The 115,343-nt window shown below is 42.7% G+C and carries 124 protein-coding genes, 2 tRNA genes, 2 rRNA genes and 2 other annotated features (2 of these 130 only partly in view); of the genes, 112 read left to right on the plus strand and 16 right to left on the minus strand.

Annotated elements, in window-relative coordinates; translation table 11 throughout:
• The 3 genes from DESMER_RS00740 to DESMER_RS00750 form a co-directional block, all read left to right on the plus strand.
• Positions 1 to 2,522 (plus strand): 23S ribosomal RNA (locus DESMER_RS00740); it begins 390 nt to the left of the window's first position.
• A 102-nt stretch (positions 2,523 to 2,624) separates the two neighbouring features.
• Positions 2,625 to 2,740, plus strand: a 5S ribosomal RNA gene (gene rrf, locus DESMER_RS00745).
• Positions 2,741 to 3,198: 458 nt separating this feature from the next.
• Positions 3,199 to 4,896: a long-chain-fatty-acid--CoA ligase gene (locus tag DESMER_RS00750; protein ID WP_014901151.1), complete on the plus strand. Its 1,698-nt coding sequence runs from the start codon at positions 3,199 to 3,201 to the stop codon at positions 4,894 to 4,896.
• Between the two features lie 208 nt (positions 4,897 to 5,104).
• Here DESMER_RS00750 and DESMER_RS00755 read toward each other — a convergent pair whose 3' ends face one another.
• The 4 genes from DESMER_RS00755 to DESMER_RS23880 all read right to left on the minus strand — a co-directional run bounded on the left by DESMER_RS00755 (position 5,105) and on the right by DESMER_RS23880 (position 8,927).
• Entirely contained in the window at positions 5,105 to 6,949 is a 1,845-nt protein-coding gene (locus tag DESMER_RS00755; protein WP_014901152.1) for a carbohydrate-binding domain-containing protein, read from the minus strand.
• Between the two features lie 11 nt (positions 6,950 to 6,960).
• Positions 6,961 to 7,650, minus strand: a complete 690-nt coding sequence (locus DESMER_RS00760; protein WP_014901153.1) for a DUF4956 domain-containing protein — start codon at positions 7,648 to 7,650, stop codon at positions 6,961 to 6,963.
• A gap of 23 nt (positions 7,651 to 7,673) precedes the next feature.
• Positions 7,674 to 8,414 (minus strand): polyphosphate polymerase domain-containing protein, encoded by a 741-nt coding sequence (locus DESMER_RS00765; protein ID WP_014901154.1) that lies wholly within the window; start codon positions 8,412 to 8,414, stop codon positions 7,674 to 7,676.
• Between the two features lie 375 nt (positions 8,415 to 8,789).
• Entirely contained in the window at positions 8,790 to 8,927 is a 138-nt protein-coding gene (locus DESMER_RS23880; RefSeq protein WP_169315531.1) for a hypothetical protein, read from the minus strand.
• 214 nt (positions 8,928 to 9,141) lie between these two features.
• On the opposite strand from DESMER_RS23880, the gene nrdR reads away from it, so the two are divergent.
• From nrdR to DESMER_RS00810, 9 genes are all read left to right on the plus strand, one after another.
• Entirely contained in the window at positions 9,142 to 9,627 is a 486-nt protein-coding gene (nrdR, locus tag DESMER_RS00770) for a transcriptional regulator NrdR (RefSeq protein WP_014901155.1), read from the plus strand.
• A 26-nt stretch (positions 9,628 to 9,653) separates the two neighbouring features.
• Positions 9,654 to 12,059, plus strand: a complete 2,406-nt coding sequence (locus DESMER_RS00775) for a vitamin B12-dependent ribonucleotide reductase (RefSeq protein ID WP_042334154.1) — start codon at positions 9,654 to 9,656, stop codon at positions 12,057 to 12,059.
• Between the two features lie 362 nt (positions 12,060 to 12,421).
• Positions 12,422 to 12,868, plus strand: coding sequence for a DUF4829 domain-containing protein (locus DESMER_RS00780; protein WP_042333231.1), 447 nt, complete (start codon positions 12,422 to 12,424; stop codon positions 12,866 to 12,868).
• A 453-nt stretch (positions 12,869 to 13,321) separates the two neighbouring features.
• Positions 13,322 to 14,044: an Abi-alpha family protein gene (locus DESMER_RS00785; protein WP_014901157.1), complete on the plus strand. Its 723-nt coding sequence runs from the start codon at positions 13,322 to 13,324 to the stop codon at positions 14,042 to 14,044.
• 188 nt (positions 14,045 to 14,232) lie between these two features.
• Positions 14,233 to 14,733 (plus strand): hypothetical protein, encoded by a 501-nt coding sequence (locus tag DESMER_RS00790; protein WP_014901158.1) that lies wholly within the window; start codon positions 14,233 to 14,235, stop codon positions 14,731 to 14,733.
• A 344-nt stretch (positions 14,734 to 15,077) separates the two neighbouring features.
• Complete coding sequence (locus tag DESMER_RS00795) at positions 15,078 to 16,685, plus strand: hypothetical protein (RefSeq protein WP_014901159.1); 1,608 nt, start codon at positions 15,078 to 15,080, stop codon at positions 16,683 to 16,685.
• 266 nt (positions 16,686 to 16,951) lie between these two features.
• Positions 16,952 to 17,923 carry a DUF3658 domain-containing protein gene (locus DESMER_RS00800; RefSeq protein ID WP_014901160.1) on the plus strand — a complete coding sequence of 324 codons (972 nt, stop codon included), beginning with the start codon at positions 16,952 to 16,954 and terminating at the stop codon, positions 17,921 to 17,923.
• 681 nt (positions 17,924 to 18,604) lie between these two features.
• The gene (locus DESMER_RS00805) at positions 18,605 to 19,273 is read left to right on the plus strand and encodes a DUF3786 domain-containing protein (protein WP_014901161.1); all 669 of its coding nucleotides are present in this window, start codon (positions 18,605 to 18,607) and stop codon (positions 19,271 to 19,273) included.
• Between the two features lie 196 nt (positions 19,274 to 19,469).
• Positions 19,470 to 19,847, plus strand: coding sequence for a PH domain-containing protein (locus DESMER_RS00810; protein ID WP_014901162.1), 378 nt, complete (start codon positions 19,470 to 19,472; stop codon positions 19,845 to 19,847).
• A 47-nt stretch (positions 19,848 to 19,894) separates the two neighbouring features.
• Here DESMER_RS00810 and DESMER_RS24605 read toward each other — a convergent pair whose 3' ends face one another.
• The gene (locus DESMER_RS24605; RefSeq protein WP_014901163.1) at positions 19,895 to 20,020 is read right to left on the minus strand and encodes a hypothetical protein; all 126 of its coding nucleotides are present in this window, start codon (positions 20,018 to 20,020) and stop codon (positions 19,895 to 19,897) included.
• 511 nt (positions 20,021 to 20,531) lie between these two features.
• On the opposite strand from DESMER_RS24605, the gene DESMER_RS23885 reads away from it, so the two are divergent.
• Together DESMER_RS23885 and DESMER_RS00815 are read left to right on the plus strand one after the other, a co-directional pair.
• Positions 20,532 to 20,699: a hypothetical protein gene (locus DESMER_RS23885; protein WP_014901164.1), complete on the plus strand. Its 168-nt coding sequence runs from the start codon at positions 20,532 to 20,534 to the stop codon at positions 20,697 to 20,699.
• Between the two features lie 433 nt (positions 20,700 to 21,132).
• Entirely contained in the window at positions 21,133 to 21,564 is a 432-nt protein-coding gene (locus DESMER_RS00815) for a hypothetical protein (protein WP_014901165.1), read from the plus strand.
• Between the two features lie 61 nt (positions 21,565 to 21,625).
• On the opposite strand, the gene DESMER_RS00820 is transcribed toward DESMER_RS00815, so the two are convergent.
• On the minus strand, positions 21,626 to 22,387 hold the full coding sequence (locus DESMER_RS00820) for a DUF4367 domain-containing protein (protein ID WP_014901166.1): 762 nt from the start codon (positions 22,385 to 22,387) through the stop codon (positions 21,626 to 21,628).
• Entirely contained in the window at positions 22,354 to 22,914 is a 561-nt protein-coding gene (locus DESMER_RS00825; RefSeq protein ID WP_014901167.1) for an RNA polymerase sigma factor, read from the minus strand. Before DESMER_RS00825 ends, DESMER_RS00820 begins: the two co-directional genes overlap by 34 nt.
• A gap of 212 nt (positions 22,915 to 23,126) precedes the next feature.
• Between DESMER_RS00825 and DESMER_RS00830 the strand changes: the two genes are divergently transcribed.
• The 4 genes from DESMER_RS00830 (at position 23,127) to DESMER_RS00845 (ending at position 26,086) form a co-directional block, all read left to right on the plus strand.
• Positions 23,127 to 23,912 carry a hypothetical protein gene (locus DESMER_RS00830; RefSeq protein WP_014901168.1) on the plus strand — a complete coding sequence of 262 codons (786 nt, stop codon included), beginning with the start codon at positions 23,127 to 23,129 and terminating at the stop codon, positions 23,910 to 23,912.
• Between the two features lie 358 nt (positions 23,913 to 24,270).
• Positions 24,271 to 24,723: a hypothetical protein gene (locus DESMER_RS00835; RefSeq protein WP_014901169.1), complete on the plus strand. Its 453-nt coding sequence runs from the start codon at positions 24,271 to 24,273 to the stop codon at positions 24,721 to 24,723.
• Positions 24,724 to 24,946: 223 nt separating this feature from the next.
• Entirely contained in the window at positions 24,947 to 25,228 is a 282-nt protein-coding gene (locus DESMER_RS00840; protein WP_014901170.1) for a DUF5316 family protein, read from the plus strand.
• A gap of 450 nt (positions 25,229 to 25,678) precedes the next feature.
• Positions 25,679 to 26,086, plus strand: coding sequence for a GNAT family N-acetyltransferase (locus DESMER_RS00845; protein ID WP_014901171.1), 408 nt, complete (start codon positions 25,679 to 25,681; stop codon positions 26,084 to 26,086).
• A 98-nt stretch (positions 26,087 to 26,184) separates the two neighbouring features.
• Here the strand turns inward: DESMER_RS00845 and DESMER_RS00850 are convergent, their stop codons facing one another.
• Positions 26,185 to 28,422, minus strand: coding sequence for an ATP-binding cassette domain-containing protein (locus DESMER_RS00850; protein ID WP_014901172.1), 2,238 nt, complete (start codon positions 28,420 to 28,422; stop codon positions 26,185 to 26,187).
• Between the two features lie 224 nt (positions 28,423 to 28,646).
• On the opposite strand from DESMER_RS00850, the gene DESMER_RS00855 reads away from it, so the two are divergent.
• Both DESMER_RS00855 and DESMER_RS22495 read left to right on the plus strand, forming a co-directional pair.
• Positions 28,647 to 29,141 (plus strand): hypothetical protein, encoded by a 495-nt coding sequence (locus DESMER_RS00855; protein ID WP_014901173.1) that lies wholly within the window; start codon positions 28,647 to 28,649, stop codon positions 29,139 to 29,141.
• Positions 29,138 to 29,650, plus strand: a complete 513-nt coding sequence (locus tag DESMER_RS22495; RefSeq protein ID WP_052314822.1) for a DUF3102 domain-containing protein — start codon at positions 29,138 to 29,140, stop codon at positions 29,648 to 29,650. Before DESMER_RS00855 ends, DESMER_RS22495 begins: the two co-directional genes overlap by 4 nt.
• Positions 29,651 to 29,883: 233 nt before the next feature.
• Here DESMER_RS22495 and DESMER_RS00865 read toward each other — a convergent pair whose 3' ends face one another.
• The 5 genes from DESMER_RS00865 to DESMER_RS00885 form a co-directional block, all read right to left on the minus strand.
• Complete coding sequence (locus DESMER_RS00865; RefSeq protein WP_014901174.1) at positions 29,884 to 30,999, minus strand: Ger(x)C family spore germination protein; 1,116 nt, start codon at positions 30,997 to 30,999, stop codon at positions 29,884 to 29,886.
• Complete coding sequence (locus DESMER_RS00870) at positions 30,996 to 32,102, minus strand: GerAB/ArcD/ProY family transporter (protein WP_014901175.1); 1,107 nt, start codon at positions 32,100 to 32,102, stop codon at positions 30,996 to 30,998. The genes DESMER_RS00865 and DESMER_RS00870 overlap by 4 nt, the downstream gene beginning before the upstream one ends.
• 4 nt (positions 32,103 to 32,106) lie before the next feature.
• Positions 32,107 to 33,321 (minus strand): spore germination protein, encoded by a 1,215-nt coding sequence (locus tag DESMER_RS00875; protein ID WP_014901176.1) that lies wholly within the window; start codon positions 33,319 to 33,321, stop codon positions 32,107 to 32,109.
• 188 nt (positions 33,322 to 33,509) lie between these two features.
• Positions 33,510 to 34,175, minus strand: a complete 666-nt coding sequence (locus DESMER_RS00880; protein ID WP_014901177.1) for a uracil-DNA glycosylase — start codon at positions 34,173 to 34,175, stop codon at positions 33,510 to 33,512.
• A 325-nt stretch (positions 34,176 to 34,500) separates the two neighbouring features.
• Positions 34,501 to 34,920 carry a VOC family protein gene (locus DESMER_RS00885; RefSeq protein WP_014901178.1) on the minus strand — a complete coding sequence of 140 codons (420 nt, stop codon included), beginning with the start codon at positions 34,918 to 34,920 and terminating at the stop codon, positions 34,501 to 34,503.
• 133 nt (positions 34,921 to 35,053) lie between these two features.
• On the opposite strand from DESMER_RS00885, the gene DESMER_RS00890 reads away from it, so the two are divergent.
• From DESMER_RS00890 to DESMER_RS00955, 15 genes are all read left to right on the plus strand, one after another.
• Complete coding sequence (locus DESMER_RS00890; RefSeq protein ID WP_014901179.1) at positions 35,054 to 36,349, plus strand: metallophosphoesterase family protein; 1,296 nt, start codon at positions 35,054 to 35,056, stop codon at positions 36,347 to 36,349.
• A complete protein-coding gene (locus DESMER_RS00895; protein WP_014901180.1) occupies positions 36,346 to 39,960 on the plus strand; it encodes an AAA family ATPase in 3,615 nt (1,204 codons plus the stop codon). The genes DESMER_RS00890 and DESMER_RS00895 overlap by 4 nt, the downstream gene beginning before the upstream one ends.
• 270 nt (positions 39,961 to 40,230) lie before the next feature.
• Positions 40,231 to 41,007 carry an IclR family transcriptional regulator gene (locus tag DESMER_RS00900; RefSeq protein WP_014901181.1) on the plus strand — a complete coding sequence of 259 codons (777 nt, stop codon included), beginning with the start codon at positions 40,231 to 40,233 and terminating at the stop codon, positions 41,005 to 41,007.
• Positions 41,008 to 41,321: 314 nt separating this feature from the next.
• Entirely contained in the window at positions 41,322 to 42,572 is a 1,251-nt protein-coding gene (locus DESMER_RS00905) for a (Fe-S)-binding protein (protein WP_014901182.1), read from the plus strand.
• Positions 42,573 to 42,709: 137 nt separating this feature from the next.
• On the plus strand, positions 42,710 to 44,014 hold the full coding sequence (locus DESMER_RS00910; RefSeq protein WP_014901183.1) for an FAD-binding oxidoreductase: 1,305 nt from the start codon (positions 42,710 to 42,712) through the stop codon (positions 44,012 to 44,014).
• Positions 44,015 to 44,031: 17 nt separating this feature from the next.
• Entirely contained in the window at positions 44,032 to 45,408 is a 1,377-nt protein-coding gene (locus DESMER_RS00915; RefSeq protein WP_014901184.1) for an FAD-binding oxidoreductase, read from the plus strand.
• A 338-nt stretch (positions 45,409 to 45,746) separates the two neighbouring features.
• Positions 45,747 to 46,094, plus strand: a complete 348-nt coding sequence (locus DESMER_RS00920) for a cupin domain-containing protein (RefSeq protein WP_042334156.1) — start codon at positions 45,747 to 45,749, stop codon at positions 46,092 to 46,094.
• A 332-nt stretch (positions 46,095 to 46,426) separates the two neighbouring features.
• On the plus strand, positions 46,427 to 47,704 hold the full coding sequence (locus DESMER_RS00925) for an ATP-grasp domain-containing protein (RefSeq protein WP_014901186.1): 1,278 nt from the start codon (positions 46,427 to 46,429) through the stop codon (positions 47,702 to 47,704).
• A 9-nt stretch (positions 47,705 to 47,713) separates the two neighbouring features.
• Entirely contained in the window at positions 47,714 to 48,001 is a 288-nt protein-coding gene (locus DESMER_RS00930) for a hypothetical protein (protein WP_014901187.1), read from the plus strand.
• Positions 48,002 to 48,070: 69 nt separating this feature from the next.
• Positions 48,071 to 48,964: a succinate--CoA ligase subunit alpha gene (locus tag DESMER_RS00935; protein WP_014901188.1), complete on the plus strand. Its 894-nt coding sequence runs from the start codon at positions 48,071 to 48,073 to the stop codon at positions 48,962 to 48,964.
• 78 nt (positions 48,965 to 49,042) lie between these two features.
• The gene (locus DESMER_RS00940) at positions 49,043 to 49,927 is read left to right on the plus strand and encodes an HpcH/HpaI aldolase/citrate lyase family protein (protein ID WP_014901189.1); all 885 of its coding nucleotides are present in this window, start codon (positions 49,043 to 49,045) and stop codon (positions 49,925 to 49,927) included.
• Positions 49,928 to 50,036: 109 nt separating this feature from the next.
• The gene (locus tag DESMER_RS00945) at positions 50,037 to 51,293 is read left to right on the plus strand and encodes an NAD(P)-dependent malic enzyme (RefSeq protein WP_014901190.1); all 1,257 of its coding nucleotides are present in this window, start codon (positions 50,037 to 50,039) and stop codon (positions 51,291 to 51,293) included.
• Between the two features lie 226 nt (positions 51,294 to 51,519).
• On the plus strand, positions 51,520 to 52,407 hold the full coding sequence (locus tag DESMER_RS00950; RefSeq protein ID WP_014901191.1) for an RluA family pseudouridine synthase: 888 nt from the start codon (positions 51,520 to 51,522) through the stop codon (positions 52,405 to 52,407).
• A gap of 374 nt (positions 52,408 to 52,781) precedes the next feature.
• Complete coding sequence (locus DESMER_RS22765) at positions 52,782 to 53,090, plus strand: nitrous oxide-stimulated promoter family protein (protein ID WP_083856450.1); 309 nt, start codon at positions 52,782 to 52,784, stop codon at positions 53,088 to 53,090.
• Between the two features lie 40 nt (positions 53,091 to 53,130).
• Positions 53,131 to 53,394: a MoaD-like domain-containing protein gene (locus DESMER_RS00955; RefSeq protein WP_014901193.1), complete on the plus strand. Its 264-nt coding sequence runs from the start codon at positions 53,131 to 53,133 to the stop codon at positions 53,392 to 53,394.
• Between the two features lie 25 nt (positions 53,395 to 53,419).
• Here DESMER_RS00955 and DESMER_RS00960 read toward each other — a convergent pair whose 3' ends face one another.
• The gene (locus tag DESMER_RS00960; protein WP_014901194.1) at positions 53,420 to 54,004 is read right to left on the minus strand and encodes an NUDIX domain-containing protein; all 585 of its coding nucleotides are present in this window, start codon (positions 54,002 to 54,004) and stop codon (positions 53,420 to 53,422) included.
• Between the two features lie 113 nt (positions 54,005 to 54,117).
• On the minus strand, positions 54,118 to 55,329 hold the full coding sequence (locus DESMER_RS00965; protein WP_014901195.1) for an MDR family MFS transporter: 1,212 nt from the start codon (positions 55,327 to 55,329) through the stop codon (positions 54,118 to 54,120).
• Between the two features lie 198 nt (positions 55,330 to 55,527).
• On the opposite strand from DESMER_RS00965, the gene rbr reads away from it, so the two are divergent.
• The 12 genes from rbr (at position 55,528) to DESMER_RS01025 (ending at position 68,758) form a co-directional block, all read left to right on the plus strand.
• Positions 55,528 to 56,115, plus strand: coding sequence for a rubrerythrin (gene rbr / locus DESMER_RS00970; RefSeq protein ID WP_014901196.1), 588 nt, complete (start codon positions 55,528 to 55,530; stop codon positions 56,113 to 56,115).
• Between the two features lie 231 nt (positions 56,116 to 56,346).
• Entirely contained in the window at positions 56,347 to 57,534 is a 1,188-nt protein-coding gene (locus DESMER_RS00975) for a M24 family metallopeptidase (protein ID WP_014901197.1), read from the plus strand.
• 191 nt (positions 57,535 to 57,725) lie between these two features.
• Positions 57,726 to 58,046, plus strand: a complete 321-nt coding sequence (locus DESMER_RS00980; protein WP_042333234.1) for a hypothetical protein — start codon at positions 57,726 to 57,728, stop codon at positions 58,044 to 58,046.
• Between the two features lie 171 nt (positions 58,047 to 58,217).
• On the plus strand, positions 58,218 to 58,688 hold the full coding sequence (locus DESMER_RS00985) for a CtsR family transcriptional regulator (RefSeq protein ID WP_014901199.1): 471 nt from the start codon (positions 58,218 to 58,220) through the stop codon (positions 58,686 to 58,688).
• A gap of 14 nt (positions 58,689 to 58,702) precedes the next feature.
• Entirely contained in the window at positions 58,703 to 59,218 is a 516-nt protein-coding gene (locus DESMER_RS00990; protein ID WP_014901200.1) for a UvrB/UvrC motif-containing protein, read from the plus strand.
• Positions 59,208 to 60,248: a protein arginine kinase gene (locus DESMER_RS00995; protein WP_014901201.1), complete on the plus strand. Its 1,041-nt coding sequence runs from the start codon at positions 59,208 to 59,210 to the stop codon at positions 60,246 to 60,248. Before DESMER_RS00990 ends, DESMER_RS00995 begins: the two co-directional genes overlap by 11 nt.
• Positions 60,249 to 60,316: 68 nt before the next feature.
• A complete protein-coding gene (locus DESMER_RS01000) occupies positions 60,317 to 62,758 on the plus strand; it encodes an ATP-dependent Clp protease ATP-binding subunit (RefSeq protein ID WP_014901202.1) in 2,442 nt (813 codons plus the stop codon).
• Between the two features lie 147 nt (positions 62,759 to 62,905).
• Positions 62,906 to 64,342, plus strand: a complete 1,437-nt coding sequence (gene radA / locus DESMER_RS01005) for a DNA repair protein RadA (protein ID WP_014901203.1) — start codon at positions 62,906 to 62,908, stop codon at positions 64,340 to 64,342.
• Positions 64,343 to 64,697: 355 nt separating this feature from the next.
• Positions 64,698 to 65,174, plus strand: a complete 477-nt coding sequence (locus DESMER_RS01010) for a hypothetical protein (protein WP_014901204.1) — start codon at positions 64,698 to 64,700, stop codon at positions 65,172 to 65,174.
• A gap of 191 nt (positions 65,175 to 65,365) precedes the next feature.
• Positions 65,366 to 68,047: a formate dehydrogenase subunit alpha gene (gene fdhF / locus DESMER_RS01015; protein WP_014901205.1), complete on the plus strand. Its 2,682-nt coding sequence runs from the start codon at positions 65,366 to 65,368 to the stop codon at positions 68,045 to 68,047.
• 21 nt (positions 68,048 to 68,068) lie between these two features.
• Positions 68,069 to 68,407 (plus strand): HesB/IscA family protein, encoded by a 339-nt coding sequence (locus DESMER_RS01020; protein WP_014901206.1) that lies wholly within the window; start codon positions 68,069 to 68,071, stop codon positions 68,405 to 68,407.
• A 192-nt stretch (positions 68,408 to 68,599) separates the two neighbouring features.
• A complete protein-coding gene (locus DESMER_RS01025) occupies positions 68,600 to 68,758 on the plus strand; it encodes a rubredoxin (RefSeq protein ID WP_427854276.1) in 159 nt (52 codons plus the stop codon).
• Positions 68,759 to 68,844: 86 nt separating this feature from the next.
• Here DESMER_RS01025 and DESMER_RS01030 read toward each other — a convergent pair whose 3' ends face one another.
• Positions 68,845 to 69,237 (minus strand): nucleoside triphosphate pyrophosphohydrolase family protein, encoded by a 393-nt coding sequence (locus DESMER_RS01030; protein WP_014901208.1) that lies wholly within the window; start codon positions 69,235 to 69,237, stop codon positions 68,845 to 68,847.
• A 181-nt stretch (positions 69,238 to 69,418) separates the two neighbouring features.
• Between DESMER_RS01030 and DESMER_RS01035 the strand changes: the two genes are divergently transcribed.
• The 65 genes from DESMER_RS01035 to rocF all read left to right on the plus strand — a co-directional run.
• Entirely contained in the window at positions 69,419 to 69,895 is a 477-nt protein-coding gene (locus DESMER_RS01035) for a CarD family transcriptional regulator (protein ID WP_014901209.1), read from the plus strand.
• A 396-nt stretch (positions 69,896 to 70,291) separates the two neighbouring features.
• Positions 70,292 to 71,482 carry a PIN/TRAM domain-containing protein gene (locus DESMER_RS01040; RefSeq protein WP_014901210.1) on the plus strand — a complete coding sequence of 397 codons (1,191 nt, stop codon included), beginning with the start codon at positions 70,292 to 70,294 and terminating at the stop codon, positions 71,480 to 71,482.
• Entirely contained in the window at positions 71,475 to 72,173 is a 699-nt protein-coding gene (ispD, locus tag DESMER_RS01045) for a 2-C-methyl-D-erythritol 4-phosphate cytidylyltransferase (protein WP_014901211.1), read from the plus strand. The genes DESMER_RS01040 and ispD overlap by 8 nt, the downstream gene beginning before the upstream one ends.
• A gap of 48 nt (positions 72,174 to 72,221) precedes the next feature.
• Positions 72,222 to 72,713, plus strand: coding sequence for a 2-C-methyl-D-erythritol 2,4-cyclodiphosphate synthase (gene ispF, locus DESMER_RS01050; protein WP_014901212.1), 492 nt, complete (start codon positions 72,222 to 72,224; stop codon positions 72,711 to 72,713).
• Positions 72,713 to 74,176 (plus strand): glutamate--tRNA ligase, encoded by a 1,464-nt coding sequence (gene gltX, locus DESMER_RS01055; RefSeq protein ID WP_014901213.1) that lies wholly within the window; start codon positions 72,713 to 72,715, stop codon positions 74,174 to 74,176. The genes ispF and gltX overlap by 1 nt, the downstream gene beginning before the upstream one ends.
• A 111-nt stretch (positions 74,177 to 74,287) precedes the next feature.
• Positions 74,288 to 74,499, plus strand: a binding site (T-box leader).
• 124 nt (positions 74,500 to 74,623) lie between these two features.
• Entirely contained in the window at positions 74,624 to 75,370 is a 747-nt protein-coding gene (gene cysE, locus DESMER_RS01060) for a serine O-acetyltransferase (protein ID WP_014901214.1), read from the plus strand.
• Complete coding sequence (cysS, locus tag DESMER_RS01065; RefSeq protein ID WP_042333237.1) at positions 75,267 to 76,700, plus strand: cysteine--tRNA ligase; 1,434 nt, start codon at positions 75,267 to 75,269, stop codon at positions 76,698 to 76,700. Before cysE ends, cysS begins: the two co-directional genes overlap by 104 nt.
• Before the next feature lie 15 nt (positions 76,701 to 76,715).
• On the plus strand, positions 76,716 to 77,108 hold the full coding sequence (locus DESMER_RS01070) for a Mini-ribonuclease 3 (RefSeq protein WP_014901216.1): 393 nt from the start codon (positions 76,716 to 76,718) through the stop codon (positions 77,106 to 77,108).
• 43 nt (positions 77,109 to 77,151) lie between these two features.
• Positions 77,152 to 77,829: an FAD-dependent thymidylate synthase gene (gene thyX / locus DESMER_RS01075; protein WP_014901217.1), complete on the plus strand. Its 678-nt coding sequence runs from the start codon at positions 77,152 to 77,154 to the stop codon at positions 77,827 to 77,829.
• A complete protein-coding gene (gene rlmB / locus DESMER_RS01080; protein WP_014901218.1) occupies positions 77,826 to 78,593 on the plus strand; it encodes a 23S rRNA (guanosine(2251)-2'-O)-methyltransferase RlmB in 768 nt (255 codons plus the stop codon). The genes thyX and rlmB overlap by 4 nt, the downstream gene beginning before the upstream one ends.
• 302 nt (positions 78,594 to 78,895) lie before the next feature.
• Positions 78,896 to 79,546 (plus strand): RNA polymerase sporulation sigma factor SigH, encoded by a 651-nt coding sequence (sigH, locus tag DESMER_RS01090; RefSeq protein ID WP_034598253.1) that lies wholly within the window; start codon positions 78,896 to 78,898, stop codon positions 79,544 to 79,546.
• A 103-nt stretch (positions 79,547 to 79,649) separates the two neighbouring features.
• Positions 79,650 to 79,725: transfer RNA gene (locus tag DESMER_RS01095), tRNA-Thr, on the plus strand.
• A gap of 121 nt (positions 79,726 to 79,846) precedes the next feature.
• A tRNA-Met gene (locus DESMER_RS01100) sits at positions 79,847 to 79,921 on the plus strand.
• A gap of 243 nt (positions 79,922 to 80,164) precedes the next feature.
• Positions 80,165 to 80,314: a 50S ribosomal protein L33 gene (gene rpmG / locus DESMER_RS01105; RefSeq protein WP_014901220.1), complete on the plus strand. Its 150-nt coding sequence runs from the start codon at positions 80,165 to 80,167 to the stop codon at positions 80,312 to 80,314.
• A gap of 83 nt (positions 80,315 to 80,397) precedes the next feature.
• A complete protein-coding gene (gene secE / locus DESMER_RS01110) occupies positions 80,398 to 80,619 on the plus strand; it encodes a preprotein translocase subunit SecE (RefSeq protein WP_014901221.1) in 222 nt (73 codons plus the stop codon).
• A 44-nt stretch (positions 80,620 to 80,663) separates the two neighbouring features.
• The gene (gene nusG, locus DESMER_RS01115) at positions 80,664 to 81,191 is read left to right on the plus strand and encodes a transcription termination/antitermination protein NusG (RefSeq protein WP_014901222.1); all 528 of its coding nucleotides are present in this window, start codon (positions 80,664 to 80,666) and stop codon (positions 81,189 to 81,191) included.
• A gap of 31 nt (positions 81,192 to 81,222) precedes the next feature.
• Complete coding sequence (gene rplK, locus DESMER_RS01120) at positions 81,223 to 81,651, plus strand: 50S ribosomal protein L11 (RefSeq protein ID WP_014901223.1); 429 nt, start codon at positions 81,223 to 81,225, stop codon at positions 81,649 to 81,651.
• 62 nt (positions 81,652 to 81,713) lie between these two features.
• The gene (gene rplA / locus DESMER_RS01125) at positions 81,714 to 82,406 is read left to right on the plus strand and encodes a 50S ribosomal protein L1 (RefSeq protein WP_014901224.1); all 693 of its coding nucleotides are present in this window, start codon (positions 81,714 to 81,716) and stop codon (positions 82,404 to 82,406) included.
• A 44-nt stretch (positions 82,407 to 82,450) separates the two neighbouring features.
• Positions 82,451 to 82,583: a sequence feature (ribosomal protein L10 leader region), on the plus strand.
• A gap of 31 nt (positions 82,584 to 82,614) precedes the next feature.
• Entirely contained in the window at positions 82,615 to 83,142 is a 528-nt protein-coding gene (gene rplJ, locus DESMER_RS01130) for a 50S ribosomal protein L10 (protein ID WP_014901225.1), read from the plus strand.
• A 98-nt stretch (positions 83,143 to 83,240) separates the two neighbouring features.
• Positions 83,241 to 83,618, plus strand: a complete 378-nt coding sequence (gene rplL, locus DESMER_RS01135) for a 50S ribosomal protein L7/L12 (protein WP_014901226.1) — start codon at positions 83,241 to 83,243, stop codon at positions 83,616 to 83,618.
• Positions 83,619 to 84,009: 391 nt separating this feature from the next.
• Entirely contained in the window at positions 84,010 to 87,378 is a 3,369-nt protein-coding gene (gene rpoB / locus DESMER_RS01140) for a DNA-directed RNA polymerase subunit beta (protein WP_014901227.1), read from the plus strand.
• A gap of 26 nt (positions 87,379 to 87,404) precedes the next feature.
• The gene (rpoC, locus tag DESMER_RS01145) at positions 87,405 to 90,857 is read left to right on the plus strand and encodes a DNA-directed RNA polymerase subunit beta' (RefSeq protein ID WP_014901228.1); all 3,453 of its coding nucleotides are present in this window, start codon (positions 87,405 to 87,407) and stop codon (positions 90,855 to 90,857) included.
• Positions 90,858 to 90,906: 49 nt separating this feature from the next.
• Positions 90,907 to 91,158: a L7Ae/L30e/S12e/Gadd45 family ribosomal protein gene (locus tag DESMER_RS01150; protein WP_042334162.1), complete on the plus strand. Its 252-nt coding sequence runs from the start codon at positions 90,907 to 90,909 to the stop codon at positions 91,156 to 91,158.
• A gap of 94 nt (positions 91,159 to 91,252) precedes the next feature.
• Positions 91,253 to 91,672, plus strand: coding sequence for a 30S ribosomal protein S12 (gene rpsL / locus DESMER_RS01155; protein ID WP_014901230.1), 420 nt, complete (start codon positions 91,253 to 91,255; stop codon positions 91,670 to 91,672).
• A 48-nt stretch (positions 91,673 to 91,720) separates the two neighbouring features.
• Complete coding sequence (rpsG, locus tag DESMER_RS01160) at positions 91,721 to 92,191, plus strand: 30S ribosomal protein S7 (protein ID WP_014901231.1); 471 nt, start codon at positions 91,721 to 91,723, stop codon at positions 92,189 to 92,191.
• A 39-nt stretch (positions 92,192 to 92,230) separates the two neighbouring features.
• A complete protein-coding gene (fusA, locus tag DESMER_RS01165) occupies positions 92,231 to 94,309 on the plus strand; it encodes an elongation factor G (protein ID WP_014901232.1) in 2,079 nt (692 codons plus the stop codon).
• A gap of 97 nt (positions 94,310 to 94,406) precedes the next feature.
• A complete protein-coding gene (gene tuf / locus DESMER_RS01170; protein WP_014901233.1) occupies positions 94,407 to 95,612 on the plus strand; it encodes an elongation factor Tu in 1,206 nt (401 codons plus the stop codon).
• Between the two features lie 234 nt (positions 95,613 to 95,846).
• A complete protein-coding gene (gene rpsJ, locus DESMER_RS01175) occupies positions 95,847 to 96,152 on the plus strand; it encodes a 30S ribosomal protein S10 (RefSeq protein ID WP_007778414.1) in 306 nt (101 codons plus the stop codon).
• Positions 96,153 to 96,330: 178 nt separating this feature from the next.
• A complete protein-coding gene (gene rplC, locus DESMER_RS01180) occupies positions 96,331 to 96,960 on the plus strand; it encodes a 50S ribosomal protein L3 (protein WP_014901234.1) in 630 nt (209 codons plus the stop codon).
• 23 nt (positions 96,961 to 96,983) lie between these two features.
• Entirely contained in the window at positions 96,984 to 97,607 is a 624-nt protein-coding gene (gene rplD / locus DESMER_RS01185; protein WP_014901235.1) for a 50S ribosomal protein L4, read from the plus strand.
• Positions 97,607 to 97,894 (plus strand): 50S ribosomal protein L23, encoded by a 288-nt coding sequence (rplW, locus tag DESMER_RS01190; RefSeq protein ID WP_014901236.1) that lies wholly within the window; start codon positions 97,607 to 97,609, stop codon positions 97,892 to 97,894. The genes rplD and rplW overlap by 1 nt, the downstream gene beginning before the upstream one ends.
• Positions 97,895 to 97,927: 33 nt before the next feature.
• Complete coding sequence (gene rplB, locus DESMER_RS01195) at positions 97,928 to 98,755, plus strand: 50S ribosomal protein L2 (RefSeq protein WP_014901237.1); 828 nt, start codon at positions 97,928 to 97,930, stop codon at positions 98,753 to 98,755.
• A gap of 18 nt (positions 98,756 to 98,773) precedes the next feature.
• Positions 98,774 to 99,055: a 30S ribosomal protein S19 gene (gene rpsS / locus DESMER_RS01200; RefSeq protein WP_014901238.1), complete on the plus strand. Its 282-nt coding sequence runs from the start codon at positions 98,774 to 98,776 to the stop codon at positions 99,053 to 99,055.
• A gap of 21 nt (positions 99,056 to 99,076) precedes the next feature.
• Positions 99,077 to 99,418 carry a 50S ribosomal protein L22 gene (gene rplV, locus DESMER_RS01205; protein ID WP_014901239.1) on the plus strand — a complete coding sequence of 114 codons (342 nt, stop codon included), beginning with the start codon at positions 99,077 to 99,079 and terminating at the stop codon, positions 99,416 to 99,418.
• Positions 99,419 to 99,421: 3 nt separating this feature from the next.
• Complete coding sequence (rpsC, locus tag DESMER_RS01210; protein ID WP_014901240.1) at positions 99,422 to 100,084, plus strand: 30S ribosomal protein S3; 663 nt, start codon at positions 99,422 to 99,424, stop codon at positions 100,082 to 100,084.
• Entirely contained in the window at positions 100,085 to 100,522 is a 438-nt protein-coding gene (rplP, locus tag DESMER_RS01215) for a 50S ribosomal protein L16 (protein ID WP_014901241.1), read from the plus strand. It abuts the gene before it with no gap.
• The gene (gene rpmC, locus DESMER_RS01220; RefSeq protein WP_014901242.1) at positions 100,512 to 100,715 is read left to right on the plus strand and encodes a 50S ribosomal protein L29; all 204 of its coding nucleotides are present in this window, start codon (positions 100,512 to 100,514) and stop codon (positions 100,713 to 100,715) included. The genes rplP and rpmC overlap by 11 nt, the downstream gene beginning before the upstream one ends.
• Before the next feature lie 23 nt (positions 100,716 to 100,738).
• The gene (gene rpsQ, locus DESMER_RS01225; protein ID WP_014901243.1) at positions 100,739 to 100,999 is read left to right on the plus strand and encodes a 30S ribosomal protein S17; all 261 of its coding nucleotides are present in this window, start codon (positions 100,739 to 100,741) and stop codon (positions 100,997 to 100,999) included.
• A 32-nt stretch (positions 101,000 to 101,031) separates the two neighbouring features.
• A complete protein-coding gene (gene rplN / locus DESMER_RS01230) occupies positions 101,032 to 101,397 on the plus strand; it encodes a 50S ribosomal protein L14 (protein ID WP_014901244.1) in 366 nt (121 codons plus the stop codon).
• A 27-nt stretch (positions 101,398 to 101,424) separates the two neighbouring features.
• Complete coding sequence (gene rplX / locus DESMER_RS01235) at positions 101,425 to 101,778, plus strand: 50S ribosomal protein L24 (RefSeq protein WP_014901245.1); 354 nt, start codon at positions 101,425 to 101,427, stop codon at positions 101,776 to 101,778.
• Between the two features lie 20 nt (positions 101,779 to 101,798).
• On the plus strand, positions 101,799 to 102,338 hold the full coding sequence (gene rplE / locus DESMER_RS01240; RefSeq protein WP_014901246.1) for a 50S ribosomal protein L5: 540 nt from the start codon (positions 101,799 to 101,801) through the stop codon (positions 102,336 to 102,338).
• A 20-nt stretch (positions 102,339 to 102,358) separates the two neighbouring features.
• Positions 102,359 to 102,544 carry a type Z 30S ribosomal protein S14 gene (locus DESMER_RS22770; RefSeq protein ID WP_014182804.1) on the plus strand — a complete coding sequence of 62 codons (186 nt, stop codon included), beginning with the start codon at positions 102,359 to 102,361 and terminating at the stop codon, positions 102,542 to 102,544.
• A 28-nt stretch (positions 102,545 to 102,572) separates the two neighbouring features.
• The gene (gene rpsH / locus DESMER_RS01245) at positions 102,573 to 102,971 is read left to right on the plus strand and encodes a 30S ribosomal protein S8 (RefSeq protein WP_014901247.1); all 399 of its coding nucleotides are present in this window, start codon (positions 102,573 to 102,575) and stop codon (positions 102,969 to 102,971) included.
• Between the two features lie 21 nt (positions 102,972 to 102,992).
• The gene (gene rplF / locus DESMER_RS01250) at positions 102,993 to 103,547 is read left to right on the plus strand and encodes a 50S ribosomal protein L6 (protein ID WP_014901248.1); all 555 of its coding nucleotides are present in this window, start codon (positions 102,993 to 102,995) and stop codon (positions 103,545 to 103,547) included.
• Between the two features lie 54 nt (positions 103,548 to 103,601).
• Positions 103,602 to 103,970, plus strand: coding sequence for a 50S ribosomal protein L18 (rplR, locus tag DESMER_RS01255; RefSeq protein WP_014901249.1), 369 nt, complete (start codon positions 103,602 to 103,604; stop codon positions 103,968 to 103,970).
• Positions 103,971 to 104,026: 56 nt separating this feature from the next.
• Positions 104,027 to 104,497 carry a 30S ribosomal protein S5 gene (gene rpsE / locus DESMER_RS01260; RefSeq protein WP_427846376.1) on the plus strand — a complete coding sequence of 157 codons (471 nt, stop codon included), beginning with the start codon at positions 104,027 to 104,029 and terminating at the stop codon, positions 104,495 to 104,497.
• A gap of 12 nt (positions 104,498 to 104,509) precedes the next feature.
• Entirely contained in the window at positions 104,510 to 104,692 is a 183-nt protein-coding gene (gene rpmD, locus DESMER_RS01265) for a 50S ribosomal protein L30 (protein WP_014901251.1), read from the plus strand.
• Positions 104,693 to 104,710: 18 nt separating this feature from the next.
• A complete protein-coding gene (gene rplO / locus DESMER_RS01270) occupies positions 104,711 to 105,151 on the plus strand; it encodes a 50S ribosomal protein L15 (protein ID WP_014901252.1) in 441 nt (146 codons plus the stop codon).
• A gap of 1 nt (position 105,152) precedes the next feature.
• Positions 105,153 to 106,439: a preprotein translocase subunit SecY gene (secY, locus tag DESMER_RS01275; protein ID WP_014901253.1), complete on the plus strand. Its 1,287-nt coding sequence runs from the start codon at positions 105,153 to 105,155 to the stop codon at positions 106,437 to 106,439.
• A gap of 15 nt (positions 106,440 to 106,454) precedes the next feature.
• A complete protein-coding gene (locus DESMER_RS01280; RefSeq protein WP_014901254.1) occupies positions 106,455 to 107,096 on the plus strand; it encodes an adenylate kinase in 642 nt (213 codons plus the stop codon).
• A gap of 5 nt (positions 107,097 to 107,101) precedes the next feature.
• Complete coding sequence (gene map / locus DESMER_RS01285) at positions 107,102 to 107,848, plus strand: type I methionyl aminopeptidase (RefSeq protein WP_014901255.1); 747 nt, start codon at positions 107,102 to 107,104, stop codon at positions 107,846 to 107,848.
• A gap of 38 nt (positions 107,849 to 107,886) precedes the next feature.
• Positions 107,887 to 108,105 carry a translation initiation factor IF-1 gene (gene infA / locus DESMER_RS01290; protein WP_007778476.1) on the plus strand — a complete coding sequence of 73 codons (219 nt, stop codon included), beginning with the start codon at positions 107,887 to 107,889 and terminating at the stop codon, positions 108,103 to 108,105.
• A 21-nt stretch (positions 108,106 to 108,126) separates the two neighbouring features.
• A complete protein-coding gene (rpmJ, locus tag DESMER_RS01295) occupies positions 108,127 to 108,240 on the plus strand; it encodes a 50S ribosomal protein L36 (RefSeq protein WP_007778480.1) in 114 nt (37 codons plus the stop codon).
• 92 nt (positions 108,241 to 108,332) lie between these two features.
• Positions 108,333 to 108,704, plus strand: a complete 372-nt coding sequence (gene rpsM, locus DESMER_RS01300; RefSeq protein ID WP_014901256.1) for a 30S ribosomal protein S13 — start codon at positions 108,333 to 108,335, stop codon at positions 108,702 to 108,704.
• Between the two features lie 18 nt (positions 108,705 to 108,722).
• Positions 108,723 to 109,112, plus strand: a complete 390-nt coding sequence (rpsK, locus tag DESMER_RS01305) for a 30S ribosomal protein S11 (RefSeq protein WP_007778485.1) — start codon at positions 108,723 to 108,725, stop codon at positions 109,110 to 109,112.
• An 11-nt stretch (positions 109,113 to 109,123) separates the two neighbouring features.
• Positions 109,124 to 109,753 carry a 30S ribosomal protein S4 gene (gene rpsD / locus DESMER_RS01310; RefSeq protein ID WP_014901257.1) on the plus strand — a complete coding sequence of 210 codons (630 nt, stop codon included), beginning with the start codon at positions 109,124 to 109,126 and terminating at the stop codon, positions 109,751 to 109,753.
• Positions 109,754 to 109,824: 71 nt separating this feature from the next.
• Positions 109,825 to 110,772, plus strand: coding sequence for a DNA-directed RNA polymerase subunit alpha (locus DESMER_RS01315; RefSeq protein WP_014901258.1), 948 nt, complete (start codon positions 109,825 to 109,827; stop codon positions 110,770 to 110,772).
• A gap of 26 nt (positions 110,773 to 110,798) precedes the next feature.
• Complete coding sequence (gene rplQ, locus DESMER_RS01320; RefSeq protein WP_014901259.1) at positions 110,799 to 111,137, plus strand: 50S ribosomal protein L17; 339 nt, start codon at positions 110,799 to 110,801, stop codon at positions 111,135 to 111,137.
• 129 nt (positions 111,138 to 111,266) lie between these two features.
• Complete coding sequence (gene truA, locus DESMER_RS01325) at positions 111,267 to 112,049, plus strand: tRNA pseudouridine(38-40) synthase TruA (protein WP_014901260.1); 783 nt, start codon at positions 111,267 to 111,269, stop codon at positions 112,047 to 112,049.
• A 167-nt stretch (positions 112,050 to 112,216) separates the two neighbouring features.
• Positions 112,217 to 112,648 carry a 50S ribosomal protein L13 gene (gene rplM, locus DESMER_RS01330; RefSeq protein WP_014901261.1) on the plus strand — a complete coding sequence of 144 codons (432 nt, stop codon included), beginning with the start codon at positions 112,217 to 112,219 and terminating at the stop codon, positions 112,646 to 112,648.
• Between the two features lie 17 nt (positions 112,649 to 112,665).
• Positions 112,666 to 113,061, plus strand: a complete 396-nt coding sequence (gene rpsI, locus DESMER_RS01335; RefSeq protein ID WP_014901262.1) for a 30S ribosomal protein S9 — start codon at positions 112,666 to 112,668, stop codon at positions 113,059 to 113,061.
• A 220-nt stretch (positions 113,062 to 113,281) separates the two neighbouring features.
• A complete protein-coding gene (locus DESMER_RS01340) occupies positions 113,282 to 114,010 on the plus strand; it encodes an N-acetylmuramoyl-L-alanine amidase (RefSeq protein ID WP_014901263.1) in 729 nt (242 codons plus the stop codon).
• Positions 114,011 to 114,130: 120 nt separating this feature from the next.
• Positions 114,131 to 114,655 carry a hypothetical protein gene (locus tag DESMER_RS01345; protein WP_014901264.1) on the plus strand — a complete coding sequence of 175 codons (525 nt, stop codon included), beginning with the start codon at positions 114,131 to 114,133 and terminating at the stop codon, positions 114,653 to 114,655.
• Positions 114,652 to 115,146: a periplasmic solute-binding protein gene (locus tag DESMER_RS01350; protein WP_014901265.1), complete on the plus strand. Its 495-nt coding sequence runs from the start codon at positions 114,652 to 114,654 to the stop codon at positions 115,144 to 115,146. The genes DESMER_RS01345 and DESMER_RS01350 overlap by 4 nt, the downstream gene beginning before the upstream one ends.
• Before the next feature lie 180 nt (positions 115,147 to 115,326).
• Positions 115,327 to 115,343, plus strand: partial view of an arginase gene (rocF, locus tag DESMER_RS01355; protein ID WP_014901266.1) — the 5' portion only. The gene runs 886 nt beyond the window's last position; the window shows 17 of its 903 coding nt (coding positions 1-17); the start codon lies at positions 115,327 to 115,329; its stop codon lies off the right edge, out of view.

Genomic DNA, 115,343 nt, shown 5'->3' on the forward strand with positions numbered 1-115,343 from the left:
TCTGTGAGGGAATCCTGAGTACCGCGGGACACGTGAAACCCCGTGGGAAGCAGGGAGGACCACCTCCCAAGGCTAAATACTACTTAGCGACCGATAGCGAACCAGTACCGTGAGGGAAAGGTGAAAAGCACCTCGGAAGAGGAGTGAAAAAGAACCTGAAACCGTACGCTTACAAGCAGTTACAGCACAGTTATGTGTAGTAGCGTGCCTTTTGTAGAATGAACCGGCGAGTTACGGTATGTAGCAAGGTTAAGGTGAGAAGCCGGAGCCGAAGCGAAAGCGAGTCTGAAGAGGGCGCAAGTTACATGCTGTAGACCCGAAACCGTGTGATCTACCCATGGCCAGGGTGAAGGTGGGGTAAAACCCACTGGAGGCCCGAACTCACTGTCGTTGAAAAGGCAGGGGATGAGCTGTGGGTAGGGGTGAAATGCCAATCGAACACGGAGATAGCTGGTTCTCCCCGAAATAGCTTTAGGGCTAGCCTCAATTGATGATCGATGGCGGTAGAGCACTGAATAGGCTAGGGGCCTTACCAGGTTACCGAACCTTATCAAACTCCGAATGCCATCAGATTTAGATTGGGAGTCAGACTGTGGGGGATAAGCTTCATAGTCGAAAGGGAAACAGCCCAGACCATCAGCTAAGGTCCCCAAGTATACACTAAGTGGGAAAGGATGTGGAATTGCACAGACAACCAGGATGTTGGCTCAGAAGCAGCCACCATTTAAAGAGTGCGTAATAGCTCACTGGTCGAGTGGTTCTGCGCCGAAAATGTAACGGGGCTCAAGTGTATCACCGAAGCTATGGCTTGCAAGAATACTTGCAGGGGTAGGGGAGCGTTCTATCAGCCGAGAAGTCAGACTGTAAGGTCTGGTGGAGTGGATAGAAGTGAGAATGCCGGTATGAGTATGCGAAAAGGAAGGTGAGAATCCTTCCCGCCGAAAATCTAAGGATTCCTGGGGAAGGCTCGTCCGCCCAGGGTAAGTCGGGACCTAAGCCGAGGCCGAAAGGCGTAGGTGATGGACAACTGGTTGAGATTCCAGTACCACCTAGAAATGTTTGAGCAATGGGGTGACACAGAAGGATAGGTTAAGCCAACCGTTGGTTGAGTTGGCCCAAGCGAGTAGGAGGTAGGGTAGGCAAATCCGCCCTGCGAGACTCTGAGACGTGATGGGGAGCGAAAATTAGTAGCGAAGTAACCGACTCCAAGCTGTCAAGAAAAACCTCTAGTGAGTGACTAGGTGCCCGTACCGTAAACCGACACAGGTAGATGGGGTGAGAATCCTAAGGCGCGCGAGAAAACCCTCGTTAAGGAACTCGGCAAAATAGCCCCGTAACTTCGGGAGAAGGGGCGCTCTTGGCAATAAGAGCCGCAGAGAAATGGTCCAGGCGACTGTTTAACAAAAACACAGGTCCCTGCTAATCCGAAAGGAGATGTATAGGGGCTGACACCTGCCCGGTGCTGGAAGGTTAAGAGGAGAGGTTAGGGGCAACCCGAAGCTTTGAATTGAAGCCCCAGTAAACGGCGGCCGTAACTATAACGGTCCTAAGGTAGCGAAATTCCTTGTCAGGTAAGTTCTGACCCGCACGAAAGGTGTAACGATCTGGACACTGTCTCAACGAGGGACTCGGCGAAATTGTAATACCCGTGAAGATGCGGGTTACCTGCGACAGGACAGAAAGACCCCATGGAGCTTTACTGTAGCTTGACATTGGATTTTGGTATAAAATGTACAGGATAGGTGGGAGACTAAGAAGCTAGGGCGCCAGCCTTGGTGGAGTCAACGGTGGGATACCACTCTTTTTGTACTGAAATTCTAACTAGGTCCCCTGAATCGGGGATTAGGACAGTATCAGGTGGGCAGTTTGACTGGGGCGGTCGCCTCCTAAAGAGTAACGGAGGCGCCCAAAGGTTCCCTCAGCGCGGTTGGAAATCGCGCGAAGAGTGTAAAGGCAAAAGGGAGCTTGACTGCGAGACCTACAAGTCGAGCAGGGACGAAAGTCGGGCTTAGTGATCCGGTGGTACCGAGTGGAAGGGCCATCGCTCAACGGATAAAAGCTACCCTGGGGATAACAGGCTTATCTCCCCCAAGAGTCCATATCGACGGGGAGGTTTGGCACCTCGATGTCGGCTCATCGCATCCTGGGGCTGTAGTAGGTCCCAAGGGTTGGGCTGTTCGCCCATTAAAGCGGTACGTGAGCTGGGTTCAGAACGTCGTGAGACAGTTCGGTCCCTATCCGTCGCAGGCGCAGGAAATTTGAGAGGATCTGTCCCTAGTACGAGAGGACCGGGATGGACGAATCCCTGGTGTACCAGTTGTCTCGCCAGAGGCATAGCTGGGTAGCTATATTCGGAGCGGATAAGCGCTGAAAGCATCTAAGCGCGAAACCGACCTCAAGATGAGATTTCCCACAGCGAAAGCTGGTAAGACCCCTGAAAGATGATCAGGTTGATAGGCCAGGTGTGGAAGCACGGTGACGTGTGGAGCTGACTGGTACTAATCGGTCGAGGGCTTGACCTAAATCGAGACGCTAGGTGAGTGGCTCAAATTCTTAGACAATACTAGATAGACTCTGTGCAGTTTTGAGAGAACAGCAATCGAAAGAAAGCGATATCTCAGACATCTGGTGATTATGCCGGAGGGGTTCCACCCGTTCCCATACCGAACACGGAAGTTAAGACCTCCAGGGCCGATGATACTTGGGGCATAGCCCCTGGGAAAGTAGGTCATCGCCAGGTAACACACAAAGAAAGACCATCTCTGAATGAGGTGGTCTTTCTTTATATGTCATCCTTCCACCTCATCTGGAGTGTCTTAAATTCGCCCACGTGGGCGAATTTGGGGAGCCGAGATTCCACCGGTTCGAGATCCACACTGCAGGAGAATGCGTCTCGGGACGCAGTGTGGCGAAAAGCTCGTCCGCTTTTGTATCGCCAGGTAAGCCAGGGGAAGACCATTTCTAACGAGATGGTCTTCCCCTGGCTTTTATATCTTTAGGTTTAAGACTAAAAGTTGATGTAAACCAACTCAAATTCCTACTGCATTTTATTTAATGAAGGGAAATATAGATCACGGCAATTAATATTTTGAATAATATAAAAATACAGAATATTAAAATAATATATATAAATGAATGGAGCGATGTGCTAGAATATGTAAAACAAATGAATCCGCATTCAAGAAGGGGGAGACAGACATGGAAGAGTCTATCGTAGAGAGATCTTGGTTTCGTTTTTATGAGCCTAATGTTCGAAAACGGTTAGAAATTCCTGAACTTACTTTGATGGGGATGTTTAAGCAAACAAAGTTGAAATTCCCGGATAATCCGGCATTAATATTTGGAGGAAAGACCACTACCTACGCAGATATGGATATATTCATTGAACGCATGGCTAAAATGCTAAAGCAGAGAGGGGTAAAAAAGGGAGATAGAATTTCTATATATATGCCTAATAGCGCCAATTGGGTTATCTCGTTCTTTGCAATCCAAAGACTAGGGGCAATAGTTGTTCAGACTAACCCCCTTTATGTCGAAAGTGAATTAAAAGCTTTATTGCAGGACTCCGGCGCTATGGGTATAATCTCCATTCCCCAACTCTTGCCGCGTATTATGAAGATACAAGAGGAAGTGGGATTAGAACTAATAGCCTTAGACTTCCTAAAAGCTTTCCATGGCTTAGGGGGCTTAGGATTAGCAGATAATCCATTATATGAAGACATAGAGAAACAACTTTCAGATCCCTGCTGGGATGAATTAGAGTCTCTACCCTGGGTGGGTGAAACTGAGGATCTGGCAGTTTTACAGTATACAGGTGGAACAACAGGAACAGCAAAGGGAGTTATGTTAACACATCATAACCTAGTAGCTAATGCTTTACAAGCCTGGGAATGGATTGATGGACAAGAGGGAAAGGAAAGAGTCTTAACGGTTCTTCCACTATTTCATATATACGCCTTAACAGCATGTATGAATTTTTCAGTATTATCCGGAGGGGTAATGATTATCGTACCGAAGTTTGATATTGATATTGTCCTTCAACACATTAATGACTATGGACCTACGTTTTTTCCGGGAGCTCCCACTATGTATGTAGCCGTAATAAATCATCCGCGAATCAAGGAATATAAGGTTTCGTCTATTCGCTGCTGTCTAAGTGGGTCAGCACCGCTGCCTAAAGAAGTAGCAATTCGATTTGGGGAATTAACGGGTGGCAGGTTAGTTGAAGCCTATGGATTATCCGAGGCAGCACCTGCAACACACTTGAATCCGATTTTTAATTCAAGGGTTGGCTCAATCGGGGTTCCGGCACCTAATACTGATTCCAAAATTATGGACTTAGAGACAGGCGAGCAAGAGCTTCCCCCGAGAGAAATTGGAGAATTGGTGGTTAAGGGTAATCAAGTTATGTTAGGGTATTGGCAAAGACCGGATGAAACAACGGATGTATTAAGAGATGGGTGGCTATATACAGGAGATATTGCCTATAAAGATGAAGACGGCTTTTTCTATATTGTTGATCGGAAAAAGGATATGATTATTACGGGAGGTTATAATGTCTATCCTCGCGATGTAGAAGAAGTACTCTATACTCACCCGGCTGTAAGAGAAGCTGTGTGCGCCGGAATTACTAATCCCTATTGGGGAGAAATGGTTAAAGCCTATATTGTTATTAAAGAAGGATTAAGTGTAACAGAGGAGGAAATTTTAAACTATTGTAAGAGTAAGCTTGCAGTCTTTAAAATTCCGAAAGCCATTGAATTTCGTGAAAGTCTACCGAAGACAGCTGTTGGTAAAGTTTTGCGCCGCTTTTTAGTGGAAGAAGAAAGAGAAAAAATGCGAGAAAAGGAAATGGCAGAGGTGACAGCTCAGGGAGAAATTGCCGTAAGCATATAAATAGCTTCTCTTAATTGCTTTACTATCAGGATTATTTGATAGATTCGTATATACGAGCTAAGAGGCAAAGGACTTTAGGTATTCATTTACAATGGTGAATCTTATTGAACCTTGGTAAAGCCGAAATTAGCCTTAAAGTTACGATAACTGAGAACGGTCATGACCATAAAGATAGTCATGACCGTTCTCTTACTGGTACTTGAGGATATCACTGAGGAAGTTTGTCACTGGGAGGCATTCCACTATCATTAGGAGGCATTCCGTCCTCACGAGGGGGCATGTTGCCTGCGCCGCCGAATCCTTTGCCACCACCGGGGCCGGCGTTTTGGGGTTTAGTAGTTACACCTGATTCTGTTAGATAAGTTAGAGAATCTGAAAGTGTAACCTCAACAATTTGATGGTCACCACTATAGAGGGTATAGGTTGAGCCTACCGTTAATTTGGGAGAGGATATTGCCACAGAGCTATATTGCTTTAAAGGAATATAGGCTACAACAGTACTTCCATCTTTATCTTTGAGGGTTATTGGGGTTCCGGCAGCTTGCGCGGAGGTGTAATACATCAGGATTGAAGGTTGAGTATTGGTGTTTGGAGCTTGTGCCATTCCAGAACTGCCGGATGCCACGAGAGTTCCGCCACTTATGGCAAAATTACCGTCATAATCAAGAGAACCATTGCCATTACCTGTTGGACCATCTACGTAGACAGTACCCCCGGTCATGTTTACACTGCCATTAGAATCTAATCCGTCTCCGTTGGCGTTTAAGGTGACTTCGCCACCGGTGATAGTCAAAACCCCAGTCTTGCTATTGACGTTGATTCCGTCATCTGTAGAGGTCGCGTTAATCTTTCCACCATTTACTGTGATATTTGAGCTCTCCAAACTCTCATAGGAGTTCTTGATAGTGATTTCACCAGCAGTTATTTGTAGATTGTTATCAGCATGCAGACCATCATCACCACTTTGTAAGGTCAGAATCCCACCGTTGATAATTAAGTCGTTATTGCTGTGTAATGAATCCTCATAGGATGAGACACTGATATTGCCGCCATTTAGGAGAATGCCTTGACCGGCTTTTAAACCTTTTTTGCTTTCCTCGTCCTGGACACTATCTGTAGTGGAGGTGTTGGCCTTTTGATCGGGAGGAGCACCAAAGTCATTGCTGCTGTTTATACTTTTACCCGGATAACCACCGCCGGAGGTTAGCTGGAATGTGCCAGCATCAATCTGCACAAGTCTTGCTGCTTGCATCCCATCATTTGCCGCAGCAATAGTAAACTGTCCGTTTTCGACGACTACATTTCCTTTATCTTCATCAGTTTCATTGGTAGAGCGAATTCCGTCTTTGCCAGCGGTTATAGCAAAGGTCCCATTTTTAACACCTACACTGTCCCTGCCGACAATTCCGTCAGCCTTGGAGGTTACAGTCAAAGATCCATCAGTTATTTTCAAGTCATCCTTACTGGTAATTCCATCATTATAGTCAGCGGTAACTGCTAATTTGCCGCTTCCGGTGATTGTAAGATCGGACTTACTAAAGATTGCCGCGGAGGGTTCGCCATCCTCATTCACTACGTACTCGCTTCCGCCGGCAACAGAATTATCTGTGTCATTTTCCAAGAGAATAACCGCTTTCTTAGCGTTCTTAACGTAGATTGGAGCGCTTGTTTGACTTTGGATTGCTGCCCCATTTAATACAAGAAATACAGTTCCATCATCGGTATCTCTGTTTACATCCACAACAATACTCCCATTGGTCAAAGAGCCGGTGATTTCATAGACGCCGGATTTGGAGATAGTAACAATTGAACCTTGGACGTCCAGACCCTCTCCGTTAACTGTTGCCGAGCTGCCGTTTAAATCGATAGTTTTATAGCTGCTATTTTTCCAGTCGAAATAAAAATCGTCATCAGCATAAGTTACAGAAACCGGATTGATTGCCGAGGTAGGGCTGACCGTTTCAACGGCAGAGCTTTCTTTCGTGGAAGCACATCCCGCAAGGCCGGTTACTAAAAGGGCCAGGGCTAGAACAATACTAAGTGGTTTTTTCATAATGAACTCCTTTAAGCGTAGATTTTATCGTCTAATTGATGACAGGTTAAGGCGATGTTCAGATTACCATTACGGCATCTCAATTCATCAAGGAATGACTTTTGATTAATGGCCTGTTTTAAGTTGATGTTATAGACAACTTCAAAAAGAGTTCCAAAGTCTTTAGTTTTAACTCGATTCATAACCCAAGAATCCGTATATTGATTGAGAATGTCATCGAATAATCCTTGAAAGTTTAGATTTTCTGGCACAACAATTTTTAATTGCATGGCATTGGCTTTGGGATTTGCAAAATCTGTGTAATAAAGGATTACCATGACCAAACAGAGAATGAAGGCAAACATGGCTGCGTAGACAATATAACCCATCCCACAGGCCAAACCTATGGCTAGAGTAAATAGCACATAAGCAATATCTTTAGGTTCACCGGGGGCACTTCTAAAACGAATAAGGCTAAAGGCTCCCGCTAAACTGAAGGCTCTGGCCACGTTATTCCCAATCAATAAAATAATGATGGAAATAATAGCAGGCAACATAATCATGGTTACTGTAAATCCGGCAGAATAGCCTTGCTTTTTGTGGGTGTGGATATAAACTAAGCTGGTGAATAGACCCAGGAGGAGTGCTGAACACAAAACAGCTAGTGAGTTTGTTAGGGTAAGAGAATCTCCCGCTGAGGAGGATAGTAAGGTTTCGAACATAGCATTGAAGCTCCTTCCAACTATTAATAATTAGCACAAAGGCTTGGGTTAACAAGGGTGCAATAATTCTCGTACTCTTTGCCGTATTTTGAGAAGTTAGTCTTATATAGTCTGAGACCGGATAAAGTACGGGATAGCCAAATAGGTACGGCGCCGGAGAGTTTGACTTCCATTAAATACTGCCCTTTTTCTAATAAGGGGGTTCCATAACTGGGTAGTTCGAGAAATAAGTCATCTCGTCTGGAGCAGACGTTGTAGTCAAAAGTCACTCGAAAGTCTTTATCATCTTTTCCAAAGTAAGCTAGCCGCTTATAACTAATGTAAGCTGCCGGACTTACCTGATTGCGACTTAAAAAATATTCAATTTCGCTAGCGACCTGCTTATTAAGCTTTGGAGAGGAAACTGGGCATTTACCTAGCCGAACAAAATCATAGGCATCTTTTAAAGTTAAGACAACACGTCTCTTGTTGACGATACCACCGATTTTCTTTTTGAGCTCTAAAAATACCTGGTCGTTAAATGAGGTTGGAATAGTATAGCTTCTTAAGCGAAGCTTTTCCTTATAATAGGGTTTGGACAGAGAATGCCGAATGAGATTACTGTCATGTGTATCGTAATAAATATTATAAATGTTGTACTCTTTCCCCTCTTGGCAATGGGCATCAGGAACCATGTATTCCAGCAAAAGTGGGATAAGAGTATCCAACTGTGCCTGATCCAGCATGAATTTCATTTCATATCGCTTAAACGTCGTTATAGCCATTTGCATCCCTCCTAATTACTTAGGCCCTTTCAGCAAATACCGCTGTGCCTGATTTGTAGTATATAGTTACTTTCTGAATTAGACCTGATGGCTGGCTGAATATATGCTTAAAATAATCGACAGGCTGACAACTCCTGAGGTTTGCTAATCTCCCCTTAGCTTCTAGGGAACGTTAAGGTTTAACTGCACACACAAATATGAATAGAAAAAATGACGTGCAAGATTGTAACACTTGCACGTCATTTTTGAAAATTTATGGTATAGTATTTGGCTTAAGAATGATTGTTCCAGTTAAAGAACGGGTTTAAATATAGATGTTAAATATGAGAAGATGAGTTTTAAAAATAACTCAAAGGTGCTTGAAGAAGTGTGAAGTTACTTCTTGGATCGTAACGCTTCCTCTTTTGAAAGCCCATGCCCATCTCTGGAATCCATACTTGGCTGATCCTCAGGGCGGGAGGGAATTGGCTTAGTACTTGGATTGGCTTCTCTTTCCGGAAATTTTTTAATCACGGTAATAATCACTCCTTCTAATACTATTAGAACTATTTATCTACAAACTTATTTTGCCCTTTTTGCTAAAGAAATACTGGTTTTTTGACTAAATCTACGGAAAATACCTGGTTTCAGAGAAAAAGTTCTAAGACGAGCCGTCTAATCGGACAGGTTGACACACAACATATAGTGTGATTAAATTATATAAGTACTATATATTGGGGGTGGTGCTATGCACTGTCCATTCTGCGGATACGAGGACACGAAGGTTCAGGATTCACGTCAAGTTGAAGAAGGGACGGCGGTTCGGAGACGCAGGGAATGTGAACGATGTATGCGTCGGTTCACCACATTTGAAAAGTTCGAGGACTCTCCACTTGTCGTTGTGAAAAAAGAAGGTCGACGTGAAGGATTTTCCCGCTCAAAAATGATGGCCGGTATGCTCAGAGCTTGTGAAAAAAGACCGATTTCTATCGAGGAAATTGAAGAAGCTGCCTACGCCATTGAGAAGAAGTTACGCAATTGCCATGAGCGGGAAGTATCAAGTTCCGAAGTAGGGGAAGCGGTTTTGGAACAGTTATTTAACATGGATGAAGTCGCCTACATACGTTTTGCGTCTGTTTATCGACAGTTTCAAGACATCCAACGATTTATGGAAGAGTTACATGAACTCATTGAAAAAAGGGGATCTATCAATAAGAGAGATCAGCCTAAGTAGTGATAAGGAAAGTTGGGGATTTTAAGTTGAGTTTCGAAGGACAAGCACCAAAAAAATGGCCGAAGGCTAATTTAACGCCGAATGCACGAGTTGTATTGGCAAAGCGATATTTAAAACAAGAAAATGGACAAGTAGTAGAATCTGCCGAAGATATGATTTTTCGGGTGGCTAGTGTAGTCGCTCGTATTGAAGAAGAAATGTATGGCAAAGGCAAAGAAGAGGTTCAGTCCTTAGCCAAAGAATTTTATACAATGATGGCCAACCTAGAGTTTATGCCCAACTCACCGACCCTGATGAATGCCGGGCGAGACCTGGGTCAGCTAAGTGCCTGCTTTGTCTTACCCGTTGAAGACAGCATGGAAGAAATATTTGATGCTATTAAAAATGCTGCCATAATTCATAAATCCGGTGGTGGAACCGGTTTCAGCTTTTCTCGTTTACGTCCTAAAAACAGCATGGTTCGTTCAACCGGTGGAGTAGCCTCCGGCCCGATTTCTTTTATGAAAGTGTTTAATTCAGCAACAGAAGCAGTTAAGCAGGGTGGCACGCGACGGGGAGCCAATATGGGAATTCTGCGCGTCGACCATCCTGATATTGTAGATTTCATCCAGTGTAAAGAAGACAACAAGGAAATTACCAACTTTAATATTTCTGTTGGGGTAACAGAAGAGTTTATGTCCGCCGTCCGGGAAGGGCGTCCTTATGATTTGATGGATCCTCATACAGGAAATCCAGTTGGACAACTGTCTGCTCCGGAAATCTTTAATAAAATTGTAGAACATGCTTGGAAAAATGGAGAACCCGGTGTTGTTTTCTTAGATCGCTTGAACCAAGGAAATCCTACACCCTTACTCGGAAAAATCGAAGCAACCAATCCTTGCGGTGAGCAACCCCTGCTGCCCAATGAGGCCTGCAACTTAGGCTCGATTAACCTGAAGCTGATGGTCACTGAAAAAGAGGGAAAAATGGTGATCAATTGGGAGCGTTTAAGTCAGGTAACTCGACTGTCGGTTCGCTTCCTGGATAACGTGATCGACGCCAATCAGTATCCTTTGGAGATAATTGATAAAGTGGTAAAAGGGAATCGTAAAATCGGCCTGGGCGTCATGGGATTTGCAGACATGCTTATCCTGCTTCAAACTTCATATGCAACTGAAGAAGCGGTGGAATATGCTGAAAAGGTTATGAATTTCATTCAAACTGAAGCTCGTATTGAGTCCCAGCGCTTGGCTGAAGAACGGGGAACCTTCCCGAACTATGAAGGTTCAATTTATGATGGGTTCATGAAGTTGAGGAATGCTACCCTGACAACGATTGCTCCTACAGGAACAATTTCCATGATTTGTGCTGCTTCAAGTGGGGTAGAGCCTTTGTTTGCCGTGGCTTATACCAAAACCGTAATGGATGGAACTGCACTGGTGGAAGTGAATCCTCTCTTTGAGGGATTCGCTAAAGAATATGGTTTCTATTCGGAAGAACTAATGCGAAAGATTGCAGACAGGGGAACAGTCCTGGGTCTGCCTGAGGTTCCTAACTGGGTACAGGAGGTCTTTACCACAGCCCAAGAGATTGCCCCTGAATGGCACATTCGAATTCAGGCGGCCTTCCAGAAATATACGGACAATGCAGTCTCCAAAACCATTAACTTTGCTAATTCAGCCACCCAGGAAGAAATAGCTGAAGCCTATCGACTGGCCGATGAACTTAACTGTAAAGGGTTAACAGTTTACCGCGATGGCAGTCGTGAAGAGCAAGTGCTTTCTACGGGTACCAGCTCAGCACAATCCTCGGAGGACAAGACCACTGCGGTTAAAGATCTGCAGGCTTCAGAACAGCTTTCTGCACCGAAGAAACCCTTTGTCCCTGAGGTGAATACAGTGGTTCCCCGCCCCAGACCGACAACAACCATAGGGGTAACAGAAAAGATAAAAATCGGTTGCGGAAACCTCTATGTAAGTGTTAATGCCGATGAAAAAGGGATTTGTGAAGTGTTTACGAATACCGGTCGGGCAGGTGGTTGCTCGTCCCAATCCGAGGCTACTGCTCGTTTGATCTCGATAACCTTACGGTCAGGTCTGTCTGTCGATGCAATTACCGAGCAGATTAAAGGGATTCGCTGCCCGGCCTGCATGAGACGGGAAGGGGTTAATGTTACATCCTGCCCTGATGCCATTGCCCGAGTTATTAGAAAGTATAGTGATGTGGGGATTAACTTTAGTACGGTCAAGCTTGGAACGCATGAACAAGTACCTGCGCCTGAAAAGACGAATGTTGCAGCAGGACAGGGAAATCCTGCCCCAGAGAAAGCTGCTGTTAAAAAAGCTCGTGCTAGCGTGGCTCCGGGAAATGCTTGCCCAGAGTGTGGAATGTCGATTAATCATGAGAGCGGTTGTGTAGTGTGTACCCATTGTGGATATTCGAAGTGTGGGTAAGAGTGGTGATTGCTGATAATAAAGTTTGTCACTATTGGACAGCTGATATTGACCTCTTTGAAAAATTAATAATTATCTAGACTAACCAAAACGCATCTTAGCCAATAACTGAAATATTACGGTTATTGGCTTTTTTTTATTATCTCTGTAGCAATTTTGTCTATTAGGCGAAGTTAGAATTAATGAAACATATTATGTATTTTAGTTCATTTTTAACAACGTAATTTTTCTATTAGTGATCATTCATCTAAATTAATATTTACGATAGAGATGTCGTAAACACATCTGTAATCACGAGTACTTACGACACCTTGTCGAGAAAAAGACGTTATGTGAAACTGTTCTATCGGGGAGGTATTAAAGTGAAAGAAATACTGGGGTTAGTTTTAGCGGTTATAGTGTTAATTTCGGGTTGCGGATCCAATACTAATTCGGTAAAGAAAACAGATTTATCGAACTTGACCCCCACCCCCACCCAAATAGTCGAAACTTATTACAATAGTATTGCTACTGGTGATTATTCGACGGCTAAAAATTGCTTGTCTGATGAAATTGTTCAGCAGTATGTAAACTACCCCGATTCAGACTTCACAAATATCAAGAAGTTAACCGACATAAAAGTCAGTGTTGCAGCTCCAATCAAACTTCACGGGAAGAATTTTGATGAGGTCCAGGTTACAGCCAAATATGTTGCAGAGTATAAAAAGGTAATGACGTCTGACAACGGAAAACAGGTTAGGTTTATTTATGTAGCTAAAAAGGAAAAAGATTCTCCATGGAAGATCATTAGTATTGGAACAGGGCCATAACCCAATTTAGATAATGTAAAAGCTTATAAAGGGAAAATACTTGTGCCTGTCTTATAAGGGAACAGCTTCACATAACATAAAAGATTTGCGATGTTCAAAGCTAAGAATTAATGACTGATGACAAAAACTCCTGCTAAGGCTAATTAGCAGAAGTACCGATAAGGACGCGAATGTCTATAATGTGAAGTTGAGAGATCAATTAAAAAGGACATTAGAGAGTCTAAACCTCCGGCCCGCTACCCTAAAGCAGTCGTTTGCAAAGTGATTTACATTTAGTTCCTCAATGTTAACAACCAGTTTTCGGCTAGGATTATTACCGACATGTATCGTACACCCTATGGAATTGGAGGGATCTGCGACAGGTGTCGGTAATACATCATTAAGTGAAATTAGTCGCAGGATGCCACGCGTCCATGCGTGGCTTATGTTTATTCATTAAGGAGGATATTTTGGATGAATGATTTAACGGGACTAGGAAAGGTAGCAGAATCTGTTGATTCTGTTACAAAAGAGTTAAGACAGTTAATCTATGAGTTTCTTTCACCGGGAACAAAAGGAGCGGGAGAGTATATAGCAGATAAGGTTCGCTATTTAAGATTTATGAAGTCAGTAAGAGCCATGCAGAAAGCCAAAGTGATTTTGGAATCTATGGGAGTTGATAATGTACATATAGAACTACGAAATTTAGTTCCATTGATTGAGAAGTGTTCTCTTGAAGAAGATGATACACTTATTGACAAATGGGCCAATTTAATTGCAAGTGCAGTTGTTGATAAAAGTTTTAGTCCTTCGTATATCAGTATATTATCCTCATTAAGCCCAATTGAAAGTTTAGTGTTAGATTCTATAAGTAGGAATAGTCGTCCAATAATGAAAATGGGAATTTACCAGTATTATGGTGTCGAATTACATATTCTAGTTGATAAATCTAATTGTGTAAGAGCAGATTTGGTGGGGGTTTTAAGTAATTTGGAGAGGTTAGGTCTAATCTTAAGAGTTTTTGAAAATGAACCAGCACTAATGTTTGGAAACCCTCCAATTGGAACAATGCAAAGTGAGTTAATAGGACTAACTCCTTTAGGTGGTCGCTTTATATTGGCATGCGACCGTAAACTAGAAGTTGGAAATGGTATTCCTCATATAGATTTGTCTATTCTATCTACTGAAGTGATATAAGGAATATTCATGGACTGCCGTCCATGGCAGCTCTGAATTTTGGGGCGACTAACTTCACTTAACTTCAATGTTCTCAGCACTAGAGGATGATGCAAGCGGTTAGGACGCGCCGAGAACAACCGTCCGTTATATGACAGAGCGCGATGCATGTATTCCTTTTAGGTAAATTAAGAAAGGGGAGATTCTTTGTGAGAGATTTGATTAATCAGACACGCTTAGGCATTAGGTCTAATCTTTACTACTTGTCACTTTATGGTGCACTAGCTTTACCAGATATATGTGGTGCACTCAGCTCAGCAAATGGACAAGCATCAGGAGAAAAGTATAAAAAGTGGTTTGATAAGTATGTTGGAGAGAAGTATGAGGGATTTTTAGATGGGGAAGACTGCTATTTCTTTAGATGTTCATTATTACACCAAGGAAGTTCGCAACATCCAAAAAATACTTATGGAAGGTACATCTTTATTGAGCCTTCTGCATCAGGGGGGAATATCTTTCATTGCAATGTGTTAAATGATGCATTAAATATTGATGTTAGAGTTTTCTGTGAAGACATTCTAGCAGGTGCAGAAACATGGCTAGCAGAAGCAGAAAAAGATGAACAATTTGTTAAAAATTTTACCAAATTTATGAGAAGATACGAAAACGGTCTTGCCCCATACATTGTTGGCCTTCCAGTAATATCATAGCAGTTACAATTCTAGTCATTCTATGGGGACGCGCTCCATCATGCGAAGCCGCCCCCGTCCTGACGCGGCTCGCACAAGTAGTTCAAGAATCTTCAGATTCGAAGTTCAATTGATTTTATAATAGTAATTAGGCTAATAATTGGAAGTTCCAATAAAACTGTCTTAAGAATTAATAGGATAATCCTCGAAACTGGGGGGTATCCAATTTGGGTCAGGCCTTATGTAGGTTTGACCCTTATAGTTTGCCGAACATAATGCGTCTAGAAAAAGAAGGATTCCAGAAATAGGGTCAGGAATAAGTCGTTAGGCAAATTTAAATTCTAAAAAAATAGAGCGGGGGCATTATGAATATTGATGTAATAATAAATAAAGAGAATTATTCCGTTGAGAAAACGATAGAAAAGATTATTGGACTATTGTGTGAATATGAATATAGTGAAGTAATGAAATTATTTGCATACACAAATATTAAACTTAATTCAGAAGCTGCTAAATCATCTGGTTACATGGTATCACCAAAATTGACGAGAAATGTACCATTTATTTATGTTACAAAGGCATCTAGTGGACATAAAAAAATAGATAATATTGATCAGCTATTTGAACAATATTCAAATTTATTGGATGAGTTGTCAAAATGCTATACAAATATTGTAGATTTCAGTAGACAAGACAGTTTTCATAAATCTTATATAAGTTATCATTTTGATTTTCCTACTATTTCTATTCGTCAATATTTTAACTTTTTCTTTACGAATCGAGAAATTTTAGGAAAAATATATAACCTTAAGAATGATGAGTATGTTGTTAGGTTGATTCATACCCTATTTTTGTTAATTAATTTTGAAAGAGCATGGAATAAAAATTTTAAATCAAGCCCATATGCCAATTATTTAAAATGGAAAAATATCAATAATACACTTAATTTCGAAGGTTCATCATCCATATATTATCAAATTCCTATTAATATGATTAAAAAAATATTTAAAAAATATAAAATATATGATTTAGATATTATTGATAAGATTTTCTTGAATATTTCAAATACTATAAAAACAAATAAAGTTATTTATCCAACAGAAGTTAACAAGCTCTATCCACAATATTTTGGTTTAAGAAATAATAATTCTATAGTTTTTATGAGAAACTTTAATGTTTTGAATAGTATTTATGAATTTATTTTAAGTAGTAAAGAGTTTAATGATCATAATAAAGGAATTTATCTTGAAAAAAGAACACAATTATTATTAGAATATGTATTTGGAAAAAATAATGTATTCTATAAGGTTTACGATGAGTATGGTGCTGAAAACGATTTTATTATATTACACCAGGAATATATTATTTCAGTGGAATGCAAGGCTACGAGGTTTGCTGAGCCTTTCTTCGATGAAAGAAAAGCACATACGCGACTTGTTCAAAATTTCAAAAAGACGATTCAAAAGGCATATGATCAATCTGAGAGAATTGTTAAAAATTTCGATAATGGCAAAATGAAGTTTTATGATAGTGATAAAAAAGAGAAACGAAATGTAGTTTTAGATTTATCTAATTTTAATTTTGATAAATTTCAGAGTATCGTAGTAACTCTTGAAAAATATCATACATTAGGGACGGAATTGCAAATTTCAATTACACAAACAAAATATATTAATTTACCGCTCGTTATTGATATAAATTCATTTGAAATATTACTGAATAAATGTACCTTATCTTATAATACAGCTAAATTTATCGAGTATTTGGATAGGCGTTCAGAGTTTTATGGATTTGTTTATCCAACTAATGCTGACGAATTAGATTGTTTTGGTTACTTTCTAAACTATGGAAACATCATAAAAGATTCTGTTACTGGTTTATCTATAATAATTGGATCAGGTTATTCATCATTTGTAACTGACTTTCTGGAAATTGACAATTATATGATCTTCAACGAGTTGTATGGAATTTGAACATCACCTTAAAGATTGTTCATGACATCGGGTAAGTAATTATTTTGAGCAAGCCCGTCGTTGTTAGCCATCAAAATTTTATAAGAAAACAACGCTCGACTTCTGATGATAACAATGGTTGCAATATTTTTACTGTGTTTAGTAATTCTTCTTATAAACTGACCTTCGCATTATCCATATACTGGTAGGCTAAAAATGCGAAGTTACCCAGAATTATTCAAGGACAATCGATATATAAGCAAATATGGATATGAGAGGAGGAGAATATGATTGAAATAGTATTTAGCGATAGTGCCTGTGGAAGTCTTAAAGTAGCACAGCACTATGGCGAGGGGAAATATCAAGGTGGATGTATTGGCGTTGGTATTAGTCATGCGGATGGAAGCAAGCCAACCAAAGAGGAAGTTGAAGCTGTCCGACGAGAAGCAGAGGAAAAGGCACGCTTAGCATGGGAGAGTGCTGTCCCCTTAGGTGGAAAGACAGCAGACATCTATGGATTAAACTTAATGCTAAGCGTCGGAGATATTTCCGAGAATCAGCCCGGTATCAGGCGGAAGCAGACTTTGGAACACTTATACAGCGTTTATCCGAATGACGAGGGTCATCAGGCGGCTCAGAAAATATTTAAAAGGGTAAAAGCAGATCTGAAAAGGGTTCAGGAACGCGCAGCAGAGGGAGAATCCCTTCGAATCTGGTACAGCAATCAGCCCGATGAAATGTGTGGACTCTATTGGTTCATAGGGCAGTTGAATCAGTGGAAAGTGCCTTGCAAACAGATTGCTATTGTCAAGCTTCCGGAATGGGAAGCCGACGAAAAGGGAAATATCGTGCGGAAAAGCGGCTGGGGTGAAGTTGCTCCCGAAGAATGGCATCGGTATCTTGCTTTGCAAAAGCCTGTGTTACCGGTATTTGAACAAAGCTGTGCATCTCATTGGCAAGAGCTTCAAAGGGAGAACGCACCTTTGCGGGCCACGCTGAATGGACAGTTGATCAGTGCGCCGGAAACCCTTTATGATGACTTTATCTTTCGTGAAATCGCTGCAGAAGGTGAGGAATTTCAGGAGGCAAAGGTTATCGGGCGGGTGCTTGGTAAATATCAACTTGGAATTAGTGATTCCTGGGTCGCACTCCGTATAGAAAAAATGATTCGTGAAGGAAAACTTGAGGCTGTGTCTGCGGTTGCCGAAGATACGCCAATCTATCATCGAGTGTTGAAAAAGTGTACTTACAGATTATGAGCACACTGGACATTGAAAGAAACAAGCGTCTTGCCTGCTTAGACGTCAAAGTAATCAGAACGGGAAGTTCGACCGAAACTCGTCAGTGGGATGAGTAATTTAAGTGTGAAAATATATAAGCAGTAATTTATCCTGGAGGCTACAGCAGGTTAAAAAAATGGGGAAATCGAGCATGTCCCAGAACGCGACAACGTGTCGCGTTCTGGGACATGCTCGTGCCGGCTGTCGCCTTCAGCGGGGGAATCATATGCTATGGGTAGAACCTGTCCGTTAAGTAGATTCAGTTCAATTTTAAAGACTGCAAAATGAAGTTAAGAAGGAATATGCAGCTTCTTAACTGAGGCTCCCGAAGCTTCGGCCGTCCCGTTAGCTTATGTGTGAATGTCATTTCTCTGGAGATACAGACGTGCCGGTTCACACGAGAGTTCTATCATTGCAAAAATGTTACCGCCTAATAACCAGTCTTTCAGTAGGATTCAGCAGGAGACCGGTGTCCACGAACCGTACCCCTTGTAATACATCACTGAGACAGAATGACTGCCCCTTGTCGTTTTCCTCGCTCAAAGCAAAAAGATTCCTCTAATATAGAAGGATTATGTAGTCAAGAGCAAGAATATTGGATGTTGTTATTAAATTATAAATATTAAATTAATTCAGAATGGATGGAGGTCGGATTATTCTATGACTAATAACTTTGATGAAGGTGGGTATACACCCGCATTTATTAAAAGTAGAGAGAATCTACGTAAGTTAACGCCACAAACTATTGCAGAAGGATCGCTTTGCAAATACTTAAATGGTCGCTTTATAATCGAGAGCTTTGGCGAAATAATCGAAATTTCCTATCCCGAGGGAGAAATAATCGGTCAGGATTCGAATAGCCCCTACTCCGATAATAGATTACTTCTTCTTAATTATTTGTCTTACTCTAAGAACATTCCCTTCTCCGATCAATGGGTATCTTATCGCGATTTACCTCACGGGAATGTGTTCTACCCTAGCATTAAAAGAAATGTCATCGATACTTTAGGTGATTTTTTTTCTAGCTGTAACAAAGAGGTATTGAGCCATAGTTTAGCCGAAGCGGGGTTCACCTTACTACCCGCCAAAGCCGATATTGCTGTTAAAGGCTTCTTTGCTCCAAGAATCCCTATACTTCTCTATTTCTGGGAAGGCGAAGAGGGTATACCATCTGCATGTCAGATTCTTTTCAATAGTACGATCTCAGAGCAAATGCATATGGAAGATATCTCCGCATTGTGCGGCATTATTAAAACCCAGGTTATTAGTCAATACACAAGAACAATATCAAAACTACCAAAATTTATGCAAAGTGTGATACTGAGTTGAAACGCAAAGCTATTGAAAATGCCTATCCAGATTTGATAGATAGCAATCTTCCTGATTGGAACAAAGATGTAGCATTACTTGACTGGCTTTCGAATCTCAAGTAGCTTAAAGGCGCTTAAATAATAAGTGGGGAGCATGCAGGAATCGTTAAATTATTCGCGAAATGGTTGTGTATATTTCAAAAGGGGGAGTAGAGTTGGGTTTATTAAGTGGATTATTAGGCAACGCATCAGAGGTTGACGCTCAAGCAATAGAAAAAGAACTTGAGATGATCCTTATGGAGGCAGAACAAATCCAGAAGGCATTCAAACTTATTAGGGACCTTCTAGTTTTCACCGATAAGCGTTTGATATTAGTGGATAAACAGGGGGTCACTGGTAAGAAGGTTGAGTATCACTCTATACCATACAAAAGTATTACTCATTTCAGTATTGAATCAGCGGGTCATTTTGATTTGGATGCTGAGCTGAAAGTTTGGATTTCTGGGACACATGAGCCAATCTCGAAGGAATTTAAAAAGGATAAGAATATTTATGACGTGCAAAGAACACTAGCTAAATACGTTAGCAAGTAATTTTAGTACACTTATTATCAAGTAAAGGTTGGAGGATTATCCAACCTTTACTTGTACATATGGAGAAAAACTTGATTACGAGTATCACCAGAAAATTCAGGTCGAACTTCCCGTTCTGAATTACTTTGACGTCTAAGCAGGCAAGACGCTTTTTCCCCCGACCCCTCTCCCATACCTTGCAATCCCCCTCAAAAAAGCTATAATTAGAAATAGGTGGAAATTAAAAAGTCGCCGTGACCTGAAAGTGTTAGCGCACTTCCAGGCACGCGCAGGTGAAACGGCACCTACACGTAACAGACTGTCCACGACGACATTTTTATTATACAATGCTGCCCGTTTATGCACAAGCAAGGTGCCTGTGCTGTAGGTGAAGCGAGTATAATAAGCGTCGCCAGGGAGCAGACTGTGCGGCTTCACGCAGCAGGAGATCAGCCTATTCCTGACCCAGACAGCGGAAAGGAACTGTTCGTGTACCGGTTATGCGAACCGCTTTTCTGTTCACAGCCGGTTTGCTTCCGGTTGATGGGCTCAGGTATTTAGGATTCAGCAAAAAACGAAGCATAGCGCATGTGTAGGGTAAAAAAAACCTCGCATGCGCTTTTTAATTTCCCCTATAAAAGCAGACGGCAGGACCGGGTCATGACCCGGGGCCTTGCCGCTGCTTGAAATAGGGGGTAGATTAGGATGTTGGATTATAGAAAAATGTATTTTCAGCTTGCGGCAAAAGTTGCAGATGCCATGGATATTCTTTTAAAAGCACAGCAGGAGGGAGAATCCGAATTCATGAATGAAGAGCCCGTACCGGGGCTCAAAGTCCTGGCCATTAAAGATGAAGACCATGATCCTGAATAGGGAAAGAGGATCACGCCTTGCTTACACACAATAAGTGTCAGTGGGATGATATAAGATCAACTTAATGATTTACCTGGGATTCCCCCTAAGAATACATTAAGTCCCTTCCCTCATTTTGCCGGGAAGGGACATCTTTTTACGTCTGTTCAAGGAAAATATGAACTACGAACAAACTGGGCATTGGTTATGATTAAAAGTATCGCTGCTAAAATCGAACAGCTTTTCCGCACAAAATCCGAAGAACCATCTATAAATCAACCACCTCTACAGCTTCTTACACACGTATTACATTGCCAATTTGCAGTAAAAATATTACATCTGGGCTCTATCGATAATTAAAAAAATTATATTTGCCTACCTCAATTTTTTAAATAGTTGTAACCTTTTACCCTCTTTTTTTACTCTATATTATAATAGAAAGGGGAAATGTCTAATGAAAAAACTGATACCCATACTTTTAACCGTGATCATGTTATTAGGTACCCAAGTAGCATTAGGTGCTACAGCGTCCAAACCCAGCTCAAGCGGAGTTATACGTCCCGCCGCCTTCCAAACTATCTCAGACGGCCAATGCAGTATTGTAGACAACGGGGATGGTACAATAAAGATTACTGGGTCAACCTCAACCTACTATGCAGTCGATGAAATTGGACTAAAATTGAGTCTACAGTGTTATTCTGAAGGAAAATGGACCACGTTAAGTAATTATAGTTACAATAAATACAGCACAGATTATGTTTATGGGGGAAAGGCAATTGGAGTATCGAGAGGATACAATTATAGAGTAGTTGCCCAACACTCATCATTGGATGGTGGTATGAACGAGGGCGGTCAGTCTTACTCGGATTCTATATATATTCAATAACTAAAAGAATAAGCCTTGCATTTCCTCTATATCAATAACGCCAAGGCTTATTCTTTTCATTTTATCTAATAGAGTTAGCAATCTTACAAATTTCTTCTTCATTTATCTTTCCCTTAATCTGAAGCAGCAGGCCCCTTGTTTGCCAATTGAGAGTATTAATACCGTTCTTACTCATAAATAAGGTAGCAGGGCTACCGTTGACTGACAGATCCTTAGTAACAGTATCATCCGTATCATACAGTGTTCCATGTGAAATTCCATTAGCACTGATTTGTTGGCTAAATACAATTACGTTTTCTTTTAGATTGTATTCAATAGTAATTTGACAAACATCTTTCCCTTGGGAAGCAAGGATAACTCTCCTTATATTAGCTTCATGGGGGAGGTAACTCGGAGTGGCTAACTTAAAAGGAACAGACGCTTGGGCTTCTTCTAAAGTAGCTTCCTTTTCGGTAATATCCCCTATATCCTGTACTTTCGGAGTACCAGGCTGATTGTCTTGTTTATAGGTTCTGATTTTATTATGTGTGGTTTTACCGACTATATAGTTAAAAAACTCACCTATCTTCCCCCCTAAGGCATTTGCATTATGTGGGTATAGGAAGTTTATTGAACCGATTGAAATGAGGATTATTGCCGCAACAATGACTCTTTTTCGGTTTGAGAAAAGTTTTTCTCTTGTTGGGATACTTTTTGTTTCTAATATCTGCTGCTTTATCTTCTGCCACTGATCATCTATATTTGGAACCTCAGTGGCGGCATCTAATTCTTTGGACATTTGACTTTTTATTATTCGCTCAAGTTCTTTTTCTGATAAGGCCATTGAAGCTCCACCTCCTCATTTAGGTCAATATCTTGATTTATTAGTTTTCTAAAAGCTTCCTTTGCCCTATGTAATCTAACTTTAGTATTTGATAGGTTTATACCTAATAAATCAGATATTTGCTGTAAGGTTAAGTCGGCATAATACTTTAGAACTAAGATTTGATTATCTTTATGCTTTAACTTAGTTAAGGTATTATTTATATCTTCTTTAAGTACAATATCGTCTTCTTCACTATATAAAAGAGTTTCTTTGTGAAAATCTGTCATTGGTGTAATCTTTTTGTGGTAGTTATTCTTTAACATATGTTTCGCCTCATTCAGGGCAATCGAAGTAACCCATGACGCGAAGTTATCCTTAGAATTTAATTGATTTAGTTTACTATAGGCTATTACAAACGCCTGCTGTACGGCGTCTTCCGATATGTATTTATCTTTGGTGTAGAAGTATATAGTTTTATATACTTTTTCATAATTTTGCTTAACCAGAATTTCAAATATATCTATTTTTTCACCATATAAGTCCATTATTTACTCCACCTTCCTATATAGATAATTCAAGGCATCATTACATAAACCTCCTAAATAAAAAAAAATCACATATGATGTAACCTTTTACCATGTTCTAGATCTCTATATAGAGAATGGGGGAATCTGATAGAGAGGAGGATCTGAGAGTAACTATATTTTAAGTCGTAGTCGCTAATGTCCAGGGAGAAAATTATTAAGGAGGAAAAAGTATGAAAAAGGTATTAGCCAAAATATGTTCTTTAGCGGTGATTGCACTTCTATTTACCACAAGTACAGTTAATGCGCAAGCTAAACAAACAAATGACGAACTAACTAATACGGTTATCTCGAAGAAAGTATTTAAAGAGGAAAAAGATTTACACAAATTGTTTGATAAAGCAGCAAAAGGAATATCTGATGTTCCCATGAAAGATGCCAATAAGTCAATTATTAAAAACCTTAATACATCTGAACAGGTACCATTAAATACTTTAAAAACAGTGCAGTTAATTGAATCAGAAAATTATAAGGATGGAAAAGTTAAAAATTCATATGCATTGACTTATTTTGCGGATGTTAACGAAAAAAATCTGACAGGGGAAAGTGATGAGAGTTTTAGTACTATGGGGAGTGGGAATTATGAAGAAACTCCTGATTGGGATAAAACTGGAGGAGTCAGAGCTTATGGAACTATCTATTATTTTACAGAAAACTATTCAGGAGAAATTAACAGGTGGAAAATTACTAGAGCTAAAGGCGGATGGAATTCATATGATAGTACAATAGCTATGTCTAATCGTTCTCTTGAAGCCTTAGAGTACGGATACCAAAGTAATATGGTTATACCTTTACAGTATAATGATACGACCAACCTTTCCACCAACACTTACGATATATACTACGGCTTTAACTATATTTATGAAAACGGAGACAAGATGCTTGCTACAAAAAGTAAAGTTACCTTATCAAAAGCCGGTTCATCCTGGACCTTCGAATTCGACTGTGAGCTCCCCTAAAATCCGGCAAGAAATTTTTCGCAAATATACGTAATACCAAAAATTATCTAAAATATTCCAAGCTGTTGGTTTTAACCGACAGCTCGGAATATAGTTATTGTATAATATTTGAGTGTCAAAATGTTGTTAGAAACTGTAATCTGAGTAAGGGTTGGAGTAGGACAACGCCGACCGCGACACTACGGACTATCTCTACATATGCGATGTCGGACATAATTATGGCCTTGGACTATTTCGAGGCCGTCGTCTTTGTCTTTAAATAAAAACTTAGCGCTTTTGATGATCAGTAGGCCATGACGAACGTTATGATGTTTTAAAACTGGTATTACCCCATTTTATTAAGGGAGGAAAATATTAAATGAGAAAACTAATTTACGTGCTTGCAGTTATTTTGATGGTATTATTAATTATAGGTTGTAATAAAACTTCACCTCCAGTAGATTTAAAGATAAGTCAACATTTTACTGTGATATCAGAAGATTCAAGTAAATATATTGGGCAGATAACTATACAAAATAACGCAATATATGAATTGATTCCAATGAGTGTAACTGTACAGATGAGAGTTAAGCATAAAGAGGGAATTGACCGAGTAGATTCAACTCCACTTCAGTTAGTTGCTAAAGAAATCAAAAGTGAAAAAAATAAAGAGTATGTGTATGAAGTAGAAATACCTAAGAAAGTATTCGCTGTTTACGAAAACACAGATAACAACAATATTGAAATTTGCACTAGAGGTTTATTTATGGATAAAGACGTAGTTATTCTAGATTCATTCCAAAGTAATACGGAAAGCTTAGTTAAAAACTAAATATGTCATCTCTATCCTTGTTTTCCCCCTTGGAGCTTGTGTGCTTGTTACCTACGCAATAGTGCGCAGTAGACCGTATTTAAAACGTAAAGCCAAGAATGATAATGAACTCTTACAGAAGATGGATAAACTAATCAAGTTGTAGAAAAAATCTGAACAGTGACCAACTGTACAGTATTCCTCTGATATTGCTTATTAATATTAAGAAGGAGAAAAAAGGTATATGCGTTATTTTTTGACCGGCTTAATTTTTGGTGTTCTTGGTATAATCATTTCTTTTCTTTTGCCAAACTCTGATATGGTTATGTATGCTCTGTTTATAATTGGATTCGTTCCAATCATAATATCTGGTTTAATGTCCGGGGCTTATGTGAGTGGTGATAGAGTCAGAGGGAATTATTCGGATTCTAAAGATTTTAATGAACGTTCAGGTATGTCAACCAAATTATTCTTATTCGGGATACCTTGCGTGTTGGCCGCAATAGCTGCAATTTATCTAAAATAATATATGGATTCACGAGTTGTATAAAAACAGTACCGGCGGCACATTCCGATCTACTGGTGCTGCTTTATGTAACCTTATTTATAGGACTCAAATAGTGGAAAGAATCTATCTTTACTGGATCCTACACACCTTTTGAATCGAATTTTAATAACTGCATATCATGGAGCAAACAAACATTTCGGGCCGGCCATTCGCCGCTAGTGGCGAATTGGAGTTTTGTTATTTATCCATGTAATAAGTTTTGAATTGTAAGATGATAATTTCGTCCTAAATATAGTACACTCTAAACTGGCTGAAGGGTGGATTTTACCCTTTTCGGTCTGGCAGTGGAATTTCCTTGTCAACATTGCCTTTGCTCGATTGTGGTTCGCGGTCAACAATTGTGTTTTATGTTGTTTCACCGACAAAGGAAAGAGCAATAACAAACAAATTAGATGAAAGGTTAAGAAAATGATTGAATATAAACGTGTAAAAGAATTTACAGAAGAACAACTTGAAGATTTGTTCTTATCAGTTGATTGGTTTTCAGGAAAATTCCCTGCGAAATTGAGAACAGCATTTCAAAATTCCAGCAAAGTTGTTTCGGCATGGGATGACATTAAGCTTGTAGGGCTTATTCGAGGTTTAGATGATGGTGTATGGCAGGCAACGATTGATTGTTTATTGGTAAATCCACAATATCAAGGTTATGGAATTGCTTCAACATTAGTGAATTCTTTATTGCAGGACTACAAAGATTTTCTTTACGTTGAAGTAGTTCCTGATGAAAAGAAAAATGTAAGTTTCTATCAGAAGCAGGGTTTTGAAATAATGGCGGAAGGAACACCTTTGCAATTTAAAGGCTGTGGTTGGAAATGAGATAAATTCCAGTTTATAGATAAGATTAGGAGCGAAGCCCTAGAATGTTTGGAAAGAGTGTTTAATCAATAAGTTAATTATAAGCGGGTAGATATAATCTATAAGTATTTTGCAGTGATCGATTCCTTACAGTTTCTTAAGTCCCCAGGGGTTCCTTCAAAAAGAATTTGTCCGCCTTTGCTGCCGCCCTCAACCCCTACGTCAATAATCCAATCGGCATTACGAATGACATCCAGGTTATGCTCTATGACAATAACTGTGTTGCCCTTCTCAACAAGACGGTCAATAAGATTCAAAATGCCGGTGATATCGGACATATGCAAACCGGTTGTAGGCTCATCCATTATATAAATATTGCCCTTTTTGCTTAATTCCTTGGCAAGCTTTAAGCGTTGACATTCTCCACCGGAAAGGGTGTCTAAGGGCTGGCCCAGGGTCATGTAATGAAGACCCACATCAACTATATACTTCAGCTTGTTTTTGATTTCTTTTTGGCTAAAAAAGTTCACGGCTTCGGCGATGGTCATTTCAAGCACTTCAACAATCGACCGGCCATTATACTTATACGCCAAAACCTCATGCTTATACCGTTTACCGCAGCATTCCTCACAGAGGGTTTCAACTGAATCCATAAAGGAAAGATCTGTTTCTATATAACCCCGCCCTTTGCAAGCCTCACAGGCACCCTCTGAATTATAACTGAACAATCCGGCGCTTACCTTGTTTTCATCGGCAAATAATTTACGAATTTGATCCATGATTCCAGTAAAGGTGGCCGGATTGGAACGTAGATTTGCACTGACTGCGGACTGGTCGATAATGATAGCATCTTTATATTCCTTGGCAAAGACACCATTAACAAGGGTAGACTTGCCGGAACCGGCAACTCCAGTAACCACAGTGAAGATCCCTTTAGGTATTCTTAGACTGACATTTTTCAAATTGTGTAAATTACTCTTTTTCGTTTCTAAGAAATCATTGCTTGTCCTTGGCTTACTCTTAATCGGCAGGCTCCTGCCGATGTATTCTCCAGTAAGTGTCTTGGCTGTCAGAAGGTCGCTATAGCTGCCCTCAAACATGATCCGACCACCGTTGGCACCGGCTTGGGGCCCAACATCAACAATAAAATCGGCAACCCTTATCACATCAGGGTCATGCTCAACCACTATCACCGTATTGCCTTTATCTCGCAATTTTACCAGCAGTTCGTTAAGTCTGTGCACATCTCTGGGGTGTAACCCGATACTTGGCTCATCGAAAATATACATGACATCCGTCAAGCTGCTGGTCAGGTGCTTGACCATTTTAACACGTTGGGATTCGCCGCCGGATAATGTGGAAGTTTCCCTATCCAAGCTTACATAATCCAGCCCTATTTGAATTAAATCCTTCAAGCGCTCAGTCAGATTTTTGATAATAGGTTTTACGTTATTATCAGTAATTTTTTGGATTAATTCCAGGAGCTCATCCACCTGCAGAGCCGTAAAATCCGCTATGGAATAGCCCATGATTCTCGACGCTAAAATACTTTCGTCATAGCGTTTGCCCCCGCAATTATGGCACTGCTGTTCAGTGATGAATGGCTCAATTTTCTTCCTTGACGCCTCGGATTTTTCAAACTCGGTTTTGATGTTCTGACTTATGAATCTCTCAACAAGACCTGCATAAGTGGAGTTCATTCCTTCAACGATGGCCGAATTGATTTTTACCGGTTTAGAATAGGCAAGCTTGTCGTATTCCTCTTTCGAATAATCCTTGATTTTTTTGTCACAATCAAAAAAGCCTGTTGAGGCATACATTTTCCACTGCCAATTACCAGGTTTATAGCCCGGCAACAATATCGCCCCTTCGTTTAGCGACTTTTCTTTATCCAAAGCTTTGTCAAGATCAAGGGTTACGATCCTGCCGATACCCTCACAAGTCTTGCACATTCCATTTGGGTCATTAAAGGAAAAATAATGGGAAGGGCCAATCTGCGGCTGTCCAATTCGTGAAAACAGCAGCCGGATTAATGGGTTAATATCTGTTATTGTTCCGAGAGTTGACCGGGAGTTTCCGCCTATCCTTTTTTGATCAACAATAATCGCTAAGGACAGGTTTTCAATGGCATCAACGTCCGGATGACCATACTTAGGCAAAAAACCTTGAATAAATTTGCTGAAGGTTTCATTCAATTGCCGACCGGCTTCCTGGGCAATCGTTTCAAAGACAATCGATGATTTGCCCGACCCTGACACTCCGGTAAAAATTGTTATCTTCTTTTTGGGGATTTTTAAACTGATATTCTTTAAGTTATTGGCACGTGCACCTACTATTTCGATACATTTATGTTCCATATTATATCTCCGTTTAAAATTTCTTACTAAATAATGTGTCTATTATCCTATTTAACTATGCGAAGAAGTCTCAACCCGTCTATAGTATGAAGCATACACTAAAAATCCGTTACCAGAAATGGACAGTTGGGGCAAATTTTTAATTAGTACAATCAAAGATAAAAAGACGTATTTGTGTTTATCCTTGACTTTTGGGAGATACTAATTCTCGGAGGTGGGAAAGTTTGAAGAGTCGTTTAGCAAAGGATACTTTACTTATTGGAGCAGTGTCTGGGATAGCAGCGAAATTAATTCAGGATCTGTTAGGAGCAATCATCATTATGTTTTTTTTACCTTCGTACCTTAACTGTGTTCGAATCGCAGGAGGACTCTTGCTAACGCCCGAACAAGTACTCTCAGGTATGTTTTGGCCAACATTGCTAGGTTTACAAATTGACATGGTTGTAGGAGTTGTAGTTGCAATAGTGGCTGTACTTATCTTTCAACACTGGGGTAACGATTACTATAAGATCAAAGGTCTCATGGTAGGATTAATTGCGTGGGTGTTATTGTATTCTACATTAAGTCGATTTCTGAGTAGTGTTCACCCTTCAGGATCAGTATTGCAAGCGGAATTATCTTTTTTAACACATATAATTTTTGGTTTATCCCTACCTTCGTGTATTATTTGGTTACGTAAATTCAAAAATTCTAATAGCCATGAAACTCAACCGGAATGAAGAATTATATTTATTTATTGGCTTCGTCATGCTGCCCCAAAATCGGAAACGTTTCCGATTTTGGGGCAGTCCATTTAAATATGGTTTGTCACACCTATGGAACCCAACAGGCCGCCTCCCTTGCCGTCGGCGGGCAGGGGGAAGGGTTGCCGAATTTGAGTTATTCCCAGGCCCTTACTCTCTTAGTAGTCCCGGAAGAAGACCGGGCTCAGTTCATCGCAGAATTGGATGTGGAAAGCATGTCTATTCGCGAACTGCAAAAGGCAGTTAAGGAGCGGAACCAGGCACTTCAGGAACGGGATCAGGCCATTTTGGAAAGAGGGGATATCCAGAAAGCCTTAAATAATCAAGTGAGCAAAATATCCCAGCTGACCACTGAGCGGGACAACCTGAAGAGTAAGCCAGAGGAGTTAAGTAAGTCCAAAGGGGAGATTGAGACCAGGGCCGGGAAATTGCAGTCGGAGTTGAACTCCATCAAGAAAAGCACAGAATACACTTCCATCCAATAAATGAGTAAGAACCTTACTGCTGCTTATCACAAGTCCTGCGCTAATAAAGTCGCCTTTTTATATGAGAGCCTGAATAAAACCTTTAAGGAACTGATCTTTGAGCTGAGCAGGTATGCACCCGGGGATAAGGACGCTCATGAAGCTTATAAAACTAAGACTGTCGATTTTTTGACGAAAGGTTTGAAACAAATGTATGAAACAGATATAGGACACTTAATGTAGTTTTGGCATCCCTACTTTCGCAATCCATAAGCTTTTAGTTTACACTCAACTTCCACTTCTATAGGCATTGTCGGGTAAACCTCATTCCAATTTAAAGATTTGAAAGCCTCGGGTTCATGTCTCCGAAAGGCCTTATGAAAACCTAGATAGTCTGCCTTGAGCTCTTTTTGAGATTTTTGGATAGCGGTTTTTACCTGTTGTGCAATGGTTTCAGCAAAAAGCAATTCTAATTCTTTAATGGTCTCTGGATCAGAAAGATCGAGATATTCTCCATATTCCTCCATAACCATTCCCTCCGAAGTCACTTTAACCAGAATGGATGGATTTCCTCCATTTATGATGGGCTTAAAGGTTGTGTCTTTCTTTCTAACCTCGTAAGTGTAGGTATTTTCCTCTGTTTTCGCTACTACAATAGCTTGGTTCTTCTCTACCAGCCAATTAGCGGCTTGGACTTCCTCGCCATTAAGCCAGGCTACCAGCTTCGAGTCCTTAAAGACAGCAGCCCCATCTCGAAGAATTAGATTTTCGCCTGTCTGAAGTAAAGCACGGGAGCCATAAGCTGTTCCATTGGAACCCTTTAAGTCGGAGAGGAAGTCTAGAAAATCCCTAGTTCTGATAATCGAGATTTGCTCGGAAAAACAGCCCATATTCACCAATGCTGCTGAAGGGCGGTCTTCGAACTTTTCATTAAGGGATAAAAGATCTCGCGCTTGGGCGTTTTGGACAAAAACCAGTCGAAGCTGCATAGCCAAATCAGGCTCGCGCAAGAGATAATTGATCAGGTCTTGAAAACTTTCCCGCCTGGCGATGTCTTCACCGATTGCCACCGCCCGCAGGTGACTTAAAGAAATTCTCCGACTGAGACTAGCTTGTGCCTGTTGGATTGCTTGCAGGATGCTATCTGCATCCTTGCTGATTACAAAACTTTGAGTTGTTGGCCCTTCATGGGCTGAAATAGGCTTGGCAAGCTGGAAGGTGACTTTGTATTTGGCACTGCTGGAATTTGAGGGGAGATCAATGCCAATCCCTAATACAAAGGCGGTGCTGTTCACATCGTGGAGATCCCAACATCCGGGTGTAAGTATCAAAAGAGGGAGAAGGCAGAGTAATCTTAATTTATTTCTCATCTTACCCTTCCTTTCTTGCGGATAATCGCTAAAAGAAGGGTCATTACGGGGAGCAGATAAACCATTGGCACAGTGAAGACTGTAAGATAAAGGCGTAAAATCTCATGCCAGTTCTCATTAGGCAAGAAGTAAGCAATTGTAACGGGAATTGCCGTTACCAAGAATAAAATCCATTTTCGGGGGGTCAGCTTAAACAGCTGAAATATGCTTGAATTCAGAAGGTGAAGATAAATAGCCAGAGTTGTAAACATGGCAATTAGCCAGGGCAAGGTGAGGAGAAGCCCAAATCGTTCTACGGGAAAACCGGGTAACTCAAGGATGTTTACAACGTTGATCCCGGGCAGAACAGATTCCCTAACATTGTCTACACATAGAATACCAATTGCGGCAGCTGTATGAATAAAGCCAAAGAAAACCGTTAAATTATAGGCGAACAAGGAGGTTTTTATTCCTTCTCTAATTTTGAGGAAAAAGGGGGCCGCAAATAAGAGCACTTCCGGTCCTTGATAGGCCCCCAGAAATAAATAGGTGCCTTTCAGAACAGGTAGGATTCCGTTCTCCAGAACAGGCAAAAATTTTTCGAGTTTGATTGTGGCAATGAATAGCAGAGCCAAGAGAAGTAAGGGAATCACTAAGAAAGGCAGGAGAAGCTGAAAGAAACGGATAATCGGGATGAGCCCGTAGGAGACTAACCAAATGAGGGATAAAGCAAATATTGCCAGAGGCACTATAGGGGGGGTTAAGGGAAGAAACAACAATTTATTAATTAACACAGTTTCATAAAAGATGGAACTGAGGAAGCTAACCCAGAATAAGAGATAAAGAATTGAAATCAAGAAACCTAGAGGCTTTCCCCAGATGATCTGCAGGTATTGAAAATAGTTCATTGTAGGAAAGCGCGCTGCTAATTTAATAAACAAATAGACAAAGAGGCTGCCGATGAAGGCACCGATAAGGATAGAAAGCCAAGCATCCTGATTGGCTGCCGCAACTGTGCTCTTTGAAAAAGTAAACACTTCATATTCAACGATGCTTAGGACTAACAAAGGCAGGAGGGCGCGGTTGTGAAGTCGATCCTCGCTTACATTGCTTTCTTTAGGCAAAGTATCATCCTCCTTTCCCTTTTAGAGGATTCTGAGGCTTATAAGTATCGTCAATAGGCATCTCTTCAGAATTCTCGCGCAGGAGAGTATGCCCCCAGGCACTAACTTCCATGGTTGCCAGGGGTGCCATGTAGGGAATACCAAAGGATTTTAAGGTGGAGAGATGAATGCAAATCAAGAAGAAAGCCAGGGCAAAACCGAATAAGCCCAAGAAGCTGGAAACAATCATTGTCAAGAATTGAATCATCCTGATGGCAGTACGCAGATCATAATCGGGAATGGCAAAGGAAGACATCACTGTCAAGGTAACGACAATCACCAAGCCTCCTCCAATCGTATTAGTAAACAGTCCGGCGATTAGCAGAGTAATGCCGGAAAATAGCGCTATACTAGAGCCCATCAAAGACGGCATTCTAATTAGCATCATCCGAAAAGCTTCGGATATCCCCATCATCAGAAAAACTTCAAAATAAACAGGGAAGGGTGTGCCTTCCCGCGAGTCTAAGATAAGAAGAAGCAGACGGGTTGGGATCATTTCCGGATTATAAGACAGTAAAGCGATATAAAAGCCTGGCAGGCAGCCAGCAAGCAACAACATAATATAGCGAGCAAGTTTAAAAAAGCTTGCTGCAAAAAACCAACGACTGGAAACATCATCAGGGGTATCCATAAGATCGAAAAATGTGCTGGGAGCCAGTAAGACGTCTGGACTGCCATCTAGCAGGATAACTGCTCTTCCCTGGAACAAAGCACTAACCGCCACATCAGGTCGCTCACTCACTTCAACTTGGGGAAATGGGCTAAGGGTTGAGTCCTCAATATTTCTTTGGATGTAACTGCTTTCATATAAAGTTCTTGCTTTAATAGTCCGGAGTCTTTGCTTTATTTCTGCAATGATGCCGGGGTTGGCAATATTCCCTAAGTAAATTAGCAGCACTTCTTTAGGGGCCAGACTCCCTAGAGAAATAGTTTCGGCTACCAGTTCCGGTGTGGGGATTAGATTTTTTATTAAATCCAAATTATAATGCCCATCCTCTGTAAAGCGCAGCTTTGATCCGCGTAAGAGCTGGCTGCTATCGCGAACGATAGTGCTGACCACGGGTAACCTTTGAGGAGAAGTAGCTTCTTGAGAAACATTTTCAGGATGTTCTTCTAGCTTATGAAAGGTGGTATCATTATTAATTCTTTGAGGGTGGCTTCTTTTCCAGAAGTTAAACATTTACGCACCTCAGTTTATTAAGTCCGCTACTATTATCCCAAGGCTTGGGATAATATATGTATATAAAAATACTCCCCTCCCGGTAGTCGGTTCTGGAATCCAGTCATTGAACCGCCTGCCTTGAGGGGAGTATATTAATTTATTAAAGGTCTCTACAGATAATTAAAAGTCTAAACCGCCGTGGTGAATTAATCGATTTGCCAGTCAATCGGCACTCTATTCTTTGAAATCAAGAAGTTATTAGTGCGTGAAAAGGGTTTGCTGCCAAAAAAACCTCTGCTGGCAGATAAGGGGCTGGGGTGTGCTGATTCGATGATCAAATGCTGGGAATTAGTAATAAGGTTCTTTTTAGACCGAGCATTATTACCCCATAAGATAAAGACCACGGGATCAGATTTCTCATTAACCAAGGAAATAATTCGGTCGGTAAAAATTTCCCAACCTTTGTTTTGATGGGAATTTGGTTTGCCTGCTTCAACAGTCAGTGAAGTATTAAGCAGTAATACCCCTTGCTCCGCCCATTTTTTCAGACTGCCGTGCCGAGGGATTTGGCATCCCAGGTCGGATTGAAGCTCTTTAAAGATATTCTGAAGTGATTTTGGAAAGGGTACTCCAACATTGACGGAAAAACTAAGACCCATCCCTTGACCGATATTAGGATAGGGGTCTTGTCCTAAAATGACTGTCTTCGTATTTTCATAAGAGGTATATACTAACGCATTGAATACATCGTCCTTCTTCGGAAAGATTTGTTTGTGACGATATTCGTTTTTTACCCATTCAAGGAGCTGAATATAATAATCCTTTTTGATTTCCTCGTCGAGTAGTTTTTTCCAATCAGCTTGAACTGTCATTTATTATTAATCCCTCCTCTACGTCCCCGCCACTTCGGCTAACTTTTTTATAACACAAAGGAAAAGGGGTAGCAACAGGTGCAGCCCCTTTTCCTTTGTGTTAATTTATTCTGTTTCACTGAGCGGAGTTTCTAGGGTGCCGGGATGGGGCGCATCGCCCATAGCAAGTGCGGCATTGTCCAACAGGATCTCCTGCTGGTTTTTCTCCTCAGCTTAAACGGAAGACCCTGCTGATAGTAGTAATCCTCATCAACTCTGTGATTCCAATGATCTGCTGCACAGGATATACTGTATCTTAGAGGCGTTTAGTTTTTATGACGGGTTATTACTTTACCATGCAGGAAACTTGCCACTGTATTCCATATTTATCGCTAAACTTTCCGTATAAGGGACTAAAGAAGGTTTCCTGCAACTCCATTTCTATAGTGCCGTCCTCAGACAATACATCGAAAACACTCTTTGTTGCTTCTTTGCTATCAAACTCCAAGGAGAAAGAAATATTATTTCCCGTATTATAAGGGTTGCCGGGAAAGGTATCTGAGAAACGTATGACATGACCATCTTTTCTTAGTTCGGCATGCATCACGAGATTCTTAACCTGATCCGGGATTGGAAATGCTGGATTTGGTGGAGCGTCTGCAAAATGCAAGATTTGAGTTTCTCCCCCTAAAGCTACTTGATAGAAGTTGACGGCTTCTTCGCAGTTGCCATTAAAAACAAGGTACGGTATTAACCAATCACTCATTTTAAGACCCTTCTTTCGTTTATTGTCCATTATATTATGTTCAGTACTGATTCCAATAATGCCCACAAGTTTTTGTCTGGGACATGCTCTATAATGAGAACATTAGAGAAAAGTTGAAAGGGGTAAGAAACCCATGAGGATTTTACATACATCAGATTGGCACTTGGGGCGTACCCTCGAAGGGCGTAGCCGGTTTGATGAGCAAGTCGCCTTTATTGAGGAATTATCCGGTATCGTTGAGGACAATGCAGTGGACCTTATTCTGATTGCCGGAGATATTTTTGATACTGTTAACCCCCCAGCTGCAGCGGAAGAACTTTTTTACGAAGCTTTGAATCGATTGTCTGCCGGAGGGAGGCGTGGGATAGTTGCAATTGCCGGAAATCACGATAACCCTGAACGACTTTGTGCAGCCAGCCCTTTAGCGGTGCGACAGGGAATAACGTTATATGGCCTTCCGAAAGAGGTGCTTTTGCCAAGCCCCAGCCTGTTTACCCAACTGAACCCAGGAGATGGTTCAACTGTTAGAAGAGCTAGGGCAGGCCAAGGGTGGATGGAGTTAGCTATTCCTAATTGCCCGCCAACTATTGTAGCTATGCTGCCCTATCCATCGGAATCACGACTCAACGAGGTCTTAAGTGAAAGTTTAGATGAAAATATCCTGCGGGAAGAGTACTCTAAGCGTGTTCAACAACTATTTACCACCTTTGCTCAGCATTTTCGCCCGGATGCAGTTAATCTTGGGATAAGTCATCTTTTTGTCCGGGGGGGAGTAGAATCCGAATCAGAGCGGCCAATTCAACTGGGCAGTGCCCCTACAGTTGAAGTAAATGCTTTGCCGGTTGGGGCCCAATATGTTGCTCTTGGGCACTTGCACCGTGCCCAGTCTGTCAAAGGTGCCCCTATTCCAACTCGTTACTCGGGTTCGCCGCTGGCTTATAGCTTCTCAGAAACCGGCTATGCCAAATCTGTGGTTTTAATCGAAGCCTATCCCGGTCAAGAGGTAACAACTCAGGAGATTTTCCTGCGTTCGGGATACCCTTTGGTCAAATGGCGGGCCAAAGAAGGGCTTGCTCAGGTGCAGCAATGGATTGATGAAGGTAAGGATCTCAACGCCTGGATTGATTTAGAAGTCTTCGTGCCAAACGCGTTGCAAGCTCAGGATATTCATAATCTGCGCCGGCAGAGAGAACGACTTATTAATATCCGTCCTGTTTTTCCCGAGACTGAGAAGATTGCTGCCGAGGCTCGCTCGAAATTACCTATTGACGAGCTTTTCCGCAAGTTCTATCAAGATCGTATGGGTGGAGCGGAACCGGAGCAGGAACTTGTTGCTATGTTTTTGTCATTAATTAACCCGGATGACAATGAGACGACTTCAATAGCAGAGCAGCAAATTGTGGTCGATAAGGAGGCTGAGACTGCATGAGGCCCATTAAACTAAGGATAGCAGGCTTAAATAGTTTTAGGGAAGTCCAAGAGATCGACTTCTCCAAACTATGTGAAACCGGGGTGTTTGGAATTTTCGGTGCTACCGGCAGCGGAAAATCGACGATTCTGGATGCAATTACTCTGGCTCTCTATGGTACCGTAGAACGAGCTGCGAATAATACTCAAGGGATACTTAACCACGCCGAAAACCTGCTTACAGTAGAATATAGTTTTTCCTTAGCTGTAGGGGATCAACGGAAAGTTTATCGTGCGGAGCGGGCCTATAAACGATCCGGGGATCGTACGGTTAAGGCCTCAACCTGCCGGCTGGTGGAAATAAGCGATGAAGTGGAAACTGTTTTAGCCTCTAAGGCTGATGAAATGACGAAAATGATTGAGGGTGTATTGGGCCTTAATGTTGAGGATTTTACTCGGGCTGTAGTTCTTCCTCAAGGGAAATTTGCTGAATTTCTCACCATTAAACCCAAAGATCGGAGATCAATGTTAGAACGACTGTTTTCTCTTGAAGCTTATGGCAGGGAATTATCTGCCCGACTCTCGGAACAACTGGAAAGCACAAAATACAATTTGAACGGTGTAGAACAACGACAACAGGGGTTAGGAGACGCTTCGTCAGAACGAGTTAGGGAAGCAGAAAAAGATTTAGAAAGCTCTGAATCAAAGGCCAAGAGTATAACAGAAGACTTAAGGATTTTAAAACAACAATATGATGAAGCTAAGGAAGTCTGGAGGCTGCAAGAACAATTACACCAGCTAAAGGATACAGAGACTCGGCTTTCAGCAGAACAAGCAATCATTGACAACTATGCGGAGCGCTTAAGTCTGGCAGAACGTGCGGAATCAATCCGTTCACTCCTGGAAGAGATACTATTCTCAGAGGCTCGATTTCAAGAGGCTCGAGGTCAAGCTGAGGATTCGGCGACAAAACTTAAGGCAGCCAGGCTTGATAAGGAAAAGGCGGAAAGTATGTGGTTGGAGTCAAGCCAAAAACGCCAAGCTACAGAGCCCCTCTGTCTGCGCAGGCTCGAGCAGCTGGAACAAGCTAAAAGCTTGGAAATTGATATCCTGACCAGGCAAGGGAGATTGAATCAAACCCGTCTTGACTATAGTAAACATGAACGAATTCGTAAGGATTTAGAACATAAAATTGGGGCCTCAAATGATCGAAAAACAGTCCTGCAAAAACAATTAAAAGATATTAAAGATGAGATTAATCGTCTTACGGTAGATCCCCAGCAGCGGAGGAGAGTTAATGGATCTGCTCAAGCCCTGGAAAGCTATGATATAGTTTTTAAGCAAGCCAAAGATCTGCAAAAAGACTTAGACAAAAATCTCTTAGAAATGAAAGAACGTCAATCAGAATTGAATGACTCTCAGGAAGAGGTTCGGGCCGCTCAGAAAATAGTAGAGCAGTTTAAAGAGGTACTGAACCGCTTGCTTCAAGCTCCGCCAATCCGTGAAGAAATCCTTAGTGAACAGGCTCAAAGATTAGAACGTGATCGGCATAGAATGGTCAATCTTGAACGGAGTGAGAGGGAAGAAGCTGTAGAGCTAGAGCGGCTGCAAATCATCAGAGAAGATATCCGAAAAATAGAAGCTGAAGTTGCTGCTAAGGAACAGGAGCAGCGACAGATCTCTCAAGCCCTTCAGAATGCCAAGGAGTATGTAGAATTAAGAAGAGTTGAAGTTCAGACATTTGAACAAGAAAACCTGGCGAGTATACTGGCTAAAAATCTGGTAGTAGGAGAGATGTGCCCGGTTTGTGGTTCAACTCACCATCCCCAGCCTGCAAATGAATTGGTTGACGAGAGGGTGGACAAAGCGAGAATTGCCCTTGAGAAAGCCTCAATTGATCTCCAGGCCTTAGAGGAGAAAAGCCAGAAATGGACGACTGAACTCGCTGTAACCAAGGCTCGCTTATCCTCGAATAAGGTTGTAGAGCAGAATCAGGTTAAGCTCGTCGCAGAAAAGCAGCACTCCCTCGCTGCTTATCGAGGGGAATTGACTGAGGCTGATGGTTTAAAAACCAGCCAAGATCTTAAACTACAATTAGTTGAACAAGAATCAATTTTAGCGTCTAATCGCCAGGCTTTTAGCCAGTGGAAAGCAGACCAAGAGCAGTGGGGCCGAAAGTTGGATGATGCTCAGAGCCAAATGGTTGAAAGAGAAAAAAAGCTAAATAGCATAAATGCTCAGATTGCATCTTTAGAAGGAGTAAGCCAAGACCTTCAAAATCGCTTAATCAAAGTGTCTGAAGAACAGGTAAAGCGGAAAGAGATATTGGACGATTTGCGCGGGGAGATTGCTATCAGCGAAATTTCCCGGTTGCAAAATCAGTACTTAAATTGGGATCAGATGTTGGGTACTTTAAATAAAACAATGGCTGGTCTTGAGGAAGAGCTGAGAAAAGCTGGCGAGGCTCAGGAACAGTTTGATCAGGAAAAAATTAATTGTGAGCTGGAACTTCAGAATTTAACAACTATTGGGATTGAGGCAGCCCGGAATTTGGCGGAGCTCCAGAAGAAGTGTGATGATCTAACTGGTGGCAAGAATGCCGCTGATCTTCTTGATCAAGTTAAACAGGAGTTATCCCATGTAACAGAAGCGGAAGAAGCCCTTAGAAAGCTATCTGAAAAAGCTAAAGAAATCTGGACTCAAGCAGAACAGACTCAGGCAGTTAGCCTTAAAACCTTGGAATTATCTCGTGAAGGATTAAAGACCGCGCAGGACAGACTTGACCAGGGCCTCCGGACGGCACAATTCAGGTCTCTAGAAGAGGCAAAAAATGCTTTGTGTCCGGATTCCGAACGGCAGAATATGGAGGAAGCCATCACTGCCTATCGTCAAAATGTTCTGCTCAATAAGCAAAAACGAATAGATGTCGAAGAATTACTTAAGGAACGAATTCTCCTGCCGGAAGAGTGGCTTGCTTGGCCTATTCGCGTCAAAGCACTTGAACAGGCTTATACTGAAGCAATTGAGAGACGAGGTGCCAATCAGCAAAGGTTGGAGAAGCTGAAAGTCACCCATGAGGAATGGATGAACCTAGAAGGGCAGCGTAAAACCCTTGCTCATCGTCATACTTTACTGAAAAACTTGCAGGGTGTTTTCAAAGGGAATGCCTTTGTGGAGTTCATTGCACAAGAACAATTAACCAATGTTTCAATAGATGCCTCAGAGCGGTTAAGGCAGTTAACCAACCAACGTTATGCCTTGGAAGTTGATTCTGAGGGAGGATTTGTTATGCGTGATGATGCTAATGGAGGAGTGCGCAGGCCTGTAAGCAGTCTATCCGGTGGGGAGACTTTCCTCACAGCCCTTGCGCTAGCCTTGGCTCTATCTACCCAGATTCAGCTGCGCGGTGAATCACCGTTGGAATTCTTCTTCCTTGACGAAGGTTTCGGGACTCTGGATGCCGATCTTCTGGAAACAGTTATGAATATTTTAGAGAAACTTCACTTGCAGAGTCTAACCATCGGTATAATCAGCCATGTTCCGGAGCTGAAGAACCGCCTTTCGCGCCGGTTGGTTCTTACTCCTGCTGAGGCTGGCGGGGTTGGCAGCAAAGTCAAGCTGGAGATGGCCTAATTAGCTTGCTTGGGATGGAGATTGACTCCATCCCAATTTCATTATTAAGAGTTTTTGGCCTTAAGAAAAGAGTAGTCAACAAGAATCTGAAATATCTAAAATAATAAGACTGAAAATAAAAGTTTTTTATTAACTTTGAAAATTTAGGGTATTGACTAAAGTCAATAAAAAGTTCATACTAGCCTAGAGAGTAAAACATAGTTTTATATACTGAAACCAAATTTTTCTTTATTAATTGGTAATCAGTGGTAATGGAATGGAGGCCTACCCATGGCAGAAAAATATGTGCAAACACTTGAACGATCACTAGATGTTCTAGAAGTATTAGCTCACGCAGAAGAGCCTTTAGGAGTCACAGAAATCGGAACCCGCATTAGTTTGCATAAGAGTACAGTTCATCGAATTTTGCAGACCTTATGTCACAGAGGTTATGTCGAGAGGAAGAAAGACAGTGAGCGCTATCAATTAGGCATTAAAATTATTGAATTAGGAATACGATTCTTTAACGATTTAGAAATTCGTAAAGTAGCTGCCCCTGTTCTCGGTGACTTAGTAAAAGTGTTAGATGAAGTCGTTCATCTGGTTCTTCCCGATGATGGGGAAATTGTTTATATCGATCGGGCAGAGACTTCTCAAGTTGTAAGTATGCATTCTAAGGTAGGGCGAAGAGCTCCGATGCATTGTACAGCAGTAGGGAAGGCGTTGCTTTCTACCATGCCTGAAGAGGAAGTACGGCATATTTTGGAGCTTAAAGGTATGACCAGGTATACACCTAATACAATTACTGATCCTGAGACCTTGTTAGAAGGCTTAAGAACTATCCGAGATAGCAAAATATCGATTGAGAAGGAAGAAAATGAAATCGGTATAATCTGCTTAGGGACACCAATCTTTGATTATTCAGGACGGGCGATCGGCGCAATTAGTGTATCTGGACCTGCCAGCAGGATTAATGAAAAAGGAATTGATTGGATTGGCGAGGAATTGAAATCCTCTGGACAACTTATATCAGCTAAATTAGGATTCGACTTCTTCCAAAAGTCATGACCTATTAGTCATAAAGTACAGGATTGGTCATAATTAAAGAATAACTTAAATTGTTTGAAAGTTTCCTATTGACGATTTACTCAGATAGAGCAATAATATAACCATAAGTTTTCGAAACATTGTTTCAATTGATGAAACGCTATCGAAAGTTACCAGAAAAGGGGGGCAACATTCAAAGTATCAAGTCAATAGGATATAATTACTTCAGGCCTTGGTGAACTTACTCACAAGCTTAAAGCAAATAACCAATCTCTTTCGAAAGGGATGGGGCTGGAGGCCATGGGTAAAAACGCTTAAACAAAGGGGGAAGATCAGTGGGAGTTTTGGCAGACGTATATGAAATGCTCAACACGTGTAACAAATGTGGTGGCTGCCACACAGCTTGCAAGACCTATAAGCTGACTGGGTTAGAGACAATGGTGGCACGCGGAAGAATCCAGCTCATCAAAGCCGTCGCCGATGGGAAATTAGAACCTAATCAAGAGTATGAAGATGCGATCATGAGTTGTCTGTTGTGCGGAGAATGTGCAGTCACTTGTCCAAACGGTGTACATGGTAATGAACTGGTTATGGCCGCGCGGCGAGATCTCAAACTCAGAAAAGGAATTACACCTTTTGCTAAGTCTTTTGCTTTAAAAACTCTGGCAAGTCCGAAGAGACTGGGTATGGGATTCCGTCTTTTCGGAGGAGTGGGCAAAAGTGTCCTCAATAAACTTGATGGAATGGATTATTTTCGCGGTATTGATATTCGAAACTTCCCTACTGCCAAAAAACAATTTTTGGAGCAGGTTCCGGAGAGGATTAAGGTGCAAAATCCGAAGCATAAAGTCGGATTTTATGTGGGATGTTTTCTCAATTACTCCTTAGACCAAACCGCCCATTCTGTTGTTAAAGTGTTAACTAAAAATGACTGTGAAGTTATTATTCCCAAGGACCAAGTGTGCTGCGGTCTTCCGCAATATTGCTATGGTGACTTCGAAACAGCGAAAAGTAATGCCCGCCAAACTATTAATACTTTTTTAGATAAGTTTAGCGATGCCGAAGTTGTTCTCTCCGCCTGCGCGTCCTGTGCTTCCATGCTTAAACATGATTATCTGAAGCTCTTCGCTGATGAGCCCTCCTATCTACCGAAAGTTAAATTATTTTGTGAAAAAGTGGTTGAGTTTTCAGAATATATGGATAAAATTGGTGTCGATCAGAGCGAACTTCATAATTCAAGTCCTCTAACAGTCACCTACCATGACCCTTGCCATATGGTTCGGGGGCTTAAGGTAACTAAGCAGCCACGGCAATTGCTGCAAATGATTCCTCGGGTTGAGTATAAGGAAATGTTTGAAGCTAACCGTTGTTGTGGGGCAGCCGGCTTAGTGCAAGCCTTCTTCCATGAGGTATCAACAGATATCACAGATCAGAAGACACAAAACATCAAGGATACCAATGCAGATTTGGTGGCTACAAGTTGCCCGGCATGCATGTTGAGACTTCAAGGCGGCATAAACAAAGCTGGCCAAAAACAAAAGGTTATGCATGTTGCCGATTTAATGGCTAAAGCTTACGAAGACTAATTGAACCCCAAAAAAGCTACTTATATATATGGTCTGACCATTACAGCTGATCATTGGTCTGACCAAAAAACGAAAAATTCCCTTTGCGGAACATGCTGACCGCAAGTTCTAGTAAATGAGTGGAAGGGCGGGTAGTCATGAGTAACGTCAATATCAGTAAGTTAAAGGAGATTGTCGGTGAGGCCAATGTCATCGATTCCTCTTCCGAAATGGCTAAATATCTAAAAGGTCCAGGTAAGCCTGCAGTTGTTGTCTTACCAGGGAAGACTTCAGAAGTTTCGAGTATCGTCAAACTGGCTAATGAGCAGAATGTGAAGTTAGCGGTAGGAGGGGCAGTCGTTAATACCCAGGGGATTACGGGTGGAATCGCGCTGGTTATGTCCCGAATGAACCAAATTGTAGAAATGGATAAACTGAACCTTGTAGCCATTGTCGAGCCTGGACTTCTTCATAGAGATTTTATTCTTAAAGTTGCGGAAATAGGATTAAACTTTCCTCCGGAGCCCTATGAAGTTGAAACCAGTTCGATTGGAGGCTGCTTCTCAATCGGAGATTCCGATTCTAAATCCTTTGAATATGGTCCGACTCGTACCTTCCTTTTAGGATTTGAAATGGTTCTCCCCACGGGGGAAATCTTGGAGATCGGAAATAAATGTATTAAGAACGTTTCCGGTTTGGATTTCATCCACTTTGCTGTCGGAAGCCAAGGAACCTTTGGAATCTTCACCAAACTTCTAGTGAAGCTCTTACCTCAACCGGAAGCTAAAAAAGCAGTGATTGGCACCTTTGCATCCCTGCATAAGGCAAATGCAACTTTTAATACCCTGATTAAACGGAACGTGCATCCGACCCGGATGAATCTCATTAATGCATCCTTTGCTAAAATTGCCAAACCCGAGACAGAAGGGCAGCTAGTGATCGTTGACTTGCAAGGATTCAAAGACTCGGGCAAAAACATCGCTAATGAAGTTGCCTCAGTTCTTACCTTGGCCGGAGGCTTTGATGTAAAAATCATTGAGGACGAGGTTGAGTATGATCAAGTGATTAATGGTTGGCTTAAAGTTCGATCCGAATTTAATGCAAAACCTGAGCGCACCGTGGAGTTTGTGGTTGGCCCGATGAAAATGCCCCAAGCCTTGGCTCAGCTCGAAGCTCTTACAGGGGATCTGGGGGCCTATCCTGGCGTAATTGTCGAAGGGCTTCTCGGATATGTTGGTTTGGCTCTGCCCGAGGGAACCGAAAAACTTGCTTTTGCCACGAAAGTGAATAAATTGGCGATGTCCCTGGGTGGAAACGTGAAGGGCCTCTTGGGTCATAAGCTCAAAGCTGAAGTATATAATGATGCGGAAATGTGGAAGCAAACCACAAGTTTGCTCAATGAACTGCGTCAGCAATTTGACTCCAAAGGGATCCTCAGTCCTGGGGTAAGTCTAGAGGCTTAGAAGAAGGAGGTCTGAATATGTTAAGCCAAACGGTTGTTAAGCGGTTGAAGGAAATTGTTGGAGAAAAGAACGTGGTTACGGACAAAGTTGGCCTGTTGACCTATGGCTATGACGGCACGTTATTATCCGGAGAAGCCCTGGGAGTGGTTTCTCCGACAACAACGGATCAGGTTGTGGAAATCGTCAAATTGATGAATGAACATAATATTAAACTGGTTCCCCGGGGCGCCGGCACGAATGAGAGCGGCGGAACAATTCCTTCTCAAGAAGCTGTCGTTATTAGCTTTACTAAAATGACTAAAATTCATGAAATAGATACCGAAAACTTTGTTGCGGTGGTTGAGCCCGGAGTGATCAATTTTGACCTTCAGGTTGAACTGGAAAAGAAAAAGTTCTATTTTCCTCCCGATCCATCCTCCTTTAAGGCCTCAACCATAGGAGGAAATGTCGGTGAATGCTCCGGTGGACCCAAATGCTTTAAATACGGGGTTACTCGGGATTATATCTTGGGTCTGGAAGTCGTTCTCCCCAATGGTAAAGTCATTCAAACAGGGGGGCGTAATTTCCAAAGTGAGCCGGGTTATGATTTGACTCGCATCATTGTTGGCTCGGAAGGAATTCTGGGTTTGGTCACTAAGGTTTTCGTTCGTATCATACCTATGCCCAGAGCCAAGAAAACCATGCTGGCTATTTACGACAAGGTTGAAGATGCTTCTCAAACGGTTGCCGATATCGTTGCCGCCGGTATTATTCCGACGACTCTGGAATTAATGGATAATTTGTTGATTAATACTACTGAGGACTTTACCCATGCCGGGATTCCCCGTGACGCCGGAGCGGTTCTTATCATTGAGGTAGACGGATATCCGGAAGATATGGACGGACAAGTCAAGACTATTGGTGAGATCGCCGGTAAAATTGCCAAAGAATTTAAAGTTGCTCAATCGGCAGTTGAAGTGGATCAAATTTGGACCTCAAGGCGCAGTGCTTTCGGATCTGTAGCTCGCGTTAGACCATCCTATGGTGTTAACGATATTACGGTTCCGAGGAGTAATTTCCCCAGTGCTATTGGAGGAGTTCTTAAAGTCGCTAAAGATTTCGGCGTGACCATCGGAGTTGTGGCCCATGCCGGTGACGGAAATCTTCACCCCCTAATCCTTTTCGATCAACGGAATAAAGAAGAAACCGAAACCGTCCATAAAGCTGAACAGGCGCTCTGTATGATGGCTCTTGACTTGGAAGGTACTATAAGTGGGGAGCACGGAATCGGACTCGTCAAGAAGAAGTATCTTGATAAGGAGTTTACACCGGCTGCGATGGGAGCCTTTAGAAAGGTTAAGAGAAGCTTTGATCCTACCAATCGCTTTAATCCAGGGAAGATCATAGACCTATAAAGTTACGAGCTGTTTATAGGTATCCAGGCAATTTCGATCAATAAATTAAGAAGACTTATTGGTAGAGGTTTGGACCTTGCCCTAGTGTACATTAATCCTAGGGCAGGGCCTCCAAGGCCGGAGTGACAGGAAACTGTACTTTGAGACTGAATTGAAACCAATAAGAAGGACATACTAGACAAAGGTTTTGAGGGTATATTTTTCTCGCTATAGTTGCAATGACAGATTCCTTAGTCTTATTTGAGTTTCCCTTTATTAAGGGAGAACTTCTAAAACGTAAGCAAATTATGACTGAATATTCTTATAATAAAGCGATGGAACGCGAATGGAGGCCAGATATGGAAAACAGGGTGTTTAACCTTAAAGATTTAGCCCAATTCGACCCCAATGCCCCCCAAAAGGTATTGGTTTATCAATCGGATAAAACTTTAGGTGCTATGTGGTGCTTAGAGCCGGGTCAAGAAGTGTTTCTTCATCAACACCCTAATGCCGATGATGTATGGGTTTGCCTGGAAGGAGAGTCCGGCCTTTATTTTGCCGGAGAGAGTCAAGAAATCAAGATCAAAAAGGGAATGGCAATCCTAGCTAAGGCTGGCCAAACACATGGTATGAGAAATACTGGTACAGACCGCTTTGTATTTATTGGAATTGCCGGGCCGGTACCGGTAGAGACGGTTAAACTGTAAAAAAATATATTTTCGAAAAATCAGCTAATAATCGGTTGACTAATCCGTAAATAAGATAGATAATGGTGTTAAGGGAAAATGAAACTGAGTTTCACGATATGAAACAAAGAGTATTAGTTTTTCCGGTTATATTATTTTAAGATTAATACGATGCTTGGGAAGCAGGATCCTCATAAGGCCCCTCAGACCTTGTGTAAAACTTAATGGAAGGGAGGGACATTCTCTTTTCATTTGAGTGTATTCAAAATACAAAATGCATGTGTCTAGTAGATCGGCTAACTCTTGAGACAACCTGAATAGTTGCGAAAATTTCATTATGGAAGTGATAACGTATGGCAAAATTTCTAGAGTTCCAGGGAAAAGAATGGCTTAGAAAATCAGGACTACCAGTACCCCAAGGTCGGGTAGCGTCCACTCCGGAAGAGGCCAAGAAGATTGCCGAGGAGATAGGCAAAGCCGTTGCAGTCAAAGGCCAAGTACAGGCTGGCGGACGTGGTAAAGCAGGAATCGTTAAATTAGTAAATACTCCTGATGAGGCAGCAGCTGCTGCAGCAGAAATTCTTGCTAAAAGCATCGGAGGAAATCCTATTTTACAAGTTCTTGTTGAGGAAAAACTGGATATCCAAAAAGAGTATTATTGTTCCTTCGTAATCAATGGTGCAAGAGAAGCACGTTCTCCTATGCTAATGTTTAGTGCTGAGGGCGGAATGGACATTGAAAGCGTTCCCGAAGAATTGCTCTTCAAAATTAACATTGATCCGATTAATGGACTTCAAACTTATGATGCAGTAGATGTATGTGCACGGGCAGGTATTCCTGCTCAGGATCTAAGTAAGTTTGCCAGTTTTCTATCAAAGCTATCCCAAACCTATAAAAAGTTAGATTGCCAAACCCTGGAGATCAATCCCTTTGTAATGACAGGCAGCGGTAATTTAGTCTGTGCCGATTGCAAAATGGAGATTGATAACAGCTCAGTTGGACGTCATCCGGAATTCGGCATCAAGATTGCCCGGGATCTGCCCGGTGCGCCTACGGAGTTAGACCTTATTGGCTGGAGCATCGAAGAAACCGATGCCCGCGGAACCGGCTTCCTCATGAATATGGGTTATGACGAAGTAAGTCCCGGTTATATCGGCTATCACCCTATTGGTGGTGGTTCAGCAATGATGGGTTTAGATGCTTTGAATCAGGTAGGCCTTAAACCAGCCAACTATGCTGACACCAGTGGAAACCCAGTAGGTTCGAAAATTTATCGGGTTGCTAAGTGTGTTCTTTCTCAGCCCAACATTGATGGTTATCTGCTCGGCGGATTTATGATGGCCAACCAAGAGCAATGGCATCATGCCCATGCTATCGTTAAAGTACTCAGGGAGATTCTACCGACTCAAAAACCAGGGCTGCCATGCGTATTGCTGCTCTGCGGGAACAGGGAAGATGAATCACTGGAAATTTTAAGAGATGGTCTCGCTGATCTTATGACTCCAGATGGTCCGGGTAAGAGAATCGAGATTTATGGTAAACAGTATGTAACGGATACGAAATTCATTGGACAAAGACTCTTAGCTCTTAGTCAAGAATACAGAGCTGAAAAAGAATCGCAAGGAAAGTAGGGGAACCTTATGCTGGAATTCGCAGAAAAAAGTCTGACAGTTAAGATCGATACCAGCAAGTGTGATACGTGCGAGACAAAAGCATGTGCCGAGGCGTGCAAAAAGTATGCTAGAGGATTGCTTGGAATTGACGACAAAGGTAGAGCTTCAGTTGCACATCGCGATGCGGAAGAAGTTTTGCGTCTGGGAACTGAATGTTTAGCATGTGAACTCGCTTGTAAGACCAAAGGTAACAATGCCATAACCATTGAGGTTCCGGTTAAAGGTTTGGATGAGTACCTTGCAAAACGTAAATAGGTTATAGATCTATAGGGTAGATTGTTATTGTGAATATAAACGAAGCAAAATGTTAAATGAGGGATAAAGATGGGCATTTTGATCAATAAGAGTACTAAGGTCATCGTCCAAGGGATTACGGGCCGCGAAGGATCCGTACGGACAAAGTACATGAAAGAATATGGTACCCAAGTAATTGGCGGAACCAGCCCGGGAAAAGCTGGAGAGGAAGTTCACGGTATACCGGTTTTTAACACTGTCAAAGAGATCGCCCGTGAGCAAGGGGAAATTGACTTCAGCGTAATTTTTGTGCCGGGGAAGATTTTGAAAACAGCCGTATTCGAAGCAGTTGATGCCGGAGTTAAAAATATTATTCCTTGCGTTGAAGGCACTCCTATCCACGATATTATGGAGATGATTGCCTACGCTAAATCTAAAGGGTCAAGGCTTCTTGGGCCTGGATCAATTGGAATTATTACCCCAGGCGAGGCTGTTGTAGGTTGGCTGGGCGGCAACAAAGAATGGGCCAATAAATTCTTCCAAAGCGGAAATATTGGGGTATTCTCTCGTAGCGGCGGCCAATCAGGGACAATTCCTTGGTTGTTAAGAGAGGGAGGATTTGGAGTGAGTACCGTAATCCACACAGGCACAGAGCCAGTGTTGGGTACTTCCATGGCAGATTTACTTCCCTTATTTGAGGCAGACCCCGAGACCAAGGGTGTTGCAGTCTATGCTGAAATCGGAGGCACACAAGAAGAAGAGTGCGCCGAGGTTATAGCAGCTGGGCAATTCACAAAACCTTTCGTAATCTATGTAGCTGGCGCTTGGGCTCCTGCAGGAATGAGATTCTCCCATGCTTCTAATATCGTAGAGCGTGGACGCGGTTCAGCTAAAAGCAAAATGGAAGCGATTACTAAGGCCGGGGGATTTGTAGCGGAAACTCCTACAGATATTCCCATCATCTTAAAAGAGAAAATTAAATAGTAGAGATTTTTCTTTAAACTTGCTATCCCTAGGGTCGAACCCTAGAAAATAATAAATAAAAAATAGGGGGTAATTCTAATGACAATTATGAGATCGGTTATGTATATTCCTGGAAACAATCCTAAAATGGTAGCTAAGGCTCCTGAATTCCCGGCTGATATTGTTACTTTAGACCTTGAGGATTCAGTTCCACCAGCGGAAAAAGAAGCTGCTCGTAAAATTGTTGCAGAAAACCTCAAATATGCTGCTCAAGGTGGCGCACAAGTATTTGTCCGGATTAATAACTGGGAAACTGAATTAACCAACGATGATTTAGAAGCAATTGTTCATGAAGGGCTTCATGGAGTAACCTTGGCTAAAACCGGTTGCGCAGCTGATGTACAACGCTTAGATTGGAAATTAGAAGAGCTTGAGCGTCGCCGTGGTTTAGAAGTAGGCTCGGTTAAGATCTCAATGTTGCTTGAAACTGCTAAAGGTATCATTAATGCTGCAGAATGCTGCTTAGCCAGCCCGCGTAACGTCAATGCAATCTTCGGTGCTGTTGATTATTGCCGTGATATGCGTGTTAAACTTACCAACGAAGGTGTTGAGCAACAATATGGCCGCGCTCACGTAGCTGTTGCTTGCCGCGCTGCTAGAATTGTAGCAATCGATGCTCCTTTCGTTGACTTCAAGAATATTGAAGCTTTCGAGAGAAACGTTGCTGAAGGACGCCAAATGGGTTATGAAGGTCGTATGATCATTCATCCAGGACAAATTGAGCCTTCCAACCGTATGTACTCCCCAGATCCTGCTGATGTTGAGTGGGCTACCGGTGTTGTTAAAGTCTTCGAAGAAGAAGGTATCGCTAAAGGTAAAGCTTCCGTTTCTTACAACGGCAAAATGGTTGATACCCCAGTATACTTAAATGCTAAAGATATCTTAGCTGCTCAAGCTGAGATCGATGCTAAAAACGCTCAGTAATAAATTGATGGTTTGTTTGGTTACCTCTTTCTAAAGGGGGTAACCAAACAATTCTTAAAAAGTTATATCCGCTACTCGTAAACTAAAAAGGTATGAGAGGGAGATGCATATGAGTCGCATTAAGAACCTTCGTGAGGAAGCCCTGGCTTTTCATGCAGCGAGACCAGGTAAACTCGAAGTAAGAGTAACATGCCCAGCTAGTGACAGAGATGACCTGACGCTCGCCTATTCTCCTGGAGTTGCTGAGCCTGTTAAAGAAATCGGAAAAGATCTTGAGAACCTTGATATTTATACAAATCATGCTAACTTTGTCAGCATTGTCTCCAACGGAACGGCTATTCTAGGACTTGGAGATCTTGGTGCAGCAGCCTCTATGCCTGTTATGGAGGGTAAAGCTCTTCTCTTTAAAACCTTTGGTGATGTGGATGCATTCCCGATTTGTGTTAATACCAAAGATGTTGACAAAATAATTGAGATCGTCGAATTGACAGCACCTACTTTCGGAGGTGTCAACTTAGAAGATATTAAAGCTCCTGAGTGTTTCCAAATTGAAGAGGGACTCAAAGCCCGTGGGATTTTTAAAGGACCTATTTTCCATGATGATCAGCACGGAACAGCAGTTGTTACTCTAGCTGGACTCTATAATGCACTTAAAGTTGTCGGCAAGAATATCGAAGATATTAAAGTCGTGGCCAATGGTGCAGGTGCGGCGGGAATAGCAATCATCAAATTATTGATGAGTGTTGGCCTTAAAAATGTTATCATGTGTGATACTAAAGGAGCAATTTACCAAGGCCGTACAGTAGGTATGAACCCTTGGAAAGAACAAATTGCTGCAGCAACTAACCCAGAAAAATATAGCGGAGACCTTGCGGGAGCGCTGGTAGGTGCTGATGTCTTTATTGGAGTATCGGCAGCAGACGTTCTTAATGAAGAAATGATCAGATCAATGGCCAAAGATCCTATTGTCTTCTGTCAGGCCAACCCCATTCCTGAGATTTGGCCAATAGAAAGAGCTTTTGAGGCTGGCGCAGCTGTCATTTCTACAGGTCGCTCTGATGTAATAAATCAAATTAATAATGTATTAGCCTTCCCTGGTATGTTCCGTGGCGCAATCGATGTCAGAGCAACTGATATTAATGACGCCATGAAGATTGCAGCTGCAAAAGCAATTGCTGAGTGCGTCTCTGCGGAAGAGCTCAATGCCAACTTTATTATGCCTAGCACCTTGAATCCTGAAGTAGCTCCGGCTGTTGCTGCCGCAACGGCAAAAGCTGCTATCGAAAGTGGAATTGCGAGAAATCCTATTGACCCGGCACTCGTAGCTGAAAACCTTAAGAAGAGACTTGCTAATCAATATAAATAAGAGTTTTTCTTAAAGTCCAAAAAGGGCCCGCAAGGGCCCTTTTTGTTTTGCCTAGGGTATTGAATTTGCTGTCGACAGTAATAGCTGGTAAAATTGAGAGATTAACAATATGGGGATGAAAATGGGTTCTACGGGCCTTCCTCTGAGGGCTATAGATTTTTCAGAGAAGTAAATACATAAATGAAGGAGTCTGCAAAAATGTATATCTATAAGGGAGCTAAATACTATGACTGAAAAGGAAAGGAAAACTCGTCTTGAGGTGACTGAGCCGGTAGAGCTGATGAAGTTTCTGATGCTGAAATTTCCTGAGAAAAGCCGCAAAGATATTAAATCTCTTCTAGCTCATCGTCAGATTTCAGTGGGGTCTGAGATTACATCAAAATTTGACTATCCTCTTCAAGAAGGGCAACAAGTTGTCGTGAATTGGAACAAGGTGTTGATAGAAAAGCAACCTGAGGGTCTAAATATTGTTCATGAGGATCCATATCTAATAATCATTGAAAAACAGGCTGGGCTCCTCTCGATTGCTACAGATTCAGAAAAGGAACAAACCGCTTATAGTATCTTAAGCGACCACGTTAAGAAGAGAGATCCGAAAAATAAGATCTTTGTGCTGCATCGTCTTGATCGAGAGACGAGTGGAGTCATGATGTTTGCCAAAAGTGAAAAGATACAACAAATGATGCAAAAGTCCTGGAAGGAAACGGTCTTAGAGCGGACTTATGTTGCAGTAGTAGAAGGATCCGTAAACAAGGAAGAAGGCACAATTACTTCTTGGCTTACGGAGAGTAAAGCCTTCATCATGTACTCCAGTCGTACTCCTAATGGTGGACAAAAAGCGATAACTCATTACAAAGTCCTTAAGAAAAATAAACATTACTCTTTATTAGAAGTAAATTTAGAAACTGGGAGAAAAAATCAAATTCGGGTTCATATGAAGGATATCGGACATAGTGTAATTGGCGATAAAAAGTATGGTTCGACAAAACAGCCAATTGCGCGCCTCGGACTTCATGCCCGGGTGTTAGCCTTCAAACACCCAATTAGTGGAGAAGAGGTTCGTTATGAGGCTAGTATTCCCAAAGAGTTTCTAAACCTGTTCAAATCCAATTAAAAAAAGCTGCCATCTGTTCCCCTCAAATTGAGGTCAGTGGCAGTGTTACAGAAAATATCTGCTTATCCTCAGAAGGGTTTAAACCATAGTTAGTAGATGTGTAAACACCGCCTGAAGACCTTGTTTCATATTTGCTGAAGGAGTGCTTGGGCTGGATGGAAATTAAGCCAGTTTAAACACGTTCTTTTGATACGTCTTTCCCAATTTTATCAGAGTCATGAGGAAAAGGGATTTTCTCGGTATTATCAGGTTTTCGAGATTTATCATTGGTCTTCTTTGCCATTATAAGCAGCCTCCTTTAATAAGTATCAAAGGTAGATTCCCCTAATTCCTCAATAACATGCATAGCATGAAGGGAGATGAGTTAAATAGGAATTAGGTTAGATCGTGAAAAAGCTACTGTGCAGAGGATGATTGAGCTGTATTGCAAAAGTCATCACCACACTAAGGGCGAATTGTGCCTGGGCTGTCAGGATTTATCAGACTATGCCATGAATCGCCTCGATCATTGCAAATTTGGAGAAAGTAAGCCAACCTGCTCTAAATGCCCGGTACATTGTTATAAACCTCTTATGCGTGACAAAATTAAAGAAATAATGCGATATTCAGGGCCAAGAATGATGTATACTCATCCAATTGCGGCTATTAGGCATTTAATTGACGGACGTACAAAGAATAGATAATAAACTACTTGTTTTTATACGCCTAAGGGAGTGTAAGCCTATGGAAGTTAAAGAATATACGCTGGAAATGAGAGGAATGCCAAGAAGAGACCTCTTAGAGTATTTTGTTTCTATCGGAGGAAAATCAGATGAAAGAGGTACACTTATTGGGCCCAACTGGCAGGTTGATCTCAGTGATACATGGCTTTGCCAGCTAGGATCAATTCAGGTTCCGGCGACTCGAGTAACCTTTAAAGTTATGGAAAAGGACTGGACAGGGATTCTTAAAGCCTTTCGCTTACGATTCCTTTCAGCAGGAGGTTAAGCAACTACTAAATTTTGGGCGGGGATCAGCTCAAATGGTAAAATGAAGACAAACTGCTAAGAAGCTTCAGATCGCCGGCGCCAGAAAGACCTTTAGTATCAGTGAGGGAAACCTCAATAGCCTTTAAGGTTAGTTGAGGAATCTGAAGAGCAGCACATTGTTCTAAGCTGAAGAAGCCGAGATTACTGACTTCTTCCTTCTGTCCTTTAAGAGATCCGCCTTGAAAGCTCATTAAAAAGATAATGTATAGATCATGTTTCTCGAAGGAATTCTCCGACGGTCGATCCCGGAGGGCTATAATCGATAGAGGTTTTGCCTTTAGCCCAGTCTCTTCAAGGATCTCCCGTTCAATTGCCACCTCAATCGGTTCTTCTTGATTAACGTATCCTCCTGGGATTGTCCATACTCCTTTACCGGGATTATGGTTGCGTTGGACAAGAAGAACTTTTTCATTATTCCAGAGTACCCCTCCGACTCCAAGAGAAAAATTCCCCCAATCAATATAGGAGCAGTTTGAACAGGAGCTCCGAAGCTGGTTGTCGATCACAGTTTTTACAAGTGGTTTAGCACATAAAGGACAATATATATAAGGTTTTGTATAATATGACATTGGCTGAGTTCCTTTCGACATACAGTTTGTTCTTTTTTCAATCTAAGGATCAGTTTTTGTAAGGTGTGCTTACCTTATGTAGTGGTTCATAAAATTAGTTAAAGTAACTACTGCTAATTAAGGCTTTGATTATTTCGGAAAGAGAGAAAGTTTTTAAGTGTTTTTCCATATATAAAAAATAAGATTAAAGATATACCCATAAAGCCAATTGCAAGGATCCAGACATTAGAGCCGCCACCGAAATCATACATTATCCCCCCTAGTAAGGGACCAATCATCCGCCCGCCGGAGGTAGCTCCCCCCACAACCCCTTGATAAGCACCTTCTTTTCCCGGCGGAGAGATTTGAGCTGCAGCTGCCGGTATTGCCGGCAAAATGAGCATTTCCCCTAGTGTTATAATAAACATGGCAATCACATAAGACATATAGGGTAATTGGCCTAAAAAAATCACATAGCCCAGGGTCATAAGAAGACTGCCTAGATAGAACTGGCGTTGGAAAGAGTTGGCCCATCTATGAATAATCCAAGTTAGTAATGGCTGTAATGTGACTATAAAAACGCCGTTTAGGGTCCAAAGAATACTGTAGGAAATTAAAGAGAAAGCTCGTTGGTTCATTACCACCGGCAAGATGGTCACAAGTTGTACGTAGGCTCCCCAGACTAGGAATATTCCTCCTGCTAAAGAAAACAGTACATTAAGGCTCCTATCTCTGGATAGTCTCTTAGCCTTTGACCTAGTCGGAACCGGTTTAGAATGAGTTTCTTGCTTAGAAATACCAATGAGTACTAAAAGCAGATAAATTAAGAAAGCCAGGGCATTAAGTGAGAAGATAAGACGAAATGATACTTGGGCAATCAATCCTCCTATAGCGGTACCAACAGCTACTCCGGCATTATTAGAAACATAAAGCAGATTGAATCCACGCCGCCCTCCTTCAGGCCAGATTGAATTTATAAGGGCGTTAAGTGGAATGAAGATGAAGGCTTGAGCTAAGCCAAAAAAGATAAGTGCAGGGACATAAACCTCCCAAATAGGCAGGAGCCCTATGGAACCGACGGAGAGAACAGCTCCCACGAGACCTATAATCATAATTCGTCTGGGTCCAAAACGATCCGCTAGGAAGCCACTGAAGATTTGGCCAATCAGAGAGACCGCTGATTGAATGGCAAGCAGTGTACCGGCTTCTGTTAATGTACGGTTTAATACAGAATGCATAAAGAGGCTATTTAAGGGCCACATCAAAGAATGCCCAGCCGATTGTGTAAATCCGCCAATAATTAAAATCATGACTGAGGGCGGAATATCTACAGGTTTGAATTTCAAAAGTAAGACCACCTTAGGTGTATAGTTTCCCTTCTATAATTAATTCGACATTCCTATAAGGAAACCTTCATAACTGCTTAAACCAAAATATCAAAGGTTTAGGACAAGATTTGCTGGCCTCATAGATCAGAAGTCAAAGTTTTTAAGCATAAAAAATGGGTCAGGTGTGAGAAACTACCGAAAAGGAGTGTGTGAATTATGAAATTCTCGGAAACTAAGACCTTTAGAAACTTAAGCGACGCCTTTGCGGGAGAGTCACAAGCGCGTAATCGTTATGCATTTTTTGCCGGAGTTGCCAAGAAAGAGGGGTATCAACATATCCAAGCTGTTTTTGAAGAAACGGCAGATAATGAGAAAGAGCATGCTAAGGTTTTTTATAAACTTCTTGTTGCGCACACAAAGGAAGAGACAGAGATTATCCATGTTGACGCCGATTATCCGTTGGTTTATAAAGATACCCTGACAAACTTAAAAGCTGCAGCAGCAGGAGAAAGGGAAGAGTGGGCTGAAATCTACTCAAAGTTTGCCGATATCGCCGCGCAGGAAGGTTTCTCTGATATATCAGCAGTCTTTAAGAAAATCGCCGAAGTCGAGAAGCATCATATGACACGGTTTGATCATTATGCTAAGGGGATTGAGCAGGGGACAATTTTCAAGAAAGATTCCCCAACAGTGTGGAAATGCACAAACTGCGGCTATATTCATGAAGGCCCTGAGGCACCGGGTCAATGTCCGGCTTGTGCTCATCCTCAGGGTTATTTTGAAGAACTGCCGGAGAAATATTAGGATAGCTGTGCTCAAACTTATAAATCTTGGTCTTTCAGCCCCACATTTCACCTAGCAGCAAAGCAAAAGCAGTCTCTTCCACTTCCATCGAAGTGAAAGCAGACTGCTTCTTAATTCTCAATGCCCTAAGGCACTTGTTTTTATAAGGAAAAACCTTGCAATCTTAGAAGAAAATATACATAATAGTAGTAAAATTTTCGGAATATTAAATAAAAACGAGGGGGGAAATGAGTGAGAACACCATTAACAGAGTTGCAAAAAAGAGTAGCGGATTTTCAAGTAAGTCTCCAGAATAAAGGTGTCGAAGGTGCGCTTTTGGTGCAAAGAGCAGATACTCTCTATTTTAGTGGAACAGCGCAAAATGTACATGTTTATATCCCGGATAAGGGAAAGCCAATTGTGCTGGCCTATCGCGATTTTGAGAGAGCGCAGAGAGAAAGTTCCTGGCAGGTGATTCCCCTCAAAGGGATATCAAAAATTCCTAAGGATATTCAAGAAGCAGGACTTCCTTTGCCAAGAGTGATGGGTTTAGAACTCGACGTTCTTCCGGTAAACAATTTTGAGCGTTATCGCAAATCCTTCCCGGAGATTACGTTGGTAGATATTTCCGGCGAAATCCGTCTGCAGCGTTCAATGAAATCAGACTGGGAGATAGCCAGACTGGAAGAGAGTGCCCAAATCATGTCATTAGTCATGGAATTCGCTAAGGAAGTTCTTCAGCCGGGTATGACAGAAGTTGAGCTAGAAGGTTTATTAGCAGGCAAAGCCAGAGCGCTAGGGCATGATGGGCTTGTCCGAATGAGAGGATTTAATTCAGAGTTGTATGTTGGAACAATAACCGCAGGTGCAGGCTCAACTGCACACAGTAGTTTTGATGCGCCGATAACCGGTTCAGGTATTTCAGTTGCTCATCCAAATGGCGCATCATTGCATGAGATTCAAATAGGTGAACCAATCGTTGTGGATATGGTAACGGTGGTCGATGGCTATCAAATTGATCAAACTAGAATATTAAGTTTGAAGCCTTTATCTCAAGAGCTTAGAATGGCCTATGAAACTGCCCGGCAGGTTGAAGAGAGAATCCGCAGTGCCTTAATTCCGGAAAGGATTGCCGGTGAGGTCTATGAGGAAATTCTAACGTGGGTTAGCGAGAATACTCCCTATGGAGAGAACTTTATGGGTTTTGGAACAAGCAGAGTTAGTTTTATTGGACATGGAGTGGGGCTAGAACTGGATGAACTTCCAACCATCAGTAAAGGGTCAAAGATAGTCTTAAAAAAGGGGATGGTTGTAGCAATCGAACCTAAGTTTGTTTTTCCGGGCATTGGAGCTGTCGGAATTGAAGATACTGTTGTCATCGAAGCTGAACTAGGCGCACGATATTTATCTACAACACCACGAGAATTAATTGAAGTCTAAACATGAAAAATGCCAGCTTAGCAACACTTTGCTGGGTTATATGAAGCTAAATGGCTTATAAAGGGCGATTATGTAAATATTTCAGGACAAACGTCCTTGCTTAAGCAGCAGGGATTTTTTTTGTGGGTCGCGAATTAGCATACGTGGACAAATTCTTTAGAGTACTTGATCCGAGACTAGTGGAGGCAACCATGAAAGAAAAATATGTATCGTTAAGTTCGAGGGAACTTCAGCTTATGCTACAGGGTACCTTACAATGGAATGACATATCCCCGCGAGTGACTTCATCAAAAACCGGGATGCGAAAGCTTGGTGAATCAACGGATAAACCGATAGATAATTTAATAGATAAACCATCGCATACCAAAGAGATAGAGCAAATTTGGGACGATTTTCCGCGGAAAGATGTTTATACTAAGCGCCTGGAAGGCCAACCGGTAATTTGGCTTTTAGGGAGTGTTGGTGTTTTAACCATATCTTCATGGTTTTACTTTGTTTTGTTCTCGAAGTAGGGTAACCCCTTGCATATTGTTCGTGAGGAAGGGCTAGTATAAATTATTAGTGCCTTCTTATTTTTTTTGTAAAAATCTTTGCAAATTTAATAGAATTTCGGTATCATATTAATAGAAGGTCAGGAAAGGTCAATAATCTAAAAAATACTAACTGACAAGGAGACATAAGCAATGGGAAACCTGGCGGATCGCATTGAAGAATACCTAAAGCAGATTTTAGAGAAGACGACAGAAGGTTACATTGTGTTACAAAGAAGCGAACTTGCAGGAGAGTTTGAATGTGTCCCATCTCAGATTAACTACGTATTAGATACTCGATTTACAGTTGAACGTGGCTACCTGGTGGAAAGTCGGCGGGGGGGCGGGGGGTATCTGAGGATTATTCGCCTGGGTCTCGGAATTGAGGGACAGTATCAGCAGGTTATGCGCCAATTGATTGGAGAACACCTCTCTCGTGATCGATCAAATGCTTTGGTTAACAGGCTCTTGGATGAGGAGTTGGTGACAATTCGGGAAGCGGCCTTGATTAAGAGCATCCTTTCAGGAAACAATTTAGCAGGAGAATTTAGAGACTGGGACACATTGCGTGCATCTCTAATGAAAGATATTTTAACAACACTGAGTCGAGATGATTTAGTCTAAAAGGGGGTTTTGAAATGCTTTGTCAGCATTGTAAACAAAAAGAAGCTATTATGCAATTTTTCATAACAGAGAATGGAAAAACTCGGGAAGTTCATCTTTGCGAGGCGTGTGCCAAAAATACCCAAGAGGTAAGTTTTGTCTTTCACCCAGCCATAGTTCCCGAGTTCTTACAGGCACTCTTTGGCTTTAATGCCCCTACAAAAGACCAACCGGCAGAGATGACCTGCCCTAAATGTGGAATCAGCTTTTCCCAAGTTACGCAAGTCGGAAAACTTGGCTGCAGTACCTGTTATGAAACCTTTGAAAAGCAGCTTGAACCATTGTTGAGGAGAGTTCATGGCGGTGGTCAAAATGTCGGAAAGATTCCGGCAAGACGGGGAGCAGATCTGAGAAATCGCCTGGAACAACGAAAACTTAAAGAAAAACTCCAAGCCTTGATTCAACAAGAAGCCTTTGAGGAGGCTGCTGTAGTAAGAGATCAGATCCGCGAATTTGAGCAATCAAAAGGAGGGGAAAAAAGTGATTCGTAAGGAATTATTGTTGCAGCATAGCGCCTGGATGAGTGAAACCGATTCTCCGGTTGTTATAAGCAGCCGGGTGAGGTTAGCACGTAACCTTGAGGATTTCCCTTTTCCCCATGGGCTTAATTCAGAAGGGGCTGCTCAGGTTGAAAAAACAGTTGCCAAGGTGTTGACGGATAATGAGGGTAATAATGTTGATCTGATTTATATACCTTTAACAGAACTGAATACTATTGAACAACAAGTTCTTATCGAAAAACATCTGATTAGTCCAAGTCTGGGAGGGGCCACTGGGGCTAGGGGTGTAGCCTTGGCTCCTGATCATCGCTATGCGGTAATGGTCAATGAGGAAGATCATCTGCGAATTCAAGTGCTTTTGCCAGGAAATCAACTTCTGGAATCTCATCGTTTAGCAACAGGTCTCGATGATTTATTAGAAGCAAAGCTTGATTTTGCTTATAGAGAGAGTCAAGGATATCTAACCTCTTGTCCTACTAATGTAGGGACAGGGTTAAGAGCTTCGGTTATGGTTCATTTGCCGGGACTTGTTATCACAAAACAAGTTCAACAGGTTTTAGGTGCAGTGACTCGTTTGGGGCTTGCTGTACGTGGGTTATATGGTGAGGGGTCACAAGCCTTTGGGCACATCTATCAAATCTCGAACCAAATTACTCTCGGCAAAAGTGAAGAAGACATTCTCTCTCATTTGGATGCGGTAACCGGACAGATTGTTGAGCATGAACTACAGGCGAGAGATCTTCTTCGCCGACAAACTCCAATGCTGTTAGAAGATAAGGTCTGGAGAGCCAGGGGAACTTTGCAGAACGCTCGATTGCTCTCCTCTGAAGATGCAATGCATCTTTTATCCCATGATCGCTTAGGTACAGACATGGGTTTATTGCCTAAAACTAAAGATTGTTTTGCAACCTTAATTGTTGATACCCGCCCGGGGTGCTTACAGTATATCCTTGATCGAGAACTTGATCCCGGTCTGCGGGATCAGGAACGGGCACGTTTGGTACGAGAACGGATCGCGTAGACAGGTTTAGACATCTGAATAAATGAAATCATAGAAGTATAGGCAAAGGACAGAAAGGATGAAAGATAATGAAGGGACGTTATACTGAACGAGCACAAAAGGTATTAGCGATTGCCCAAGAAGAAGCCAAAAGAATGGGGCATCAAGTTGTAGGGACTGAGCACGTTTTATTGGGACTTATTCAAGAAGGAGAAGGTATTGCTGCCCAAGCTCTAACGGGAATGAACTTAGATCTTGCAAAGATACTAAGTCAGATTGAACAAATCACGGGAGTTGGTCAGGCAATTAAAGGGGAGGTTGGTTTCACTCCTCGGGTAAAAAGAGTCTTAGAATTGGCTAATGAGGAAGCTCATCGCCAAGAAGTTAATTATATAGGAACTGAGCACTTACTTTTGGGTCTCATCATGGAAGGAGAGGGAATTGCTGCTCGTATCTTAGCAAATCTTAATGTAAGTCCTGAAAGGGTATGGAAACAAGTTGCCAAATTACTGGGTGGAGAGTTTGATGAAGCTGCCATACCGGTTTCCAACTCAGTTCCGGCTTCCAAAAATGCCGGCTCAGTGACTACGCCAGCCTTAAATGAGTTTGGAAGAGATCTGACTTTACAAGCCCGGGAAGGACGTTTGGATCCTGTAATCGGAAGGGAAAAGGAAATAGAGCGAGTCATACAGGTCTTGAGTCGGCGCACCAAAAATAATCCGGCTTTAATTGGGGAGCCGGGCGTGGGAAAAACCGCTATTGCCGAAGGGTTAGCTCAAGGGATTGTTAATAATCGAGTTCCCGAAATTTTAGTAAATAAGCGAGTCATTACCTTAGACTTGTCAGCCATGGTCGCCGGAAGTAAATATCGCGGTGAATTTGAGGAGCGGCTTAAGAAAGTTATGGAAGAGATTCGGGCCGACGGAAACATCATTTTGTTCATCGATGAATTGCATACCTTGATAGGGGCCGGTGCTGCTGAAGGCGCAATTGACGCTGCCAATATCTTAAAGCCTGCTTTAGCTAGAGGTGAATTACAGTGCATTGGAGCTACCACTCTTGAGGAATATCGGAAATATATTGAGAAGGATTCTGCTTTAGAGCGTCGCTTCCAGCCTATTTCAGTGGGTGAGCCGACGGTAGAGGAAGCCATTATCATACTGCGCGGCTTAAGAGATCGCTATGAGGCTCATCATCGGGTGAAAATCACTGATGAATCCATTGAAGCTGCTGCCCGTTTATCCGATCGCTATATCTCGGATCGCTTTCTGCCTGATAAAGCAATTGATTTAATGGATGAAGCAGCTTCCCGGGTTCGACTGGCTAGTTTTACGGCACCACCTGATCTGAAATTACTTGAGGAAGAAGCGGAACGTTTAAAGAAAGAGAAAGAAGCGGCTGTTTCTAGTCAGGAGTTCGAGAAGGCTGCGGGATTACGTGATCAGGAGCAAAAATTACGAGCTGAATTAGCTGAGCAGCGTGGGGCTTGGGAGCATCAGCGCTATAAAGAAAACGCAATGGTTACAGGGGATGATATTGCTCAGATTGTTGCCAGTTGGACGGGGATTCCGGTCAAGAAACTTGCTGAAGAAGAAAGTGAACGTCTTCTGCATCTTGAAGATCTTTTGCACCAAAGACTCATTGGACAGGAAGATGCAGTCACGGCAGTAGCTCGAGCTGTTCGCAGAGCGAGGGCGGGCTTAAAAGATCCTAAGAGACCTATCGGCTCCTTTATATTCCTTGGGCCAACAGGTGTCGGAAAAACTGAGCTGGGGCGAGCTTTAGCTGAGGGGATGTTTGGAGACGAGAAAGCTCTTATCCGTATTGACATGTCAGAGTATATGGAAAAACACGCGGTTTCTCGCCTTGTGGGAGCACCTCCGGGATACGTTGGACATGATGAAGGAGGGCAGCTCACAGAGGCGGTAAGACGTAAACCCTATAGTGTTGTCTTGCTTGATGAAATCGAAAAAGCCCATCCTGAAGCATTCAATATCTTACTCCAAGTCCTAGAAGATGGACGCTTAACAGATACCAAAGGAAGAACCGTTGACTTTAGAAATACTGTAATCATCATGACTTCTAATGTCGGCTCTTCCTTCCTGAAAAAAGAAGCAATGGGCTTCGCACCTAAAAAAGATGAAAAGACTGATTATAAAAATATGCGCGGACATGTAATGGAAGAATTAAAGCGCTCCTTCCGCCCGGAGTTTTTAAATCGGATTGACGAGATAGTAGTCTTCCATTCCCTCCAAGATGAACACCTACTGAAGATTGCTGACATCTTAACGCGCCAAGTCAATAAGCGCTTGAGTGAGAATGGCTTGGAACTACAGGTCGAGCAGAGTGCCATTGAACTAATTGCCAAAGAGGGTAATGATCCCATTTTTGGAGCGCGGCCTTTGCGCAGAGCAATTCAAAGATTAATTGAAGATGCACTTTCTGAAAAAATACTTGAAGGGGTCTTTAAAGCCGGAGACCGAATTATTGTTGAAGCAGAAGAGGGAAAAATGAAATTTTCCCAAGGTTAATGCTCGCTAATTCCAGAGAATAATAACGAACGACATAAAAGGAGCAATGCGAATGTTGCTCCTTTTATTCTGCCTTTATAATGTAGGAATAAAGAGTATAATTAATTCAAGGCATACAGAAATCGTCTTCCAGAAATGAGGCGTTCGATGAAGATTAAAGTTATTTATCGGTGTTCAAATTGCGGCTCCGAAAGCCTTAGATGGTTAGGAAAGTGTCCAAAGTGTGAAGAATGGAATACTTTAGAGGAGACAGTAAGTCAGCCTAAAACTATGCCCCCCCAAAGTCAGAGAAAGTCTTCGCCGAAGAGGTTGTTCGAGGTCTTGGCGGGTAATAGCGATAGAATTGTAACCGGTATCAGTGAATTCAACCGAGTACTGGGTGGTGGCATTGTTAAGGATTCGATCATTATCTTGACTGCTAGACCCGGCGCAGGAAAGTCGACGTTGCTGTTACAAGTCGCTGATGATGTTGCTAATAAGGGTTATAGAGTCTTGTATGCTTCAGCCGAAGAAAGTGATAGTCAAATCAAAAATCGTTCTGATAGAATTCTCAATGGCGCTAGGAGTAGCATCTGGGTATTATCTGATACGAGCATGAACCACGTTTTAGCTTCAATTGAGGAGCTTGATCCGGATTTAATTATTATTGACAGTATACAGACCTTTTCCTTGGAAGAGCACAATTCCCGCCCGGGTTCACCTATTCAGACAATGGAGTGTGCCAACGAACTCCTGAAAATCGCAAAGAACAACAATCGGCCCAGAGCAGTAATCATGGTTGGGCAAATGACGAAGGATGATGAAATTGCCGGACTTCGTGCTCTGGAACATTTGGTAGATGCTGTCTTGATTCTAAACGGTGAAAATGGGGAAGAATTACGGGGAGCTTGGTGTTCGAAGAATCGATTTGGAAGTACAGGAGAAATAGGCTTTTTTTCAATGACAGAAGAAGGGATGCAATCCATTGATAATCCTTCAGAGTTCTTTATGACTCAAAGAGGAGAAGGGCAAACCGTTTCGGGATGTGCTTTGACGGTAATCAAAGAGGGGACGCGGCCAATTATTGTTGAAGTGGAAAGCCTTGTCTCCAAATCCTTTACCCCCTATCCGTCGAGAATAGCAGAGTGCTTGAGAAGAGATCAGTTAAACACCTTGATTTCCATCTTGGAGCAAAGAGGCAGAATCAGTCTCTACGATAAAAATGTAGTTATTAAAACCACAGGAGGTCTCCAGCTTAAAGAACAATCTGTCAGTCTGGCAATTATCATGTGCATTGTTTCTTCTGTCAAAGAGCGGGCAATCCCCAATGATACAGTATTTGTAGCAGATGTAGGACTTACCGGAGAACTAAAAAAGGTACCTGCTATTGAGGCTAGAATTCGGGAGATTGACAGAATGGGGTTTAAGCGAGCTTATATTGCTAAAAACTCTATGCGGGATATTTCAAAATTCAAGAATGTAGAGATTATTGAGAAAAATACTCTTTATGAGGTTATTATGGATTTAAAGATGAAGGATAGAGTTAAGACTGAAACAGTATTTCAAAGTACTGAAGATGAAGAAAGATTTTTTACTCATGAGTAACGTGTTGGGGCATGAGATTTTAAAGAAGTAGTGTGTTTCGCTTTACCAGGCCGTATCGGTCTGGTTTCTTTTGTCTTAGCTGAGGTCGATAATCTTTCCTTGCTTTATGCCCGTTGGCAATCTCCTTGCAACGGGCATTTCTAAGGCCCGGATGTCCGGGTGGATCCAGTATGCCCTGCGCCCCTATAGTTGTCATCCTGTGGCTATAATTACCAGGGCTTTTATTCCACAAGAGCGTTGAAAAACCAAGTGGCCCAAGTATATAATTAATATGTTATGCAGATACATAAGTAAATAATAATTTCGATATCCCTGACAAGTCAACACAGTGAAGCTAGTCTAAGGGGGAATTAGATTGAACTATGAATTATTGAAGACCTCTGCGCCTGAGTTTAGAGACGCTTCTTTGAGACAAGAGCTGGGAAGGGAAAAGTGTAAAATACTAGATAAGTACCAACTAAGAAGCAACACTAGACTGTATTGGGAGCGATATTATGAACATCAACCCATTCAGGAGTACTTTAGTCACAAATTTGCCAGAAAGGCATCTCCCTTGGGTATGATTTTTTATATTTATAAACTTTGCTATGCCAAGGTAAAATATTTTCAGCAAAATTGGGGGGAGTTTGTTCCCTGCATTTATAATTGGCAGGTTGGGTTGTTTGAAGAGACCGAATTGTGGGATTTGGAATTTATCAGACATTCCAGATCAGGACTTATTTTGGATTTAAGGAATTTGGCCCGAATTACCAAATATGAAGATTTTTTGGCTTTATGTGATTATCTCAACTGGCAGGGGGTGGGAAGGCCTATTGGCGCACCCATTTTATAATGATCAAAATATTAGGATAATGACTAGCGCAGGCTCAAAAAATAGACTATAATAGTCCATAAGCTAAGAGTTATATTTAAGCATATCATTTTAGTGATGACAGAAAGCTGAATAAAATCACCAATTTGTTATTATTAACGATTGGTGATTTTTGACAACGTGAAGGTATTCTATAATGAGGAGTGAGACATTTGGAGTGGTTAAGTTTAACCATAGACGGACAAGATGTCAACGTACCAAAGGGAACAACTGTACTAGAAGCCTGTCGCCTGCATGGTATTGCAATTCCTACCTTGTGTCATGACCCGGAACTGACTTCTGCAGGCTCCTGCCGGTTGTGTATCGTACAAATCGAAGGAATGCGTAACTTGCCGCCCTCCTGCGTTACTCAAGTTGCCCAAGGAATGATCGTGCAAACTCAAAACCCTAAAGTTCGAGCAGCTCGCAAAACAATTTTGGAACTTTTAGTAGCGAATCACCCGTTGAATTGCATGACTTGCCAAAGGATGGGAGATTGCTCACTAGCTCAGTATGCTTATGAGTACGGTGTTACTGGGGCGTGCTATCCGGGTGAGCGTCGCCAAATACCCTTAGATGAGGGGAATCCTTTTATTATCAAGGATTCAAACAAATGCATTTTGTGCGGCAAATGCATTCGTGTCTGTGATGAAATTCAGGGACGCAGCGTTCTGGACTTCTCCTTCCGAGGGTTCGATACGCAAGTGGGTCCGGCCTTTAATCTCCCTTATCACGAATCAGAATGCGTTTTCTGTGGTTCCTGTGTATCAGTCTGTCCCGTTGGGGCATTAACGGAAAAGAAAATGGTGGGCAGAGGACGCCCTTGGGAAATCAAGAAAGTCCAAACCACTTGTCCCTATTGTGGGACAGGGTGTAACTTTGACTTAAATGTGAAAAACGGAAAAGTAATAGGGGTAACCTCTAATTTAAGTGCTCCTGTTAATGGTCGGGCACTATGCGTCAAAGGAAGATTTGGAATGGACATGATTTATAATTCCAATCGGTTGGCAACTCCTTTAATACGAAAGGATGGGGTCCTGGTACCCGCTGAATGGGATGAGGCCTTAAATCTAGTTGCAACAAAGTTCCGCGAAATTAAAGAAACCCACGGAGCAAATGCTCTTGCAGCTTTAAGTTCTGCTCATTGTACAAATGAAGAAAACTATCTGATGCAAAAATTCATGCGCGCAGTCATCGGGACCAATAATATCGATCACTGTGCCAGAGTTTGTCATGCCCCCACTGTGGCCGGTCTGGCCGTTTCTTTCGGCTCAGGGGCTGCAACTAACTCCTTTGAAGAAATTCCTGATGCCCAAGTTATGTTTGTGATTGGGGCAAATCCTACAGAAGCACACCCAGTAGTTGGGACAAAGATGAAGCAAGCCTTGGCTAAAGGGGCAAAGCTGATTGTCGTGGATCCCAGGCAAATTGAACTGGCTGAGTGTTCGGATCTTTATTTAAGACTACGAGCGGGGACTGATGTGGCTTTGATCAATGGAATTATGAACATCATCTTGGCCAATGGGTGGGAAGATCGCAAGTTCATATCGGAACGAACCGAAGGTTTTGCGGAATTCCAAGACAATATTAAGAATTATCCTCCCGATGTAGTAAGCAGAATAACCGGAGTACCTGAGGAACAACTTGTGGAGGCTGCTCGGATCTATGCCACTGCTGACAGGGCTATGATTTTTTATACTTTAGGGATAACCGAACACACCACAGGAACGGATAATGTGATGAGTTTGGCAAATCTGGCTATGCTGACCGGTAATATAGGTAAGAAGTATTCCGGGGTTAATCCTTTGCGCGGACAAAATAATGTTCAAGGCTCTTGTGACATGGGAGCTTTGCCTGGCGACTATCCCGGATACCAAAAGGTCATCAATACAGAAGTGCGAAAGAAATTTGAAAAAGCTTGGGGCGTTACTCTTGATCCCGACATGGGAATCATGCTTCCCGATATGTTTGCGGCAGCTATCAGCAAAAAGCTAAGAGCTATGTACGTGATGGGTGAGGATCCGGTGGTTACTGATGCCGATGCTAATCATGTGCGCAAGGGATTGGAGTCTCTGGATTTCCTCGTTGTGCAAGATATTTTTATGTCAGAAACCGCCAAAATGGCTGATGTAGTCTTGCCGGGAGCTAGTTTTGCTGAGAAGACCGGAACCTTCACAAATGCAGAACGGCGTATACAAATGGTCAACAAGGCTATTGAGCCTATTGGAAATGCGAAGGCAGATGGGGAGATCATTTCTGAACTTGCCAACCGGATGGGGTATCCCTTTTCCTACGACTCAGTGGAAGAGGTTATGGAAGAGGTGGCGAGTCTTACTCCTTTATACGGCGGGGTTACTCATCAACGTCTGGGAACCCAGGGATTGCAGTGGCCGGTTCCGAGTGTCGACCATCCTGGAAGCAAGGTTCTTCATCAAGAAAGTTTTACTCGCGGTAAGGGACTCTTTGTGTCTGTTGCCTTCCAAGAGGCCAATGAACTACCGGATGAAGAGTATCCCTTCTTACTCAATACGGGACGAAAGCTTTCCCATTATAATGTTTTTACACAAAACTCAGAAGCTCTTGGAACTTATTCCCCTGAAGAACTGGCAGAAATTAATCCTCAAGACGCTTGTCGACTGGGAATTAAAGAGGGAGAACGGGTAAAATTGGCATCTCGGCGAGGAGCGCTGGAAACTAAAATTACGATAACTGATCGCGTACCTGAAGGGATGGTCTTCATGACCTTTCATTACATGGATACTCCTACTAACGTCTTAACCAATGGTGCCTCAGATAAAGTTTCTAAGACGTATGAGTATAAAGCCTGCGGTGTACAAATCTCAAAAATTGCTTAATTAAAAGGAGTTGTCGACAAAATGGTTACAATTACAGAACTTGCCGCCCAAAAAGTCAAAGAAGTGCTTACTGCCCAAAATAAAGAGAATGCTTTACTTCGTCTTTATCTTGTAGGGATGGGGTGCGGTGGTCCAAATTTCGGGATGACTCTGGATGAGTCAAAAACAGAGAATGATATACTTGACGAAGGATTCGGTGTATCTATGGTTATAGACAAAAATCTCTCAGGATATTTAGAGGGAGCTGTCATTGACTACATTGAGTCAAGCAGTGGTGGGGGGTTTGAAATTCGAACAGCTAATGCCAATAGCGGTGGTTGTGACAGTGGCTGCTGCAGCGGCTGTGGTGGAAGCTGTTAATTCAGTAGTATAGAATTAGAAAGAGAGCTTATTTACAGCTCTCTTTTTTCTATGACCTTTAATACCCATTTCAGGGCAAAAAGCCAAATTAAAAAGCGTGAAATAGTTTGCAGAAACTCTTGCTAATTGAATTTCGTTAATTTAATGTTAAACTAGTATTGGAGGTGAAGAGCATTGAGCGAAGAAAGTAAAATGTGGCAATGCCAAGTTTCGAGTTGTGGATATATCTATAATCCGGAAAAAGGATGCAAAAAATCAAAAATACCTAAGGACGTCCCTTTTGAGGAGTTGCCTGATGAATGGAGATGCCCGTTGTGTGGGGCAGGCAAAAAAATGTTTAAACCTCTATAACCTTTTTGATTCAGAAATATAAAATATAAAAGCTCCTGCTGGCGCAGGAGCTTAATTGCTTAAACCCGTATTTACCTAATTAATGGCTAGGTTAAATTGAAAATGGTTAGTGTTTGCAGTTTTTTGAGTTCTTGAAAAAGAACATCACTAAGGGAAATGTCAAGAGCATTGGCCAAAGCAGCTATGTAAAACAGTTGTTTGCCCAATTCTGCAGCAATGATATCTTGGCAGTTATCGCAAATGGCTCCTTCGAGCTGGCTGTCCAAGATCTCCTTCAAATCGGCGAGGCTCGCATCTGGGGGAATTGGTTTTTTGCGGGCATTCACTGCGTGGCATCCACAACTGGTCACAGATTTAACCACTGCACGGTTAACCCGAGCTGAGGTTTCTTGTCCCTTGGAGATAATGTCCAAAATGCTTTGGTGACGGATTAAGAGAGATCTTACTGTGTCTTGGAATTGGTCAGTGAGTTGCTCCATGTGTGCTATCCTCACTCCTTTCTGCCATCTCTATTATACCGAGATGCCGGGTCAGTTGTCAATTTTCAACAACAATAAGGGCAAAAAAGGTAAATTGACAGGTGAAAGGCTTGTATGATATAATTTTAAAATTTTGACCACAGCTATGTTACTTGCTATAATAGGATTAGGGGGTGGCCGAATGTTTAAGGTTGGTGACAAAGTTGTCTATCCGATGCACGGTGCTGGGATTATTGAATCGATCGAAGAACGTGAAGTTCTTGGAGAGAAAAGCCAATATTATGTCATGCACTTACCTGTGGGGAATATGAAATTATTTATTCCCTTGAAGAATGTGGAGAACCTTGGCTTAAGGCAAGTAATTTCTCCTACTATGGTGAAAGATGTTCTAGAGGTTCTACAAACAAAAGACACAGCAAATACCTTAGCTTGGAATCGGCGCTATCGTGCAAACTTAGAGAAAATCAAGAGCGGGAATATTTTCGAAGTTGCCAATGTTGTGCGTAGTCTTGCGCAAAGAGAAAACGAAAAAGGGCTTTCAACAGGGGAAAAGAAAATGTACGAAAATGCCTGTCAGATTCTGATTAGTGAACTGGTTTTGACTGAGGGATCTGAAGAAGAAGCAGTCAGGCAATGGCTTTCCTCCGCTTTGATTTAGTCTAGAATCTTTTCATTCGGATTAGGGCGTCTTATTGAGGTCATGGCTGACGAATTTTAATTGTTCTTTTATCCAGCTAGCACAACTAAAGTTTTGGTAAGGTATTTTCTAACATGTTGAAGAATTGGCCATGACTTAAAGGACGTTCGAAGATTTAGCATCCCCAAGAACTTTACCTAAGACTTATCTGGTTAATAATGTTGAAGAACCTACATTTTACTTAATCAGCATTTTGGAAAACCGCTGTAAGTATGGTAAAGTGGCTATGGCAAAGCAATTTGCTTAATGGAAATCCTGCTAAGAGAAGGGTTTTATTGGTATTGGTTGAAAAATTATGAAATCCAAAGTATAATTGGGAAGACTTTTAGTCAAAATAGGTTAAAAGGAGGTGAAAAGATGATTCGCAATTTAATACGCGGGATCATCACTCTGTTACTAGGGGCGGTAGGGTTTTATCTCAACTATATCCTTATTAGCCTCGATTTTTTAAATACCCTAGGCTGGAATGGTTCTCTTGTTTGGACCTACGCCATAATGAGTATTTTATTTGGCATCATAGGATTTTTAGTTGCCCCTGTTAGTATTCGTTCTTTTATTGCTTTAATGCGTTGGATGGATTCAAGATTAACAAGGGTTCCCACAAATGATCTTATGGGTGGGGCCGTTGGGGGTATTATTGGACTTATTATTGCAAGTTTATTTGGAAACTCGTTTGTCAGTATTAAGTTTTTTGGCCCACTTTTGGCAGTGCTACTTAGTCTTTTTTTGGGTTATCTAGGTCTGACAATTGGAATGAAACGCAAAGAAGATGTTTTGGGCTTCCTTAATTTTTTTCCAAAATTTCGTGATCGGGGAGAAAAGGCGGAAAAGTCTGGAGATAAGGCTGATAAAGGGGACAAGAATAAGGAAGGTAAAGCTGGCCTTTCCCGTGAGTTAGTAAGTTATAAAATACTGGACACCAGTGTGATTATTGATGGACGAATAGCCGACATTGTTAAAACCGGTTTTTTGGAAGGGGTATTGTTAATTCCCAGCTTTGTGCTGGAAGAGCTTCGTCATATAGCGGATTCTTCGGATCTGCTTAAACGAAATCGAGGCCGCAGAGGTCTTGATATCCTTAATCAGATTTCCAAGGAAACTGTTATTAAAGTTCATATTCATGAACAGGATTTTGATGATATCAATGAAGTTGACAGCAAACTTGTAAGGTTAGGACAAGTTTTGAATTCCCCTTTATTGACTAATGATTATAATCTCAATAAAGTGGCAGAGCTTCAAGGAGTTAAGGTTCTAAATATTAACGAACTAGCTAATGCTCTGAAACCTATTGTTTTACCAGGAGAAGAAATGTTAGTTCAAGTCATGAAAGAAGGAAAAGAGCCCGGGCAGGGAGTCGCATATCTTGATGACGGAACCATGATTGTTGTGGATATGGGGCGGAGGTATATGGGTCAGAATGTTGTTGTTTTAGTAACAAGTGTCCTTCAGACAGCGGCTGGTCGTATGATCTTTGCTAAGCCTAAAAACTCTTTAGAAAAAAAGCCGATGGGCCTTCGTCCGACGGATGAGGTGAATGCGATTGGTTAATATCGGGATCGTCATTCCGGCAGCCGGTCAAGGTAAACGGATGGGGGCCGGATACAACAAGCAATTTCTGGCGTTGAGGGATAAGCCAATTTTAGCGCATACTATCGGACTTTTTGAAGAATCTGATTATGTTTCGGAAATTGTGGTTGTAGGTGCTGAAGGGGATATTGCTACTATTGAAGAACTAGTTTCATTTTATGATTTAAAAAAGGTTGTTAAGATCTGTATAGGTGGAGTGCTGCGCCAAGATTCCGTTTGCACAGGGGTTCGAGCTCTAAGTCCCACTATTCAACGGATAGTGGTGCATGATGGGGCGCGGCCCCTTTTAACATTGCCGGCATTTCATAAATTTCTTAAAGAAACAGAAACTAATTCTGCTGCTATCATGGGGGTTCCGATTAAGGATACTGTAAAACAAGTTGATTCAGCAGGGAATGTGCTTGAGACATTGCCGCGGGACTATTTGCGTGCGGTTCAGACTCCTCAGATATTCGACCGAGGAATATTGGAAGAAGCCCACGAAAGAGCGTCTGTGTCAAGTTACTATGGTACGGATGACGCATCTTTGTTAGAATGGATAGGGCATCCCGTTCATATGGTGGAAGGGATGCAAGAGAATATTAAGGTTACCACACCTGAAGATTTGTGGTTAGCTGAGAGAATACTGACGATGCGCGAAAAAGAGAGATAGGGTATTTGACCTGAGCCGTTGAACTCGAACCGCAAATATTGAGAAGGGGTGTTTGAAATCAATGTAGGAATTGGTTATGATGTACATGCATTGGTGGAAGGGCGTTTGTTGATCTTAGGTGGAGTAGAAATTCCCCATGAACGTGGATTGCTGGGACACTCAGATGCAGATGTATTGGTTCACGCAATTATGGATGCGCTTTTGGGTGCTTTGGCACTTGGAGATATCGGAGGCCATTTTCCAGATAACGATCCAAGCTATCGAGGTATCTCAAGCCTTGCTTTATTAGAACATGTTATGAGACTTATCGAATCCAGGGGATATCGTGTCGGAAATATAGACAGCATCATCATTGCGGAGCGCCCTAAAATTGCTCCGTATATCGCAAAGATGAGAGCTAATTTATCGCGATCTATGAATATAGAGGAGTCACGTATCTCGGTGAAGGCAACTACGACAGAGCGATTAGGATTTGTGGGTAAAGAAGAAGGAATTGCAGCTCAAGCAATTGTTAACTTAAAAAAGGTGGAGGAAATATAATGGAAATTCGTGTTCGGTTTGCACCAAGTCCAACAGGGCCGCTTCATATAGGAGGAGCAAGATCGGCTTTATTTAATTATTTATGGGCTCGCAAGAATAAGGGTACATTTATTGTACGAAGTGAAGATACTGATTTAGAGCGTTCTAGCAGGGAATCAGAACATAACATTTTGCAAGCACTAAGATGGTTAGATATTCAATGGAATGAAGGAATTGAAGTTGGTGGGGAACATGGCCCTTATCGGCAAACTGACCGTTTAGAGCTTTATAAAGATTATCAGGAAAAGCTGCTTGCTAATGGGCATGCCTACTACTGTTACTGTACTGAAGAAGAGCTGGAACAGGAAAGACAGTCTCTAATTGCTAAAGGAGAGACTCCACGCTATTTAGGGAAGTGCAGAAATTTGTCTGCAGAGCAACGTGAGGCGTTTGAAATTGAGGGCCGAAAGCCCGTTATACGCTTTCGCGTGCCAGAGGGACAGGCAATTCATATTTCTGACAAGGTACGTGGGGATGTTGTATTTGATAGCAACGGTATTGGAGATTACGTTATTGTAAAATCAGATGGAATTCCTACATATAATTTTGCAGTTGTTGTTGACGATATTACTATGTCAATAACCCATGTAATTCGGGGGGAAGAACATCTTTCTAATACTCCTCGCCAGGTTATGATTTATCAGGCATTAGGATCTCCAGCCCCTGAATTTGCTCACATTTCTCTGATTCTTAATACAGAGGGAGGAAAGATGAGTAAGCGGGATGGGGATACTGCAGTCATAGATTATCAGCAGAAAGGGTATCTCCCGGAAGCTATTGTTAATTTTATTGCTCTACTTGGTTGGGCACCTACAGGAGAAGAAGAATTTTATACCCTTGATGAATTGGCAAAGGAATTTTCGTTAGATCGAGTTTCCAAGAGCCCTGCTGTCTTTGATCGACACAAGCTGGATTATATCAACTCACATTATATTAAAGCGTCCTCACCGGAACGGCTAGCGGAACTTGCTATGCCTCATCTTGAAGAATTAGGCATGCTTCCCCAGGATCAAAGATCCGTTGAGCAGCAGCAATGGCTGGTAAGCTTTATTAAGGCTATTGCAGAGAAAATATCTTATTTGGCTGAAGTGAAGGATTATATTCATTATTTTCATGGCGATACTCCACTTGAACCGCAGAGTGATGCCTTGGAAGTGTTAAAAGGCGAACAGGTCCCAAGTGTTCTGGCTATGTTCAAAGAAAAATTGCAGGGAGCAGAGATGCTTTCCGCTGAGACGGTAAAAGTTATTCTGAAACAAATGACTAAAGAATTAAAACTTGGTGGTAAATTTGTATACATGCCAGTTCGGATAGCATTAACAGGACAGATGCACGGGCCGGAATTGTATGATATTATCCCCTTGCTGGGGCTCAAGAATGTTTTGGGGCGCATCGGGTATACAGAGGAGCATTATTTAGGGTAGACCGCCTCTATAATGGGGCGGCAAGCGCTACTTAGAGAACTAATTGACAAAATAATGGAGACTACCATATAATTAAATATAAATTATCGTGTTGGCGAAAAATACAAATGGTTTATGACGATGATGAGAAAGAGTACAAAGAGGAATTGCGACTAGCGAGAATGGGGTAGTGGAAGCCATTTGCAAGGAGTATTTGGAAGTGCGTCTCGGAGTTGATTGGAAGAAATTTGAAAGTATTTCAATCCGTATTACTGCGTTAAAGTTTTGAGCTGGAACGACATGTCGTTCAAACAGAGTGGGACCGCGGAATTTTCGTCTCTGGACGAGGAGTTCCGCTTTTTTTGTGTTTATTTATATTATCGGCGATGTTCAGGTGTATTCAAAGGGTACTGAGTAAATGACGGTTAACAGAATAACAAAATAAGCTAAAGAGAAAAGGGTGAAGCTATGTTTGGACAGATAAAGCGTGATATCCAAGTTATTTTTGAACGTGATCCTGCAGCAAAAAGTATTTGGGAAGTTATCTTTTGTTATCCTGGGTTTCACGCTGTGCTATTCCATAGAATGGCACATTGGTTGTACATTCATAAGCTGGTTCTCTTACCGCGTATGATCTCCCAGCTCTCCCGCTTCCTAACGGGAATCGAGATTCATCCGGGTGCGAAGATTGGGCAAGGACTTTTTATTGATCATGGTACGGGTGTGGTAATAGGTGAGACTACAGAGATCGGAAATAACGTGACTTTATATCAAGGTGTTACTCTGGGTGGAACTGGGAAAGAGAAAGGAAAACGGCATCCAACGATTGGAGATAATGTTGTAATTGGAGCAGGTGCGAGGGTATTAGGTTCCTTCAAAGTTGGGGATAATGTAAAAATTGGAGCAGGTTCGGTTGTTAATAAGCCTGTACCAAGTGATACGACTGTTGTAGGTGTACCCGGGCGAATTGTTCTTCACCGTGGGATACCGATTAAAGATCCTGATTTGAGGCATGATGAGCTTCCGGATCCGGTGAATGAAATGCTGAAGTGTCTAATGCAGCGTGTAGAATATTTGGAACAGCGATTAAATGAAGAGGAGAGTCGATACGATGTCTTTGAAATTATTCAACACAATGACCCGTCAAAAAGAGGAGTTTCAACCAAGAGAGAGCGGGAAGGTGGCAATGTATGTTTGCGGCCCGACAACCTATAATTATTTTCATGCGGGAAATGCTCGGATGTTCGTCGTATTCGATATGATTAGACGTTATTTTATTTATAAAGGTTTTGATGTTCGTTACGTTCAGAATTTCACCGATATAGATGATAAGATTATCCAGCGTGGGAATGTTGAAGGGATGGATCCTTTAGCTTTAGGCCAAAAGTATATTGACGAGTACTTTAAAGATGCTAAAGAATTAAACCTGCTGCCGGCAACGGTTCACCCCAAGGCAACAGAGCATATTCCGGAAATGATTGAAATTATCCAAGGTCTTATCGATTCCGGGCTGGGTTATGAGGTGGAGGGGGATGTCTACTTTGCAGTGGATCACTTCCCTGATTATGGGAAGCTGTCAGGTAGAACTCTTGATGATATGAAGGCAGGAGCGAGAGTTGAAGTGGATGAACGTAAAAGGCATCCCATGGACTTTGCACTCTGGAAAAAGGCTAAACCTGGTGAACCGGCCTGGGAAAGCCCGTGGGGAGAGGGGCGGCCGGGTTGGCATATTGAGTGTACGGCTATGTCCTTGAAATATTTGGGAGCGGGATTTGATATTCACGGTGGAGGGGAGGATCTTTCATTTCCTCATCATGAAAACGAAATTGCTCAAACAGAAGGGTACTTAAAAGGGAAGACCTTTGCTCGGCATTGGATGCACAACGCTTTTCTTACAATTAATCAAGAAAAAATGTCTAAATCCTTGGGCAATTTTTTTACGATCCGCGAGTTGTTGGTGAATTCTCCGGGAGAAGTTATTCGCTTCTATTTACTGGGAACTCACTATCGCAGTCCCTTGGATTTTAACGATCAAAACTTAATTATGGCGCAAAAGGGCTTGGAACGTCTGCAAACCAGCGTTCGCTTAGCTCAGGAGGCTCTGGCAAGGGAAGGCGCAGTGAAAAATGACCAGGGCAGCCTAGAGTTGTCAAGGGCTTCTAAAGAGGCGAGAGAGGCCTTTGAGAAGGCAATGGATGATGATTTTAATTCCGCATTAGCTTATGCGGCTTTATTTGAGCTAGCAAAGACCATGAATGGCCTTGTACAGGCAAATCCTGTGCCTTCGGAAGGACTAGCTGAGGCTCACAACACTTTAGTGAAACTTGGAGATGTTTTAGGGTTTGATTTGCTTCATCCGGCTAAAATTGATGTCGAGAACAATGAAATCCTAAACGAAGTGATGGAAGTTGTCTTACAGATTCGTTCGAAATCACGCCAGAAAAAGGACTGGGAAATGGCGGACTTTATCCGCGATGGACTTAAAGAAAAAGGAATTGTTATTGAGGATACTCCCCAAGGGGCCAGGTGGCAAATTAAGCGATAATTGAAAGGTGACCTTATGCGAAATTGGCAGGAAATGAATGCCTTGACCTTAGCGTATTTGGGTGATGCGGTTTATGAACTTTGGGTGCGCACCCATTTACTTGAACTAGGGCACGAGAGGGTGAAGGAACTTCACAAGCAGGCGGTCAACTATGTACGAGCCGGCACTCAAGCTCAGGTTTTACATGCCCTATTTCCGGAGCTTGATGAGGTTGAACAGCAGGTTGTAATACGAGGAAGAAATACCAAGGGCGGGCATCCTAAAAATGTGGATGTTGTCACTTATCGTCATGCCACAGGGTTTGAAAGCTTAGTGGGCTATTGGCAGTTAAGCGGACAAACAGACCGGATGAAATGGGCTTTTGCTAAAGTAGACCAAATGCTTCGCGGTGAAGAAGTAATTAAATAAAGACACTCATTATAGGGTACTGTGAGAAAGGGAGATTTTTTTAATGAATGTGGATCTTATTCAGCACACGCCAGATCCGGAAAAAGTAGTAGCAGCTGCAGCTCGTTTGTGTTACTCGTCAGATGCTATACCCGATTTGTTTGAACAGCTGAACGATGATAAGGTGGCTAACTTCGTCCGAAGGCTCAGAGAAATGGGCCATCTTTCCCCTTTTGAGCATGTAAGTTTTCAGTTTTCAATAGATGGTGTTTCAAGGGCTTTGTCCCATCAGCTCGTCCGTCACCGGATTGCAAGTTATTCGCAACGATCTCAACGTTATGTCAAAGAGAATGGGTTTGAATTCGTTATTCCTCCAAGCGTCATACAAAATCCTGAAGCATTAGGGCGGTTTGAGGCAGTTATGTCTCGCCTGCAGGAAGACTATCAGGAGCTCTTGAATTACGTACCTGCCGAGGATGCTCGCTATGTCTTGCCTAATGCTTGTACTACTTCTTTAATGGCTACTTTTAACGCACGATCGTTATTGAATTTTTTTGAGCATAGAACTTGTATTAGGGCTCAATGGGAGATACGTTTTTTAGCTGGAAGAATGTTAGATTTAGTAAGAGAGGTTGCCCCTAATCTGTTTAGTGAAGCTGGTCCAACCTGTATAACTCAAGGGGTCTGTCGTCAAGGAACATATAGCTGTGGAAGACTAAAGACCCTAGAAAGAAAGAAGTGAACTTCGTGAACGAAGAAATTGTGTATGGTAAAAATCCAGTGGCTGAGCTTCTTAAAAGTGGCAAACCAATTAACAAAGTTCTCCTTGTTTCAGATGGGCCTAGTGGTAAAAATCAAGACATTATGGCCTTGCTTCATAAAAATAATACACCATACCAATTTGTAGATCGTCAGACTCTAGACCGGCTGACAAATCGTGAGCGACATCAGGGCATGCTCGCCTATGTGGCGGCGAGTGAGTATGCGAATGTCGAGGATATTCTGGCCTTAGCTGTCGAGCGTCAAGAAGACCCTTTTATCTTAATGCTGGATGAAATAGAGGATCCTCATAATTTAGGGGCCTTACTTAGGACTGTTGATGCTGTCGGTGCCCATGGAGTGATTATTCCTAAGCGGAGAAGTGTAGCCCTCACTGGAACGGTAGCCAAAACATCTGCCGGAGCAGTTGAACATGTCAAAGTAGCCCGAGTGAGTAACTTAGTTCAAACTTTAAAGGATTTGAAAAAAGCGGGGTGCTGGGTTTCGGGGGCTGAAGCTGGGGGGACAAATGCTTTTAAGGCAGATCTAACCGGCCCAAGGGTGATTGTAATTGGCAGTGAAGGGAAAGGGATTAGTCGTTTACTTAGAGAAAATTGTGATGAAATCGTAAGTCTGCCCATGAGGGGGCAGGTCTCTTCCTTAAATGCCAGTGTTGCAGGTTCGGTTATGCTTTATGAGGTGCTCAGACAAAGAATTCAATCTGAAAAACCCATCACAAAAATCTAAAGACCTAAAAAGGCGGCTTGGCTCACAGTTGGTGCTCAGCAACGGTATAACTTTCCAATTGGGGCTTTGTAATTTTGATTTTTAAATTTTTTGCACTATTTTGACCTCTGAAGCCCCATTTTCGCAGGATTTTGGGACTTTAGAACTCGTGCCTCGATCTCAAACTTCACGAATAGCGACAGAACAACCAAAACTTCGCCTTGACGCTTTTCTTTAGCGTCGAGTATAATGAGGATGTTCTCGTGGACGAGGGCTAGCCGAGATTGCGTCTTCTTCGTGATGACATTGTAGGGGGGATCAACTTGACTCTTCAAGCCCAACCAGAACTACCAGAATGTGAAATCATCGACGTTATCGTGGATGAAGAGGTGGTTGAGCTTGCCAAGGAAGGCGACGCTACAGCACTGGAGTATCTAATTAACAAATATAAAAACTTTGTTAGGGCCAAAGCGCGTTCTTACTTTCTGATTGGTGCTGATCGTGAAGATATTATTCAAGAGGGAATGATAGGACTTTATAAAGCAATTCGTGATTTTCGTGGGGACAAACTCTCCTCCTTTAGAGCGTTTGCAGAATTATGTATTACACGACAGATAATCACAGCAATTAAAACCGCGACGAGGCAGAAACACATTCCCTTAAACTCATATGTTTCCTTAAATAAGCCTATTTATGACGAAGATTCGGATAGGACTCTTCTCGATGTTATTTCGGGTACTCGAATTACCGACCCGGAAGAACTAATTATCAGCAGAGAAGAATTTGACGACATTGAAGAAAAAATGGGCGAGATCCTGAGTTCTTTAGAGTGGAAAGTACTGATGTCATACTTAGAGGGCAAATCTTATCAAGAGATTGCTGTTGACTTGAGAAGACATGTAAAATCAATCGATAATGCGTTGCAGCGAGTTAAGAGAAAGCTCGAACGATATCTCGAACGTCGTGATGGATAATTTTACATATCTTTTATTTATTAAAGTACTTGCATTTTATAAAGATTAGTGTTAGACTACGTAAGTGCCTTGAGGTTAATGCTTGAAGCTCAGGAAGATATAGGCCGACGTAGCTCAATTGGCAGAGCAGCTGATTTGTAATCAGCAGGTTGCGGGTTCGAGTCCCATCGTCGGCTCCATTTAGCAAATCCTAGCCTCTATCGGCTTATTGCAAAATTGACTGTGCTGTAAAGCGTGCTTCTCTTCGGCATAAAAGGTTGACAAAGTCTATCGCACTTAGCGCAACTGAACAGTTATTATCGCGGGGTGGAGCAGCGGTAGCTCGTCGGGCTCATAACCCGAAGGTCGTCGGTTCAAATCCGGCCCCCGCAACCAAGTGAACTAGACAGCGAAGCTGTCTTTTTTGTTATTTGGTCATAACCGACTGAGGTTGTCATTGGCTATTGTGGCCAAAGCTAATGGGACTGGATATCTACCTTTAGCGAGGAAACGCCTAGGGGCTTGGTGCCAGCTAAGATCTACCAAGGCTTTTTCTTGACAGTCAAATTATCTTGTGATAAAGTGTTTTGAGTAATGAAAAAATACAGCGTCCTACCGTTGTCCGGGAGGTGTTCGTGAATGCGTGTCGGCATTATTTTAGCGTGTACTGATTGCAAGCACCGTAACTATGCTACTATGAAAAATAAGAAAAACAACCCAGATCGCTTGGAAGCTCAAAAGTTTTGCAAGTTTTGCAAGAGTCACACTCTGCATAAGGAAACTAAGTAATTTTTTTTTTGCAAAGGTTTAGATGTACGCCAGGGGGCGTTGTCACGGAGTCGATGACTTGGAGTCTGTAAGGATGTGAAGTGATGGGCGAGTTGAAGAAACCGGCCAATACTCAGAGCCAGAAAGATAAGGCGAAGGAGTATTTCCGCGGGGTTTTGAGCGAACTCAAGAAAGTTCATTGGCCAAGCCGCAGGCAATTGCTAACCTACACACTTGTTGTGTTTTTTGCGGTTTCAATTGTATCTATTCTTATGTGGATTGTTGATAGCGGCTTAAGTGCGGCCTTGACCAAGCTGCTGCCCTAAACATATAAAGTTTCAACGGCAGTGTCTGAGGAGGTCCCTGAGAAATGGCAAAAAATTGGTTTGTAATTCATACCTATTCTGGCTATGAGAACAAGGTGAAAATGAATCTTGAAAAACGAGTCGAATCCATGAACATGGAGGAGAAGATTTTCCGAGTTCTTGTTCCCATGGAAGATGAAATTGAATTCAAAAATGGTAAACAAAAGATTACCAAGCGCAAGGTATATCCAGGCTATGTGCTCGTTGAAATGGAAATGACGGATGACTCATGGTATGTTGTTCGTAATACTCCGGGTGTAACAGGATTTGTCGGTTCTGGAACGAAGCCTATCCCTTTATTGGATAATGAGGTTGTAAGTATATTGCAGCAAATGGGAATGGATGAAATTCAGACTCGGGTCGACTTTGATATTAATCAAAGTGTCCAAGTTATTGCCGGTCCTTTCAAGGACTTCGTTGGTGTAGTGAGAGAAATCCTTGCAGACAAAGGCAAGTTACGGGTTGAGGTATCTATGTTTGGCAGAGAAACTCCCGTTGAACTTGAGTTCACGCAGGTTCAAAAATTAGATTAATAGGTTATCCTAATAAGGGGGTGTATTGAAAATGGCAAAGAAAGTAATTGGTTTGGTGAAATTAGCGATCAATGCAGGAAAGGCAACACCGGCACCTCCGGTTGGTCCAGCTTTGGGTCAGCACGGGGTCAATATTATGGGCTTTTGCAAAGAGTATAATGAGCGTACCAAGGATCAAGTGGGGCTTATAATCCCGGTTGAGATTACTGTCTATGAAGACCGTTCGTTTACCTTTATTACCAAAACTCCACCAGCAGCAGTTTTGCTGAAGAAAGCTGCAAATATTAATTCTGGTTCTGCTGAACCTAATCGCAAGAAGGTTGCTTCTGTTCCTAAATCCAAAATTCGCGAAATTGCGGATACGAAGATGAAGGACTTGAATGCAGCTAGCATTGAAGCTGCAATGCGTATGATTGAAGGAACAGCGCGCAGCATGGGAATCGACGTTGTCGAAGGTTAATTTTAAGTATCAAGAATTATGTGGGAGGGCTAAGCCCGTGTAACCACAAGGAGGTTAATGGAATGGCTAAAGTAGGTAAGAAATATCAAGAGGCTGTAAAATCCTTTGATCGCATTGCTCTCTACGAACCAACAGAAGCATTATCAATTGTAAAAAATAATGCTAAAGCTAAGTTTGATGAGACTGTGGAGGCTGCCTTCAAATTAGGTATTGATACCCGTCACGCTGATCAACAAATTCGTGGTGCTGTTGTACTTCCGAATGGAACGGGCAAAACTCGTTCGGTGTTGGTATTTGCTAAAGGGGAAAAGGCCAAAGAGGCAGAGCAAGCAGGGGCAGACTTTGTTGGAGCAGAAGATATGATTGCTAAGATTGAGCAAGGTTGGTTTGGCTTCGAAGTTGTTGTTGCAACCCCAGATATGATGGGTATGGTTGGTAAATTAGGACGGGTTCTTGGACCTAAAGGCCTTATGCCAAACCCGAAGACGGGAACAGTTACATTTGATGTAACTCGTGCGATTAAAGAAATTAAGGCTGGTAAGATTGAATACCGTGCGGATAAGGCTGGCATTATACATGCACCAATCGGCAAAGCCTCATTCAGTGTTGAACAACTACTGGAAAACTATCGTGTACTTGGAGAGACTTTGCTTAAGGCAAAGCCTGCAGCTGCTAAAGGTCAATTTATGCGGAGTGTCACAGTGTCCTCTACGATGGGCCCAGGCGTACGCATTAACCCTGCAAAAGCAATCTAATTACGGTATGCTTGACAGTGTTGGATAAATGGGATAAGCTTATCAGGAATTTAATAAGTCCGCTGTAGAAAGCAGGTGCCGAAAGGCTTAATGACCTGCCGAGGTTGGAAGATTACGCCGAAGATATCTATTTGGCATTCTTAACCTCTGCAAGCGCGGAGGTTTTTTGTTGCTAATAAGTTTATCTAATCGGGAAGGAGGTACACAGATGCTTAACATCGAAGAAAAAGGTCTAATAGTTTCGGAGATAAAAGAAAAGTTTCAACAGTCTTCAGGTATAGTATTAGCTGACTATCGTGGTCTGACTGTTGCCCAAGTAACGCAATTACGTGCCCAATTACGTAAAGCTGGAGTAGAGTACCGGGTTTTGAAAAATAACCTCGTACGTCGCGCTGCTGATGAGTTAGGGGTAGAAGGGCTCGATTCTTATCTTAAGGGACCTACTGCACTTGCTTTTAGTGCAGATCCTGTCGCTCCAGCTAAGATATTAACCGAATTTGCTAAGGTAAATAAGTTAAAGACTTTCCAAATTAAAGCCGGGGTACTTGAGGGAAAGGTTATTGGAGTAGAGGGCGTCAAAGCTCTTGCTGATCTGCCTTCTCGTGAGGTCTTGCTGGCTATGGTCTTACGTGGTATGCAAGCTCCTCTTACAGGTATGGCTAACGTTCTTCAAGGTCCTATCCGTAAAATGGGATATGCTTTGGAGGAAGTGCGTAAGCTTAAGGCTGCTCAATAGGGCATGTAGAACTTCGATTTATTGAAGTGGATTCCTTTGGAATCAGTGAATGAATTAGTATAAATTAAATGTTTATAATTTTAAGGGGGAAATTAAAAATGTCTAAAATCAATGAAATTCTCGAAGCTGTAAAAGGCTTAACCGTTCTCGAGTTATCTGAACTTGTAAAGGCTTTTGAAGAAGAATTTGGCGTAAGCGCTGCTGCTCCTGTAGCAGTTGCTGGTGGAGCAGCTGTTGCAGCTCCTGCAGCTGAAGCTGAAGAAAAAACTGAGTTTGACGTAATTCTCATGAACTGTGGATCTTCTAAAATCGGAGTTATCAAAGTAGTTCGTGAAGCTACCGGACTAGGCCTCAAAGAAGCAAAAGACCTCGTTGACAATGCTCCAAAACCGGTTAAAGAGAAAGTCTCCAAGGATGAGGCTGAAGCTTTAAAAGCTAAATTGACTGAAGCTGGTGCAACTGTAGACGTTAAGTAATGCTTTTAATTTGAAGGTACTCTCTTCGTGTAGAGAGTACCTTCTTTAATTTGACGACAGGAATCAATGGTTGATTAAAAACGTTTTAACACAAACATTTGTAAATATTCCATGAGACGTAATTGAATATTTTCTTGACAGAGGGTCTCTGTTTTGGTATACTTTATAAATGTTACTATATGTAAATGGAATTTATTACTTAATCCATCCATGCTATGGTAATAAGTAAATAGCAATAGATAATAAGGAGATATTATCTTTGAAATTGTCGGAATGATATTGAAAGATCATAAACAGTTAAGCGAGGTTCTTTTAAAGGCCTTGCTTTTGGCTGTATATGTCAATATATTATGACCTCAATGAGAAAACCACACTGAGGGGTGAAACGTAAATGTTCTATCCTGTTAAGGTTGGGACACGAGAGCGCTGGAGTTATTCCAGAATCCGTGAGGTTCTCGACATGCCAAATTTAATTGAAATCCAGCAAAACTCCTATCGTTGGTTTCTTGATGAAGGGCTGCGCGATATGTTTCGCGATATTTCGCCGATTCAAGATTTCACGGGCAATCTCGTTCTAGAATTTGTTGATTATAGTCTAGGAGATGCTAAATATCAGGTGGAGGAGTGCAAAGAACGCGATGTTACATATGCCGCGCCACTTCGCGTCAAGGTGCGCCTGATCAACAAGGAAACTGGAGAAGTGAAGGAACAGGAAGTCTTTATGGGAGATTTCCCCTTGATGACAGACAAGGGAACCTTCATTATTAACGGGGCCGAACGTGTTATTGTTAGCCAACTTGTTCGCTCACCTGGAGTCTATTACTCAGAGCAAATTGACCCGAGTGGGAAGAAGCTTTACGGGGCTACGGTTATTCCAAATCGCGGAGCTTGGTTGGAGTTTGAAACGGATGTTAATGATAATATCTTTGTAAGAGTTGACCGGACTCGAAAACTTCCCGGCACGGTTCTGATTCGTGCTTTAGGGTATGCCAGCAACGGTCAAATCCTCGAGTTATTTGATGATAATGAATATATCCGTGCTACCCTGGAAAGGGATAACTCAGAGTCAACCGAAGAAGCCTTGGTTGAAATCTATAAGCGGTTAAGACCCGGCGAACCACCGACGGTTGACAGCGCTCGTTCATTACTTGAAGCTTTGTTCTTTGATGCTAAACGCTATGATCTGGCTAAAGTCGGACGGTATAAGCTTAATAAGAAGCTTGGTCTGGATATCCCTATGGATGTACGACATTTAACTCGTGGTGATATTATTGCCAGCGTACAGCGGATGCTTGCGTTAATGAATGGTGAAGGTCATAGAGATGATATTGACCATTTAGGCAATCGGAGACTGCGTTCGGTCGGAGAGCTTCTACAGAATCAATTCCGAATTGGTTTATCTCGTATGGAACGTGTTGTACGTGAACGGATGACAATTCAGGATGTTGAAGTCATTACGCCTCAAGTACTCATTAATATTCGTCCTGTGGTAGCAGCAATTAAAGAATTCTTTGGCAGCAGCCAGTTGTCTCAGTTTATGGATCAGACGAACCCGCTTGCGGAGTTAACTCACAAGCGTCGCCTAAGTGCTTTAGGGCCTGGAGGATTAAGCAGAGAGCGTGCCGGTTTTGAGGTTCGTGACGTACATCATTCTCACTATGGGAGAATGTGTCCGGTAGAGACCCCGGAAGGACCAAACATTGGTCTGATCGGATCCTTAAGTACTTTTGGCCGCATTAATCCCTATGGCTTTATTGAGGCCCCTTACCGTAAGGCGGATAAGGAAGGTGCCAGAGTTACAGATGAGATTCATTATTTGACAGCAGACGAGGAAGAGAAATATATCGTTGCCCAGGCCAACGCGCCCCTTGATGAGAACGGCAAGTTTTTAGGGGAAAAAATCGATGGTCGTCATGGACCGGATTTTGTGCACGTATCGCCAAATCAGGTTGACTATATGGACGTTTCGCCAAAACAAATGGTCTCCATTGCTACGGCCTTAATTCCTTTCTTAGAGCATGACGATGCGAACCGAGCTTTGATGGGCTCAAACATGCAACGGCAGGCGGTACCTTTATTGCGAACTGATTCGCCTTATGTAGGTACTGGGATGGAATACAAGGCGGCTAAGGATTCCGGAGTCTGTGCCATCACTAAGCGTGCCGGTGTTATTAAAAGAGCAACGGCTGATGAGATTATTGTTCTTGGCGATGATGGAATGACAGAGAAGCATAAACTTCTTAAATATTCCCGCTCTAACCAAGGCACATGTATTAACCAACGGCCAATTGTTAAGAAGGGCGAGATAGTTGAGTCGGGTCAGATTATTGCGGATGGTCCGTCTACAGACCACGGTGAGTTGGCCTTGGGCAGGAATGTTTTAGTAGCCTTCATGACTTGGGAAGGATATAACTATGAGGACGCAATCTTAATTAGTGAAAAGTTGGTTAGAGAAGATTACTATACATCGATTCATATTGAAGAGTATGAATCAGATGCTCGTGATACGAAGCTTGGACCGGAAGAAATCACTCGTGACATTCCGAATGTTGGGGAAGATGTTCTGAAGGATCTTGATGAACGTGGAATTATTCGTATTGGGGCGGAAGTTCGTCCTGGAGATATTCTGGTAGGAAAAGTGACGCCCAAAGGGGAAACAGAGTTAACGGCAGAAGAACGTTTGCTACGTGCTATTTTCGGAGAAAAGGCTCGTGAAGTGCGTGATACATCTTTACGTGTACCTCACGGAGAAGCCGGAAAAATAGTTGACGTTAAAGTGTTTACCCGTGAAAACGGGGATGAATTATCTCCTGGTGTTAATCAGCTTGTTCGTGTATATATCGCTCAGAAACGAAAGATATCTGTCGGTGACAAGGTGGCGGGTCGCCACGGCAACAAGGGTGTTATTTCGAGGGTTATGCGTCAAGAAGATATGCCGTTTATGCCGGATGGTACACCGATCGAAGTGGTGTTAAATCCATTAGGTGTTCCTTCGCGGATGAACATCGGGCAGGTTCTGGAGACGCACTTGGGAAGAGCGGCCAAGGCCTTGGGGATTCGTATTGCGACTCCGGTCTTTGACGGAGCAACTGAGGATGATATTTTTGAAACTTTAGAGAAGGCTGGCCTTTCCAGCGATGGAAAGACTATGCTCTATGATGGGCGCACCGGAGATCCTTTCGACAGCAAAATTACCGTTGGCTATATGTACGTTCTCAAACTTCACCATTTGGTTGACGACAAGATTCATGCTCGTTCGACAGGCCCCTACTCTTTAGTTACACAGCAACCCTTGGGTGGAAAAGCTCAATTCGGTGGTCAACGTTTTGGAGAAATGGAAGTCTGGGCCTTGGAGGCATATGGGGCTTCGTATACTCTGCAAGAAATCTTAACAGTTAAGTCAGACGATGTGGTTGGCCGTGTAAAAACCTATGAAGCCATCGTTAAAGGAGAGAATATTCCTGAACCGGGAATTCCTGAATCCTTTAAAGTATTAATCAAAGAAATGCAGAGTTTGGGTCTTGACGTAAGAGTCTTGGCAGCAGATGATCGGGAAATTGAGATTCATGATACTGATGAGGATATAACGGAAACTGCAAAGGAACTTGGCATTGATCTACACGAAGAACTCCCGCTTCCCTCAACTCGATCAGTTGGAGAGCCAGATGAGGAGGAGAGCGTTGACGAGGAAGATCCTCTTGATGAATTAAATGTTGAAGTCCTTGAGGAAGAAGATATAGATCTTGGCGATCTCAATTAGTCCCCGGACGAAAGGAGCGATAAGGATTGCTTGACGTCAATAACTTCGACCGTATGCGTATCGGTTTAGCTTCTCCGGACATGATTCGGGAATGGTCATTCGGAGAAGTAAAGAAGCCTGAAACTATTAACTATCGGACCTTAAAGCCGGAACGTGAAGGTTTGTTTTGTGAAAAAATCTTTGGCCCTACCCGAGATTGGGAGTGTCACTGCGGGAAATACAAGAGAGTTCGCTATAAAGGAATTGTCTGTGATCGTTGCGGAGTTGAAGTAACACGTTCAAAAGTTCGCCGCGAGCGGATGGGACACATTGTTCTAGCGGCTCCTGTATCACATATCTGGTATTTTAAAGGGATTCCGAGTCGTATGGGGTTGCTTTTAGACATGTCCCCACGTGCTTTGGAAAAAGTGTTATATTTTGTTTCATATATTGTTACAGACCCTGGCGATACTTCTTTAATGAAGAAGCAGCTCCTCACTGAAACGGAGTATAGGGAATATCGTGATAAATATGGAGATCGTTTTCAAGCCAGCATGGGCGCGGAAGCCGTTAAAGAATTACTCGCTGAAATGGATTTAGAAAAACTCAATGAAGAACTTCGAATTGAGCTGAAGGAAGTTTCCGGACAGCGAAAAATCCGTGCTATTCGTCGTCTTGAAGTCGTAGAAGCTTTTAAGTCCTCCGGCAATCGTCCTGACTGGATGATCATGGATGTTGTACCGGTAATTCCACCGGAACTACGACCTATGGTGCAACTGGACGGTGGTCGATTTGCTACATCGGATCTTAATGACCTCTATCGTCGGGTAATCAACAGAAATAACCGTCTAAAACGTCTATTAGATCTGGGTGCGCCTGATATTATTGTGCGAAACGAAAAAAGGATGCTCCAAGAGGCAGTCGATGCATTGATTGATAATGGCCGCCGTGGTCGTCCTGTAACCGGCCCGGGAAACAGGCCGCTTAAGTCCCTCAGTGATATGTTAAAAGGAAAGCAAGGCCGTTTCCGTCAGAACTTATTAGGTAAGCGGGTGGATTATTCAGGTCGTTCCGTTATCGTAGTTGGTCCGAATCTCAAGCTTCATCAGTGTGGTCTGCCTAAAGAAATGGCGTTGGAACTCTTTAAGCCATTTGTGATGAAAAAGCTTGTTAATGAAGGTCATGCTCACAATATCAAAAGTGCCAAACGCATGGTCGAAAGAGTACGTGCCGAGGTTTGGGATGTTCTTGAAGAGGTTATCTCAGATCACCCAGTCCTTTTGAATCGTGCACCAACTCTTCACCGTTTAGGAATTCAGGCCTTTGAGCCAATTTTGGTCGAAGGTCGAGCTCTGCAGATTCACCCATTAGTTTGTACCGCGTATAATGCGGACTTCGACGGTGACCAGATGGCAGTTCACGTGCCATTGTCGGCAGAGGCTCAGTCTGAAGCGAGACTATTAATGCTCTCAGCTCATAATATTCTTAACCCAAAAGATGGCAGGCCTGTTGCCACTCCTACTCAGGATATGGTATTGGGATCCTATTATCTGACGATGCAGAGACCGGGAGCTTTTGGCGAAGGGAAAATATTCAAAGACTACGACGAAGCTGTTTTAGCCTACGATACTAAAGAGGTTCACTTGCAGGCTAGGATTAAAGTTCGACGTAATGATGGAAAACTGTTAGAGACAACGGTTGGCCGGCTGATTTTTAACTCCGTCATCCCTCCTCAAATTGGATATTTCAATGAAGTGGTCGGCAAAAAAGGACTTGCGGATATTGTTGCTAAGACTTATCGTAAGGCAGGCTATGAAGCGACAGCCCAATTGTTGGATGGACTGAAGAGTCAAGGTTTCAAGTTTTCAACTAGAGCAGGTATGACTGTTGGTTTAACAGATATTACTGTACCAAAGGAGAAAACAGAGATCCTCACTGCTGCTGATTCTTCCGTCGCAAAGACGGAATTACAATACCGGCGCGGTTTAATAACCAACGAAGAGCGATATAATCTAGTCATTGATACTTGGGCAAAAGCTACAAAAACAGTAACCCAAGCATTAATGGATTCTTTAGATGAGTTTAACCCGGTCTATATGATGGCGACATCCGGCGCCCGTGGTAATATTCAGCAGCTTAGACAATTGGCAGGAATGAGGGGACTTATGGCAGACCCTTCCGGACGAACCATCGAGTTGCCTATTAAGGCCAACTTCCGCGAAGGACTTACGGTTTTAGAGTACTTTATTTCTTCTCACGGTGCTCGTAAAGGTCTGGCCGATACTGCCCTAAGAACCGCTGACTCAGGTTACCTGACACGGCGACTGGTAGACGTCTCTCAAGATGTGATTGTACGGGAAGAGGATTGTGGAACCTTAAACGGCATTATGGTCGAGGATATCAAAGATGGCCCGGAAATAATCGAGCCGTTGGTAGATCGTCTTGTTGGTCGTTTTGTCTTAGAGGATCTCCATCATCCAGAAACCGGAGAAGTCTTGGCTTCGCCGGATACTGAAATGACAGAAGAACAAGCCGCCGAAATTGCAAAATGTTTCGATTCGGCAGTAATTCGTTCGGTCTTAACCTGCAAATCACGGTACGGGGTATGTAAGAAATGTTATGGTCGAAATTTAGCAACAGGTAGACCGGTTGAGATGGGGGAAGCGGTAGGGATTATTGCCGCTCAATCCATCGGGGAGCCTGGAACTCAGTTGACCATGCGTACCTTCCACACAGGGGGAGTTGCCGGAGATGATATTACCCAAGGTCTTCCACGGGTAGAGGAGCTATTCGAAGCACGTAAACCTAAGGGTCAAGCGATCATCGCAGAAACAGTCGGAAAAGTCTCGATCAGCGAGATTAAAGGACGACGTGAGGTAGATCTTCTCACAGAGGCAGATGAACACATCGTATATTCCATCCCCTATGGTTCCAGACTTTGTGTTAAAGAAGGACAGATGGTCGAAGCTGGGGATGAATTAACTGAAGGTAGTATTAACCCTCATGATATGCTTAAGGTCAAAGGACAACGGGGAGTGCAAGTCTATCTATTAGGAGAAGTCCAGCGTGTATACAGACTCCAAGGGGTAGATATCAACGATAAGCATATTGAGGTAATGGTACGTCAGATGCTTCGTAAAGTGAAAATTGATGATGCGGGAGACACAAGCTTGCTTCCGGGTGGGCTTATTGATGTCTTTGATTTCCAAGATGAGAATGCTCAGGCAATTGCAGAAGGCGGAGAACCGGCGGTTGCTCACCCAGTTCTGTTGGGGATTACGAAGGCTTCATTGGCTACCGACTCCTTCCTGTCGGCGGCATCTTTCCAAGAAACCACCAGAGTGCTTACCGAGGCGGCAATCAAAGGAAAGGTTGATCCATTGCTTGGTCTAAAAGAAAATGTGATCATCGGAAAGTTAATTCCTGCCGGAACGGGCATGTTAAGATATCATAATGTAAAAACATTGGATGCAAGTGAGACCGAATTATTGACACGTTAGGACTCAAATGCTAAACTACTATAGTGTGATTAAGGGGGAAAGCATTTTGGTGCTTGATGAGACCTTCAAACACGCCAAACAGAAGACAGTTGGGTTAAAGCAAACCCAGCGAGCCCTTGAAAAAGGGCGTGTTCGGCGTGTTTATATGGCCAAAGATGCCGAAAACCATGTGCGTCGACCTGTCATTGAATGGTGCGACAGCCATAATGTCGAGCTATTCGAAGTCCCTACAATGAAGGAACTGGGGAAAGCATGCGGAATCGAAGTAGGTACTGCTATCGCGGCTATATTGCATGAGTAGATACGAATCTATACAGCGAATTTTGGAATTGCTTGTTAGATGCTGTGGCAAGCAATTCCTTGTATATTGATTTTACCAGAAAGGAGGCGGAGACATGCCGACAATTAATCAACTTATCCGTAAGGGACGTAGCAGTGTCGAACAAAAATCTACAGCTCCAGCTTTACAGTGGGGCTATAACTCACTTAAACGTAAGCAATATCCCTCAGGAGGATCCCCACAAAAACGGGGTGTTTGTACTAGGGTTTATACCACGACTCCTAAGAAGCCTAACTCAGCGCTTCGAAAGGTCGCTCGTGTACGTTTAACTAATGGACTTGAGGTTACGACCTATATCCCTGGAATTGGCCACAACCTACAAGAGCACTCTGTGGTTCTTATTCGTGGTGGTCGTGTTAAGGACATCCCTGGTGTTCGTTATCACGTTATTCGTGGCGCTTTGGATACAACTGCTGTTCAAAAACGTATGCAAGGACGTTCTAAGTATGGTGCAAAACGTCCTAAGAAAGCTTAAGACGAACTGTTGAATTGTTAAATATATTGATACAAAGGAGGTTGCCAAATGCCACGTAAGGGATATGTTGCTAAACGGGATGTTCTGCCAGATCCGATTTACAAGAATCAAACTCTGACAAAGTTCATCAATCAAATTATGTTAGATGGTAAAAAAGGTACGGCCGAAGCTATCTGCTATGGCGCTTTTAATATGATTCAGGAAAAGTCGGGAAAAGATCCCCTTGAAGTTTTTGGTACTGCGCTAAAAAATGTTATGCCGGTACTAGAAGTTAAGGCTCGTCGTGTTGGCGGAGCTAACTATCAGGTTCCCATCGAAGTACGTGCTGAGCGTCGTACAACATTAGCTCTTCGCTGGCTTGTCGCTATGGCTCGTAAACGAGGCGAGAAGACAATGCAAGAGAAGATTGCCGGTGAATTGCTCGATGCCGCTAATAATACTGGCGGATCAGTGAAGAAAAAAGATGATATGCACAAAATGGCTGAGGCCAACAAGGCTTTTGCGCATTACAAGTGGTAATTTGAGACACACTTATTTTGACAGAAAGGGGGATTCTCAATGGCAAGACAATTTTCACTCGAGAATACACGCAATATAGGAATTATGGCTCACATTGACGCGGGAAAAACGACAACAACAGAACGTATCCTTTTTTACACCGGACGTGTGCATAAGATTGGGGAAGTTCACGATGGCGCTGCGACGATGGACTGGATGGTACAGGAGCAAGAACGTGGTATAACTATCACATCCGCTGCCACAACATGCCAATGGAGAAACAATCGGATTAACATCATTGACACACCAGGGCACGTGGACTTCACTGTGGAAGTTGAACGTTCCCTACGTGTACTTGACGGTGCTGTAGCTGTTTTCTGTTCGGTTGGTGGCGTTGAGCCACAATCCGAAACTGTTTGGCGTCAAGCGGATAAATACAAAGTTCCGCGTATCGCTTTTATTAACAAAATGGACCGCTTAGGAGCTGACTTCTTCCGGGGCGTATCAATGATCTCTGATCGTTTGGGAGCTAATCCAGTTCCAATCCAGTTGCCGATTGGTGTTGAGGAGAACTTCAAAGGAATTGTCGATTTAGTAACTATGAACTCGGTTATCTATACTGATGACTTAGGTACTACTGCGGAACACAGTGCGATCCCTGAGGATATGGTTGATTTAGCCACTGAATATCGGGAGAAGCTGATTGAAGCGGTTTCAGAAACCAGTGAAGAACTGATGATGAAGTACCTTGAAGGGGAAGAACTAACTGAGCAAGAAATTCGTGATGGTATACGTCGCGGTGTTGTCGGAAACAAGTTCATTCCTGTAATTTGTGGTTCTGCGTTCAAAAACAAGGGCGTACAACCTCTGCTCGACGCAGTTGTAGATTATATGCCATCCCCTCTTGACGTTCCTCCAATTAATGGTGTGCATCCTGATACCGGGGCTGAAGACAAGCGGACAGCATCTGATACCGAGCCTTTCTCAGCCCTGGCCTTTAAGATCATGGCCGACCCATTCGTTGGAAAACTCGCTTTCTTCCGGGTCTACTCAGGAATTTTAGGTGCAGGTTCTTATGTCTTCAACTCAACTAAGGGAAAACGCGAGCGCATTGGACGCATACTCCAAATGCACGCTAACCATAGAGAGGATATTCAAGAAGTTCGCTCTGGTGATATCGCTGCTGCCGTCGGATTGAAGGACACTTCAACCGGGGATACTTTATGTGATGAGAAAAGTCCGATCATCTTAGAGAAAATGGTGTTTCCGGAACCTGTTATCTCAGTCTCGATTGAGCCTAAGACTAAGGCAGACCAGGAAAAAATGGGTGGAGCTCTCGGCCGCTTAGCGGAAGAAGATCCAACCTTCAGAATGCACACTGACATAGAAACCGGGCAGACTATTATTGAAGGTATGGGTGAGCTTCATCTGGAGATCATCGTTGACCGTCTGCAGCGTGAATTCAAGGTTCAGTGTGATGTTGGTCGACCACAAGTTGCTTATAAAGAAACTATTCGTCGTGCTGTTAAAGCTGAAGGAAAGTTCGTACGTCAGTCAGGTGGTCGTGGACAATACGGTCACTGTTGGGTCGAACTGGAACCGCTTGAGCCCGGTAGTGGTTTTGAATTTGTTAACAAGGTTGTCGGGGGTGTTATTCCGAGAGAATACATCAACCCAATTGGCGCGGGTATTGAAGAAGCAATGGCTAATGGTATACTCGCTGGTTATCCGGTTCTCGACATGCGTGCAACAGTTTATGATGGTTCATATCATGATGTTGACTCGTCTGAAATGGCATTTAAGATTGCTGGATCTATGGCCTTTAAAGCTGGTGCACTCAAGGCAGATCCCGTAATTATTGAACCCATTGAGAAAATCGAAGTGACCGTTCCCGAGGAATATATGGGAGATGTCATTGGGGATATTAGTTCACGTAGAGGTCGGATTGAAGGTATGGAAGCACGGGGCAACACTCAGGTTGTTCGTGGATATGTTCCACTCTCTGAGATGTTCGGTTATTCCACCGACTTACGTTCTGCAACTCAAGGCCGAGGGGTCTATGTAATGCAGTTTGACCACTACGAGGAAGTTCCTAAAAACATTGCGGATGGTATTATTGCTAAACGCCAAGGGTCATAAGCGGGGTTGGAGACGCGAGGCGAGAAGGATTTGAAATTCTTGCTCTCGTATCTCCCTGAATTATAAAATTTTAAAGTATTTTAAAGGAGTGAAAAAAATGGGAAAAGCTAAATACGAACGTACAAAACCTCATGTTAACGTAGGAACCATTGGTCACGTTGACCATGGTAAAACTACAACAACGGCAGCAATTACCATTGTACTATCAAAACACGGTGGCGCTGTGGCAACTGCCTTTGATCAAATCGACAAGGCTCCTGAAGAGCGTGAGCGTGGAATCACCATTTCCACAGCACACGTTGAGTATGAAACAGATAATCGTCACTATGCTCACGTGGACTGCCCAGGACACGCTGACTATGTTAAAAACATGATCACTGGTGCAGCGCAAATGGACGGCGCAATCCTCTGCGTTTCCGCGGCTGATGGCCCAATGCCACAAACCCGCGAGCACATCCTCTTAGCTCGTCAAGTAGGTGTTCCCAGCATTGTTGTTTGGCTGAACAAAGTCGACATGGTTGATGACCCGGAACTTATCGAGCTCGTTGAAATGGAACTTCGCGAACTTTTAACTGCTCAAGAATATGATGGAGACAATGTTCCCATTATTCCTGGTTCAGGCCTCAAAGCTCTTCAATGTGGCTGCGGAAGCCGTGACTGCGAATGGTGCGGAAAGATCTGGAACCTTATGGATGCAGTTGATTCCTATGTACCAACCCCAGAGCGCGATACAGACAAGCCTTTCTTAATGCCTGTCGAGGATGTATTCACGATTACTGGTCGGGGTACTGTTGCCACCGGTCGTGTTGAGCGTGGTGTGGTTAAAGTCGGCGACGAAGTTGAAATCGTTGGATTGTCCGAAGCTTCCCGTAAAAGCGTCGTAACCGGCGTTGAGATGTTCCGCAAATTGCTTGATCAAGCTCAAGCAGGAGACAACATCGGAGCACTTCTCCGTGGTGTTGAGCGTAAAGACATCGAGCGCGGTCAAGTATTAGCAAAAGCTGGATCCATCAAACCATTCACCAAGTTTACTGGCGAGGTTTACGTTCTCACTAAAGAAGAAGGTGGACGTCATACTCCTTTCTTCCATAACTATCGTCCCCAATTCTACTTCCGTACAACTGACGTTACTGGTGTAATCACCCTTCCAGAGGGTACTGAAATGGTTATGCCTGGAGACCGTGTAACGATTGAAGTTGAACTTATCACTCCAATCGCTATGGAAGAAGGACTCCGTTTCGCTATCCGTGAGGGTGGCCGTACAGTTGGTTCAGGTATCGTAGCAAAAATTGCTGCTAAATAATTAGGTCTTAATAAACTCAAATGACGAGAGGAGACTTTCCTCTCGTCATTGAAGGAAGAGCAGAGCCAGTTAGTGAATTAATTACAGGATCAACTAACTATTAATTTATCTAACCTTTGTTATCAGACTTCTGGAATGGCGTAAAAGGTTGCTGATCGAGTGACTCCGCTCGGTCAGGGAATTTTTACGCTCGAAACCCGTATAACGGGAATTATGAGGGGGTAGTTATAACTTATGAGCCAAAAAATTAGAATTCGGCTGAAAGCATTTGATCACAAGACTCTTGACCAATCAGCAGAGCGTATTGTCGAGACTGCAAAACGGACGGGCGCACAGGTTAGTGGACCAATTCCGTTGCCTACGGAAAAAAGTATCTATACTATTTTGCGTTCGCCGCATGTCAATAAAGATTCACGTGAACAATTTGAGATGCGCACTCATAAACGGCTTATTGATATTCTTGAGCCGACGCCTAAAACGGTTGACGCTCTTATGCGTTTAGATTTGCCTGCAGGCGTGGATATCGAAATTAAGTTGTAATTAGCTGTTTTTTTACTAGCATATCGTATAATTATATGATATACTATCGTTATGTTTGTTGCGTGAAACACCCGGCTGCGTGGAGTTGCTGTCGGGTTGATCCAACAATAAAATAAAAAAACATTTTCGTGCTCTGGAGAAATCCGGCGCACTTCAAAGTGTTTAGGAGGTGGCATTCGTGTCAAAAGGAATTTTGGGTAAAAAAATTGGTATGACTCAGGTATTTACGGATGAAGGACGTGTGGTTCCGGTTACTGTTGTTGAAGCAGGACCCTGTCCGGTAGTTCAGAAGAAGACGATGGCTACAGATGGCTACAATGCTATTCAGGTGGGCTTTTCCATTCTTCGCGATGGCTTGAGCAACAAGCCTCAAAAGGGACATTTCTCAAAGGCTTCACTAAAGCCGATGCGCTATGTTCGTGAGTTTCGTGTTAACGATGTTGATAGCTATGAGATTGGTCAAGAAGTTAAAGTTGATCTATTCTCAGTTGGCGACAAAATTGATGTTGTAGGCAAATCAAAGGGAAAAGGGTTTGAGGGCATGATTAAGCGTAATGGCGCCAGTCGTGGACCGATGGCTCATGGTTCCAAGTATCACAGACGTTCAGGTTCCCTTGGCGCGAAAGGCCCGGCTCGAGTTTTCAAAGGTCGTGTGCTGCCAGGACGTATGGGTGGCGAACGTGTAACGGTACAAAATCTGGAGGTTATCCGGGTTGATGTGGATAAAAACTTGATCTTGATTAAAGGGGCTGTCCCTGGAGCGAATAAGTCGTTGCTCATTCTGAAGCCTTCTGTCAAGGCGAAGTAACACTGGGAAAGGAGGAATAAGCAATGCCGAAAGTTCAAGTAGTAAATATGCAAGGTGCAGCTGTCGGAGAAATTGAACTCAGTGACAATATGTTTGGGATCACTCCGAATGTTCATGTTCTTCACTCAGCAGTTGTCTCGCAATTAGCCTCTGAAAGACGCGGAACTCAATCCGCTCTGTTACGCGGCGAAGTTCGCGGGGGTGGACGTAAACCGTGGCGTCAAAAAGGAACGGGCCGTGCGCGTTCTGGAAGCACTCGCTCACCATTGTGGAGAGGCGGCGGTGTAATCTTCGCTCCGAAACCACGTAAATATGGCTTTAAACTTCCTAAGAAAGTTCGTCGATTGGCTTTATATTCGGCGCTTTCATCGAAAGTGTTAGAGCAACAGTTGATTGTCCTCGATACATTAAGTCTGAGCGAAGTGAAAACACGTGAAATCGTGAAAGTGCTTAAAGCTCTTAATGTTGACAAGAAAGCAATCATCGTAATGGATAATGCAGATGAGGCAGTGCTTCGTTCTGCACGAAATATTGAGGGTGTCAAGGCTATGGATGTAGCTGGAATGAATATAGTAGATTTACTTCATCATGACATTCTTGTGATGACTAAAGCGGCAGTAACTAAAGCAGAGGAGGTGTTAGCGTAATGCGCGACGCACGTGATGTCCTCAAAAGTCCAGTAATCTCCGAGAAGTCTGTAGGACTTGTCGAAGAAAATAAGTACACCTTCTGGGTAGATCCTGCAGCGAATAAAATCGAAATCAAAGCTGCGGTCGAAAAGATGTTTAAAGTAACCGTGGTTGAAATCCGCACATTATCTGTTAAAGGAAAAATGAAACGGGTTGGAAAATATCAAGGCAAGACATCGGACCGCAAAAAAGCGATTGCTACGCTAAAAGCTGGAGATAAGATTGAAAACTTCGCGGGCCTATAAGCAGCTTGAAGCAAAGGAGGATAAGGAAGACCTATGGCAATAAAGACGTTTAAACCAACCTCTCCAAGTCGTCGTAACATGACTGTTTCGACCTTTGAAGAGCTGACTAGAACTGAACCAGAACGCTCATTAGTCAAATCACTGACTAAAAAAGCGGGTCGCAATAACGATGGCCGTTTAAGTGTACGCCATAAAGGCGGCGGACATAAACGTAAGTATCGTGTTATAGACTTTAAACGTAATAAAGACGGAATTCCTGCTCGTGTTGCGAGCATCGAATACGATCCAAATCGTTCTGCTAATATTGCGTTATTGTATTATCAAGATGGCTTTAAATCCTATATTTTAGCACCGAACGGATTACATGTTGATCAAATCGTTGTATCCGGTCCGGATGCAGATATTAAAGTAGGGAATGCACTTCCACTTCAGAATATCCCGGTTGGTACAGTGTTGCACAACATTGAGATGAAACCTGGCAAGGGCGCGCAGATGGTTCGCTCAGCTGGTGGATCAGCCCAACTTATGGCTAAAGAAGGTTCATATGCTACCTTAAGACTTCCATCAGGAGAGATGAGAATGATCCGTATTGAGTGCAGAGCTACAATCGGTGAAGTCGGAAATCTCGACCATGAAAATATCAACATTGGTAAAGCAGGAAGATCACGCTGGATGGGTATTCGCCCAACTGTTCGTGGATCTGTTATGAATCCTTGTGACCATCCACACGGTGGTGGAGAGGGCCGCAACTCGATTGGCCGCAACCCATGTACACCTTGGGGTAAACCTGCACTGGGTGCTAAGACCCGAAAGAAAAAGAATCCGTCGAATCGCTTTATTGTGAAGCGGCGCAGTAAGTAGTCGAAAGGAGGCCCATGAATGAGCAGATCTCTAAAAAAAGGACCTTTCGTCGAAGCTCGTTTACTTGAACGTGTAGAAGCAATGAACGCATCAGGTGACAAACGCGTTATTAAGACGTGGTCCAGACGCTCAACAATTTTCCCGCAAATGGTCGGACTCACCATTGCGGTTCACGATGGACGAAAACATGTTCCAATCTATGTTACAGAAGACATGGTTGGTCATAAACTAGGAGAGTTTTCGCCTACACGCACCTATAAGGGCCATGCTGGCAGTGAAAAATCCAGCGGCTTACGATAATTCGAGAGGAGGTTAAGGCACATGCAAGCAAAAGCAGTGGCAAAATATGTACGTATCTCTCCTCGTAAGGTACGCCAAGTTGTTAATTTGATTCGTGGCAAGAAGGTCAGTGATGCATTCGCAATCCTTCAGTTTACCGCTAAAGGGTCAACTGACGATGTGACTAAAGTACTGAAATCTGCAGTCGCGAATGCGGGGCATAACTACGACATGAACGCTGATGATCTGTATGTTACAGAAATATGTGTGGATCAAGGACCGACTTTAAAACGTATCAAGCCTCGGGCTATGGGACGTGCTGACCAAATCCGGAAACGGACGAGTCACATAACTGTGGTCGTAGGCGAGAAGAAGGAGGACTAAGCTGTGGGTCAAAAGGTTAATCCCAAAGGCCTCCGCGTCGGAATCATCCGGGACTGGGAAAGCCGTTGGTATGCAGATAAGAACTACATGGAACTTCTTCATGAGGATCTGAAGATTCGTGAGTTCGTCAAAAATAAACTTAAACAAGCAGGATGCCCTAAAGTTGAAATCGAAAGGGCAGCTAGCCGAGTTAAGGTATCTGTTTATGCTGCGAAACCTGGTATTGTTATCGGACGTGGCGGCACAGAAGTCGAAAACTTACGCAAACAACTTGAAGCCATTACTGGCAAGCAAGTAGCTGTAAATATCGTTGAAATCAAAAAGCCTGAGCTTGACGCCCAACTGGTTTCGGAAAATATTGCATTACAACTTGAGAAGCGTGTATCCTTCCGTCGTGCAATGAAGCAAACAGTTGGTCGGACAATGAGACAGGGCGCTCAAGGTATTAAAATTCAATGCAGCGGCCGTTTGGCAGGAGCCGAAATTGCCCGAACTGAATGGTATCATGAGGGAAAAGTACCCCTTCACACCCTACGTGCAGATATTGATTACGGATTTGCCGAAGCTAATACCACGTACGGAAAAATTGGTATCAAAGTTTGGATTTATAAAGGTGAAGTTCTTCCCGCCAAGAAGGTCGTCGCTCAGGTGGAAGGAGGAAACTAGATGCTAGTCCCAACCAGAGTGAAACATCGGAAACAACATCGTGGACGCTTAACAGGAAAGGCCACACGAGGAAATAAAATTACGTTTGGTGAATACGGTCTTATGGCAATGGAAGCAGGCTGGATCACTAATCGTCAAATCGAAGCAGCTCGTATTGCCATGACACGATATATTAAACGTGGTGGTCAAGTATGGATTAAAATATTCCCGGACAAACCTATTACAGCTAAGCCTGCTGAAACACGTATGGGTAGTGGTAAAGGTTCACCGGAGTATTGGGTAGCTGTTGTAAAGCCAGGCCGTGTAATGTTTGAATTAAACGGCGTAACCGAGGAACAAGCCCGTGAGGCATTACGTCTTGCTATGCATAAACTCCCTATCAAGTGCAAGTTCGTTGCTCGTGCAGATCAAGAAGGAGGTGACGCAAATGAAAACTAAAGATTTCCGTGATTTAACAAATGAAGAAGTACTAAAGGAAATCGACGAGTTTAAAACAGAACTGTTTAATTTGCGTTTCCAGTTAGCAACGGGACAATTAGATAACCCGATGCGAATTCGTGAAGTCCGCAAAGGAATAGCCCGCGGTAAAACGATTCTTCGAGAGCGTGAGTTGAAGATTGAACGTGCCTAAGGCGAGAAAGGAGGCATTCTAACGTGGAAAGAGCCCAACGTAAAGTTCGATCTGGCAAAGTTGTCAGCGACAAAATGAACAAAACTGTCGTTGTGTTAGTTGAAATAACGGAGAGTCATCCGATCTACAAAAAATCAATTACACGAACGAAAAAATATAAGGCTCATGACGAGAACAATGAAGCCCGTATCGGGGACACTGTCACGATCATGGAAACTCGCCACTTAAGTAAAGATAAGTGCTGGCGCGTAGTTGAGATAACTGAGAGATCAGTTGCTCTCTAAATCTGATATTTGTTCGGAAGGGGGTCAATGGAATGATCCAGGTACAAACTAGGCTTAGAGTTGGTGACAACTCAGGGGCTAAAGAGTTGATGTGTATTCGTGTGCTCGGCGGTTCAATGCGTCGATATGCAACGATTGGAGATATTATTGTAGCTTCTGTTAAACAAGCAACGCCTGGGGGCGTTGTTAAAAAGGGAGACGTCGTTAAAGCTGTTGTAGTGCGGACAACGAAAGAAATTCGCCGCAGCGACGGATCCTATATACGGTTTAGCGAAAATGCAGCTGTACTGATTAAAGATGACAAGAGCCCTCGCGGTACTCGTATCTTTGGACCAGTAGCACGTGAGCTGCGGGATAACTACATGAAAATTATTTCCTTAGCACCGGAAGTTATCTAAGACCCATGATGGGTGGAGGTGAAGAAAGTGGCTGCTACTAAGCATAAGGTACAACCTAATAAGATACACGTAAAAAAAGGTGACTACGTCATGGTGATCAGCGGCAAGGATGCTGGTAAAAAGGGCAAAGTCATTGATGTAATTCGTAAAAAGGGCCGAGTCGTTGTTGAGAAGGCTAATATGGTAAAACGTCATACTAAACCATCTCAAAGCATGCCTCAAGGCGGCATTGTTTCGAAAGAAGCTCCGATGGCCAGCTCAAATGTAATGTTATATTGCCAAGAGTGCAAATCCGTGACTCGTGTGAGCTTTAAGGTAACGGAAGAAGGAAAATTCCGCGTGTGTAAACATTGCGGTGAGACTCTTCCGGATAAACACTAATCGCGAAAGGAGGGACCTTAGTGGCTCGTCTGCATGATAGATACCTAAACGAAATTGCTCCTGCTCTCCAGCAGAAGTTTGCTTATAAAAATGTAATGCAAATTCCTAGAGTTGATAAAATCGTTATCAACATGGGCGTCGGTGAAGCTGTTCAAAACTCCAAAGCTATTGATTCTGCTCTTGGAGATCTTATGAAAATTGCTGGGCAAAAGCCGATCGTTACCCGGGCTAAGAAGTCCATTGCGGCGTTTAAGCTTCGCGAAGGAATGCCCATTGGATGTAAAGTGACCTTGCGTGGTCAACGTATGTATGAATTCATGGATCGTCTTTTAAGCGTAGCCTTGCCTCGTGTTCGTGACTTCCGCGGTATTTCAGCAAAGGCGTTTGACGGACGTGGCAACTACACGTTAGGAATTAAGGAGCAACTGATCTTTCCTGAAATAGAGTACGATAAGATCGACAAGCTCCGTGGAATGGATGTAGTCTTTGTAACAACGGCAAAAACCGATGAAGAAGCACGTGAATTGCTTCGTGGATTCGGAATGCCGTACCGTGATTAGAGAAAAGGAGGTTCGAGAACGTGGCTAAGACATCAATGGTTGTCCGCCAAAATCGTGGACAAAAATTCGCAGTGCGTTCGCATAACCGATGCAAGCTTTGTGGACGTCCCCATGCTTACATGCGGAAATTCGGAATATGCCGGATTTGCTTCCGGGAGTTAGCTCACAAAGGGGAACTTCCTGGAGTCACGAAGGCCAGTTGGTAAAACATTGTAAGGAAGGGGGACGACTTAAGTGTCAATGTCAGATCCGATAGCAGATTTTTTAACTCGTATCCGCAACGCTGGAATGGTTTACCACGATAAAGTTGAGGTGCCAGCATCTCGTATTAAGAGAGAGCTTGCGGAACTGCTCAAAGCAGAAGGGTATATCAAGGACGTAGAATATATTGCCGACGATAAACAAGGCGTGATTCGTATGTATTTGAAATATGGACCAAATCGCGAGCGTGTTATTACAGGGCTAAAACGGATAAGCCGTCCGGGACTTCGTGTATATGCGAAGAAGGATGAAATTCCTAAAGTACTTGGAGGACTCGGAATCGCAATTATCTCCACATCTAAGGGGATAATGACTGATAGAAATGCTCGCAAAGAGGGCCTAGGCGGAGAGGTAATCTCCTACATTTGGTAATTTTCAACGGAGGTGCAGTGAATGTCCAGAATTGGCAAGCGCCCCATTGGTATCCCCAGTGGTGTGGACTTCAAAATAGAGAATAACGTTGTTACAGTTAGCGGACCAAAAGGTTCATTAACCAGGGAACTCCATTCATTAATGAACATTTCCGTGGAAGACTCGCAAATCATTGTTGCACGCCCAGATGATCAACCCCTAAGCCGCTCTTTGCATGGACTGACTCGTACCCTGATCGCCAACATGGTGGAAGGTGTTACGAATGGTTTTACGAAGGGTCTCGACATGGTTGGGGTTGGATATCGTGCTGCAAAGCAAGGAAACAAGCTAGTCTTAACCGTTGGAAAATCACACCCGGTAGAGCTTATTCCTTTTGAAGGAATTGATTTTGAAGTCCCGGCACCCAACAAAATTTTAATTAAAGGGATGGATAAAGAGCTCGTAGGTGCTTTTGCTGCTGTTGTACGTTCAGAGCGACTGCCTGAGCCTTACAAAGGCAAGGGTATTAAATACGAAGGTGAAATAATCCGTCGTAAGGTTGGTAAGACCGGTGGTAAAAAAGGCGGTAAGAAGTAATAAGAATTAGGCAAGGGCAAAATCTCTTGTCAACGTGAAAGGAGTGTGTTCCCTTTGATAAAGCGCATTGATCGTAAGGCAATTCGCATGAAAAAGCATAAGAGTATTCGTAAGAATGTAATCGGAGTTGCCGAGCGTCCTCGCTTAGCAGTGTTTCGGAGCTTGAATCATATCTATGCTCAAGTAATTAATGACGAGCTCGGAGTAACACTTGTTGCGGCTTCTTCACTAGACCCAGAGTTCAAAGCAGCAGAATTGTCAGGCGGAAACACCGCTGGAGCTCAAAAGGTTGGCGAACTGGTTGCGAAGAAGGCTCTTGAAAAAGGAATTACGAAAGTAGTATTCGATCGTGGAGGAAATGTTTATCACGGCCGAATCTCAGCATTAGCGGAATCAGCGCGAGAAGCTGGACTTAGCTTCTAAGCTTGGGTAAAGGAGGAATTTTCAAATTGGCGAAGTTCGAAGCTAATAAATCAGACATGATTGAAAAGGTTGTTCATATTGCCCGTGTGGCCAAGGTTGTAAAAGGTGGACGCCGCTTTAGCTTTAGCGCTCTTGTTGTAGTCGGAGACGGCAACGGACGTGTTGGCGCTGGACTGGGGAAAGCTGGAGAAGTTCCTGAGGCAATTCGCAAAGGAATTGAAGATGCTAAAAAGAACCTCATCAGTGTTCCTATGCACGGAACTACAATTACTCATCCTATCATTGGAGTTTTTGGTGCGGGACAAGTAATGTTAAAGCCGGCTTCAAAAGGTACTGGAGTTATTGCAGGCGGAGCTGTTCGTGCAGTTCTAGAGGTTGCTGGAGTTCATGACATCTTAGCGAAGTCATTAGGTTCAGCTAATGCGCATAATATGGTTAATGCGACGATGACAGCCTTAAAATCTCTTAAGCGTCCAGAAGAGATTGCCAAACTCCGAGGCAAGACCGTAGCAGAAGTTCTAGGTTAAGGAGGTTCGGTCATGAAAATCAAAGTGACACTGACAAAGAGCCCAATCGGTTATTCACAAGCACAGCACAAAGTGTTACAAGCACTCGGCTTAGGAAAAGTAGGATCAAGTGCAATTCATGAGGACAGTCCTGGAATTCTAGGAATGGTTCGCAAATGCATGCATTTGGTTACGGTAGAAACACTAGCTCAATAAAAGGAGGTGTGGGTCAGCATGAAACTGCATGAACTAAAGCCTGCTGAGGGATCAACACATGCCCCTAAGCGTTTAGGCCGTGGAATTGGCTCCGGACATGGCAAAACGTCCGGCAAAGGACACAAAGGTCAGAATTCGCGAGCTGGTGGCGGAGTACGTCCTGGTTTTGAAGGTGGACAAAATCCATTGTTTCGCAGGATGCCCAAACGCGGCTTTAATAATATCTCAAGAAAAGAAATAATTGCATTGAATGTTCGTGACTTAGAACGTTTTGAGGACGGATCTGAAGTTACGATTGAAAGCCTCTTTGAAATCGGTTTAATCAAAGCTGTTAAGGATGGCGTGAAGATTCTTGCAACTGGGGATTTGACCAAAGCTCTGACCGTCAAAATTGACAAAGTCAGCCCAGCAGCGGCAAAGAAGATAGTTGCGGCGGGTGGAAAAGTAGAGGTGGAATAGGATGAGTGTCGATTCCCTGAAGAATGCATGGAATGTAGCGGATCTCAGGAAGAAAATCGGTTATACCTTATTGATGTTCCTGATTTTTAGAATCGGGGCACATATTCCAATTCCTTTTGTCAATCATGACATTCTAAAAGATATGTTTGGTTCAGGTTCTATGATGAATTTCATGGATACGATATCTGGAGGCTCTTTTAAGAGGCTGACGGTGTTCGCACTAAGCATAACTCCTTATATTACGGCTTCCATTATTCTTCAGCTTCTGACAATTGTCATTCCATCTTTAGAACGGCTTTCCAAAGAAGGTGACTATGGGCGTAAAAAGATTACTCAATATACGCGCTATAGTACGGTAGCTTTGGGATTCATTCAAGCGTTTGGTTTGACTTACGGTATACGCAGTGCGTTAACTATTCCAAGCCCAGCAATGCAGTGGCCAACTTATCTGCTAATAGCACTGGTTTTAACAGCGGGAACTGCATTCTTAATGTGGGTCGGGGAGGCTATCACTGAAAAGGGGATTGGAAACGGAATTTCACTTATCATCTTTGCTGGAATTGTTTCTCGTGTTCCTTCTGCACTAGCATCCTTGTGGGAAATGTTAAGAGTTGGAGAGATCAATGCACTTTCGATTATTGGATTGCTCATTATTGTAGTATTTATTACAGCAGGAGTAATCTATGTTCAAGAAGGGCAGCGTCGTGTCACTGTACAATATGCTAAGAGAGTTGTTGGCCGTAGAGTCTACGGAGGGCAAAGCAGCCATATTCCACTAAAGGTTAATCAAGCAGGGGTTATTCCGGTAATATTTGCAATGTCCTTGCTTGCTTTTCCCCAAACAATTGCATCTTGGACGCCAACATCCGGTTTTGCCAGGTTTGTCAGCACGTGGTTCAGCATGAATGGCAGTATCACTTCAATCCCTTATCTTCTGCTTTATGGTGCGCTCATCTTATTCTTTACGTACTTCTATACATCTATCACCTTTAATCCGGTAGATGTAGCGGACAACTTGAAGAAGTATGGGGGATTTATCCCCGGACTCCGACCTGGGCGACCAACGGCAGAATATTTAACAAAAGTATTAAACCGTATAACTCTCGCAGGTGGTTTATTTCTTGCTTTGATTGCAGTCCTACCGACACTAGTTATTGGACTTACAGGACTCAAGAACATCTATTTTGGTGGAACATCCCTTCTGATTGTGGTTGGGGTTGCCCTCGATACGATGAAACAAATTGAATCCCAACTTATGTCGAGGCATTATCAAGGATTTATGAAATAAGAGGAGGAAGAAGAAATGAAGATAATATTAATGGGTGGACCAGGAGCAGGTAAAGGGACTCAGGCAAGTCCACTAGTAGAGCAGTTTCACTTTCCGCATATTTCTACAGGAGATATGTTTAGAGCAGCTATTAAGGATGGAACTGCTTTAGGTCTTAAGGCTAAGTCTTTTATGGATGCTGGTGGCTTGGTTCCTGATGAAGTGACAATCGGAATTGTCGCAGAACGCTTAGCATTGCCTGATTGTGCAGATGGATTTCTTTTAGACGGGTTTCCCCGCACACTTGCTCAAGGCAGTGCTTTAGCTGATATCTTAGACCGTCTGGGCATGAAACTCGATGGTGTTATCAACATTGAAGTAGCTGAAGAGGTGTTAATTCCTAGATTAACTGGTCGACGTGTATGCAGGCAGTGTGGAGCTTCCTATCACATGGTCTTCAATCCGCCTAAAGAAGAGGGGGTTTGCGGACAGTGTGGAGGAGAGCTTTATCAGCGTTCTGATGACACTGTTGAAACAGCGAAGAATCGCCTAAATGTCTATAACTCACAAACAGAGCCCTTAATTGCTTTTTATGAAGAAAAAGGTTTAATTAAGCGTATTAATGGTGACCAACCTATTGATAAGGTATTTCAGGATATTCTGAAAGCCTTGGCCTAATCAGCATGATTGAGCTGAAGAATGCGAGCCAGCTAGTTCTAATGCGTGATGCAGGACGAATCGTGGCTGAAACTCTCGAGTTAATCCGTGAGCACGCTAAGCCTGGAGTTACGACACTTGAACTTGATCGCATGGCTGAAAAATATATACGTGCTCAGGGGGCAATTCCAGCGTTTAAAGGATACAACGGTTTTCCAGCGACGCTTTGCACTTCAGTAAATGAACAGGTAGTTCATGGAATTCCTGGTTTAAGGACTCTAGAATCTGGAGATATTATCAGTATAGATTGCGGTGCGCTTAAAGATGGATTTTTTGGAGATGCAGCTGTGACTCTCCCGATTGGAGACGTTGGTGAAGACCTCCAAAAACTATTAAAAGTCACTGAAGAGTCTTTAATGATGGGTATAGCACAAGTGAAAGTTGGCAATCGCCTTTATGACGTCTCAAATGCGGTTCAAACGCATGTTGAAGCAAATGGGTTTTCGGTAGTGCGCGATTATGTTGGGCACGGGATTGGAAAGGCCATGCATGAGGATCCCCAGATCCCGAATTTTGGCAAACCAGGCCGGGGGCCACGACTCGAGGTTGGTATGGCCTTGGCTATTGAGCCCATGGTAAACATGGGTACGTATGAAGTGCAGACGCTAAAGGATCGCTGGACTGTGGTTACGAGAGATAACCGGCCATCGGCCCATTTCGAGCACACAGTAGCAATTACGGAAAATGGCCTGGAAATTCTAACTCGATGTTAGGTTGGAGGCAGGGAATGCCAGAGGAGGGGTAATTAATTATGTCAAAAGAAGACGTGATTGAAGTTGAAGGCAAAGTCTTGGAGCCGTTGCCAAATGCCATGTTTCAAGTAGAATTAGCTAATGGACACAAGGTGTTGGCGCATGTTTCAGGAAAGATTCGCATGAACTTTATTAGAATTCTTCCGGGAGATCGGGTTACAGTGGAGCTTTCCCCCTATGATTTGTCTCGAGGAAGAATCACATACAGGTTTAAGTAATGACCAAAGGGAGGGATTACAATGAAAGTAAAGCCTTCTGTTAAAAAGATCTGTGAAAAATGTAAAATTATTCGTCGCCATGGTAAGGTTATGATTATCTGTGAAAATCCGAAACACAAACAAAGACAAGGTTAATTAGTTTCGGTTGCGCGGCTGATTGGAGGCATGCTCCAATGCACCGATTTTATATTATTCCAGAACTGAAATAGTGGAGGTGTAAATTTTAGATGGCACGTATCGCTGGAGTTGATTTACCGCGCGAGAAACGCTTAGAGATAGCTCTAACCTATATTTATGGAATTGGGCTACCTACTTCACATAAGATTCTCGCAAAAACCGGTGTAAGCCCAGATGTCCGAGTTCGCGACTTGTCAGATGACGAAGTCGGCAAACTTCGGGAAGTTATCGATAAAGAGTATAAGATTGAAGGCGACCTGCGTCGCGAAGTTTCCCTCAATATTAAACGTCTTATGGAAATTGGTTCTTATCGTGGCTTGCGCCATCGTCGTGGACTTCCTGTAAGGGGTCAACGCACAAAGACCAATGCCCGCACCCGTAAGGGCCCGGCTAAGACTGTTGGAGCAAAACGTAAAAAGTAATAAGGGGGGATAACCGAGATGGCACGTAAAGTTGTCCGGACAAAGCGCCGGGAACGTAAAAATATTGAAAGTGGAATTGCCCATATTAAATCTACTTTCAACAATACCATGGTGACCATTACGGATACCAGCGGGAACGCACTCTCCTGGTCCAGTGCAGGTTCACTTGGCTTTAAGGGATCTCGTAAGAGTACACCTTTTGCAGCACAAATGGCTGCAGAAACCTGTGCCAAAGTGGCAATGGAACATGGCTTAAAAGATGTTGAATGCTATGTAAAAGGACCTGGAGCTGGTCGAGAAGCTGCTATTCGCGCTCTGCAAGCTGCAGGATTAGAAGTAAATTTAATCAAAGACGTGACACCGATTCCACACAATGGCTGTCGGCCACCGAAACGTAGAAGGGTATAGGAGGTGTAATCATGGCTAGATATACTGGACCAGTCTGTCGCTTATGTCGGCGCGAAGGAATGAAGTTGTTCCTCAAAGGAGAACGTTGTTATACTGGTAAGTGTGCGATTGACCGTCGTGCTTACGCTCCTGGACAACATGGCCAAGCCCGAGGTAAGAAGCCAACAGATTTTGGTCTTCAGTTGCGAGAAAAACAAAAAGCACGCCGTATTTATGGCGTCATGGAAAAACAATTCCACAGTTACTTTGACGAGGCTGCCCGCCGCAAAGGGGTAACTGGTGAAAACTTGCTTAGCCTCTTGGAACGCAGATTAGATAATGTGATTTTCCAATTGGGATTTGCTTCATCTCGTCCTGAGGCCCGTCAACTTGTTAGTCACGGTCATTTTACCATAAATGGTAAAAAGGTAGATATTCCTTCTTATTCAGTACGTATTGGTGAAGTTATCGCTGTTAAAGAAGGCAGCAAAAGCTCGCCACGTATGAAACAACTTCTCGAAAACCTGGGTTCTCGAACAGTTCCAGGTTGGTTGAGCTTGGATGCCAATGCTGCTTCTGGAACTGTAGTCGCACTACCAACTCGTGAAGATATTCAACTGCCCATCCAAGAACACCTCATCGTGGAGAAATACTCCCGTTAATGTTGACGTTCAACCCATCTGGGTAGGATGGTCTGTGTATATCAAGTTCTCGAGAAAGAAGGTGCATTCCGATGTTAGAAATCGAGAAGCCCAGAATCGAGTGTATCGAGCGTTCTGAAGATAACTCCTATGCAAAATTCATTGTTGAACCTCTTGAGCGAGGATATGGAATCACCTTAGGTAATTCTTTAAGAAGGATTCTCCTGTCCTCTCTCGAGGGTTCAGCGGTAACATCAGTCAAAATCGAAGGAGTACTCCACGAGTTCTCAACGATTCCGGGTGTTTTGGAAGACGTTACAGACATTATTCTCAATTTAAAGTCTCTTGCCCTCAAAGGCTATACTGATGAACCTAGGGTCATTCGTATCGAGGCACAGGGCGAAGGGGTTGTCACTGCTGGGGATATTTTAACGGACCCAGATATTGAGATACTAAACAATGACTTGAAGATTGCTACATTAGACAAAGATGGCCGTTTATTTATGGAAATGACGGTAGAGCGTGGCCGTGGTTATGTTTCTGCCGACAAAAATAAGAAGCCGGATCATGTCATTGGAGTTATCCCTATTGACTCCATCTTTGCCCCGATTTACAAGGTCAACTATACGGTAGAGGATACCCGGGTTGGTCAGATTACGGACTATGACAAGCTAACCCTTGAAGCATGGTCCAATGGCAGTATTTCACCAGAAGAAGCTACCAGCTCGGCAGCAAAAATCTTAAGTGATCATCTGCGCCTCTTCATGGGTCTCACTGACAAGCTCAACAGCGTTGAGGTTTTGGTAGAGAAAGAAGAGGAAGCCAAAGATAAAATCCTCGAAATGACGATTGAGGAATTAGATCTGTCTGTTCGTTCTTACAACTGCCTAAAGCGGGCGGGAATTAACTCTGTTGAAGAGTTGACTCAAAAAACGGAAGAAGACATGATTAAAGTACGTAACCTTGGTCGCAAGTCTTTAGAAGAAGTGGAATTCAAACTGAAAGACTTAGGTTTGTCTTTCCGGCCGGCTGAAGACTAATTCGGTGCAAAAGGAGGGGAATGTAATTGGCTTACCGCAAGTTAGGAAAAAATACTGGTCATCGCGGGGCAATGTTGCGTAACATTGTCACTTCCCTGTTAAAACATGGACGTATTGAAACGACTGAAGCACGCGCCAAGGAACTAAATGCGATTGCTGAAAAGATGATTTCACTCGGCAAGCAAGGAGATCTGGCTGCTCGCCGTTTAACGATGGCTTATCTCATGGATGAAGATGTTGTAAAGAATTTGTTTGATACTATCGCGCCGAAATATGCTGACCGTCAAGGCGGCTATACTCGGATCATGAGACTCGGCTTACGTCGGGGAGATGCTGCCACAATGGTAATCATCGAACTCGTATAAAAATGCGGTACTTTAAGGCCGGGTTGCTTGCAATGGTTAAGCACTCCCGGCCTTTAAGCTGTTTGGATTGATGGTTTTCCAGTGTACCGGTTTAGGTATACCAAAGTAAATTACGGAGGCATGGGAATCATGCGGAACATTCGCTTAAGATTAGCCTATGATGGAACACACTACCATGGCTTTCAGCGCCAAGATAAGGCATATGGACCTACGATACAGGGAACTCTAGAGTCTGTATGGGCTAAGCTCGTTGAGGAAGAGGTAACTCTTGCTATGGCTGGACGAACAGATGCGGGAGTACATGCCTCCGGACAAGTCGTGAATTATTCGACAAGTGCTAGAATTCCAGAAGAGAAAATCCCTAAGGCATTTAATAGCTTGCTTCCGAAAGACATTCGTGTACTTGAGGCAGAATGTGTAGCGGATGATTTTAATTCACGGTGGTCTGCCAGATGGAAACGCTATGACTACTTAATTGATAATAAGCCGATTCCGGATACGTTCCAGCGACTTTATGCATATCACGTTCCTCTGCCTTTAAATACAGACCACATGCAGCAGGCGGCTATCTATTTAGAAGGATGTCATAATTTCAAAACCTTTGCGGCTGCTGGTGGGGATAGCAAAAGATTTGAACGCACAATTTATAGATGCAAAGTTAGTCGTGAGGACAAGGGAATGATTAGAGTAACCTGCATTGGGGATGGATTTTTGTACCATATGGTAAGGATTATCGTTGGAACACTTGTTGATGTGGGAAGAGGTCGTATTCTGCCAGGAGAGATTCCCGACATAATAGCCAGTCAAGAGCGTAGACGTGCTCGCATGGTTGCTCCTGCCCACGGGCTAACTCTTGTGCACGTAAATTATACAAATGAAAGCCCAAGTACTGTTTTTGAAGAGTTATTCTAGAACTTTTAAAAATAACTTGACATTGTGTTGATTTTTAAATAAAATACCAATATGAGTTTTTATGCCTCGGTTGTGAATTGAGCCCCATGCCCCTGGCATACGCAAGCATGATTGAGCCCCATGCCTGTGAGGAAAAACAGAATACTTCTAAATTTGGAGGGAAAGTCATGTCCACGTTTTTTGCGAAAGCACAAGACCAGGAGCGTAAATGGTATGTTATTGACGCTGAGGGAATCCCTTTGGGTCGTATTGCTACCGAAGCAGCACGTATCCTGAGAGGTAAACATAAACCGACATTTACCCCTAATGTTGACACAGGGGATCATGTTATTATTATTAATGCTGCAAAGTTAGTTTTAACTGGAAATAAATTGAACGACAAATTGTATCGCCGTCACTCAGGTTTCCCAGGCGGATTAAAAGAAATCCCTTACAAAAAATTAATGCAAATTATGCCTGAACGAGCTATGGAACATGCCGTGAAGGGAATGCTTCCTCATAACAAGTTGGGCGCCCAAATGTACACTAAGTTAAAAGTGTACAAGGGGGATACTCACCCTCACCAAGCTCAACAACCTGAAATTTGGACAATTCAGTAGGAAGGAGGAAGTAAAACATGGCAACTAAATTACAATATGCAGGGACAGGACGACGTAAAAATGCAATTGCGCGTGTTCGTCTTATTCCAGGTGAAGGGAAATTCATCATTAACAAACGCGAAGTATCTGAGTACTTTGGCAAAAAGACTTTGGAAATGATTGTTCAGCAACCATTCAATATTACTGATACACTTGCTAAGTATGATGTTATTGCTCTAGCTCATGGAGGCGGCACTACAGGTCAAGCTGGCGCAATTCGTTTAGGTATTGCTCGTGCTTTGCTGAAGGCTGATGCCAGTCTTCGTCCAAGTCTCAAGAGAGCGGGTTTCCTTACCCGTGACCCACGTATGAAAGAGCGTCGCAAATACGGCTTGAAGAAAGCTCGTAAGGCGCCGCAATTCTCGAAACGTTAATCGTCTGAGAAACATAGATCCCTCAACCGAGCATGGTTGGGGGATTTTAGTTTTGTATAGACCCATTATGCATGCAGAAGTTGAAAATAGGGCTATAGAGGAGGATATAATTTATCATTAAAGAAATTAAAAGTTTTATGAGTTTTGTGACAAGCTAGACGAATAATCTTGAGTTCTTCCCCATAAGGTAAACACGGAATAAACTAGGGGGGGAATAGAGATGAAACCGATTTGGGTTGTTAGTATGAAACGACGTAAAATCTTAATTGGCCTGGTGCTAACGTTTTTTGTAGCGGTAACACTGGCAGTTGGATTTCGAGGACAAGACCAAGAAATTTGGAGTTGGACGTTGGGGGATCGTGTTGTAGTGATTGATGCCGGTCACGGAGGAGTTGACCCAGGGGCAGTAGGGATAAGCAAGGTTTTAGAAAAGGATATAACCTTAGGTGTATCAAAACGATTACAGGTTTTAGTTCAGCAAAGTGGTGCTAAGGCAGTTATGGTTCGTGAGGACGACCGAGATTTAGGTACCTCACAAGGACTTTTAAAACGTAAGAGAGAAGATTTAGCCCAACGCATTCAGTTGGCTATGGATACTCAAGCAGAAGTCTATCTGAGCATTCACGCCAACAGCTTTCCAGATCCAAAGTTAACAGGAGCACAAACCTTTTATCATTCCGATTCTCCGGAAGGGAAGCTTCTAGCACAATTCATCCAGCAAGAACTAAATAGTATGACAAATACCACAAGAGTTGCTAAAGGTAATCAAGATATATATGTCTTAAAAAAGGCAAAGCAAGCAGCTGTTACTGTTGAACTTGGTTTTCTTTCAAACCTTCAAGAAGAGCAGTTACTGACAAATCCAGAATACCAGCAAAAATTGGCAATTGCTATATTCCAAGGTCTAAGTCTCTATTTTAGTAAACAAACAGAGACTAATCAACGATGAAAAAGAATTGGTGAATAAGAAATTTTGTTGAATATTGTTAGTTTTTGCAGGGAAACTATTTTCTTTCGCGAATGTCTAATAGAGATATTGAATAGCTATTCTTTGAAAGTAGGGGGATTCGTGGATATTTTACCCATATTGTTATTATTACTTGGAGTTGGTTTTATTGTTCTAGGTTGGCGTTGGCAGAATCCGCCCAACGAAGAAGCGATCACAGCTTTGAAAGGGTTAGCTTATTTGAAAAGAGAAATCATTAGAGTTCAAGATCATGTCTACGATCTTGAAGGGAAACTTCTAGAGTCAAAAGTAAAACAAACTAAAGATGTTGAACAGATAGAAGCTATGCTTAAAGAAAAGGAAGATGTTTTGGGGGTACCAAGCCAAGAGAAACTTAAAACTCCTTCAAGTGAAATTAGCGTCCCCAATGACATTTATGTTAGAGAGAAAGTAAAAAGTGCCGAAGCTGATCCTGTTCTGAGTCCCAATCCTAATCCTAATCCTAATCTCTCGCCAAAATATCAAGAAGTATTAGAACTTGCAGCCAGTGGGCAAAGGATACCGGATATTGCTTCCCGCTTGTTGTTAAGTCAAGATGCAGTAAAGATGGTTCTGTCAATGCAGCCAAATGGAGGTAAAAATAATTGAAAGTAACACGATCCTTTTGGCTAGGCTTAGGTTCCGGACTTATATTAAGTGCCATAATCGTAATGTTTGTTTCTCCTCACCTTAGACTTAATGAGCCATCAAATGTACAAACAGGTATACAATCCGTTACGCAATCGGATATCCAATCTGATAATCAATCGGATCAAAACTCAATGGTTTCAAGTTCAAATACAGAACAGCCATCGGATATTGATCCTGCACAACCAATTAAAACCTCGGAGTCAACACCCAATGACAGCTCCACGGGACTTCAGAGTTCTGCCCAAATAGAGCGAGATTTTGTTATCCCAAAGGGAGCAAATGCTGAAAGAATTGCTGAGTTATTATTTTCAGAGGGTTTTATTCTTGATAAAACTGATTTCTTAAAGCAAGCGCGCTTAAAGCGAGTAGAGCGAAAGTTTCAAGCAGGAACATTCAAATTGTCCGTTGGTTTAACTGTAGAAGAAACAATCAATCGATTATTGAAATAGTAGGAATTAACTCTAGCTGTCAGAACCCAGCTTTAATAAGTCTATGCTTGCAAAGTATTTGCAAGCTTTTTTGTTTTTGGGGAACATTAGATATATATGAAAGGGCAATAGTTCGAATCATTGGTTCAAAGTGGCCACAAATCACAGAATAAATAATTAAAGATAGGAAGTATGAAAGCAATGCAAAAAAAAGTAGT

It is taken from the genome of Desulfosporosinus meridiei DSM 13257 (genome assembly GCF_000231385.2).
GTDB lineage: Bacteria > Bacillota > Desulfitobacteriia > Desulfitobacteriales > Desulfitobacteriaceae > Desulfosporosinus > Desulfosporosinus meridiei.

Bases quoted from the DNA above. Each gene is read 5' to 3' on its own strand.
- DESMER_RS00750 (WP_014901151.1), top strand. From the start codon at position 3,199: ATGGAAGAGTCTATCGTAGAGAGATCTTGGTTTCGTTTTTATGAGCCT.
- DESMER_RS00755 (WP_014901152.1), bottom strand. From the start codon at position 6,949: ATGAAAAAACCACTTAGTATTGTTCTAGCCCTGGCCCTTTTAGTAACC.
- DESMER_RS00760 (WP_014901153.1), bottom strand. From the start codon at position 7,650: ATGTTCGAAACCTTACTATCCTCCTCAGCGGGAGATTCTCTTACCCTA.
- DESMER_RS00765 (WP_014901154.1), bottom strand. From the start codon at position 8,414: ATGGCTATAACGACGTTTAAGCGATATGAAATGAAATTCATGCTGGAT.
- nrdR (WP_014901155.1), top strand. From the start codon at position 9,142: ATGCACTGTCCATTCTGCGGATACGAGGACACGAAGGTTCAGGATTCA.
- DESMER_RS00785 (WP_014901157.1), top strand. From the start codon at position 13,322: ATGAATGATTTAACGGGACTAGGAAAGGTAGCAGAATCTGTTGATTCT.
- DESMER_RS00795 (WP_014901159.1), top strand. From the start codon at position 15,078: ATGAATATTGATGTAATAATAAATAAAGAGAATTATTCCGTTGAGAAA.
- DESMER_RS00800 (WP_014901160.1), top strand. From the start codon at position 16,952: ATGATTGAAATAGTATTTAGCGATAGTGCCTGTGGAAGTCTTAAAGTA.
- DESMER_RS00805 (WP_014901161.1), top strand. From the start codon at position 18,605: ATGACTAATAACTTTGATGAAGGTGGGTATACACCCGCATTTATTAAA.
- DESMER_RS24605 (WP_014901163.1), bottom strand. From the start codon at position 20,020: ATGGGAGAGGGGTCGGGGGAAAAAGCGTCTTGCCTGCTTAGACGTCAA.
- DESMER_RS23885 (WP_014901164.1), top strand. From the start codon at position 20,532: ATGTTGGATTATAGAAAAATGTATTTTCAGCTTGCGGCAAAAGTTGCA.
- DESMER_RS00815 (WP_014901165.1), top strand. From the start codon at position 21,133: ATGAAAAAACTGATACCCATACTTTTAACCGTGATCATGTTATTAGGT.
- DESMER_RS00820 (WP_014901166.1), bottom strand. From the start codon at position 22,387: ATGGCCTTATCAGAAAAAGAACTTGAGCGAATAATAAAAAGTCAAATG.
- DESMER_RS00825 (WP_014901167.1), bottom strand. From the start codon at position 22,914: ATGGACTTATATGGTGAAAAAATAGATATATTTGAAATTCTGGTTAAG.
- DESMER_RS00830 (WP_014901168.1), top strand. From the start codon at position 23,127: ATGAAAAAGGTATTAGCCAAAATATGTTCTTTAGCGGTGATTGCACTT.
- DESMER_RS00835 (WP_014901169.1), top strand. From the start codon at position 24,271: ATGAGAAAACTAATTTACGTGCTTGCAGTTATTTTGATGGTATTATTA.
- DESMER_RS00840 (WP_014901170.1), top strand. From the start codon at position 24,947: ATGCGTTATTTTTTGACCGGCTTAATTTTTGGTGTTCTTGGTATAATC.
- DESMER_RS00845 (WP_014901171.1), top strand. From the start codon at position 25,679: ATGATTGAATATAAACGTGTAAAAGAATTTACAGAAGAACAACTTGAA.
- DESMER_RS00850 (WP_014901172.1), bottom strand. From the start codon at position 28,422: ATGGAACATAAATGTATCGAAATAGTAGGTGCACGTGCCAATAACTTA.
- DESMER_RS22495 (WP_052314822.1), top strand. From the start codon at position 29,138: ATGAAGAATTATATTTATTTATTGGCTTCGTCATGCTGCCCCAAAATC.
- DESMER_RS00865 (WP_014901174.1), bottom strand. From the start codon at position 30,999: ATGAGAAATAAATTAAGATTACTCTGCCTTCTCCCTCTTTTGATACTT.
- DESMER_RS00875 (WP_014901176.1), bottom strand. From the start codon at position 33,321: ATGTTTAACTTCTGGAAAAGAAGCCACCCTCAAAGAATTAATAATGAT.
- DESMER_RS00880 (WP_014901177.1), bottom strand. From the start codon at position 34,175: ATGACAGTTCAAGCTGATTGGAAAAAACTACTCGACGAGGAAATCAAA.
- DESMER_RS00885 (WP_014901178.1), bottom strand. From the start codon at position 34,920: ATGAGTGATTGGTTAATACCGTACCTTGTTTTTAATGGCAACTGCGAA.
- DESMER_RS00890 (WP_014901179.1), top strand. From the start codon at position 35,054: ATGAGGATTTTACATACATCAGATTGGCACTTGGGGCGTACCCTCGAA.
- DESMER_RS00895 (WP_014901180.1), top strand. From the start codon at position 36,346: ATGAGGCCCATTAAACTAAGGATAGCAGGCTTAAATAGTTTTAGGGAA.
- DESMER_RS00900 (WP_014901181.1), top strand. From the start codon at position 40,231: ATGGCAGAAAAATATGTGCAAACACTTGAACGATCACTAGATGTTCTA.
- DESMER_RS00910 (WP_014901183.1), top strand. From the start codon at position 42,710: ATGAGTAACGTCAATATCAGTAAGTTAAAGGAGATTGTCGGTGAGGCC.
- DESMER_RS00915 (WP_014901184.1), top strand. From the start codon at position 44,032: ATGTTAAGCCAAACGGTTGTTAAGCGGTTGAAGGAAATTGTTGGAGAA.
- DESMER_RS00920 (WP_042334156.1), top strand. From the start codon at position 45,747: ATGGAAAACAGGGTGTTTAACCTTAAAGATTTAGCCCAATTCGACCCC.
- DESMER_RS00925 (WP_014901186.1), top strand. From the start codon at position 46,427: ATGGCAAAATTTCTAGAGTTCCAGGGAAAAGAATGGCTTAGAAAATCA.
- DESMER_RS00930 (WP_014901187.1), top strand. From the start codon at position 47,714: ATGCTGGAATTCGCAGAAAAAAGTCTGACAGTTAAGATCGATACCAGC.
- DESMER_RS00935 (WP_014901188.1), top strand. From the start codon at position 48,071: ATGGGCATTTTGATCAATAAGAGTACTAAGGTCATCGTCCAAGGGATT.
- DESMER_RS00940 (WP_014901189.1), top strand. From the start codon at position 49,043: ATGACAATTATGAGATCGGTTATGTATATTCCTGGAAACAATCCTAAA.
- DESMER_RS00945 (WP_014901190.1), top strand. From the start codon at position 50,037: ATGAGTCGCATTAAGAACCTTCGTGAGGAAGCCCTGGCTTTTCATGCA.
- DESMER_RS00950 (WP_014901191.1), top strand. From the start codon at position 51,520: ATGACTGAAAAGGAAAGGAAAACTCGTCTTGAGGTGACTGAGCCGGTA.
- DESMER_RS00955 (WP_014901193.1), top strand. From the start codon at position 53,131: ATGGAAGTTAAAGAATATACGCTGGAAATGAGAGGAATGCCAAGAAGA.
- DESMER_RS00960 (WP_014901194.1), bottom strand. From the start codon at position 54,004: ATGTCATATTATACAAAACCTTATATATATTGTCCTTTATGTGCTAAA.
- rbr (WP_014901196.1), top strand. From the start codon at position 55,528: ATGAAATTCTCGGAAACTAAGACCTTTAGAAACTTAAGCGACGCCTTT.
- DESMER_RS00980 (WP_042333234.1), top strand. From the start codon at position 57,726: ATGAAAGAAAAATATGTATCGTTAAGTTCGAGGGAACTTCAGCTTATG.
- DESMER_RS00985 (WP_014901199.1), top strand. From the start codon at position 58,218: ATGGGAAACCTGGCGGATCGCATTGAAGAATACCTAAAGCAGATTTTA.
- DESMER_RS00990 (WP_014901200.1), top strand. From the start codon at position 58,703: ATGCTTTGTCAGCATTGTAAACAAAAAGAAGCTATTATGCAATTTTTC.
- DESMER_RS01000 (WP_014901202.1), top strand. From the start codon at position 60,317: ATGAAGGGACGTTATACTGAACGAGCACAAAAGGTATTAGCGATTGCC.
- radA (WP_014901203.1), top strand. From the start codon at position 62,906: ATGAAGATTAAAGTTATTTATCGGTGTTCAAATTGCGGCTCCGAAAGC.
- DESMER_RS01020 (WP_014901206.1), top strand. From the start codon at position 68,069: ATGGTTACAATTACAGAACTTGCCGCCCAAAAAGTCAAAGAAGTGCTT.
- DESMER_RS01025 (WP_427854276.1), top strand. From the start codon at position 68,600: ATGTGGCAATGCCAAGTTTCGAGTTGTGGATATATCTATAATCCGGAA.
- DESMER_RS01030 (WP_014901208.1), bottom strand. From the start codon at position 69,237: ATGGAGCAACTCACTGACCAATTCCAAGACACAGTAAGATCTCTCTTA.
- DESMER_RS01035 (WP_014901209.1), top strand. From the start codon at position 69,419: ATGTTTAAGGTTGGTGACAAAGTTGTCTATCCGATGCACGGTGCTGGG.
- DESMER_RS01040 (WP_014901210.1), top strand. From the start codon at position 70,292: ATGATTCGCAATTTAATACGCGGGATCATCACTCTGTTACTAGGGGCG.
- gltX (WP_014901213.1), top strand. From the start codon at position 72,713: ATGGAAATTCGTGTTCGGTTTGCACCAAGTCCAACAGGGCCGCTTCAT.
- cysE (WP_014901214.1), top strand. From the start codon at position 74,624: ATGTTTGGACAGATAAAGCGTGATATCCAAGTTATTTTTGAACGTGAT.
- cysS (WP_042333237.1), top strand. From the start codon at position 75,267: ATGTCTTTGAAATTATTCAACACAATGACCCGTCAAAAAGAGGAGTTT.
- DESMER_RS01070 (WP_014901216.1), top strand. From the start codon at position 76,716: ATGCGAAATTGGCAGGAAATGAATGCCTTGACCTTAGCGTATTTGGGT.
- thyX (WP_014901217.1), top strand. From the start codon at position 77,152: ATGAATGTGGATCTTATTCAGCACACGCCAGATCCGGAAAAAGTAGTA.
- rpmG (WP_014901220.1), top strand. From the start codon at position 80,165: ATGCGTGTCGGCATTATTTTAGCGTGTACTGATTGCAAGCACCGTAAC.
- secE (WP_014901221.1), top strand. From the start codon at position 80,398: ATGGGCGAGTTGAAGAAACCGGCCAATACTCAGAGCCAGAAAGATAAG.
- nusG (WP_014901222.1), top strand. From the start codon at position 80,664: ATGGCAAAAAATTGGTTTGTAATTCATACCTATTCTGGCTATGAGAAC.
- rplK (WP_014901223.1), top strand. From the start codon at position 81,223: ATGGCAAAGAAAGTAATTGGTTTGGTGAAATTAGCGATCAATGCAGGA.
- rplA (WP_014901224.1), top strand. From the start codon at position 81,714: ATGGCTAAAGTAGGTAAGAAATATCAAGAGGCTGTAAAATCCTTTGAT.
- rplJ (WP_014901225.1), top strand. From the start codon at position 82,615: ATGCTTAACATCGAAGAAAAAGGTCTAATAGTTTCGGAGATAAAAGAA.
- rplL (WP_014901226.1), top strand. From the start codon at position 83,241: ATGTCTAAAATCAATGAAATTCTCGAAGCTGTAAAAGGCTTAACCGTT.
- rpoB (WP_014901227.1), top strand. From the start codon at position 84,010: ATGTTCTATCCTGTTAAGGTTGGGACACGAGAGCGCTGGAGTTATTCC.
- rpsL (WP_014901230.1), top strand. From the start codon at position 91,253: ATGCCGACAATTAATCAACTTATCCGTAAGGGACGTAGCAGTGTCGAA.
- rpsG (WP_014901231.1), top strand. From the start codon at position 91,721: ATGCCACGTAAGGGATATGTTGCTAAACGGGATGTTCTGCCAGATCCG.
- fusA (WP_014901232.1), top strand. From the start codon at position 92,231: ATGGCAAGACAATTTTCACTCGAGAATACACGCAATATAGGAATTATG.
- tuf (WP_014901233.1), top strand. From the start codon at position 94,407: ATGGGAAAAGCTAAATACGAACGTACAAAACCTCATGTTAACGTAGGA.
- rpsJ (WP_007778414.1), top strand. From the start codon at position 95,847: ATGAGCCAAAAAATTAGAATTCGGCTGAAAGCATTTGATCACAAGACT.
- rplD (WP_014901235.1), top strand. From the start codon at position 96,984: ATGCCGAAAGTTCAAGTAGTAAATATGCAAGGTGCAGCTGTCGGAGAA.
- rplW (WP_014901236.1), top strand. From the start codon at position 97,607: ATGCGCGACGCACGTGATGTCCTCAAAAGTCCAGTAATCTCCGAGAAG.
- rplB (WP_014901237.1), top strand. From the start codon at position 97,928: ATGGCAATAAAGACGTTTAAACCAACCTCTCCAAGTCGTCGTAACATG.
- rpsS (WP_014901238.1), top strand. From the start codon at position 98,774: ATGAGCAGATCTCTAAAAAAAGGACCTTTCGTCGAAGCTCGTTTACTT.
- rplV (WP_014901239.1), top strand. From the start codon at position 99,077: ATGCAAGCAAAAGCAGTGGCAAAATATGTACGTATCTCTCCTCGTAAG.
- rplP (WP_014901241.1), top strand. From the start codon at position 100,085: ATGCTAGTCCCAACCAGAGTGAAACATCGGAAACAACATCGTGGACGC.
- rpmC (WP_014901242.1), top strand. From the start codon at position 100,512: ATGAAAACTAAAGATTTCCGTGATTTAACAAATGAAGAAGTACTAAAG.
- rplN (WP_014901244.1), top strand. From the start codon at position 101,032: ATGATCCAGGTACAAACTAGGCTTAGAGTTGGTGACAACTCAGGGGCT.
- rplF (WP_014901248.1), top strand. From the start codon at position 102,993: ATGTCCAGAATTGGCAAGCGCCCCATTGGTATCCCCAGTGGTGTGGAC.
- rpsE (WP_427846376.1), top strand. From the start codon at position 104,027: ATGATTGAAAAGGTTGTTCATATTGCCCGTGTGGCCAAGGTTGTAAAA.
- rpmD (WP_014901251.1), top strand. From the start codon at position 104,510: ATGAAAATCAAAGTGACACTGACAAAGAGCCCAATCGGTTATTCACAA.
- rplO (WP_014901252.1), top strand. From the start codon at position 104,711: ATGAAACTGCATGAACTAAAGCCTGCTGAGGGATCAACACATGCCCCT.
- secY (WP_014901253.1), top strand. From the start codon at position 105,153: ATGAGTGTCGATTCCCTGAAGAATGCATGGAATGTAGCGGATCTCAGG.
- DESMER_RS01280 (WP_014901254.1), top strand. From the start codon at position 106,455: ATGAAGATAATATTAATGGGTGGACCAGGAGCAGGTAAAGGGACTCAG.
- map (WP_014901255.1), top strand. From the start codon at position 107,102: ATGATTGAGCTGAAGAATGCGAGCCAGCTAGTTCTAATGCGTGATGCA.
- infA (WP_007778476.1), top strand. From the start codon at position 107,887: ATGTCAAAAGAAGACGTGATTGAAGTTGAAGGCAAAGTCTTGGAGCCG.
- rpmJ (WP_007778480.1), top strand. From the start codon at position 108,127: ATGAAAGTAAAGCCTTCTGTTAAAAAGATCTGTGAAAAATGTAAAATT.
- rpsM (WP_014901256.1), top strand. From the start codon at position 108,333: ATGGCACGTATCGCTGGAGTTGATTTACCGCGCGAGAAACGCTTAGAG.
- rpsK (WP_007778485.1), top strand. From the start codon at position 108,723: ATGGCACGTAAAGTTGTCCGGACAAAGCGCCGGGAACGTAAAAATATT.
- rpsD (WP_014901257.1), top strand. From the start codon at position 109,124: ATGGCTAGATATACTGGACCAGTCTGTCGCTTATGTCGGCGCGAAGGA.
- DESMER_RS01315 (WP_014901258.1), top strand. From the start codon at position 109,825: ATGTTAGAAATCGAGAAGCCCAGAATCGAGTGTATCGAGCGTTCTGAA.
- truA (WP_014901260.1), top strand. From the start codon at position 111,267: ATGCGGAACATTCGCTTAAGATTAGCCTATGATGGAACACACTACCAT.
- rplM (WP_014901261.1), top strand. From the start codon at position 112,217: ATGTCCACGTTTTTTGCGAAAGCACAAGACCAGGAGCGTAAATGGTAT.
- rpsI (WP_014901262.1), top strand. From the start codon at position 112,666: ATGGCAACTAAATTACAATATGCAGGGACAGGACGACGTAAAAATGCA.
- DESMER_RS01340 (WP_014901263.1), top strand. From the start codon at position 113,282: ATGAAACCGATTTGGGTTGTTAGTATGAAACGACGTAAAATCTTAATT.